This window comes from Tardiphaga sp. P4_G1 (assembly GCF_056401215.1).
The window spans coordinates 170,781-286,123 of the sequence record NZ_JBFUJU010000010.1; the positions used below are offsets into that span (position 1 = coordinate 170,781).

At 61.6% G+C, this 115,343-nt stretch carries 104 protein-coding genes and 1 tRNA gene (2 of these 105 cut by a window edge); 30 read left to right on the plus strand and 75 right to left on the minus strand.

Annotated features, from left to right (window positions below; genetic code table 11):
* From AC1DUY_RS23460 to AC1DUY_RS23520, 13 genes are all read right to left on the minus strand, one after another.
* Positions 1–364, minus strand: the 5' portion of a protein-coding gene (locus AC1DUY_RS23460; protein WP_478117478.1) for an amidohydrolase family protein. It extends 626 nt beyond the left edge of the window; only the first 364 of its 990 coding nucleotides appear in the window; its start codon is at positions 362–364; the stop codon falls past the left edge of the window.
* A 16-nt stretch (positions 365–380) separates the two neighbouring features.
* Positions 381–1,766: an amidase gene (locus AC1DUY_RS23465; protein ID WP_478117480.1), complete on the minus strand. Its 1,386-nt coding sequence runs from the start codon at positions 1,764–1,766 to the stop codon at positions 381–383.
* A complete protein-coding gene (locus AC1DUY_RS23470; RefSeq protein ID WP_478117482.1) occupies positions 1,766–1,960 on the minus strand; it encodes a hypothetical protein in 195 nt (64 codons plus the stop codon). The genes AC1DUY_RS23465 and AC1DUY_RS23470 overlap by 1 nt, the downstream gene beginning before the upstream one ends.
* A 7-nt stretch (positions 1,961–1,967) precedes the next feature.
* Positions 1,968–2,672, minus strand: a complete 705-nt coding sequence (locus AC1DUY_RS23475) for an ABC transporter ATP-binding protein (protein ID WP_478117484.1) — start codon at positions 2,670–2,672, stop codon at positions 1,968–1,970.
* Positions 2,665–3,420 (minus strand): ABC transporter ATP-binding protein, encoded by a 756-nt coding sequence (locus AC1DUY_RS23480; RefSeq protein ID WP_170849606.1) that lies wholly within the window; start codon positions 3,418–3,420, stop codon positions 2,665–2,667. The genes AC1DUY_RS23475 and AC1DUY_RS23480 overlap by 8 nt, the downstream gene beginning before the upstream one ends.
* A 62-nt stretch (positions 3,421–3,482) precedes the next feature.
* A complete protein-coding gene (locus tag AC1DUY_RS23485; RefSeq protein ID WP_478117486.1) occupies positions 3,483–4,742 on the minus strand; it encodes an ABC transporter substrate-binding protein in 1,260 nt (419 codons plus the stop codon).
* Between the two features lie 45 nt (positions 4,743–4,787).
* Positions 4,788–5,750, minus strand: coding sequence for a branched-chain amino acid ABC transporter permease (locus AC1DUY_RS23490; RefSeq protein WP_439065189.1), 963 nt, complete (start codon positions 5,748–5,750; stop codon positions 4,788–4,790).
* A complete protein-coding gene (locus AC1DUY_RS23495) occupies positions 5,747–6,598 on the minus strand; it encodes a branched-chain amino acid ABC transporter permease (protein ID WP_068729440.1) in 852 nt (283 codons plus the stop codon). Before AC1DUY_RS23495 ends, AC1DUY_RS23490 begins: the two co-directional genes overlap by 4 nt.
* A 19-nt stretch (positions 6,599–6,617) precedes the next feature.
* Complete coding sequence (locus AC1DUY_RS23500; RefSeq protein ID WP_478117489.1) at positions 6,618–7,502, minus strand: polysaccharide deacetylase family protein; 885 nt, start codon at positions 7,500–7,502, stop codon at positions 6,618–6,620.
* A 2-nt stretch (positions 7,503–7,504) separates the two neighbouring features.
* A complete protein-coding gene (locus AC1DUY_RS23505; protein ID WP_338117588.1) occupies positions 7,505–8,212 on the minus strand; it encodes a fumarylacetoacetate hydrolase family protein in 708 nt (235 codons plus the stop codon).
* Positions 8,209–9,093: a polysaccharide deacetylase family protein gene (locus AC1DUY_RS23510; protein ID WP_478117491.1), complete on the minus strand. Its 885-nt coding sequence runs from the start codon at positions 9,091–9,093 to the stop codon at positions 8,209–8,211. Before AC1DUY_RS23510 ends, AC1DUY_RS23505 begins: the two co-directional genes overlap by 4 nt.
* Before the next feature lie 37 nt (positions 9,094–9,130).
* Positions 9,131–9,778: a cysteine hydrolase family protein gene (locus tag AC1DUY_RS23515; protein ID WP_089267740.1), complete on the minus strand. Its 648-nt coding sequence runs from the start codon at positions 9,776–9,778 to the stop codon at positions 9,131–9,133.
* A gap of 2 nt (positions 9,779–9,780) precedes the next feature.
* On the minus strand, positions 9,781–11,022 hold the full coding sequence (locus tag AC1DUY_RS23520) for an alpha/beta hydrolase family protein (protein ID WP_478117493.1): 1,242 nt from the start codon (positions 11,020–11,022) through the stop codon (positions 9,781–9,783).
* Between the two features lie 227 nt (positions 11,023–11,249).
* Here AC1DUY_RS23520 and AC1DUY_RS23525 point away from each other — a divergent pair, with 227 nt between their 5' ends.
* Positions 11,250–11,993, plus strand: a complete 744-nt coding sequence (locus tag AC1DUY_RS23525; RefSeq protein ID WP_478117495.1) for a GntR family transcriptional regulator — start codon at positions 11,250–11,252, stop codon at positions 11,991–11,993.
* Positions 11,994–12,099: 106 nt separating this feature from the next.
* Positions 12,100–14,829 (plus strand): bifunctional diguanylate cyclase/phosphodiesterase, encoded by a 2,730-nt coding sequence (locus AC1DUY_RS23530; protein ID WP_478117497.1) that lies wholly within the window; start codon positions 12,100–12,102, stop codon positions 14,827–14,829.
* A gap of 60 nt (positions 14,830–14,889) precedes the next feature.
* Here AC1DUY_RS23530 and AC1DUY_RS23535 read toward each other — a convergent pair.
* A tRNA-Arg gene (locus tag AC1DUY_RS23535) sits at positions 14,890–14,966 on the minus strand.
* A gap of 193 nt (positions 14,967–15,159) precedes the next feature.
* On the opposite strand from AC1DUY_RS23535, the gene AC1DUY_RS23540 reads away from it, so the two are divergent.
* Complete coding sequence (locus AC1DUY_RS23540; protein ID WP_231078924.1) at positions 15,160–15,540, plus strand: hypothetical protein; 381 nt, start codon at positions 15,160–15,162, stop codon at positions 15,538–15,540.
* 328 nt (positions 15,541–15,868) lie between these two features.
* Positions 15,869–16,594 (plus strand): hypothetical protein, encoded by a 726-nt coding sequence (locus AC1DUY_RS23545; protein ID WP_478117499.1) that lies wholly within the window; start codon positions 15,869–15,871, stop codon positions 16,592–16,594.
* A gap of 21 nt (positions 16,595–16,615) precedes the next feature.
* Here AC1DUY_RS23545 and AC1DUY_RS23550 read toward each other — a convergent pair whose 3' ends face one another.
* From AC1DUY_RS23550 to AC1DUY_RS23560, 3 genes are all read right to left on the minus strand, one after another.
* Entirely contained in the window at positions 16,616–17,080 is a 465-nt protein-coding gene (locus AC1DUY_RS23550) for a CAP domain-containing protein (RefSeq protein ID WP_478117501.1), read from the minus strand.
* Positions 17,081–17,390: 310 nt separating this feature from the next.
* A complete protein-coding gene (locus tag AC1DUY_RS23555) occupies positions 17,391–17,648 on the minus strand; it encodes a hypothetical protein (protein ID WP_244628328.1) in 258 nt (85 codons plus the stop codon).
* A gap of 489 nt (positions 17,649–18,137) precedes the next feature.
* On the minus strand, positions 18,138–19,139 hold the full coding sequence (locus tag AC1DUY_RS23560) for a 2-dehydropantoate 2-reductase (protein ID WP_478117503.1): 1,002 nt from the start codon (positions 19,137–19,139) through the stop codon (positions 18,138–18,140).
* 133 nt (positions 19,140–19,272) lie between these two features.
* Here AC1DUY_RS23560 and AC1DUY_RS23565 point away from each other — a divergent pair, with 133 nt between their 5' ends.
* A complete protein-coding gene (locus AC1DUY_RS23565; protein ID WP_478117505.1) occupies positions 19,273–19,902 on the plus strand; it encodes a YidB family protein in 630 nt (209 codons plus the stop codon).
* Positions 19,903–19,929: 27 nt separating this feature from the next.
* Positions 19,930–20,199, plus strand: coding sequence for a GlsB/YeaQ/YmgE family stress response membrane protein (locus tag AC1DUY_RS23570; protein ID WP_089267746.1), 270 nt, complete (start codon positions 19,930–19,932; stop codon positions 20,197–20,199).
* Positions 20,200–20,272: 73 nt separating this feature from the next.
* On the opposite strand, the gene AC1DUY_RS23575 is transcribed toward AC1DUY_RS23570, so the two are convergent.
* The gene (locus AC1DUY_RS23575; protein ID WP_439059991.1) at positions 20,273–21,058 is read right to left on the minus strand and encodes an SDR family NAD(P)-dependent oxidoreductase; all 786 of its coding nucleotides are present in this window, start codon (positions 21,056–21,058) and stop codon (positions 20,273–20,275) included.
* A gap of 256 nt (positions 21,059–21,314) precedes the next feature.
* On the opposite strand from AC1DUY_RS23575, the gene AC1DUY_RS23580 reads away from it, so the two are divergent.
* From AC1DUY_RS23580 to AC1DUY_RS23590, 3 genes are all read left to right on the plus strand, one after another.
* Entirely contained in the window at positions 21,315–22,379 is a 1,065-nt protein-coding gene (locus AC1DUY_RS23580; RefSeq protein ID WP_478117508.1) for an acyl-CoA dehydrogenase family protein, read from the plus strand.
* A gap of 27 nt (positions 22,380–22,406) precedes the next feature.
* On the plus strand, positions 22,407–23,567 hold the full coding sequence (locus AC1DUY_RS23585; protein WP_478117510.1) for an acyl-CoA dehydrogenase family protein: 1,161 nt from the start codon (positions 22,407–22,409) through the stop codon (positions 23,565–23,567).
* Positions 23,568–23,701: 134 nt separating this feature from the next.
* Positions 23,702–24,508 (plus strand): enoyl-CoA hydratase/isomerase family protein, encoded by an 807-nt coding sequence (locus tag AC1DUY_RS23590; protein ID WP_478117512.1) that lies wholly within the window; start codon positions 23,702–23,704, stop codon positions 24,506–24,508.
* A gap of 100 nt (positions 24,509–24,608) precedes the next feature.
* Here the strand turns inward: AC1DUY_RS23590 and AC1DUY_RS23595 are convergent, their stop codons facing one another.
* The 4 genes from AC1DUY_RS23595 to AC1DUY_RS23610 form a co-directional block, all read right to left on the minus strand.
* The gene (locus AC1DUY_RS23595) at positions 24,609–26,735 is read right to left on the minus strand and encodes an acetate--CoA ligase family protein (RefSeq protein WP_478117514.1); all 2,127 of its coding nucleotides are present in this window, start codon (positions 26,733–26,735) and stop codon (positions 24,609–24,611) included.
* A 109-nt stretch (positions 26,736–26,844) separates the two neighbouring features.
* Entirely contained in the window at positions 26,845–27,606 is a 762-nt protein-coding gene (locus AC1DUY_RS23600) for a VOC family protein (RefSeq protein ID WP_439078559.1), read from the minus strand.
* Between the two features lie 2 nt (positions 27,607–27,608).
* A complete protein-coding gene (locus AC1DUY_RS23605; RefSeq protein ID WP_170849608.1) occupies positions 27,609–28,397 on the minus strand; it encodes an enoyl-CoA hydratase in 789 nt (262 codons plus the stop codon).
* Between the two features lie 55 nt (positions 28,398–28,452).
* Positions 28,453–29,658, minus strand: a complete 1,206-nt coding sequence (locus AC1DUY_RS23610) for an ABC transporter substrate-binding protein (protein ID WP_089267753.1) — start codon at positions 29,656–29,658, stop codon at positions 28,453–28,455.
* A gap of 222 nt (positions 29,659–29,880) precedes the next feature.
* On the opposite strand from AC1DUY_RS23610, the gene AC1DUY_RS23615 reads away from it, so the two are divergent.
* Together AC1DUY_RS23615 and AC1DUY_RS23620 are read left to right on the plus strand one after the other, a co-directional pair.
* Positions 29,881–30,642 (plus strand): thermonuclease family protein, encoded by a 762-nt coding sequence (locus AC1DUY_RS23615; RefSeq protein ID WP_244558557.1) that lies wholly within the window; start codon positions 29,881–29,883, stop codon positions 30,640–30,642.
* A 101-nt stretch (positions 30,643–30,743) separates the two neighbouring features.
* Complete coding sequence (locus tag AC1DUY_RS23620) at positions 30,744–32,207, plus strand: M48 family metalloprotease (RefSeq protein ID WP_414716832.1); 1,464 nt, start codon at positions 30,744–30,746, stop codon at positions 32,205–32,207.
* Positions 32,208–32,291: 84 nt separating this feature from the next.
* Here AC1DUY_RS23620 and AC1DUY_RS23625 read toward each other — a convergent pair whose 3' ends face one another.
* From AC1DUY_RS23625 to AC1DUY_RS23645, 5 genes are all read right to left on the minus strand, one after another.
* The gene (locus tag AC1DUY_RS23625) at positions 32,292–33,356 is read right to left on the minus strand and encodes a CarD family transcriptional regulator (RefSeq protein ID WP_439059997.1); all 1,065 of its coding nucleotides are present in this window, start codon (positions 33,354–33,356) and stop codon (positions 32,292–32,294) included.
* Positions 33,357–33,614: 258 nt separating this feature from the next.
* A complete protein-coding gene (fdxA, locus tag AC1DUY_RS23630) occupies positions 33,615–33,953 on the minus strand; it encodes a ferredoxin FdxA (RefSeq protein ID WP_068730400.1) in 339 nt (112 codons plus the stop codon).
* A 151-nt stretch (positions 33,954–34,104) separates the two neighbouring features.
* Complete coding sequence (locus AC1DUY_RS23635; RefSeq protein WP_093757514.1) at positions 34,105–34,374, minus strand: RNA-binding S4 domain-containing protein; 270 nt, start codon at positions 34,372–34,374, stop codon at positions 34,105–34,107.
* A gap of 48 nt (positions 34,375–34,422) precedes the next feature.
* A complete protein-coding gene (locus AC1DUY_RS23640; RefSeq protein ID WP_478117519.1) occupies positions 34,423–37,896 on the minus strand; it encodes a helicase-related protein in 3,474 nt (1,157 codons plus the stop codon).
* Positions 37,897–38,314: 418 nt separating this feature from the next.
* Positions 38,315–39,274, minus strand: coding sequence for a DUF3108 domain-containing protein (locus tag AC1DUY_RS23645; protein WP_478117521.1), 960 nt, complete (start codon positions 39,272–39,274; stop codon positions 38,315–38,317).
* A gap of 372 nt (positions 39,275–39,646) precedes the next feature.
* Between AC1DUY_RS23645 and rpmB the strand changes: the two genes are divergently transcribed.
* From rpmB to AC1DUY_RS23665, 4 genes are all read left to right on the plus strand, one after another.
* A complete protein-coding gene (gene rpmB, locus AC1DUY_RS23650; protein ID WP_089267758.1) occupies positions 39,647–39,949 on the plus strand; it encodes a 50S ribosomal protein L28 in 303 nt (100 codons plus the stop codon).
* A 309-nt stretch (positions 39,950–40,258) separates the two neighbouring features.
* Positions 40,259–41,386, plus strand: coding sequence for a DGQHR domain-containing protein (locus tag AC1DUY_RS23655; RefSeq protein ID WP_478117523.1), 1,128 nt, complete (start codon positions 40,259–40,261; stop codon positions 41,384–41,386).
* Complete coding sequence (locus AC1DUY_RS23660) at positions 41,383–41,721, plus strand: GIY-YIG nuclease family protein (protein WP_478117525.1); 339 nt, start codon at positions 41,383–41,385, stop codon at positions 41,719–41,721. The genes AC1DUY_RS23655 and AC1DUY_RS23660 overlap by 4 nt, the downstream gene beginning before the upstream one ends.
* A 131-nt stretch (positions 41,722–41,852) precedes the next feature.
* Positions 41,853–42,629 carry a hypothetical protein gene (locus tag AC1DUY_RS23665; RefSeq protein ID WP_478117527.1) on the plus strand — a complete coding sequence of 259 codons (777 nt, stop codon included), beginning with the start codon at positions 41,853–41,855 and terminating at the stop codon, positions 42,627–42,629.
* A gap of 564 nt (positions 42,630–43,193) precedes the next feature.
* Here the strand turns inward: AC1DUY_RS23665 and AC1DUY_RS23670 are convergent.
* From AC1DUY_RS23670 to AC1DUY_RS23685, 4 genes are all read right to left on the minus strand, one after another.
* Complete coding sequence (locus AC1DUY_RS23670) at positions 43,194–43,472, minus strand: helix-turn-helix domain-containing protein (RefSeq protein ID WP_478117529.1); 279 nt, start codon at positions 43,470–43,472, stop codon at positions 43,194–43,196.
* Positions 43,473–43,807: 335 nt separating this feature from the next.
* Positions 43,808–44,074, minus strand: a complete 267-nt coding sequence (locus AC1DUY_RS23675; protein WP_231081272.1) for a hypothetical protein — start codon at positions 44,072–44,074, stop codon at positions 43,808–43,810.
* Between the two features lie 331 nt (positions 44,075–44,405).
* A complete protein-coding gene (locus AC1DUY_RS23680; protein WP_478117531.1) occupies positions 44,406–45,059 on the minus strand; it encodes a dihydrofolate reductase family protein in 654 nt (217 codons plus the stop codon).
* Positions 45,060–45,118: 59 nt separating this feature from the next.
* Complete coding sequence (locus AC1DUY_RS23685) at positions 45,119–45,562, minus strand: SRPBCC family protein (protein WP_120287396.1); 444 nt, start codon at positions 45,560–45,562, stop codon at positions 45,119–45,121.
* 550 nt (positions 45,563–46,112) lie between these two features.
* Here AC1DUY_RS23685 and AC1DUY_RS23690 point away from each other — a divergent pair.
* From AC1DUY_RS23690 to AC1DUY_RS23705, 4 genes are all read left to right on the plus strand, one after another.
* Entirely contained in the window at positions 46,113–46,445 is a 333-nt protein-coding gene (locus AC1DUY_RS23690) for a PepSY domain-containing protein (RefSeq protein ID WP_068729486.1), read from the plus strand.
* 78 nt (positions 46,446–46,523) lie between these two features.
* Positions 46,524–46,751, plus strand: a complete 228-nt coding sequence (locus tag AC1DUY_RS23695) for a hypothetical protein (RefSeq protein WP_478117534.1) — start codon at positions 46,524–46,526, stop codon at positions 46,749–46,751.
* 156 nt (positions 46,752–46,907) lie between these two features.
* Positions 46,908–47,687 (plus strand): hypothetical protein, encoded by a 780-nt coding sequence (locus tag AC1DUY_RS23700; protein WP_478117536.1) that lies wholly within the window; start codon positions 46,908–46,910, stop codon positions 47,685–47,687.
* The gene (locus tag AC1DUY_RS23705; RefSeq protein ID WP_478117538.1) at positions 47,684–48,844 is read left to right on the plus strand and encodes a hypothetical protein; all 1,161 of its coding nucleotides are present in this window, start codon (positions 47,684–47,686) and stop codon (positions 48,842–48,844) included. The genes AC1DUY_RS23700 and AC1DUY_RS23705 overlap by 4 nt, the downstream gene beginning before the upstream one ends.
* A gap of 65 nt (positions 48,845–48,909) precedes the next feature.
* Here the strand turns inward: AC1DUY_RS23705 and AC1DUY_RS23710 are convergent, their stop codons facing one another.
* Entirely contained in the window at positions 48,910–49,542 is a 633-nt protein-coding gene (locus AC1DUY_RS23710; protein WP_478117540.1) for an HAD-IA family hydrolase, read from the minus strand.
* Positions 49,543–49,872: 330 nt separating this feature from the next.
* Positions 49,873–50,799, minus strand: a complete 927-nt coding sequence (locus tag AC1DUY_RS23715; RefSeq protein WP_309942327.1) for an AraC family transcriptional regulator — start codon at positions 50,797–50,799, stop codon at positions 49,873–49,875.
* 349 nt (positions 50,800–51,148) lie between these two features.
* Between AC1DUY_RS23715 and AC1DUY_RS23720 the strand changes: the two genes are divergently transcribed.
* From AC1DUY_RS23720 to AC1DUY_RS23730, 3 genes are all read left to right on the plus strand, one after another.
* The gene (locus tag AC1DUY_RS23720; RefSeq protein WP_478117543.1) at positions 51,149–51,898 is read left to right on the plus strand and encodes an SDR family NAD(P)-dependent oxidoreductase; all 750 of its coding nucleotides are present in this window, start codon (positions 51,149–51,151) and stop codon (positions 51,896–51,898) included.
* Between the two features lie 240 nt (positions 51,899–52,138).
* Entirely contained in the window at positions 52,139–53,629 is a 1,491-nt protein-coding gene (locus AC1DUY_RS23725; RefSeq protein ID WP_478117545.1) for a diguanylate cyclase, read from the plus strand.
* A 125-nt stretch (positions 53,630–53,754) separates the two neighbouring features.
* Positions 53,755–56,484: a bifunctional diguanylate cyclase/phosphodiesterase gene (locus tag AC1DUY_RS23730; RefSeq protein WP_478117547.1), complete on the plus strand. Its 2,730-nt coding sequence runs from the start codon at positions 53,755–53,757 to the stop codon at positions 56,482–56,484.
* A gap of 68 nt (positions 56,485–56,552) precedes the next feature.
* On the opposite strand, the gene AC1DUY_RS23735 is transcribed toward AC1DUY_RS23730, so the two are convergent.
* From AC1DUY_RS23735 to cobS, 3 genes are all read right to left on the minus strand, one after another.
* Positions 56,553–57,605, minus strand: coding sequence for an esterase-like activity of phytase family protein (locus AC1DUY_RS23735; RefSeq protein ID WP_478117549.1), 1,053 nt, complete (start codon positions 57,603–57,605; stop codon positions 56,553–56,555).
* Positions 57,606–57,655: 50 nt separating this feature from the next.
* Complete coding sequence (gene cobT / locus AC1DUY_RS23740) at positions 57,656–59,557, minus strand: cobaltochelatase subunit CobT (protein ID WP_093758161.1); 1,902 nt, start codon at positions 59,555–59,557, stop codon at positions 57,656–57,658.
* Between the two features lie 97 nt (positions 59,558–59,654).
* Positions 59,655–60,662, minus strand: coding sequence for a cobaltochelatase subunit CobS (cobS, locus tag AC1DUY_RS23745; RefSeq protein WP_068729504.1), 1,008 nt, complete (start codon positions 60,660–60,662; stop codon positions 59,655–59,657).
* Positions 60,663–60,961: 299 nt separating this feature from the next.
* Between cobS and AC1DUY_RS23750 the strand changes: the two genes are divergently transcribed.
* Positions 60,962–61,612, plus strand: a complete 651-nt coding sequence (locus AC1DUY_RS23750) for a DedA family protein (RefSeq protein ID WP_478117552.1) — start codon at positions 60,962–60,964, stop codon at positions 61,610–61,612.
* Between the two features lie 139 nt (positions 61,613–61,751).
* Positions 61,752–62,714 carry an acetyl-CoA carboxylase carboxyltransferase subunit alpha gene (locus AC1DUY_RS23755; RefSeq protein WP_093757526.1) on the plus strand — a complete coding sequence of 321 codons (963 nt, stop codon included), beginning with the start codon at positions 61,752–61,754 and terminating at the stop codon, positions 62,712–62,714.
* Positions 62,715–62,726: 12 nt separating this feature from the next.
* On the opposite strand, the gene AC1DUY_RS23760 is transcribed toward AC1DUY_RS23755, so the two are convergent.
* Positions 62,727–63,674 (minus strand): GlxA family transcriptional regulator, encoded by a 948-nt coding sequence (locus AC1DUY_RS23760; RefSeq protein WP_478117555.1) that lies wholly within the window; start codon positions 63,672–63,674, stop codon positions 62,727–62,729.
* Between the two features lie 122 nt (positions 63,675–63,796).
* Here AC1DUY_RS23760 and AC1DUY_RS23765 point away from each other — a divergent pair, with 122 nt between their 5' ends.
* A complete protein-coding gene (locus tag AC1DUY_RS23765; RefSeq protein ID WP_478117557.1) occupies positions 63,797–64,603 on the plus strand; it encodes an SDR family NAD(P)-dependent oxidoreductase in 807 nt (268 codons plus the stop codon).
* 148 nt (positions 64,604–64,751) lie between these two features.
* Here AC1DUY_RS23765 and AC1DUY_RS23770 read toward each other — a convergent pair whose 3' ends face one another.
* On the minus strand, positions 64,752–65,690 hold the full coding sequence (locus AC1DUY_RS23770) for a peptidylprolyl isomerase (protein ID WP_089267776.1): 939 nt from the start codon (positions 65,688–65,690) through the stop codon (positions 64,752–64,754).
* A gap of 369 nt (positions 65,691–66,059) precedes the next feature.
* On the opposite strand from AC1DUY_RS23770, the gene secA reads away from it, so the two are divergent.
* Positions 66,060–68,906: a preprotein translocase subunit SecA gene (secA, locus tag AC1DUY_RS23775; RefSeq protein ID WP_478117560.1), complete on the plus strand. Its 2,847-nt coding sequence runs from the start codon at positions 66,060–66,062 to the stop codon at positions 68,904–68,906.
* Positions 68,907–69,097: 191 nt separating this feature from the next.
* Here the strand turns inward: secA and AC1DUY_RS23780 are convergent, their stop codons facing one another.
* From AC1DUY_RS23780 to AC1DUY_RS23790, 3 genes are all read right to left on the minus strand, one after another.
* On the minus strand, positions 69,098–69,475 hold the full coding sequence (locus tag AC1DUY_RS23780; RefSeq protein ID WP_320445787.1) for an endonuclease domain-containing protein: 378 nt from the start codon (positions 69,473–69,475) through the stop codon (positions 69,098–69,100).
* 113 nt (positions 69,476–69,588) lie between these two features.
* Positions 69,589–71,097 (minus strand): L,D-transpeptidase family protein, encoded by a 1,509-nt coding sequence (locus tag AC1DUY_RS23785; protein ID WP_320445788.1) that lies wholly within the window; start codon positions 71,095–71,097, stop codon positions 69,589–69,591.
* A gap of 400 nt (positions 71,098–71,497) precedes the next feature.
* Positions 71,498–72,154: a J domain-containing protein gene (locus AC1DUY_RS23790; RefSeq protein WP_089267780.1), complete on the minus strand. Its 657-nt coding sequence runs from the start codon at positions 72,152–72,154 to the stop codon at positions 71,498–71,500.
* A 137-nt stretch (positions 72,155–72,291) separates the two neighbouring features.
* On the opposite strand from AC1DUY_RS23790, the gene AC1DUY_RS23795 reads away from it, so the two are divergent.
* A complete protein-coding gene (locus tag AC1DUY_RS23795) occupies positions 72,292–72,564 on the plus strand; it encodes a BolA family protein (protein WP_184512230.1) in 273 nt (90 codons plus the stop codon).
* Positions 72,565–72,720: 156 nt separating this feature from the next.
* Here the strand turns inward: AC1DUY_RS23795 and AC1DUY_RS23800 are convergent, their stop codons facing one another.
* The 10 genes from AC1DUY_RS23800 to AC1DUY_RS23845 all read right to left on the minus strand — a co-directional run bounded on the left by AC1DUY_RS23800 (position 72,721) and on the right by AC1DUY_RS23845 (position 87,424).
* Positions 72,721–72,948, minus strand: a complete 228-nt coding sequence (locus AC1DUY_RS23800) for a formate dehydrogenase subunit delta (RefSeq protein WP_068729526.1) — start codon at positions 72,946–72,948, stop codon at positions 72,721–72,723.
* Positions 72,920–73,777, minus strand: coding sequence for a formate dehydrogenase accessory sulfurtransferase FdhD (gene fdhD, locus AC1DUY_RS23805; RefSeq protein ID WP_478117564.1), 858 nt, complete (start codon positions 73,775–73,777; stop codon positions 72,920–72,922). The genes AC1DUY_RS23800 and fdhD overlap by 29 nt, the downstream gene beginning before the upstream one ends.
* Before the next feature lie 15 nt (positions 73,778–73,792).
* Entirely contained in the window at positions 73,793–76,702 is a 2,910-nt protein-coding gene (gene fdhF, locus AC1DUY_RS23810) for a formate dehydrogenase subunit alpha (protein ID WP_478117566.1), read from the minus strand.
* 11 nt (positions 76,703–76,713) lie between these two features.
* Positions 76,714–78,285 (minus strand): formate dehydrogenase beta subunit, encoded by a 1,572-nt coding sequence (locus AC1DUY_RS23815; protein ID WP_478117568.1) that lies wholly within the window; start codon positions 78,283–78,285, stop codon positions 76,714–76,716.
* Positions 78,282–78,773 (minus strand): formate dehydrogenase subunit gamma, encoded by a 492-nt coding sequence (locus tag AC1DUY_RS23820; RefSeq protein ID WP_089267785.1) that lies wholly within the window; start codon positions 78,771–78,773, stop codon positions 78,282–78,284. Before AC1DUY_RS23820 ends, AC1DUY_RS23815 begins: the two co-directional genes overlap by 4 nt.
* Before the next feature lie 178 nt (positions 78,774–78,951).
* Positions 78,952–79,851: a LysR family transcriptional regulator gene (locus tag AC1DUY_RS23825; protein ID WP_068729536.1), complete on the minus strand. Its 900-nt coding sequence runs from the start codon at positions 79,849–79,851 to the stop codon at positions 78,952–78,954.
* A 277-nt stretch (positions 79,852–80,128) separates the two neighbouring features.
* Positions 80,129–80,335, minus strand: coding sequence for a hypothetical protein (locus AC1DUY_RS23830; RefSeq protein ID WP_068729538.1), 207 nt, complete (start codon positions 80,333–80,335; stop codon positions 80,129–80,131).
* Positions 80,336–80,807: 472 nt separating this feature from the next.
* Positions 80,808–82,805: an O-linked N-acetylglucosamine transferase, SPINDLY family protein gene (locus AC1DUY_RS23835; RefSeq protein ID WP_478117571.1), complete on the minus strand. Its 1,998-nt coding sequence runs from the start codon at positions 82,803–82,805 to the stop codon at positions 80,808–80,810.
* A 138-nt stretch (positions 82,806–82,943) separates the two neighbouring features.
* Complete coding sequence (locus tag AC1DUY_RS23840; RefSeq protein WP_478117573.1) at positions 82,944–85,550, minus strand: tetratricopeptide repeat protein; 2,607 nt, start codon at positions 85,548–85,550, stop codon at positions 82,944–82,946.
* A gap of 347 nt (positions 85,551–85,897) precedes the next feature.
* Positions 85,898–87,424 carry a porin gene (locus AC1DUY_RS23845; protein WP_441230889.1) on the minus strand — a complete coding sequence of 509 codons (1,527 nt, stop codon included), beginning with the start codon at positions 87,422–87,424 and terminating at the stop codon, positions 85,898–85,900.
* Between the two features lie 419 nt (positions 87,425–87,843).
* On the opposite strand from AC1DUY_RS23845, the gene AC1DUY_RS23850 reads away from it, so the two are divergent.
* Positions 87,844–88,317: a MarR family winged helix-turn-helix transcriptional regulator gene (locus AC1DUY_RS23850; RefSeq protein ID WP_309942281.1), complete on the plus strand. Its 474-nt coding sequence runs from the start codon at positions 87,844–87,846 to the stop codon at positions 88,315–88,317.
* Positions 88,318–88,359: 42 nt separating this feature from the next.
* Here AC1DUY_RS23850 and AC1DUY_RS23855 read toward each other — a convergent pair whose 3' ends face one another.
* The 11 genes from AC1DUY_RS23855 to AC1DUY_RS23905 all read right to left on the minus strand — a co-directional run bounded on the left by AC1DUY_RS23855 (position 88,360) and on the right by AC1DUY_RS23905 (position 100,665).
* On the minus strand, positions 88,360–89,502 hold the full coding sequence (locus tag AC1DUY_RS23855) for an alpha/beta hydrolase family protein (RefSeq protein ID WP_441230891.1): 1,143 nt from the start codon (positions 89,500–89,502) through the stop codon (positions 88,360–88,362).
* A 228-nt stretch (positions 89,503–89,730) separates the two neighbouring features.
* Complete coding sequence (locus tag AC1DUY_RS23860) at positions 89,731–90,093, minus strand: Rieske (2Fe-2S) protein (protein WP_441278699.1); 363 nt, start codon at positions 90,091–90,093, stop codon at positions 89,731–89,733.
* Positions 90,065–90,769: an ABC transporter ATP-binding protein gene (locus tag AC1DUY_RS23865; protein ID WP_068729545.1), complete on the minus strand. Its 705-nt coding sequence runs from the start codon at positions 90,767–90,769 to the stop codon at positions 90,065–90,067. The genes AC1DUY_RS23860 and AC1DUY_RS23865 overlap by 29 nt, the downstream gene beginning before the upstream one ends.
* On the minus strand, positions 90,762–91,574 hold the full coding sequence (locus AC1DUY_RS23870) for an ABC transporter ATP-binding protein (protein WP_093757539.1): 813 nt from the start codon (positions 91,572–91,574) through the stop codon (positions 90,762–90,764). Before AC1DUY_RS23870 ends, AC1DUY_RS23865 begins: the two co-directional genes overlap by 8 nt.
* Positions 91,574–92,620, minus strand: a complete 1,047-nt coding sequence (locus tag AC1DUY_RS23875; protein ID WP_089267791.1) for a branched-chain amino acid ABC transporter permease — start codon at positions 92,618–92,620, stop codon at positions 91,574–91,576. The genes AC1DUY_RS23870 and AC1DUY_RS23875 overlap by 1 nt, the downstream gene beginning before the upstream one ends.
* Entirely contained in the window at positions 92,617–93,489 is an 873-nt protein-coding gene (locus tag AC1DUY_RS23880) for a branched-chain amino acid ABC transporter permease (protein WP_176454739.1), read from the minus strand. The genes AC1DUY_RS23875 and AC1DUY_RS23880 overlap by 4 nt, the downstream gene beginning before the upstream one ends.
* 202 nt (positions 93,490–93,691) lie before the next feature.
* Positions 93,692–94,846, minus strand: a complete 1,155-nt coding sequence (locus AC1DUY_RS23885) for an ABC transporter substrate-binding protein (protein WP_231078873.1) — start codon at positions 94,844–94,846, stop codon at positions 93,692–93,694.
* A 79-nt stretch (positions 94,847–94,925) separates the two neighbouring features.
* Positions 94,926–96,128 carry a xanthine dehydrogenase family Fe-S subunit gene (locus tag AC1DUY_RS23890; RefSeq protein ID WP_478117579.1) on the minus strand — a complete coding sequence of 401 codons (1,203 nt, stop codon included), beginning with the start codon at positions 96,126–96,128 and terminating at the stop codon, positions 94,926–94,928.
* Positions 96,125–96,958, minus strand: a complete 834-nt coding sequence (locus AC1DUY_RS23895) for an FAD binding domain-containing protein (RefSeq protein WP_478117581.1) — start codon at positions 96,956–96,958, stop codon at positions 96,125–96,127. Before AC1DUY_RS23895 ends, AC1DUY_RS23890 begins: the two co-directional genes overlap by 4 nt.
* A complete protein-coding gene (locus AC1DUY_RS23900) occupies positions 96,955–99,336 on the minus strand; it encodes a xanthine dehydrogenase family protein molybdopterin-binding subunit (protein ID WP_478117583.1) in 2,382 nt (793 codons plus the stop codon). Before AC1DUY_RS23900 ends, AC1DUY_RS23895 begins: the two co-directional genes overlap by 4 nt.
* 51 nt (positions 99,337–99,387) lie before the next feature.
* The gene (locus AC1DUY_RS23905) at positions 99,388–100,665 is read right to left on the minus strand and encodes an amidohydrolase/deacetylase family metallohydrolase (RefSeq protein WP_478117585.1); all 1,278 of its coding nucleotides are present in this window, start codon (positions 100,663–100,665) and stop codon (positions 99,388–99,390) included.
* Positions 100,666–100,829: 164 nt separating this feature from the next.
* Here AC1DUY_RS23905 and AC1DUY_RS23910 point away from each other — a divergent pair, with 164 nt between their 5' ends.
* Positions 100,830–101,324, plus strand: coding sequence for a MarR family winged helix-turn-helix transcriptional regulator (locus AC1DUY_RS23910; RefSeq protein WP_441230897.1), 495 nt, complete (start codon positions 100,830–100,832; stop codon positions 101,322–101,324).
* Positions 101,325–101,402: 78 nt separating this feature from the next.
* Here the strand turns inward: AC1DUY_RS23910 and AC1DUY_RS23915 are convergent, their stop codons facing one another.
* The 13 genes from AC1DUY_RS23915 to AC1DUY_RS23975 form a co-directional block, all read right to left on the minus strand.
* Entirely contained in the window at positions 101,403–101,738 is a 336-nt protein-coding gene (locus tag AC1DUY_RS23915) for a 2Fe-2S iron-sulfur cluster-binding protein (protein WP_439060027.1), read from the minus strand.
* Positions 101,735–103,456, minus strand: a complete 1,722-nt coding sequence (locus AC1DUY_RS23920; protein WP_478117588.1) for an FAD-binding protein — start codon at positions 103,454–103,456, stop codon at positions 101,735–101,737. The genes AC1DUY_RS23915 and AC1DUY_RS23920 overlap by 4 nt, the downstream gene beginning before the upstream one ends.
* A gap of 83 nt (positions 103,457–103,539) precedes the next feature.
* The gene (locus AC1DUY_RS23925; protein WP_478117590.1) at positions 103,540–104,703 is read right to left on the minus strand and encodes a M20 family metallopeptidase; all 1,164 of its coding nucleotides are present in this window, start codon (positions 104,701–104,703) and stop codon (positions 103,540–103,542) included.
* A gap of 43 nt (positions 104,704–104,746) precedes the next feature.
* Positions 104,747–106,330, minus strand: coding sequence for a GMC family oxidoreductase (locus AC1DUY_RS23930; RefSeq protein ID WP_478117592.1), 1,584 nt, complete (start codon positions 106,328–106,330; stop codon positions 104,747–104,749).
* A gap of 203 nt (positions 106,331–106,533) precedes the next feature.
* Positions 106,534–106,704, minus strand: a complete 171-nt coding sequence (ccoS, locus tag AC1DUY_RS23935) for a cbb3-type cytochrome oxidase assembly protein CcoS (protein ID WP_478117594.1) — start codon at positions 106,702–106,704, stop codon at positions 106,534–106,536.
* Positions 106,705–106,712: 8 nt separating this feature from the next.
* Positions 106,713–107,213 carry a FixH family protein gene (locus AC1DUY_RS23940; RefSeq protein WP_478117596.1) on the minus strand — a complete coding sequence of 167 codons (501 nt, stop codon included), beginning with the start codon at positions 107,211–107,213 and terminating at the stop codon, positions 106,713–106,715.
* A gap of 11 nt (positions 107,214–107,224) precedes the next feature.
* A complete protein-coding gene (gene ccoG / locus AC1DUY_RS23945; protein WP_478117598.1) occupies positions 107,225–108,673 on the minus strand; it encodes a cytochrome c oxidase accessory protein CcoG in 1,449 nt (482 codons plus the stop codon).
* Between the two features lie 99 nt (positions 108,674–108,772).
* Positions 108,773–109,648: a cytochrome-c oxidase, cbb3-type subunit III gene (ccoP, locus tag AC1DUY_RS23950; RefSeq protein ID WP_231078862.1), complete on the minus strand. Its 876-nt coding sequence runs from the start codon at positions 109,646–109,648 to the stop codon at positions 108,773–108,775.
* 7 nt (positions 109,649–109,655) lie between these two features.
* Positions 109,656–109,820 carry a cbb3-type cytochrome oxidase subunit 3 gene (locus tag AC1DUY_RS23955; protein WP_068729582.1) on the minus strand — a complete coding sequence of 55 codons (165 nt, stop codon included), beginning with the start codon at positions 109,818–109,820 and terminating at the stop codon, positions 109,656–109,658.
* A gap of 12 nt (positions 109,821–109,832) precedes the next feature.
* The gene (ccoO, locus tag AC1DUY_RS23960; protein ID WP_478117601.1) at positions 109,833–110,567 is read right to left on the minus strand and encodes a cytochrome-c oxidase, cbb3-type subunit II; all 735 of its coding nucleotides are present in this window, start codon (positions 110,565–110,567) and stop codon (positions 109,833–109,835) included.
* Between the two features lie 9 nt (positions 110,568–110,576).
* Positions 110,577–112,208, minus strand: a complete 1,632-nt coding sequence (ccoN, locus tag AC1DUY_RS23965; RefSeq protein ID WP_478117645.1) for a cytochrome-c oxidase, cbb3-type subunit I — start codon at positions 112,206–112,208, stop codon at positions 110,577–110,579.
* A gap of 133 nt (positions 112,209–112,341) precedes the next feature.
* Positions 112,342–113,058: a Crp/Fnr family transcriptional regulator gene (locus AC1DUY_RS23970; RefSeq protein WP_478117603.1), complete on the minus strand. Its 717-nt coding sequence runs from the start codon at positions 113,056–113,058 to the stop codon at positions 112,342–112,344.
* Between the two features lie 322 nt (positions 113,059–113,380).
* A complete protein-coding gene (locus AC1DUY_RS23975; protein ID WP_478117605.1) occupies positions 113,381–114,634 on the minus strand; it encodes a hypothetical protein in 1,254 nt (417 codons plus the stop codon).
* 175 nt (positions 114,635–114,809) lie between these two features.
* Between AC1DUY_RS23975 and AC1DUY_RS23980 the strand changes: the two genes are divergently transcribed.
* A protein-coding gene (locus tag AC1DUY_RS23980) for an MFS transporter (RefSeq protein WP_478117607.1) crosses the window boundary here: on the plus strand, positions 114,810–115,343 show its 5' end (the start). The gene runs 681 nt beyond the window's last position; the window shows 534 of its 1,215 coding nt (coding positions 1–534); it begins with the start codon at positions 114,810–114,812; its stop codon lies beyond the right edge, outside the window.

Genomic DNA, 115,343 nt, shown 5'->3' on the forward strand with positions numbered 1-115,343 from the left:
GAAACCGCATCGGCAGCGTACCCATCCCCGCGAAATGTGCAGGATCCTGCGCCACGAGCGCGGCAATGTCTTCGTTCTGCACGCGCGACAACGCACATTGTAAATCTTCGTCGGCCCAGTAGTTCTGTTGCGCCGGTGCCGGCGCGATCATCTGAAAGTCGACGCCCATCTTCGCCATCATTTCGCGGCGCTTGGCGATGTCGAGCATCAGGCCCGGCAGCAGCTTGCCTTGCTCTGCATCAGTTTCGCGGCTCGCCGGCGACATGTCGCGCCGATAGGGATTGTCCATCGGGTCGTAATGTCCGGCCACCAACGGTTCGACGCGCTTGCTGAGTGCATGGGTGTGCATGTCAATGATGGGCATTCGAAATCTCTTCTTCTTAGTTCAGTTCGGCACTGGCGGGGACACGCTGATGCCAGTCGGTCGCGCCCTGATAGGCGTGAGCGGCGCGCAGGATATCGGCCTCGGCATAGGGGCGGCCGACCAGCTGGAACGCGATCGGCAGACCTGCCGCATCGAAGCCGCACGGCACTGACGCTCCGGGGAGACCGAGATAATTGATGCCGCGGGTGCAATGTGTGAGCTGGCCGATCACAGCAGCGACGTCGGCGGGATTGCCTTCGGTGGTCGCCGCGATGGTCGGTACCGGAATCGAGATCGCCGGCAGCAGCGCGAGATCGGCGGATCCGATGCAGGACGCGATCCATTGCTGGGTGATCTGCGTACGCAGCGACAGCGCTTCCACATAACGGGTCGCCGGATAGAGCAGGCCAGGCTCGATGCGCGAGCGCACCTGATCGGCATAATCCTGCGGGCGGTCGATTAGCCAGCGGCGATGGATCGTCGCGGCCTCGACGCTCATGACGATCTGCAACAGCGCGTTGATCAAGGCCATATCCGGCGGTGAGGTCTCGACGACGGTGACGCCGAGCAACCGCAACGTCTTCACGGCTTCGTCGAGCGCAGTCGCCACATCCGGATGCAGGAGTTCGCGGTAGTACCCACCGGGAATTGCGATGCGCATCCCGGTCACACCCCTGTCGAGCGTCGCTTCATAGTCGCGATCCGCGATCACCGACAGCAGTCGCGCGGCATCCCGTGCGGTACGAGCCAGAGGTCCCGTGCAATCCAGTGAGGCAGATAGCGGCATCACACCATCGGTCGGAACCAGTCCCCAGGTCGGCTTCAGCCCGATCAGGCCGCACATCGCGCCGGGATGACGTAGTGAACCGCCGGTATCCGTCCCGAGCGAGCCGGTCACGAGGCGCGCGGCGACGGCGACGCCGGAACCAGAGGACGAGCCGCCCGGCACATGCGCCGGATTCCACGGGTTGCGCGCATGCCCCAGCGATTCGTTATAACCCGTCGGACTCATCGCGAATTCGGCCAGCTGCAGCCGGCCGAGATCGACCGCGCCGGCGGCGTCGAGCCGGGCAATCACCGTGGCTGTCACGTCAGCGCGAAAGTCAGCCCGGATTTTCGAGCCGCCACCGGACAGATCACCGACACGATAGAAGAGGTCTTTATGTGCAAGAGGCACGCCATGCAGCATCGGTAATGCCGCCCCCGATGCGCGCAACTTGTCGGCGGCTTCGGCCGCATCCAGCGCCCGTTCGTCGTCAAGCCGCACCACGGCATTCAGTTTGCGGCCGATCAGATCGAGCCGTTCCAGCGCCACCGTTGTCGCCTTCACGGACGTGACTTCGCCTTTAGCGACAGCATCCGCGAGAGCGCAGAGATCAAGGGCTGCGATTGCGCTCTGCATCAGCGCTTGTCCATGCCAGCGAGCCACGTCTGATAGGCGTAGGGCGTCGAATCGAACGCCATGTCTTGAATAGCCGCAGTCGCGACGCACGTGTTGTTTTCCACGACCAGCTCCGTCATGCGCGGTGTGCGTTCAGCGGCGCCAGGCGCCTTGTTCAATTCGGCGGCGACTTGACGCAACAGGTCTTCGCTCATGATCACCTCAATGCACGCCGAGGCGCTGGAACAGCACATCAGTCTGCTGGTTCATTTCCTGCGACGTGCCGTGATGCACGATCTGCCCGGTTTCCATAATGTAGACGCGATCGGCGACGGCCAGCGCGCTGTAGAGATTCTGCTCGACCAGCAGGATCGACAGCCCTTCCTTTTTAAGATCGAGAATGATGCTTTCGAGGTGCTGCACCATCACCGGCGCGAGGCCTTCGGACGGCTCGTCCATTAGAATCAGTTCGGGGTCGATCATCAGCGCACGGCCCACAGCCAGCATGCCGCGCTCACCGCCAGACAACTGGCCGCCGCGGTGATAGCGGCGTTCAGCAAGCCGCGGAAAAATGCCGAATACGCGATCGAGCGTCCAGCCGTCCTTGGCGCGCGCACTCTTCAGCATGGTCAGATGCTCGGTGACCGTCAGCGACGGAAACAGCCGGCGGCCCTGCGGCACAATGGCGATCTTGCGATTGGCTATATCATGAGGGCGCAGACCAACAAGGCTCTCGTCGCGCCAGGTGATCGTGCCCGAGCGCACCTGCGGCGGCGTCAGGCCCATGATCGAGCGAATGAAGGTGGTCTTGCCCATGCCATTGCGGCCGAGCAGCGCCACGATCTCGCCAGGGCGCACCTCAAGCGACGCACCGCGCACCACGACCGCGTCGCCGTAACCGCTGTGCAGATCCTTGACCTCAAGCATGACGCGGCTTCCCGAGATAGACTTCCTGAACCTGCTTGTTGCGGCGGATGCCTTCCGGCGGCTCCTCCACCAGCACGCGGCCTTCGAACATGCAGGTGACGTAGTCGACCAGACCGAGTGCCAGATCCATGTCGTGTTCGATCAGGATCACGGTGATCGCCGGATCGAGCGAACGGATCACCTCCGCAATCATCGAGCGCTCCGACGGCGACAGGCCGGCCGCGGGCTCATCCAGTAGCAACATGGTCGGCGTCGTCACCAGCGCAATCGCGATTTCGAGCTGACGCTGCTCGCCATAGGACATTTCCTTGACGATGATGTCGGCGCGTTCGGCGATCCGTGCGGCATTCAGCGCGGCCGCGATACGTGTAGCCTCGCTATCGTCCGGATCGGGCGAGCCGAACAGCGAAAACTTCTTTGGCTTCAATCCGCGCAGCGCCAGCATCATGTTGTCTTGCACGCTCAGCGTGGGGAACAGATTGGTGATCTGGAAGGTGCGCGAGATGCCGAGCTGGGCACGCCGGTGTGGCGGCAGTCTGGACACGTCATGTCCATTGAATGTGATCTTGCCGGATGTCGGCGGATGCGCGCCGGCGATGGCATTGAACAATGTGGTCTTGCCGGCCCCATTGGGGCCGATGATGGCGCGGCGCTGGCCCCGTGGCACAATCAGGCTGACGCCATCGACCGCCCGCAAGGCATCGAAGGCCACTACCACATCTGTCAGCGTCAGGATCGGTTCGGACACGAATAATTCCCAATGAACGAGACGCGGCGACACGGCCGCGCCTCGATGTCAGCAATATTGAATCAGGTCTTCTTGATGCCCTGGAAGGTCCGCGAATAGGGCGGCTGCTTCAGGTAGGTCGCCGGATCGTATTTCCAGAACTGCGAGACATTGGGATAGGTCTCGATCGGCACGTTCCAGTATTTGCCGTCGGCGCGCTTCACGACCTTTCGGATATAGACGTCGTAGATCGGGTTGCCGTAGTCGTCGAACTTCACGGTCTTGCCGAGCGGCGAATTGTCGAGCTCGGTCTTCAGTACCGTATCGATAAAGGTTTCGCGGTCCTCGACCTTGCCGCCCATCTTCTTCAGCGCGGCATCGATCCACATCATGCCGGAATACATCGAGAAACCGTAGAGCGACGGGATCTTGCCGTACTTCGTCTCATAATCCTTCTCGAACTTCGCCGTGGTCGGGACGTCCGAACCTTCAGCGAAATGTGCCGCTGCGATGATGCCTTCGCATTCGGGGCCCATGGTGCGGATCACCGACTGGTCGGTGCCGTTCATCGCCATCAACAGCGGCGTCTTTTCCTTCAGGCCGAACGACGCATATTGCTGGATCAGACGAGTCGAGTCCGCGCCGGTCTCCATCGCGAAGATCGCGTCGACCTTGAGATCGGCAAGCTGGCCGAGATAGGGGCTGAAGTCGGCAGTGTTCAGCGGATGCCAGAACTGCTGCACGATCTGCCCGCCCCCTTCGGTGAACACCTGGGCGAGACCGCCGCACTGTTCGTGGCCGAAGGTGTAATCCTGGCTGATGGTGGCGATCTTCTTGTAGCCCTGCTTCAGGGCCCAATCACCGAACGGATGGGTGAAGGCGCTGGCAGAATAGCCGGCGACGCGGATTACGTTCTTGATGCGGGCGCGCTGGGTGAGATCGTCAGCCGCGATAATCGGAATGAAGTAGGGCGTTCCGGTGCCCTTGACGTAGTTGGCGACAGCAAGGCCGGTATTGGCGAGCAGGTTGCCGATCAGCATGTGGCAATTGCCCTGCTCGACCAGACGGCGCGCTTTCTGCAAAGCGGTGTCGGGATTCGACGCATCGTCCTCGATCACCAGCTCGACCTTGCGGCCGCCCATCTCGTTCTTCACCTGATCGAGATAGAACTGCACACCCTCGACCATTTCCTTGCCGCCCGAAGCGACAACGCCGGTCAGCGGCGCCAGCAGACCGATCTTGATCGGGCCAGCCTGGGCCTGTGCGGAGCGCCACGGAGCGACGCCGACGCCCGCGGCAGCGACGGCCGCCGTAGTGTTCTTGAGAAATTGCCTGCGATCCATCTCGAAGTCCTTTCGTGAGCAACCCGATTGAAACGTAAAACCGACTTATCGCACCTTGCGCGAGGTGATCGCGCGCAGCTTGCCTATGATGCCCTCGGGGGCGAAGATCATGATGAGAACGAATGTGATGCCGAGAACCATCAGCCAGCGCTCGGTGTAGGAGCTGACGATGTTCTCCAGCACGATGATCGCCGCTGCCCCGACAAAGGCGCCGAACAACGTGCCGACACCGCCGGCGATCATCATCAACACGCCTTCCACCGATTGCGCGAGCGCGACCGTCGAAGGGCTGACGAAATTGTTGAACATCGCGTAGAGGCCCCCGGCGATACCGGCGAAGATGCCGGACACCGTGAAACCGATGAACAGATGCAGTGGCACATTGTAGCCGAGGCTGCGCATGCGGCTTTCACTGTCTCGGATGCCGCGCAGCGTCAGGCCGAACGGAGATCGCACGAACCGCCACATGGCAAAAGATACAATGACGGCGCCGGCCAGCACCGCCCAATAGAACGCGCTGTGGCTCATCAGGGCTGCCGGCCGCACATCGGCGCGCATGCCGTTCTCGCCCCCGGTGACCTGCGTCCAGCGCAAGCAGACGCCCCACACGATCATGCCGAGCGCCAGCGTCAGCAGCAGGAAGTAGACGCCGGAGGTGCGGACTGCGAGCAGCGCAAATACCGAGGCCACCGCGGTGGCCGCCAGCACACCAAGCGCGAAGCCCGCCCAGGGCGACAGACCGGCCTGGCCGGTCGCGTAGACGACGACATAGGTCGAGACACCGAAGATGGCACCATGCCCGAGGGAAGTCCGGCCGGCAAAACCGGCGAGAATGTCGATCGACATGGCAAGGACTCCGAAGATCAACACTTCGGTGGCGAGGCCGACCTGATAGCTCGACAGCACCATCGGCAGACAGGCCGCGACGATCACCACCAGCCCGGCGATGACGAGCGCACGGCTAGTCATGCCGGCGAGAACTGATGTTTTGGATACGGGCTGCATCATGTGGCACGTCCGAACAGGCCGAGCGGGCGGAATGCGAGCAACACCGCCATCGGGCCGAAGATCACGAAATAAGCGAGTTCGGGGAACATCACCTGGCCGAGCGTATTCAGAAGCCCGACCAGCAGGCTACCGACACCGACGCCGACGAGGCTGCCACGCCCGCCAATGATGACGACGGCGAGACTAAAGGTGAGGATTTCCGCGTCCGCTGAGGGATAGAGCGACAGGAACGCACCTCCCATCAGGCCGCCAAGGCCGGCCAGCGCCGAACCGAACAGGAAGGTGAAGAGGAAGACACGGCGGATATTCACGCCGGACGCTTCGACCATCTCGGCATCGTCCACGCCGGCGCGGATCAGCGCGCCGAGCCTTGTATGATTGAGCAGCACCCACAGGCCGATGAAGACGAAGATGCCCATCCCCAGCACAAACAACCGGTAGATCGGATAGAAGGTGCCGAACACCCGCGTGCCGCCGCGCAACATCTCCGGAATCGGCACCGTGAAACTGTCGCCGCCCCAGATCACCAGCGCGAGATCGTTGAGGAAAAAGGCAACGCCGAGCGTCAGCAGCACCTGCCGCAGCTCATTGCCGCGCACGAAACGGAGCAATCCCTGATCGAGCACGAAGCCGATGGCCGCAATCGCAGCCATGGCGCCGATACCGCCGAGCACAAAGCTGCCGGTCTTCACCGCAACGCTATAGCCGATATAGCCGCCGAACAGATACAGCGCGCCATGCGCGAGATTGACGATGCGCAGCAGGCCGAAGATCAGCGTGAAGCCGCTTGCCACGACGAACAGCAACGCGGCGAAAGTCAGGCCGTTGAGGAGTTGAAAGAGACTCATGCCCTGCTGCTTGCCTGATCTATGCTTCTGGCGCTTTCGGTCCGACCGAAAGATACCAATCGAGAATCTGTTCGCCGGTCATGAAAGCCACGTCGGATTTCTTCTGGATGGTCTCGAAGATCCGGCGGAAGTGCTTCAGGCGATGCGGCGCGCCCATGATGTAGGGATGCACAACCAATGCCATGACCCGGGTCGAATTCTCGGAATCCTCGTAAATCTGCTCGAACTGGTCGATGGCCCGGTCGTAATATTCCGACGCCTTGTGATGCTGGATCAGCATCATCGCGACGTCATTGCATTCCTGCGTATAGGGCACGTTGACGATCGGTGTCGTCGTGGTCTTGAGCCATACGGGCTGATCGTCGAGTACCCAGTCGGCGACGTAGTCATAGCCTTCCTGTTTCAGCAGGTCCGGCGTTTCCCAGGTCTCGGTCAGACCCGGCCCGAGCCAACCGCGCGGCCGCTTGCCAGTGGCCTTCTCGATCACGTCGGCAGTCTTGCGGATATCCTCGCGTTCGTTCTCCACCTTCTGCATATTGCGCTGGGTGAAACCATGACCCATGAATTCCCAGTTACGCGCCTTGGCTGCCTCGACGATGGGCGGGTAAGCGGCAATCGCCGAACCATTGATCGCCAGCGCGGCGGGGAGCTTGTAGTCGTCGAACACTTTCAGCATGCGCCAGAAGCCGACACGATTGCCGTATTCGTGCCAGGCCCAGTTGGGAACATCCGGCGATGGCGAACCGCCGGCCGGCGGTGTCAGCACCGTACGCGGCATCGGCTGCTTGGCGTCCCATTCCTCGACATTGACGATGATCCACACTGCCATGCGCTTGTCATTCGGCAGCTTCAGCGGTGGACGAGCGTCAATCGGCGAGTAGGAAATGCGTTCGGTCGGCAACATGATCAGGTCTCCGGCTCAACGATGGTAATGCCGAGCGACGGCAGGCCTTCGATCCGCGCGTCGATAACGTCGCCCGGAACGACGGGACCCACGCCGGCAGGCGTGCCCGTATAGATGAGATCGCCCGGCTCGAGCTTCATCTGCTTCGACAGCTGCGCCACGATCTCCGGCACGCTCCAGATCATCTGGCCGATATCGCCGCGCTGCTTCTCGACGCCGTTCACCGACAGCGTGATCGCGCAATTGTTGAAATGCCGGGCATCGCGTGCCGGCGCAATTTCGCCACAAGGCGCGGACGCGTCGAAGCTTTTGCCCATTTCCCAAGGCAGTCGCATATCGCGGGCATCGCGCTGGCGGTCGCGACGGGTGAGATCGATGCCGACGGCATAACCCCAGATATAATCGAGCGCATCCTCCACCGCGATATCGCGGCCGCCGCGTCCGATCGCCAGCACCAGCTCAACCTCGAACTGGAAGTCCTCGGTGAAAGCCGGATAAGGCACGCGCGCGCCGTCCGGCACCACGCTGTCGCGCGGCTTCTGGAAGAAGAACGGCGGATCGCGCTCGTCGGCTTCCTTCATCTCGCGGATGTGGTCGAGATAGTTGCGCCCCACGCAATAGACGCGGCGTACAGGGAAAAAACCGCCCCCCACGACCGGCACGCCGGTGACGGGAATTGCTGGCAGCATCTGCTGGGACGTCACACTCACTTCACCACCTGGGTATTGTGCCAATCGAGGATCTGGGCGCCATTCCAATGCACCACGCCTTCGAACTGGTTCACGTAGTCATAGATCGCTTCGAGATATTTGATGCGGAACGGCTGACCCGAAATATAAGGGTGGATCGCAATCGACATGATCTTCGGCCGCTCGGCGCTTTCAGCATAGAGGCGATCGAACTGATCCTTGGCACGGTTCAGGAGCTGCGTGCTCTCATGATGTTGCACCATCATCATCGGGATGTCGTTCATCTCCACCGTGTAAGGCAGCGTTGTGAGCGGCCCCTTCTCGGTACGGATCACGGTCGGTTCGTCGTCATAGACCCAGTCACCGATATATTTCACGCCGGCTTCGGCGAGGAATTCCGGAGTCTCCAGCGTCTGCGTAAGACCCGGCCCGAGCCAGCCCACCGGGCGCTTGCCGGTGAAGTTCTCGATCACATCCATCGAGCGGTTGATCATCGCCTTCTGGTCGGCCTCCTTGTGGATGGGCCCCTGCTCATAGGCATGGCCCATGAACTCCCAGCCGGCGTCCTTCGCCTCCTGGGCGACGCGTGGATAGTCCTCGCAGACGCGCGCATTGATCGACAGCGTGGGCTTGATGCCGAGCTTCTTGTAGAGATCGAAGAAACGCCAGACACCGACACGCATGCCGTATTCGTGCCAGCCCCAATTGGCGACATCTGGCAACAGCGGAATGCCGGTCGGCGCCGGCAGCACCTGACGCGCCATCGGCTTGGCAATATCCCAGACCTCGAGATTGACGATGGTCCAGATGATCATGCGGGCATTGCCCGGCAGCTTCAGCTTGGGACGATCGACGATGGCGGAATAGTCGCAACGCTCGCGCGGCTGCATGGGACCGGTCATGGCTGGATGCCCTTCGAAAGTGGGAAATTGTATGGGATCATGCGGCGCGTCCTGCACCCTTGAGGCCATCGAGCTGCATCACGGCATCGGTATCCATCACGAAACCGAAGGCGGTGCGGATGCAGGCGAGGCCGGCGGCATGCAACTCCGGCCCGTCCATGCTGTCGACGCAATCCTCGACGACGATCACCGAGTAGTCCCGCACATTGGCAGCCGTCGTCGTCGCCAGCACACAGGAATTGGTGTTTACGCCGGTGACGAGCAGCGTGTTGATGCCGTGCGAACGCAACACGAAATCGAGATCGGTGCCCAAGAAGCAGTCATAGCGCTTCTTGGTGTTGACGATGAAGTCGCTGGGGTCCAGCAGCTCCGGCATCACGGTGCAGCCGGGGCCGCCCATGATATTGTGCCGCATCACATTCTTGCGCGTTGCTTTTGGATCCTCGGCGCGGGTCCGCCAGAACGGATTGGCGCGGATCTCGGCCTCGTCGCGATAGGACGTGACCTGGTGGATCACGGGAATGCCGACACTACGGCACCAGTCGAACAGCCGCTTATTAGCAGCGATCACCGTCTTCGCGACATCCGGCGTGGTCGGCATGGTCGCCACCGACATGTCCAGATGGCCGCGATGCAGGTCGATCGCGACAACGGCAGCCTTGATCTGATCGACACCAAAATTCATGATCACACCAGCGGGTTGAACGAAGTTTTCAGCAGAGTGCGCTGATCGATCTTGAATCTGTCGGCGAGCCAGTCGGCCAGCACTTCCTGGCCAATGGTGGGATTGTCGTGCTGGCAATGTTCGGCGCCAGTCTCATCCGGCTCAAGCACGCGCAATGTCGCATCGACACCATTGGCAATGGCGTGGTCATAGGTCGAGCGCGCCGCGGTGACCGTGAGCACGTCGTGGCCGCCATGCAGCACGAGATACGGACACTTCATGTGCTCGAGATGGCCCTTCAGCGTAAAGGGCTTCATCAGCTCATGAGCCTCCTTCATGGTCTTGGCGCCAAATACCCAGCGGATATGCATCGCCAGACCGAAGTCGTCGCCCTTCTGGCCCCACATGTCATGCACCGACCAGACAGCCCCGTGCGAGATCACCGCCGCGAGGCGATGCTCGTAACAGCCGGCGCGCGCGGCGTAGTAACCGCCCATACTGGAGCCGCAGACCGCGATGCGCGAGCTATCGACATCGGCGCGCTTTTCGAGCCAGTCGATACATTTGCCGACCGGCACTTCCGTATCGGCGCGGGTTGCAAGTCCGTGGCGGCGCAAGGTACCGCCCTGCCCGGGCAGATCGACCATCAGCACCGAGATGCCGCGCTGCAGGCAACCATGGGCCTGCATGAACCACATCTCGTCCTTGATGGAGTCGAGACCGCCCATGCAGATCAGCACCGGGAGCTTGTCGCCCGGAAATGGCGCACGGACGAAATAACCGCAGATCGGCTTGCCTGGCTCATAAGGGATCTCGACCACCTCGCCGGGCGGATTGAGATAGGAGATGAATTTGTGCGAGCAGGCCTCCATCTTTTCGAAAGTCGGCAGCCGGCGCGGGTCGGTCGGTTCGAGATGGAATTCGGCTTGGCGGTAATAATCGGCAGCCCGCAGGAAACAGTTCATCGCCGTGCGGATGTGGCCGAGCTTCTCTTCGGAAAGGCCGCGCTGCCAGTTGGCATCCGCGATCACCATCCACTCTTTATGCCAGCTTTCGACGTCGCCCGGGATCATCCGCGAACCGGCCAGCATCACCTCGGACACGCTGCCGCCGCCCTCCTGGGTCTCACCGAGACCGCGGCGGAATTGATAGGCAAGCCAGGGATGCTCCGGCCAGTGATGCCAGCCAAACGGCTCATAGTGCGGGGTGCGATCCGCCGTGATCTCCTCGATGGCGTTTTCGCCGATCGACTTCCCTGCCGCCATGAGACGCGTACCGCCTGCTTCTTGTGAACGTGACCGCATCATTGCGGGTTCGGGTCATGAGTCAATCGGAATTACATACACTTTTTCCGATGCTCATCATTTCCGCGAATTGCCTCCCCTTTATGCGCGATATTTATGCAGTAAAATTGCGCTTTCCTGTATGCTGAGTAGTAAAGACGGATCACACTCGGATTTAATTGTATTCACTTTGCTGCGGAGCACCACTGATGCCCGACTCATCCCCCTTGCCGCCGCCTGAAGCTGGCGGCCGCGCCGCTAACCGGTCGCTGTCGGTGACGGATCAGATCCGCGACGCCATTCTGGATGGCACGGTCAGTGCGGGTGAGCGGATCAACGAGGTTCGCTTCAGCAAGACGCTGGAGGTCTCGCGAACCCCCGTCCGCGCCGCCTTGCAGGCACTGGCCGGCGAAGGGCTGCTTGACTACGCCCCCAATCGCGGCTTCACCGTGCGTGAATTCCCGCTCTCGGCCATCGTCGATGCTTATGAAATTCGCGCATCGCTGGAAGGCGTGGCCGCACGCTTCGCCGCCGAACGTGGACTGAGCGCCGAGGAGCGCGCCATCATCGAGGAAAGCCTTGTCGCCGGCGATAAACTGCTGGCGCGCGGTGAGTTTGCGGAAGGCGATCTCACCATCTATCGCGGCATCAATGGCGACTTCCACGACACCCTGCTGGGCGCCGCCCGTAACCGCATGCTGGCGGAGATGATCCGGATCTGCCACCACGTGCCGATGTCATCGAGCCGCAACATCGTCGCCTTCGAGCATCGCGACGTGCGCCGGCGTCATGATGATCACCACCGGATCTACGACGCCATTATGGCCCGCGAGCCCTGGCGCGCGGAGGTACTGATGCGCGAACACGTCTCCGGCGTGAAATCCTCGCTGGTCAAATCGCTGATCGAGCGCGGCGAGCAGGCCGATATCGTCAATGGTTCGGCGGCGGGATAGGCCACCGGCGGCGTATCGACATCGTCGGCATGGCGCAGCGTCTTAACCTATCATTCACCGAAGTTCGTAACGGCGCGTTGGCGGTCCCCCCGGTACAAAACTACGCATGGGGCAAAACGACGCAAAGTCGGGGGAACGGTCTGATGGCGCTGGCGGCCTTGCTGGCTTCGCCGCGCTGCGCCGTTTCCGATTTCAAGGCGGGCCGATCCAGGGCCTCATCCTGTGCGGCTGCCTGCTGATTACCGCCATCGCCATCGGCACGGCCTACATCACCGTCCATTTCAGAGACCGCGCCATCGAGAGCAAGAAGCGCGAACTGGACAACACGGTTCTGCTGGTCGCACGACACTTCGACCAGCAGTTCGGAGACCTGCAGGGCATTCAGAACGACGTCATCACCTATATGAAGTCGGCCAACATCCAGAACAGCGCCGCCTATCAGCATCTGATGTCGGGGATCGACGTCCACCGCATGCTACGCACCAAGCTCAGCAGCCTGCCCTATGTCGGCGGCATCAACCTGTTCGATTCCGAAGGCAAGCTGCTCAACTCGTCGGAAACCTGGCCGGTGCCTGCCATCGACATTGCCGATCGTCAGCATTTCCAGACGCTGCAGGCCGACAACGGGCCCACGGTCGTATTGGCCGAACCCGTCATCAGCAGGGTGACTGGTGCATGGACCGCCGTGTTTTCGCGCAAGCTGATCGGACGCCATGGCGAATTCATGGGCATCATCAGCCGCGGCGTCGAGCCGGTTCACTTCGAGAGCTTCTTCGCATCCCTCGCGCTCGAAAAAGACGCCAAGATCTTGATGATCCACCGCAACGGCACCGTGCTTGCTCGCTATCCACAGAACGAGACCGTTATCGGCCAGAACCTCAGCAACAGCTCAGTTTTCAAGGACCTCTGGTCGACGGGCGGAACCTCGACGGGGCACTATATCAGCCCCATCGACGGGGAAGACGAATTGGGCTCCGCAAGGCGCCTCGCGGCGGCTCCCGTGATGATCGTCGCGACCACCAGCATGCCCGCGGCCCTGCATGACTGGCGCGAGCAGACCAAATATCAAATCATCGGTGCGACACTTGCCGCATTGGTGATCCTGGCGACGCTGTTCCTGATCGTCCGGCAGCTGAACCGCCAGCACCGCTCGGCCGAACGGATGCTGGCGCAAAAATCGACACATCTCGATACTGCAATCAACAATATGACGCAGGGCCTGCTGTTGTTCGATGCCTATGGCCGGCTGGTCGTCTGCAATCAGCGCTTCATCGACATGTTCGGACTATCCGACAAGATCGTGAAGCCAGGCTGCTATTTCCGCGACCTCATCCAGCATCGCAAGGACAACGGAACCTTCATCGGCGATGTCGACGAGTACTGCACGTCGTTCTTGCGAAGCGTCGCTGAAGGCCCCGTCCACGAGACGCTGCTGACTACGCCTGACGGTCGCTCGATCCAGATCCTCGTTCAGAGATCGGGGGACGGTGGCTGGGCCTCGACGCTCGAGGACATCACCGATCGCAAACGTTCGGAAGAGCGCATCGCCCATCTTGCGCATTACGACGCTCTGACAGATCTCCCCAATCGGGTGATGTTCCGCGAGCGCCTCGAAGCGGAAATCGCAACGCTGCATGACGGCGCGCGATTTGCGATTCTTTATATCGATATCGATGAGTTCAAGAGCGTCAATGACACGCTCGGTCATGCGATCGGCGACGAACTGCTGAAAATCGTGGCCACGCGGCTGCGCAGCTGTGTCGGTAATGCGGGCTTTGTCGCGCGACTTGGCGGCGACGAATTCGCCATCGTGCATACGGGAATTGCCCGCCGCAGCGATGTCACCCATCTGGTGGTGCCGCTCTATGACGCCATCCGGCAGCCCTATGAATGCCTTGGTCACCAGATCACGACCGATGCCAGCATCGGAATCGCTGTAGCCCCCGATGACGGCTCGGATCTCGACGAATTGCTGAGACATGCCGACCTTGCAATGTATAGCGCCAAGGCCGCTGGACGGCGCACCTTTCGCTTCTTCGAGCCTGCCATGGATGAAGGCGCAAGGGCGCGGCGCGCGCTGGAGCAGGATCTGCGGAAGGCGCTCGCGGAAGACGGACTTGAGGTTCACTATCAACCCGTCGTCGATATCGCCAGCAACGAGATTACTGGTTGCGAAGCGTTGCTCCGCTGGCGGCATCCGGTTCGCGGCATGGTTTCACCGGCAGAGTTCATTCCGATCGCCGAAGAAACCGGCCTGATTACCGAACTCGGCAATTGGGTATTGCGAACGGCATGCGCTGAGGCCGCCTCCTGGCCGGCGCCGATCAAGCTCGCTGTCAATGTATCGCCGATTCAATTCACGACGCAAACCCTGGCCTTGAATGTCACTCGAGCCCTCGTGGCAGCCAACTTGCCAGCTCACCGACTCGAACTTGAGGTCACCGAAACAGTGCTGATCCGCGATGACGAGATGGCGCTCGCGATCCTCCATCAGCTCCGCGGCATTGGTGTCGGGATTGCGCTGGACGATTTCGGGACCGGCTATTCGTCGCTCAGCTATCTGCAGCGATTCCCGTTCGACAAGGTCAAGATCGACCGCAGTTTCATCCGGGACATCGTGGCGCCCGGCGGATCATCATCGATCGTACAGGCGGTTGTAACCATCGCTGCCGCCCGCAACATGATCACCACGGCGGAGGGTGTTGAGACAGCCGATCAACTCGACGCACTGCGTATGCTCGGTTGTACCCAGATGCAGGGTTTTCTTTTCAGTGCCGCCAAGCCGTCACGAGAGATTCGCGCCATGCTCCAGAAGCGCGAGATCGCCGTCGCCTGACACCAGGAGGTCCGAAGTCGTCGCGAAAATGGCCTGTTTTGGATTAAACAGAAGGAAAGCTGGCGATCCCGGCATGACTCGAACATGCGACCTACGGTTTAGGAAACCGTCGCTCTATCCGGCTGAGCTACGGGACCGCGATCCCGGTCAGGAACACCGGGCATGGACAGTTCCATACCAGAGCCGTTCGATCATCGCTACCCGTTGGCAGTTCAAATAGGACGGGGCCGGAACCGGCGACAGATGCCCTTAAAAGATCGGGACATCTATCGGAACGTCTCGGACCGCCCATCGTTGGCTGGTTGTCATAATAACGATGGAGAATCCCGCATGACAAAGATGAAACTTCTTGCTGCTGCTGCCGTGGTCTCTGGCTTGATCGCTACGCCAGTGATGGCAAAGGACCCGATGAATCGCCGGGCGCAGGCCACGCAGGAGTATCGCGCCAGTACAGTCGATAGCGGCTATCGTGATTCGGGCTTCTGGCCGGGTGACGTTGCGGCAGGCGTGGTTGGCGGCGCGGTCGGTGTCGCGGGGGCGGCTGTGGGCACCGCCGGGGCCATCGCAACTGCGCCGTTCCGGAACAGCTACAATTCCTATGATGGCTACAATGGCGTCCCGCGCGATTCCTACGCACAGCGCATGGGCTTCGTGTGTCAGCCGGGAACTTGGTTCCGCGGCGAGGACGGCCGACGACACATCTGCCAGTAATACAACTGACATCAGAAAAAGGGCGGCCCCAAGGACCGCCCTTTTTCGTGTCTGTTATCGGATAGAGTTCCAGGCGCACGAAACGACGACACCGCTCCATCGGACGCAAGCCCATCGCTTCACGAACTACGTGTGGTCCCGTGTAGGTGATTGCGCGTCGAGTAGCAGCGCGATCCAAACTACTGTCAAGAATGACTCAAAATTCTGAGGTCATTAATTTTAGTGATATGAGAGCAGCAACAGATCTCTGCCTGAAAACACTTCCACATCAGCGTTGTATCGCGAAATAACCCCGGTCTGCCTACCACATGACAGCACTGATGCAGTCATGTTGCACTTGTTCCAAAAGCGGGGAGAAGTAACACATCCGAGGTTGAAAAATGGCCCACAAATGGCGAGAATTGGGTTTGTTATCTACATCGGAACCTACGTGGCTCATTTGTCTGCATACAAGTCACTCATATTTGCGCTACTGACGACCGCATCACTCTCCGGTCTCGCGTTGATGTCTTCGCCTGCTCGTGCGCAATGGTGGACTGCCGCGCCTGCGGATTATGAAGATTGCGCCGAGCGCATCGAAAAATCGACGGCCTCGAAAGACGCCAAAGCTGTGGCGCTGTCGGATTGCGAAAGCAAGTTCGCGGGACGGCGCAAGCGCGGTGGCGGCTATACGTATCACGACTTCATGCAGAACCGCAGCTTCGATATCGCTGGCCCAAACCCAACCACGGCCGAACAGAAGGCGATCGACGAGCAGTACAAAATCTATCTGGACAATCAGCGTCGCAGCGTCATCGTCGCGGCCTTCGCTGAAAAGCAGCGCGAGGCGCAAACCCAGGCTGCGCTCGAAACGGACTTTCGGCAGAGCGCGGAAACTCCAAGCGACGTGAAGCCTGTCGTGCTACCTAGGCCTCGGCCCAAAGTGCGCGCCAAGGAGCCGGACTGCGCGATCGAGCCGCTTACCTGTGGGTGGTCCAAATTGTCATCGGGGCTGAAAGACATCAAGGACGCGCTGTTCGGCACGCCCGCGCCGGCCAAGACCAAGCGCACTTGAGCCATAGCAACCCGCCAAGTATCAATCCGTGATGACCATAGCCCAGAACATCCGGTAGGGCGACTTGGGATTGGCGACGTAAGCGACGCCGACCTTGCGTGCGCCGGACATGAGCAGGTTCTCGCGATGACCTGGGCTCTCTTCCCATTGCTTCAACGTTTCGGGAAATGTCAGGAAGCCCGCCGCGATATTTTCAGCTGCTTTGGATTTGCGGAGCTTCCCCACACGTGCGGAGAAAACACTGCCGACCTCGTGGCTGACCTTGCCGCTGGATGACATCGCCTGCGCCTGAGCAAGCGCGACCGCATTCAGTTTACTGTCCAGCGTGACAGAGGAGAGCTTGTGCGCCCGGCGAAAGGCACTGATCTGGCTCGCATAATCAGCCGCTCTGGCCTCGACCATGGTTGCCGCGACCAACACCCCACACAGCACAAACAACCTTATGGGGCTGTAATTCATGACAATCACTTCACGGGTCAGCTTCAATGACTATACCGACGACGTTGCGCAGGAGGTCGCGGCAGCGGCTTGCGGGCATGGGCAGGCGCCTGCACTTCAGCCGCGCTTCGTTGCTCGGCGAGCCGGGCATCATACCCCGGCGACGGGGTGACCATTGGAGGGACCGCAAATGCAGGTGCGATGGCACCGATACTTAATATAGCCATGGCCACAGCGATAGCGGCGAAGGATTTCCGCTCCAAGACTTTCAAAAGCAGGGTTCGCATCGATCGCTCCATCCAAGAAAACGGCCTGAAGTGCTAACGCGCTTCAGGCCGGCTTCGTTCAGAACGAAAACTTACTTCTTGGCCTTCTTGGCCTTTGCGGTCTTGCTCACCTTGGCGGCCTTCGTGGCAACCTTCTTCGCCTTGCGGCGGCGATGACCGAGCGGAATGCCGAGCTTGATGGCTTTCTGACGCAGCGAACCACCGGTGCGCTTCATCTCCTTGGAAATCTTCTCTAGCGGGGTCTGGGCCTTCGAATGCGCCTTCAGGATCTTCACGTCTTCCTTGGTGTACTCGCGACGGACGAGTTTCTTTTTCGCTTTCTTGGCCATTGTAGCTCCGATTGTTAGTTGAATAATTCGACCGGCACACGCTTTGCCGATGATATGAAAGGATCAAACGCCCAGCCCGGCGCGCGAAGCGCGAACCACCGTCAAATCACGCGGCCTTCTATACTAAAGATGTCGCGAATGACATAGCCCCTGATGTCACATCATGATGTCTAGTATTGAACCAGCCGTACTCCTGCGAGCCTTCTTCATGACGCGAACTGCTACTCGTCTGCGAATAACGGGCTAAAAGACTCTTTACATCTCATTTACTGAGAATTCACCGACGCGTATCCGCAATTGATATTTAACGGATAATCATCGGCTTGATGCGAATGCAACGGATAATGGTACCATCGCATTGACCGGCAGACGCAATTGGAGCATTCGGATAGTTGAGTCCGCCGATAGTAGCCGAAATGAATAGTAACATTCTCGTAATGATAGCGCCGAAGCCGGTCCAACACTCCCTTCAACTCAATCAATTTCACGCTAACTGCGAATCTGATCTGGCGTGAGTGCGGGCGATCCCCTGCCTGACGTCTCTGCGTGCTTGATCAGTGTCATCACGCGCAGCGATAGCGGAGCCGTGATCTGATATTTCGCCGCCAGCTCAACGACGACACCCTGCAAATAGTCAATCTCGGTGCGTCGATCGCGCTGCAGATCCTCCCACATGGACGAGCGCGCAGTTGCGTCGATCTTCATCGTCCGCCCGAGCAGCATATTGAACAGGCCGTCAGGTAGCCGCAGCAAATGCGGCGTTAGTCGCGCAGGGATCGGCGTCGCCGAGATGGGCTTGATACCGGCGACTTTCAGAACGGCCAGGCCTTCCGCCATTTGATCGGCGAATAACGAGCGCCACGCGCGCTGTGCAAGCTGCGACCGCAGCGGTATATCCGACAGCGCATTGAGCGCGTTGTTCAAATTGACCAGCAGCTTACCCCACTGGACACCGACGATATCGTCGCTCGCAAGGACGGCAAGATGCGGCACGGATAGCTTCGAAGCGGTATCGGCCCCATCGCGTTCGACGACGATGTTTCCGGACGTCGCGCGGTGAACATGACCATCGTCCTTTGCGATGACATTAAATGGCACCATTCCGCCGAGGATGCGGCGCCCGGGCAGAGCTGCGCGGAGGACCGCAACATTGCCGACGCCGTTCTGCAGGCTGACGACGATCGCGTCTTGCGCTGCATGATCCGCGATCAGCCCCGCCATCTCCGCCGTATCGCCGCTCTTGACCGCGACCAGAATGATCTTCGCCTCGCTCATGATGGCGGGGTCATCCGACAGCCGCAGCTGGCCGGGGGCGAGACGTTGATCAAGTCCCTCGAAGCTCGTCAGCCTCAGACCGTGCCCCTCGATGCTGTCCACGAGGCGCCGCCGCGCCAGTATGGCGACGTCGCGGCCGGCTGCCGCCAGGATGCCACCCACGAAACAGCCGATACTGCCGGCACCGGCGATACAAATGGGCCGCGTTTCGATCACGTCATCTCCCGTTCATCCAGCATCCGTTACTAGCAAAATGCCGCAGCGCTGCCTATCGGCGGAACCGACGCGCCTTGTAGGCGTCATACCGCGCAGCTATGCTTTCGCCGGGCTGGCAGAACAGGAGATGATCATGGGTTTGCTCGACATTCTGAATGGCATGGCCAACGGGCCGCGTGGCCCCAGCGATCCCGACGACAAGAGCGGCGGCATGTCGCCGATGACGATGGCGATCCTCGCGCTGCTCGCCTACAAAGGCTACAAGCACTTCACTGGTAGCCAACCGGCGGCACAGGGGCACGCGCAAGAAATCCCGCCGCCGAATACGACGCAGGCCAGCGCGCAAGATAGCGGCCTCGGTGGTATGCTTGGCGGCCTCCTTGGCGGAAATTCTGGCACTGCAGCAGGCGGTGGCGGCCTCGGCGACCTTCTGAAGGGCCCGCTCGGCGGTCTGTTGGCGGGCGGTGCCGCAGGCAGCGTGCTCAGCGGTGGCCTCGGCGACCTGCTCAAGCAGTTCCAGCAGAACGGCCATGGCGACGCCGCGGATTCCTGGGTCAGTTCCGGCCCGAACAAGCAGATTTCGCCTAACGATCTCGGCGCAGCACTTGGCGCGGATCAGATCGCGCAACTGACGTCGCGCACCGGCATGTCCCGCGAGCAGCTTCTCGCGGAGCTGAGCAACGAACTGCCCGATGCCGTTAATCAGTTCACACCGCATGGCCGGCTACCCACGGAAGACGAAGTTAAGTCCAGCTGGGTTTAAAGCGCACTTGAAAGAGGGGATATTGCTATGATCTGGATTCTCGTTGTGGGCTTTGTCGCTGGCATTATCGCCCGCCTTCTGTCACCGGGGCCAAACAATCCCAGCGGCTTCATTCTGACCACTATCCTGGGTATTGCCGGCGCATTCCTGGCGACGTTCATCGGCCAGCAGATCGGCCATTACGGCCCGAACCAGGGTGCCGGCTTCATAACCGCCACGATCGGCGCGCTGGTGGTGCTGTTCATCTGGAACAGGCTGGTTGCCCGCCGGATGATTTCCGATCCGGGCAATCGCTGATCTGCCAGCAACCGAGAATGAAAAAGCCTCGGGCATTACCCGAGGCTTTTTGCTGTTTGACGCAGGTTTCCGATCAGGCCAGCAGATGCATGCCGGCATCCATCCGCACCAATTCGCCCGTCATATTGCTCGATGGCGACGTGGCGAGGAAGCAGATCAGGGCGGCGACGTCCTCCGCGGTCGAGGCCACCTTCAGCGGAACTCGCGCGATTACGGCATCGCGAACTTTGGCAGCGCCGTCCGCACCGCGTCCCTTGGTGAACCATGGCGTATCAATATAGCCAGGGCAGACCGTATTGACGCGGATCAGCGGAGCCAATGCTCGGCCGAGCGACAGCGTCATCGAATTCAGCGCGCCCTTGCTGGCGGCATAGGCGACTGACGAACCGCCGCCTGTGATACCGGCCATCGACGAGACATTGACGACGGCCGAAGCACGACCTGACGCCTTGGCGCCGGCTTCGAGCAAGGCACGCGCCGCACGTACCATCTGATAGGGTCCGATCGTGTTGACCGCGTAGATGCGCTGGAAATCTTCCGCGGACAGGCCATCGAGATCGTGATGCGGCACATGCTTGGTCATGCCGGCATTGTTGATCAGCGCATCGATCCGCCCCCAGTGCTGGGCAGCCGCGACGATGTTCTTGCAATCGTCGTCCTTCGATACATCGCCTTGAGCCACGATGACTTCGGTTGCACCAGCATCTCGGCACAGCTCGGCGGTGGCTTCGGCTTCCTTCTGACTCGACGAATAGTTGATGACAATACGGGCGCCGTCCTTGGCGAGAATGGCGGCGGTCGCAGCACCAAGCCCCGATGCCGACCCTGTAATCACGACGCACAAACCGTCACTTGCCATCTGCATTTCCTCTGCTTGTTCTGACGCTGATGCGATCTACCATAATGCGGTCGCGCTGGTATACAACGCGGCACAAGTTCGCTTTGCGGAATTAAATTGCGCTGCACCGACACATCATGCCGCCACCGCAGGCCCCTCTGCAGCCAGCCCGCTTGTCTTCCTTCCGCCTTTTCCGCATCATGAATGCAAGAAAAGTGGCAGCGCCCATGCCCGGCATTCCCTGCCGAATGAGATGCGCTAGCACACGGGGAACGCCTTGACGGACGCAGACAATATCGTTGCGGAAACCGCGGAACGTATTTTCGCCGATCTCGCTGACGCACAGACCATCAATCACGACAAGAACGGCAGCTGGAAAGCGCCGCTCTGGCAGGCACTGACCGATGCTGGCCTGCCGCTCTCATGGGTGCCTGAAGAGTGCGACGGCTCCGGCACCAGCATGGCCGAAGGTTTCAGCGTCCTCAGCGTCGCCGGCCGCGCCGGCGTTGCGGTGCCGCTCGCCGAGACCATGCTGGCAGGCTGGCTGCTCACCCAGGCCCAGATCAAATCGCCGGCAGGAATGATGACCGTCGCGCCGGCAAGCCCGCGCGATCGCCTCACGCTCAACGCGGATGGTACAATCACCGGCCGCGCACGTGGCGTGCCGTTCGCGAAGGATGCGAAATACATCGCCGTCGTCGCCTCCGGCATTGGCGGCACCTCTATTGCCCTGGTGGACGCCAGCGCCTGCCGGATTGAGGGTGGGCTCGGTCTGGCCGATGATCCGTCCGACACGGTGCATTTCGACACTGTGAAGCCGGTCACTATTCAATCTGCACCATCGGGCTTCGATCAGAACGCGCTGTTGCTGATGGGCGCACTCGTGCGCAGCCAGCAGATTGCCGGTGCACTGGAAACCATGCTTGGCATCGGCGTGAACTATTCCGGCGAGCGCGTGGCGTTCGAGAAGAAGATCTCGAAATTCCAGGCAGTGCAGCACAATCTGGCGAAGCTAGCAGGCGAAACCTCAGCAGCCCTCGCCGCTGCCAGCTCCGCGGCTGACGCCTTCTCCAGCGGCGCACCGCTCGATGACGCGCTCTTCCTCGAGGCCACCGCTGCAAAGATCCGTTGCTCCGAGGCCGCCGAAAAGGGCGCCGCCATTGCGCATCAGGTTCTTGGTGCCATCGGCTTCACGCAGGAACACATCCTGCATCGCTACACGCTGCGCGCATTGGCATGGCGCGATGATTTCGGCAGCGAAAGCTACTGGGCAGTCGAACTCGGCAAACTGGTCGCTGTGCGCGGTGCCGACGAGCTGTGGCCTCTGGTCGCTTCGCGCTGATCGAACACAAGAAACGAGATCTTTCACATGACTGCTGCCCTTCGTTTCGATCCGATCCGCTTGCCGCCCGAATGCGAGCAGCTGCGCAAGGAAGTGCGCGCTTTCCTCACCGAGGAAATCGCCGCCGGCACTTTCGATCCGCACAAGCCCCAGCGCGAGGACTCGGACAATCCTGAATTCAGCAAGCGCGTCGGCGAGCGCGGCTGGCTCGGCATGACCTGGCCCAAGAAATATGGCGGCCACGAGCGCTCGTTCCTTGAACGCTACGTCGTTACCGAAGAGATGCGCGTGGCCAATGCGCCGGTGCGCCGCTTTTTCGTCGCCGACCGCCAGAGCGGCCCGGTGCTGCTGAAATACGCGCCCGAGCATATCAAGATGGACATCCTGCCGCGCATCTGCCGCGGCGAGGTCTGTTTCTCTATCGGCATGAGCGAGCCGAATTCGGGCTCCGATCTGTTCGCTGCCAAGACCAAGGCCACCAAGACCGACGGCGGCTGGCTCATCAATGGCAGCAAGATCTGGACGACCTCAGCCCATATGGCCGACTACATGATCGCGATCTTCCGCACATCGGCCCCGACCAAGGAAAATCGCCGCCACGGATTGACGCAGTTTCTGGTCAATATGAAGAAACCGGGCATTACGGTGAACCCGATCGCGCAGATCACCGGCCAGTACGAATTCAACGAAGTCGTGTTCACCGATCACTTCGTGCCGGACGACCACATGCTCGGCGAGATCGACAGCGCCTGGAAACAAGCCACCAGCGAGCTCGCTTATGAGCGCTCCGGCCCCGAACGTTTCCTTGAAACCTATTACGTGCTGACCGAGCTGGTTCGCGCCGTCGGGCCGAAGCCGGACACTCGCAGCGCCGAAGGCATCGGCCGCCTCGTCGCACAGCTGCACACGATGCGCCGCATGTCGGTGTCGGTGGCTGGCATGCTGCAGGCCGGCAAGGAGCCGGTGGTGGAAGCGTCCATCGTCAAGGATATCGGTACGATCTGGGAGCAGCAGCTGCCGCATCGCGTGCGCGAACTCGCAGCCTTCGTCGACGACAACGCCTCGAACCACGCCACGCTGGACGAAATGCTCGGCTTCGCCATCAAGACGGCACCGAAACTCACCATTCAGGGCGGCACCACCGAAGTCCTGCGCGGCATCATCGCGCGCGGACTTGGTCTGCGCTGAAATAACTCGTCGTTCCGGGGCGCACGCGCATCTTTGCGCGTGTGAACCCGGAGCCTCGACATGATTGAACACATCCAGATTCCGGGTTCACACCCGGCAAGCGCCGGGCGCGCCCCGGAATGACGAGGAAACAAATGACCACCTACAAAGACATCGCCGTCGAGACCCGCGGCAACATTGCGATTATCGAGATTCGCAAGCCGCCTCTGAACTTCTTCGACATCCTGCTGATCCAGCAGATCGCCAACGCGCTGGACGAGATCGATGCCAATCCCGAAATCCGGGCGACGGTTCTGTGCGCGCAAGGCAAGGCGTTCTGCGCCGGCGCCGATTTCAGCGATCCCAACCGCAAGGAAACCGAAGCGGCCGCCAAAAGCGGCGACCCCGCTGACAATCTCGGTTCCATCGGCCATCTCTATATGGAAGCCGTGCGTATCTTCCGCGCCAAGAAGCCAATCGTTGCGGCCGTCCAGGGCGCAGCCATCGGCGGTGGCCTCGGCCTCGCGGTGTCCGCCGATTTCCGCGTAGCTTGCCCGGAAACCCGCTTCGCCGCCAACTTCACCAAGCTCGGCTTCCATCCCGGCTTCGGCCTGACGGTCGCGCTCACCGAAGTGGTCGGCAAGAACAATGCGGAGTTGATGTTCTACACCAGCCGCCGTGTGGGCGGAGAGGAAGCCCTGAAGATGGGCCTCGCCAATGTGCTGGTGCCGCAGGCCGAGGTCTGCAACGCCGCCATCAAGCTCGCCGAGGAGATCGCCGATTGCTCGCCGCTCGGCCTGCTCTCGACCCGCGCCACCATGCGCAACGGCCTCGCCGACCGCGTCGCCAAGGCGACGGAGCACGAACTCGCCGAACAGACGCGCCTGCGTAAGACAGAAGATTTCAAGGAAGGCGTTGCGGCGACTGCCGAACGCCGGGTGCCGAACTTTAAGGGGCGCTAAGTCCCCGTCGGGTTTGTTTTTCAAACCTCACTTGGAAATGGCCGGGCAGCGCGAAGCGAGCTTCGCTAGACGCCCCGGCCATTTTTATGTCATGGGCACTCTAGTCTTTCCGCACCACCAACGCATCGACGATGGTGGTGCCCTCGCCCGCCGGATGCACCAGTACCGGATTGAGTTCGATCTCTGCGAGATCGCCCTTGAACTGCGCCGCAAGTTGCGAGACCTGTGCAATCAGTGCCGCTGCCGCTGACACGTCGGCCTTCGGCGTCCCGCGAAAGCCATTCAGCAACGGCGCAGCCTTGAGTGCGCCTAGCATGGAAGCAGCCTCAGCGGCACTCACGGGCGCCGGGCGATAGACCACGTCCTTGAACAATTCCGCCGTCACTCCCCCAAGGCCGACCATCACCATCGGCCCGAAGGTCTCGTCCAGCAGCGTGCCGACGATGATTTCGACACCCTTGCTAGCCATCGGCGAAAYGAGCACGCCCTGCAGCGCAGCCCGCGGCCGGTGCTGCCGGGCGCTGGCAGTCAGCGCGTCATAGGCAGCTACGGCTTCATGCTTCGTGGTGATGTTGACCCTGACGCCGCCAACCTCGCTCTTGTGCGGAATGTCGCGCGACTGGATTTTCATCACCAGCGGGAAGCCTATCTTGGCAATCGCTGCATCCAGCGCCGATCTGTCGGCAACAAGAACCTCGCCTGGCAGCGCGACACCGGCAATCTGCAGCAGCGTCTTGCTGTCATACTCGGAGAGCGTCGGCGCAGTCAGATGCTCAACCAGATCGTTCGGCGCAGCCGCGACCGTGGCGACCGGTTCAGCCAGATTGAAACTGGCGTGATCGACAAGTCGCCTCAATGCGACGCTGACATGCGTGAGGCCGGATAACACGACCACACCGGATTCGGCGAGACCGGTGCGCGCAAAATTGGACGGCAGCGTATAGGACCAGAACACGATCGGTTTGCTCTGCGCAGCAATGACGGGCTTCAGCTCCGGCGTCTTGAACGGCATCCGCGTCTCGCTCGACAGCGAGATGACCACCAGGATTGCATCGACCTCGTCAGACCTGTCGAGCAATTCAATGGTCTTTTGCAGCCCGCCGCTGTGCACTGCCTGGGCCGTGATATCGATCGGATTGCACGGCGATCCGTAGGACGGGATCAGCCCGCGAATCGTCGCCTGAACGCCGTCCGACAATTCGGGCACCTGCAGCCCCTGCGCCGACACGGCATCAGCGCCCCAGATGCCTGCGCCGCCCGAGACGGTGACGACAGCGACGCGATCGCCCTTCGGCAGCGGCGACGTGGTCAGCACGGCGGCGATGGTCACCGCTTCGTCGAGATCGTTGGAGACGATGAAGCCATGACGCGCGAACACCGCATCATAGGCGGCCGTCCAGCCCGCCATGCTGGCGGTATGCGAGGCTGCTGCGCGCCCGCCAGCACCGGAGCGGCCGACCTTTACGACGATGACCGGCTTGCCGAGCTCCGCTGCCTTGCGAGCCGCGGCGAGAAATTTGTCGACGTCGCGAATGCCCTCGATGAACAGCAGGATCACGTCGGTTGCCGTATCCTGCACCATGTAGTCGAAGAATTCGCCGGCGCCGAGATCGGACTCGTTGCCGGTCGAGATCACGGTGCTCAGAGCAATGCCGAGCGACTTGGCGCGGTTATAGATCGCAAAGCCGATGCCGCCGGATTGTGCGACGATGCCGACCCGCTTCGTGGTAGCGGCCAGCGGCAGCTGGTCCGGCCTTACATCAACGGTTGGGCTGAAGGTCGCGGCAATGCCGGCGATCTGGTTGTAGTACCCCTCGGCGTTCGGTCCGGAGATCCGCATCCCCGTGCGCTTCGCCAGCGTCGCAATAGCATCCTGCATCGCGATGGAACCGCCGCCTTCCTCGGCAAAGCCGGAGGAGATGATGATGGCGTGTTTGACGCCGAGCGTCGCGCACTCCTCAAGCGCGCCGAGCACGACACGCGCAGGAATGATCACGATGGCGAGATCTATCGGCTTCCCGATGGCTGCGATGCTCGGATGGCACGTCAGCCCATCGATATCCGGATAGTTCGGATTGACCGGATAAATAGCGCCGGAGAACTGATTCTTGCGCAGAAAGGAGAGAAGCAGGCCCGGGATCTTCATGACATCGCGGGAAGCGCCAATGATGGCGATGCTGGATGGATTGAAGAACGAGTCCAGCGGATGCGGACGTGTCACTGTCATGGCGTTTCCGGTTTATTGTTGTTGCCGTAGCGTTTCCGAGCGAAGTGGATACCGGTTCGCATGAAGGAAACGCGTCAGAAAAGAAGGGATCGTGCGGCGATTGCCGCGATCACGCAACGACGCGAAACGTGACCCCGGCCAGCAGAAATGCATCCCCGGCGCAGGGACATCCGCGTGCCCGTGCGCTGCCGAGCACCTGTGCGACGTCGTTGACGCGAAAAGTGATCCCGGTCATGGCTTCGCTCTTACCCTTGGCGAAGCGCAAACAGCCGTTCGTGAACGCGATTTGCGGATCGTCGTTGCGGGCCGAGGTCAGCGGCACGCCGATGATATTGCTCCAGTGCTGCGCCAGATCGTAATGGTCCGGACTCTGCAGCTCGACCTCGGTCAGCGCGCGCGTGATGTCGTGGCGGATCGCCTCCTGCCAGTCCGGACCGGCCGGCGGATACGGCCCGAAATCGTCGTCGCTGTCTTTGGTGTGATTGAACTCGATGAAGGCGGCCCGGCAATCGCGTGGATGCAATTGCACGCCGTGATAGGGCGGATGATCGATCACATTGGCGGTGCGCACGCCGATGCTGGCGGCGAAGCGCCCACGCTCGTCGGGATCCTCGCAGGACAGGATCACCATATAGCCGCCGCGCCCACCGGATTTCTCCATGAACCGCCCGGCCGCCGTGCCCGGCTGCGTCGGCGCGACCACTTCGAGCAACGTCGCCTCAACGGGCATCAGTGCATTTTCAAGCCCGTATTTGCCGACATGAGGATCGCGGTAGCAGACATTGAGGCCAAGAATGGCCGCGATATCGCTCACCACTGGCTCCAGATGCGGAGCGACCAGACAAACTTGCCGCAACCGCATCTGGCTCATGGTCATTGCCCCTTGAAGACCGGCTTGCGCTTCTCGACGAAGGCCTTGGCGGCCTCCTTGTGATCGTCGGTATCGCTGCAGCGGGTGTGATGGATCGCCTCGCCGTCGAAACAGGCTTCGAGCGTCATCGTCTCGGCATTGTTGATGTTGGTCTTGATATAGCCGTAGGTGATGCTCGGGCCTTGGGCGAGTGACATTGCCAGGTCACGCGCCGCCGTCTCCACCTCGGCGTCATCGACGACCTTCGTCACCATGCCGAGCGCCAGCGCTTCCTGTGCGGAGAGCACCGGCGACATCAGATAAAGCTCGCGTGCCTTGGCGCTGCCAAGCATCTTGGTCAGGAAATAGGTGCCGCCATAATCACCGGAGAAGCCGACCTTGGCGAAAGCCGTGGTGATCTTCACCGATTTGCTGGCGACACGGAGATCGCAGGACAGCGCGATCGAAAGACCGGCGCCTGCGGCCGCACCGTCGAGCTGCGCCACCACCGGCTTCGGCATCTGGTGCAGAATGCGCGACACTTCCATGCCGCGGCGCAGGTTGGCGCGCTTGGCCTCGAACGGCAGCGGCGCGCGACCAGCCGCCATCGATTTGACGTCACCGCCGACGCAGAAGGTGCCGCCCGCGCCCTTGATGAGCACGGCGCGGACGTCGTGATCTTCCTGCGCGCGGCGTGCTGCCGCAACCAGGCCCTGTGTCATCTCCGGATTGAGCGCATTGCGCCGATCCGGACGATTCATGGTGATGGTCAGAAGACCGTTGTCGAGGTCCTGCAGGACAATGTCGCTCATGATTGCGCTCCTTGTTGTTGTTCTTGATCGTCCGGCAAGCTTCAGACCCTGACGATTACTTCTTCACCAGCGGGCAGCGCGAGGCTTCCAGCGGCTGGAATGCCTGCTCTGCGGGAACGGTCGCGAGCAGCTTGTAGTCGTCCCAGCGGCCCTTGGATTCCGACGGCTTCTTCACCTCGAACAGGTACATGTCATGCACCATGCGGCCATCCTCGCGAATCCGGCCATTCTTGGCGAACATGTCGTTGATCGGCGTCTCCTTCATGAGCTTCATGACCGGAGCCGAGTCCGTGGTGCCGGCAGCCTTCACAGCCTTGAGATAATGCAGCACCGATGAATAGACGCCGGCCTGGGCCGACGTCGGCACGCGCTTGGTGCGCTCCTGGAAGCGCTTGGTGAAAGCGCGCGTCTCGTCATTGAGATCCCAATAGAACGCTTCCGCCAGGATCAGGCCCTGCGCAGTATCAAGACCTACACTGTCGATATCGGAGATAAAGGCCAGCAGCGGCGACAGCTTCTGGCCACCGCTACGCGTCAGGCCGAATTCGGCCGCCTGCTTGATCGCGGTGATCGTATCACCGCCGGCATTGGCGAGGCCGACGACCTTGGCTTTCGAGCTCTGCGCCTGCAGCAGGAAGGACGAGAAGTCGGACGTATTCAGCGGATGCTTGACCGAGCCCAGCACCTTGCCGCCAGCCTTGGTGACGACGGCCGTGGTGTCTTTCTCGAGATCCGCGCCGAATGCATAGTCGGCCGACAGAAAGAACCAGGTGTCGAGACCATTTTTCACGGTGGCGAGACCGGTCACATTGGCCTGTGCGTAAGTGTCGAACACATAATGCACGGTGTAGGGGCCGCAGGCCTCGTTGCTGAGGCGGATCGAGCCTGGGCCGTTAAAGATGATGATCTTGTTGCGCGCGCGCGCGATTTCACTCGCAGCCAGCGCGGTCGCCGATGCCGCAACGTCGATGATCGCCTCGACGCCCTGATTATCAAGCATGTCGCGTGCGATGTTGGCGGACAGATCAGCCTTGTTGAGATGGTCAGCAGCAATGATCTCGATCTTGCGGCCCAGCACTTCACCGCCGAAATCTTCCGCGGCCATCTTGGCTGCGGTCTCGCTGCCGACGCCGGTGATATCGGCATACAGACCCGACATATCGAGAATGGCGCCGAGCTTCAGCGGCTTGGTCTGCGCCATGGCACTTGTGGCCGCGAATGCCATTGCTGACGCCAGCAGACCTGAAATGATCTTCTTCAAAAGTCCCTCCCTCAGACGCGCCGTTGTTGTTCGTGCGCGGTGTTGTTGTTATCGCGATCATGCCGCAATGGAACAACAGCGGCAAGCGGCGGCGCTGCCAAGAATAGCTGCAAAGACATCAAGGTTTTCCGCAAAGCGGAATGGATTGCTGGCTATAATAGACGAGAGGTTGACCGGAGCTCGCAAGGTGGCGTGATGCGTGCCGCATCAGCAAAGTGTGACGTGTCGCGTGCCGCAGCGCTGTTGCTGGCAATCGGCATTTTTTCAACGTCCGCGCAACCTGCGTCGGCGGCCTGCATGTTCGCCGCGCAGGGCGAAGGTCGTGTCGCCGACGTGATCGATGTCAGAACATTGCGTTTGAGCGACGGCAACGTGATCCGTCTGGCGGGGATCGAGCCGATCGCAAACTCATCAGGGCCGACGAATGATCTCTTCGCACTGGCCTCCGGCCGTGATGTCACCTTGTACGGCGAAAGCGACATGCCGGATCGCTACGGCCGACAACCGGCCTTTGTCTTCGTCGATCCCACTGCGCCGTCGCTCCAGGCGCAGCTTCTAGCACAGGGCGCCGCCCTCGCCTCTGGCGCGATTTCCGACAAGGCCTGTGCGGCGGAACTCGCCGCTGCAGAAGGCTTGGCCCGCCGGTTGAAGCGCGGAATCTGGGCTCAAACCAACGTCATAAAAAACGCGGAAAGTCCCGGCGATATCTTGGCCGATGTGGGGCGTTTCGGGGTGGTCGAGGGGCGGGTTCTGTCGGTTCGCCAGGCCGGGACGGTGACCTACGTCAATTTCGGGCGTCGCTGGACTGAGGACTTTGCGGTGACCGTTTCAAGGCGCATGATAGCCGCCTTCGAGACGGCAGGAATTATACTTAAGTCCCTGGAAAGACGACATATTCGCGTTCGGGGATGGATCGAGAGGCGCGGCGGGCCGCGGATCGAGGCGCTCGGGGTGTGGCAGATCGAAGTGGTCGGGGACAAATAGGCCACTTGGGCAGCAAGATCGCTTGAGCGAAGATGATTTGGGCGAATGGGCTGTTTGGGCAGAGAGTGGACGACGTGACGGGTGTGGGACGGCAAACCAGCTTGAGCCGCCGCCTTTGGGCTGCGCCTGCCCTGCTGTGCGCCGCGCTCGCTCTATCGGCCTGCGGCGATGCCAGCCGGTTCGAGGCCGCCTCGTCGGTCAAGCCGACGGTGCCGGCCAAGCCGCCCAAGCCTGCCGTGGTGCAGACCCCGGCCGCCGAGAAGGAACACGAGCGCATCCTCGCATCCTATGGTGGCGCCTATGACGACCCGCGGCTGGAATCACTGATCACCAAGACCGTCGATCGGCTGGTCGCAGCCTCTGAGCGACCGGACTTGGCCTACAAGGTCACGATTCTCAATTCGGGCGCCGTCAACGCCTTCGCCCTGCCGACCGGACAACTCTATGTCACGCGCGGCCTGATCGCGCTGGCCAGCGATACATCCGAGATTTCATCGGTGCTGTCGCACGAGATGGCGCATGTACTCGCCAAGCACGCGTCCATCCGCGAGGAGCAGGCACGGCAGGCATCGATCGTCACGCGTGTCGTGACGGATATGGGCAGCGATCCCGATCTCACCGCACTCGCGCTCGCCAAATCCAAACTGACGATGGCGAGCTTCTCGCGCGCGCAGGAGTTCGAAGCCGACGGCATCGGCGTAGGCATCTCGGCCCGCGCAAAGTTCGATCCCTATGGCGCGTCGCGCTTTCTCGCTGCGATGGAGCGTAACGCGGCGCTGAAGGCCAGCCGCACGCCGCTCGATCCCCGCGCGCAGGACTTCCTGTCGTCCCATCCGGCGACGCCCGAGCGCGTGCAGAATGCGCAAGCCAATGCGCGGCAATATTCCTCGCCCGACGGCGGCGAGCGCGATCGCGAGACCTATCTCTCGGCCATCGACGGCATCGTCTATGGCGAGGATCCGAGCGAGGGTTTCGTGCGCGGCCGCCGCTTCCTGCATCCCAAGCTCGGCTTCACCTTCCAGGCGCCGGAGGCCTTCACTCTCGACAATACGGCGCAGGCGGTGATCGGCGTGCGCGAAGGCGGCAATCAGGCCATGCGCTTCGACGTGGTCCGCGTACCATCCGAACAGACGCTGAGCGACTACCTCAATTCCGGATGGATGGAGAATGTCGACAAAGCCACCACGGAAGAGCTGACCATCAACGGCTTCCCGGCAGCGTCCGCCATCGCGCGCGGCGACCAGTGGCAATTCCGCGTTTACGCGTTGCGCTTCGGCAGCGACGTCTACCGCTTCATCTTCGCTGCCAAGCAGAAGAGCACCGAGAGCGAACGCAACGCCCGCGACACCGTTAACTCGTTCCGCCGCCTGACCCTGGCCGAGATTCAGGCCGCCCGTCCGCTGCGCATCAAGGTGATCACCGTGCAGCCCGGAGACACCGTGGAGTCACTGTCGCATCGCATGAGCGGCGTCGATCGTCCACTGGAGCGCTTCCGCGTATTGAACGGGCTCGAGAACAATGCCAGCGTGAAAGCCCGCGACCGCGTCAAGGTCGTGGTGGATTGAGATCCATCCAAGTACTTGCTCATAGACAACAAAAAAGCCCGGCCTCTCGGCCGGGCTTTTCGTATTCAACTTGCGAGACGCTGCTTATGCAGCCTCGTCCGCGGCGGCGACATCATCGTCACCATCGCTGTCGGCCTCGTCAGCACCGGCTTCGGCGCCTGCCTCGGCCTTGGCGCCACGGCGCGGGCTCTTGGCGAGCTGGCCTTCGATCTCCTTGACCGCTTCGGTCTCGGTGACGTGCTGAACCACAGCGATTTCGCGCGACAGACGATCGAGAGCTGCTTCATACAGCTGACGTTCGCTGTAGGACTGCTCGGGCTGCGAGTCGGAGCGGAACAGATCGCGGACCACTTCGGCGATGGCAACGATATCGCCCGAGTTGATCTTCGCTTCGTATTCCTGTGCGCGGCGCGACCACATCGTGCGCTTGATGCGGGCACGGCCCTTCAATGTCTCCAGCGCGCGCTTGACCAGCGCCGGCTCGGACAGCTTGCGCATGCCGACATTCGCGACCTTCGCGGTCGGAACGCGCAGGGTCATCTTGTCCTTCATGAAATTGATCACGAAGAGTTCAAGCCTGGCGCCTGCAATTTCCTGCTCTTCGATGGCGAGGATCTGGCCAACACCATGCGCCGGATAGACAACGAATTCGTTGGTCTTGAAGCCCTGACGCTGGGTCAGTGGCTTCTTCGGCTCTTCGACGCGCGGAGCCGCAGCGGGCGCCGGCTTGGCGGCAACCGGTTTGGCAACGACCGGCTTCGCAGCAACCTTGGCAACTTCCTTCGGCGCAGCAGCCTTCACAGCAGGAGCGGCGGCGGGAGCCTTCGCGGCCGGTTTCGGCGCAGCAGGCTTGGCGGCAGTGGTCTTCGAAGCAGCAGCCTTCGGGGCAGGTTTGGCAGTCTTGTTGGGCATTGCACTTCTTTTATTTTTGGAGGACTTTTCAGCCGCAGCCTTCGCGGCGGTCCGGGTGTCCTTGACAGGAGCCCGGGCACGGCCTTTGGTGACAGAATTCTTCGCAGCAGGACCCTTCACAACGCGGCTCGCCGCAGTTGTTTTCTTGGAAGCCTTCGGATCCAAAACCTTCGAAGCAGTAGCCTTCTTCGAAACAGCAGCCTTGGAAACACTCTTTTTACGCGTTTTCTGTGACACAGCCTGCGCGTGGAAACCGCCACGCCCCTGTTTGATGTTTAAACGGGAACCCGGCAGGGCCAAATCGAGCGGCACCACATGGTCCAGCTTCTTGAATTGTGCCTATTATAGCACATTTCCCGCAAAAATCAATGATTTATGCCCTGTCGCGGCCGCTCGGCGGCCGCTTCCGGGGCATAATCGGGGCTAGGGTAAATTTCGTGTGGCTGGGGGTATCGGGGTCACCCAATCAATTGCTTGATCGTGTGACCGGGGAACTCAGTCGCCCTTGCCAGGCGCCGCCGAGAAATACTTCTCGTACTTGCCTTCCTGACCATCGAATTCCTTGGCTTCGGGCAGTTCGTCGATTTTCTGGGTGATGTTCGGCCACGTCTTGGCGTGTTCCAGATTGATCTGCAGCCACTTCTCGATATTGCCTTCGGTATCAGGCTTGATCGCGTCAGCCGGGCATTCGGGCTCGCAGACACCGCAATCGATGCATTCGTCCGGATGGATGACCAGCATGTTTTCACCCTCGTAGAAGCAGTCCACGGGACACACTTCGACGCAGTCGGTGTATTTACATTTGATGCAATTGTCGGTGACGACGTAAGTCATCCAGAACTCCGGAAACGATCGATATTCAGTGTTTGCGTAGCGCACCAACCCCGCTGCCGCAAGGGATGCAGCCGGCATAGGTCAGGGCATTTCGACCAAGGAAAAAGCCTGCCACGAAACCATCGTTGGACGCGGCATCTAGCCTAGATAGTTACTCCGGAAGGTGTTGCAAATCGGTATAGAGCACGCGCGCCGCAGTGGCATCGCCACGCCGTTCCGAGAAGCCCTCGACCTTCATCACCCTCACGGTGCGATCCAGCGCCACCGTGAGCACGTCGCCGATCTTCACACCATGGCCTGGCGATTTCTCGCGCTCGCCATTGATGCGGACCTTGCCGCCTTCCACCAACGCAACGGCACTGGTGCGGGCTTTGACCACCCGCGCGTGCCACAGCCATTTATCAAGACGCTGGCGCTCCAATCAGCACACCACCAAATGGCGGCAGGGCGCCGCCTCACATGACCTGTATCAATCCTTGCGGCCGCTGAGCTGCTCCTTGAGCGCGGCGAGTTTCGCGAAGGGGGAGTTCGGATCGATCGGACGGTCCCGTTCGCGCGGTGCGGCCGATGTGGCGAATGGGCGGGTCGCGCCGCCGCGGTCGTTGCCACGGCCCTCACGGCCCTTGTCGCCGCCCTTGAAGGGGCCTTTGCCCTTGCCCTGGAAGCGTTCGCGCTCACGCGGCGGACGGCCACCCTCGCCCGGCTTGCTGTCCCGGTTACCGCGATTGCCACGGTTGTCGCGGTTCGGCGCACCTTCGGCGGAGACCACGGCGGCCGGTGCATCACTGCGCGGACGGCGGAACTCGTTGTTATTGTTGCGATCGCGGCGACCCTGACCTCCGCGGTCATGCCGCTCGCGCTGCGCGCCATCGGCCACGGCGCCTTCGGCGGGAGCCGACTGCGCAGCGCCCTGCGCGGCGTTGTTGGGGCGATGATGACGGTTGCGATCGTGACGCGGCGGACGGCGTTCTTCCGAACGGCCACCCGGGCGCCAGACTTCGACCAGTTCGGGCTCGGCAGCGACGGCAGGAGCCGCAGCGGCGTCGCCCTCGGCAAGCGCAGCAGCATCAGCCACTGCAGCAGGTGCGGTCTCGGCAGCAGTCCCGGTTTCGGCAACGGCCGCGGCGGACTCTAGCTGCGCTTCGACGGAAGCTGTCTCTTCAACAGGCGCCGCTTCCGGCTCGGTGCTCGGTACCAATGCGACTTCGGGCAACAGCGATGCAGACGGCACGGCTGCAGCTTCCTCGGCCGGGGCCGCTTCGGTCGCAACCTCGGCAGGTGCGACATCCGCAGTCGCGATCTCAGCCGTCTCGGCCGCCTCAGCGGCAGCCTCGACCGCAATGACATTGTCCTCACCGGGCTTGTCGGACTCGGCAAGTCCCACCAGGGCGTCGGGCTGATCGCCCGTATTGTCGTCAGCCTTGACCTCAATCGGCGTCGTCGCAGCGACCGGCTTCGGCGGTGCCGGCGGCAGCGGCGCCTTCTTCTCCATGCGATAGCCCAGGGCACGCAGGATCGAGGCGAAATCTTCGCCGGCCGAACCGGTGAGCGAGGTCATCGCCTGCGTCACCACGAAGTGGCGGCCATCGAAGGCGCCGGCGGGCTTCTCGCCCGGCGAGGCTTCACGCCACGCCAGCGCGGGACGGATCAGATCGGCCAGACGTTCCAGAATGTCGACGCGCACGGCGCGCTCGCCGCACTGGCGATAGCCGAGCACGCGATAGGCATCGCGATCGAGCAGCTTGTCGACCGGGAAGGATGTACGGCCCGACCCTGCGAGATGCTGTGCGCTCGACAGCGCCGACATGTCGACATTGTCCTGCTTCAACGCCCAGAGCAGCGCCGCGAGCGAACGCCCCGCAGGCTTCAGCAGACCGGGAATATAGATGTGATAGGCGCCGAAGCGGACGCCATACTTGCGCAAGGTCGCGCGCGACGGCTGATCGAGATCCTTCATCTCGGTCGCGATCTTCTGCCGCTCCAGCACGCCCAGCGCTTCAGTGAGCTGGAAGGCGATGCCGCGTGCGATACCGGTGATGTCTTCGGCCTTGGTGAGATCGAACAGCGGCCCGAGCAGTTTCTCGATATGCGTCTTCAGCCAGAGATCGAGGCGGGCCTGAACCGCATCGCGCGGCGCGCCGGAGAGGCGCTCATCGGCGATGATGCGGAGACGGGGATGCAGCACATCGTCGGCTGCGACCAAACGGGCCACCGCATCGCCGGTCCAGCGCATGGTGCCGTCGGAGGCGAGCACGAACTGATCGTCCGGCGCGTTGCCGAGTTTCTCGGCGCGCGCGTCGATCTCGCCGGCCAGCGCCTTCAGCGCCGTAGCCTGCAAAGCCTTCGCATCCGAGCCAGCCTCGGCCGCATCGGGCAAAAATGTAAATCCGTCGAGACGGCCAATTACATGGCCCTCTACGATCACTTCGCCCGTCTTACCAATTTCAGTATTCAGCATCGTGTTTTCCCGCAAGCGGCGCATCAATACACTGGTACGACGATCAACGAAACGCTCAGTGAGCCTCTCATGAAGGGCATCTGACAGTTTATTTTCCAATTCGCGCGAAATTCCCTGCCAATGATCAGGATCTGAGAGCCAATCGGGACGATTTGCCACGAATGTCCAGGTCCGGATTTGCGCGATTCGGCCCGATAATGTGTCGATATCGCCATCGGTTCGGTCAGCTTGCGCGATTTGAGCGCCAAACCAGGCATCGGGGATGCGCCCACGCTGCATCAGGAAGTTGAAGATAGTGACTACCAGCTCTGCGTGTGCAGCGGGCGCGATGCGGCGGTAATCCGGAATCTGGCAGGCGTCCCACAGTTTCTCGACGGCGGCCTTGCCCTGCGCCATTTCGCGCACGTCGACATCACGGACGGCATGATCGAGCACGCGCAGGTCCTCGGCGATCGGCGCACGGGTCAGCGCCTCGTGGCGCGGCACCTCCGCCAATGACACCTGCAGCGACGCGATGGAGGAGAAATCCAGCTTCGAATTGCGCCATTGCAGCACCTTCACCGGCTCGAAGATGTGGTTCTGCAACTGATTGACGAGTTCGGGCTCGAACGGCTCGCAGCGGCCTGTAGTGCCGAAGGTACCGTTGCGTGTCGCTCGGCCGGCGCGGCCGGCGATCTGCGCGAATTCGGATGGCGTCAGACGGCGGAATTGGTAGCCGTCATATTTGCGATCGCTGGCAAAGGCGACGTGGTCGACGTCGAGATTGAGGCCCATTCCGACCGCGTCGGTTGCCACTAGGTAGTCAACGTCACCGTTCTGGAACATCGCGACCTGCGCGTTGCGCGTGCGCGGCGACAGCGAGCCCAATACGACTGCAGCGCCGCCGTGCTGGCGCTTGATCAGTTCGGCGATGGCGTAAACTTCGTCGGCGGAAAACGCGACAATCGCTGTCCGGCGCGGCTGCCGTGTGATCTTGCGATCGCCGGCGAATTCCAGATGCGACAGACGCGGCCGCGTGACGATGCTGGCGCCGGGCAGCAGCCGCTCGATGATCGGGCGCATGGTGGCGGCGCCGAGCAGCAGCGTCTCGTCGCGGCCGCGGCGATGCAGGATGCGATCGGTGAAGACATGGCCGCGCTCGAGATCTGCCGCGATCTGGATCTCGTCGACGGCCAGAAACGACACGTCGAGATCCCGCGGCATCGCTTCGACGGTGGAGACCCAGTAGCGCGGCTTGGCGGGCTTGATCTTCTCTTCGCCGGTGATCAGCGCCACGGCTTCGGGGCCGACGCGGTCCAAAATTTTATTATAGACCTCGCGCGCCAGCAGGCGCAGCGGCAGGCCGATGATGCCCGACGAGTGCGCGAGCATGCGCTCGATGGCGAGATGGGTCTTGCCGGTATTGGTGGGGCCGAGCACTGCGGTGACGCCGGCGCCGGGGGCCCTGCCGTTGGACAGCGTGGGCGGAGAAGACAAAAAGGCCATGTTTTTCAGATATTTCCGCGTCGCCGACTGTCAAGACCGAGACAGGTACGACGCTTCAGAGCCGCGCTTTTTGATGGTTTGGAACGAGTCCGGAACGAAAGCGGCCCGAATCGGTGACTCGGCACCTCCATGGCCGCATCACCCCAACATCTCGCGCTGACATTCTCCGAGACTGACTAGATCAAGTTTGTGACAGCGCAACAAGGGCCGACAAATCCCCGAAGTTATGAACAGCGCACGGACTCCGAACCGGCTTTGAGTCAAGCCGGGATCCTGCGCAAATCCTGCGGCGCGTTTGCGACGATGCTGCGATGGCGCACTTTGTCTTGCGGCATCATTGCGGCAGCGTCCCGTCTCGGTCCCTCATGGTGAGGAGCGCGGCTTCGCGCGTCTCGAACCATGAGCTGGCGGGGTCGACTCAGTTCGTCTTCGCCACGGCCTTGGCGGGCGCGGGGGTGGTGACGAATTCGGTGGCTTCCAGCATGGCGACGCCGAGCGGGGTCGGCACCACCATGCGATACGGCACCAGCACGCGGGTTCCGGCGATCGGCACCAGGGTCACTTCGATATTGCGCTGGGCGGCAAGATATTTGATGGCGGCGCGGTCGGGCACATAGCCGGCGATCGGCGTGAAATAGACGGCGCAGACGATGGCAGGCCCGCGATAGCCCTTCTCGGCCTTCACGCTTTCCATGCGCTTGTAGTCGAGCTTGAGATCGTAGCGCATGCGGCCGTCGAAGATCGACGCGGCGGTGCGGCAGGAATCCGGCGTCATCAATTCGCCGGTGCCGCCGACGCGCATCAGCGAGCCGGTCATCGGATCGATCACGTTGCGGCGATGCGCATCGGTGATCGGAATCTTCTCGGGATCGAGCGGCGGCTCCGGCTCGATGGAGAACTCCTTCACATAGCCCGGCGTGATCAGCATCTTGATCGTCTCGGACTTCTTCGCGGAGGTGGTGACGGCCTGATAATTCGACGGCACCAGCGCGCCCGCGACCACGCGGCCGGTGGACTGGCCGGAGCCCGAGCCGCCGGCAAATGCTTTCAGCAGACCCGCGGTGCCGCCACTGGCGGTCGCGGAATACTGGTCTTCGTTGATGTCGATGGCCCACTGGCCCTTGCCCACCGCAATGCCGGCGAGGCTGGCTTCATATTTCGCTTCGAGCTTGCCGCCCGCCAACACCGCCTGCGCGGGTGCCTGAACCGGCACGGCGGCCGGGGCCTGGCCTTGAGTCTGGCTTTGGATCTGGCCTTGCGCCTGCGCCGAGGCCTCCACCGGCAAAACCGGCAGCATCAGGCCCGCGGCGACGGCGAAACGCGCGCCGAGGCCCGCAAATCGCGATTTTGCTGGCGCGGCGGTCCGCAGGGTCGTCACCGGTCGGGTCACAAAGCGGGGCGTGCGAAGGCTCACTTGCTGATATCACCTGGTCGGCGATCCCCGGCTCAAGGCGCAGGGCCGCATCGCTCAATTGGGCTGGAGCGACCTGTTTCCGGCCCGAATACGTCGTTTATATGATGGGAACCGCGCCAGATTCCATGTGGTTTCCGCTCGTAGGCCGGGTTATACAGCCCCCGAAAGCGCAGGCTTTTGCCGGTTTTGCCGCGACTTTCACGGGCCGGATATCTTGACGATCGCGGCCAAGCCCCCTATACGTCCGCCACTCCTGAAATGGACGTGATTTTTGACCCCCTGCCCGGCTTTGGGCTCTTCGCCTTTTAGCTGCGGGGATGACAGAGGATTTTCGCCATGTCTCGGCGCTGTGAACTGACACTGAAGGGCCCCCAGGTGGGCCACAAGGTGAGCCACTCGAACATCAAGACCAAGCGCCGGTTTCTGCCGAACCTGGTCAATGTAACCTTCCTGTCCGACGTGCTCGGCCGCGGCGTGCGCCTGCGCGTGTCGGCGAATGCCGTGAAGTCGGTCGACCACCGCGGTGGCTTCGATGCCTATCTGATCAAGGCCCGCGAGAGCGAGCTGTCGCAGAAGGCCGTGCTGCTCAAGCGCGCCATCGAAAAGAAGAAGGCCGAGACCGCAGCAGTCGCGGCCTGAGCCTGACTCGCCGCTCACACTGAGCGGACTGAAATTTGAAAACGGCCGGATCGCAAGATCCGGCCGTTTTTGCGTTTGGGAGATACAAGAAGCCACTGACAGATACCTCAAGCGACCTCAAGCCGGTTGGTATGCCCGGCCTTGCAGCCACGAACTTTTCGCAGATCATTGGCAGCTACGTGCCAAGGACGACCTCTGCGAGGCAACCACAGAGCCAAAGCCCATCTCACCACGTTGCAAAGCAACCAACAGCGTGATTGTATTCACAACTTAAACGTGAATTTTTAATCATTTTCTCTGGGGCACAAATTGGCAAAGATCATCATTCCCGCGGCGCGTGTCCGCCAAGGTGGATTAATTCTCTACGCTACCGCCCTAAAGGTTAGAGACTTAATCTCCAAGGATTTTTACAGCGTAGAGACGCTCGATCCCGAAGACACAGATGACAAAGGCTATCAGCGTTTATTAAATAGCGCGCGAGCGAAGAAGCTCGCCGACTACATTATCAAAGGGCAAGATAGCCACGACGCTTTCTTGCCAACCTCGGTTTTTCTAGCAACCGACAAATCAATTACATTCGACGAACTTAACAACACGATTGAAATAGACACGGCACTGGTTGGTCCATTTAGTGTTGTTGACGGCCAACATCGACTTGAGGGCTTGAAGATGGCTGCGCATAAGGATGCGCGCGTGCTCGACTTCGAGACCCCGGTAAATATTGCGATCAATCTGCCGAGAATCGCTCAGATGTGTCACTTTCTTATAGTCAACACTACCCAAAAGAGCGTGGATAAATCAGTCGAGCAAAGGATCATTGCACGTCTCAGCGACGCGCTTGACGTCGAGGATATGCCTAGTCTTCCGAAATGGATTCTTAAGACAGTGGAGAGGGGCGAAGTAGAGAAGGCGATAAGATTCGTCGACTATCTAAATGAGACAGATAGCTCGCCCTGGAAGGGAAAGATTTTAATGGCGAACGCCGATGGTGACGGCGCAACTATCAATCAACGCTCTTTCGTCAAGGCAATCGTCAAGTACGTCCTTACTGCAAACAATCCCCTCGCAAGCTTCAACGACTTCGAGAAGGAGAAGAAGATCTTTCTTAATTACTGGAAAGCCGTTGCGTCGCAGTTAGACGACGGAAATTCAACTGTGCTGTTCAAATACAACGGTGTTGAGCTGTTCTGTAAGTTCTCAATCCCATTTTTTACGAAATTATTGGATCGCAAGAGCTTCACCGTTCCCACGATGGAGGAGCTACTAGCTTCGTGTTTTGACAATGTTGAAGGGGACTATGCTGGAGTTGGCCATCCTGATTGGTGGGCAAAGGGCAACAAGGCGAGCTTCTTAAACGCTGGAGCTATCAACGTCGTTGCTCAAGAAATGTCGAAGGCACTCCATAAAGCATCCCTCACTTCTGCGATTGAACTATGAAGATCGATCAATTAGTTCCACGGCCGGTACAGCGCGAAACATTTAAGAGGAATCGAGAACGTTTTGTGCCCGAAAAATCCGGATGTTATGTACTAACTACTTTTTCGCTAACCGTTCTGTACATCGGCCTCACAGAAAATCTTCGACGAAGAATGGGGGAGCACTTAGACAATCCAACTAAAATCGCCACCACAAAATTTGGGGTGGCGTTTTTGTTTCATTGGATTGAAACCCCGGATACCTTCAAAATTGAACGAACTTGGCTCAATATCCACCTTGAAAGAGACGGCCGATTGCCGGAACTAAACGGGGCATACTCGCCGGTTTCAACTTAATCTAGCGGCCACCTGCAAACGTAATTAAACGTAAGAAATACACTACGTTCTTCAACGAGAAAAAAATGGCAACGATAAGAGGCGCAGTGAAATGCCTTACTTGCGGACAGGCGCACACCCTAAGAATCGGGATGGGTCAGGAGACCACACACGAACATAAGTTTGATTGCCGTCAGTGCAAAGAACCGCTCGTCACATATTTGGACGTCGATTATAAGAATATTTCAGCAACTATTCGGTGTGGTGAAAATACCGAATTGATCGAAGAACTTAACGGCGCTCCCATTGTTAACCTGGACGCAAACTTCGTAATAGGCGACGAAGATCAAGGGAAAGACATGGTCTTTCCCCGAATGCTACACATACACAAGATGCTCAAGGAAGCCGAAGCCGCTGGGCGACTAAGCAGCATCGCAGCCCCCACAGCAAAGCAGCTCAATTCTCGACCTTATAGACGGCCGGACTATTCCGCTGAATGGCAGCACCTACGCAAAGCCTGGTCCCTTTCACGCAACGATAAGAGCAAACTCTCAAGGCGAGAGATCGAATCCGCATCACTTGAGTTTTACGCGAATGATCCGATTAACGATCTCCCTGACTGGCTTTGGCGGCTGGCGATGTACATGTGCCAACCATCGTACGAGCCGATGCTTCGCAATGCCATGGGCTGCCTAAAGGCTATCTCTTTTGACGAAAGAGCCAAATCTTTTGTCGAACACTACAATTCAGAAATGTCGGAACCGCGCGCCACGATCTACATGAACGCAATGAAGGAATTTTTTGCGAACTATTCCGAATTCGCCCAAGTCTACTTTTTTGTTTCAAGAGGTTCAGAGATCCCCCCCGAACACAAAGTAACATCTACTGATTTTGATCGAGTAAGAATGTCATATGGAAATCTTTTTTAAGCCTTCACAAGCCTGGTCGAATTCCCCGTTCTGCTAAACAACCTCTTGTTGGGCAGGAACTTCGATCAATTCGAGAAGCTAACGCTAGACCAATATCGGAAACTCGATAAGGCAAACAAGATTGGCCCTATGTCCATGACACCTGCGTTAGCTAGCTTGTGTGAAGAGGTAGATAACCAGCTTAGAAATGCATCCCATCACGGCGGAATGCAGTTCGACTCCACGAGCCAGATGGTATCATATCGTGCGGGAAAGGGAGGGTTAGGCGAAGTTAATGAGATATCTTACACACAGTATCTCACTCGATGCGTCCGACTCTTTATGCAAATCCTAACAGTTCTGCGTATCGAGATGCTCCTTTGTCAGAGCTATAAGATGAGATATCCAGTTTAGCGCGCTGGCAATCTACGGTGCTCTTCAACGATTTCGATGCAACACAATCGACGACACCAACGTATCTTCCACAACATCGCCTCATTCTCCCCGGGAACGCAGCGTCGCGCGCGTCGCTCTTAACCCGGTTGCCCCGCACGCGGCGCTGGCAACTCACGGCTCTTATCGCAATCAGAGAATCGCCTCAAAGCCCTTGCGGCGGATGACATCGAGCAGGACGAGCGTCGGTCCTTTCGGACTTTCCGTGCCGCGCTTGAGCCTGGAGACATAGCCGACTGTCAGCTTCAGGTAGCTTGCAAACACCGCCTGGCTGAGATTGGCCTGCTCACGAAGTGCCTTGATGTCCTCGCCCGTCAATTCAGCCGGATCTGCAGGAGTGGCGGCACCGCCGAGGTGACGCATCGTGATCTTGTCGCGGACAACGTCTGTCAGAACACCGCCGGCGTGCATGTGACGCGCCGTTTCCAGCAGCCAGGGTCAGGCGGGTGTTGCCCTTTGTCACGCGTGCTGTCCCGGCCTTTTGCCGGCCGTCGTCGCCCGCTTTTTCGCGCCCTTTGTTAGTCGGGTTTTTTAGCTGTCGAGGTCATCGCGAACCTCTCGTCTGATAGAGAGATCACGGGATTGGTAACATTGAGCAGATGGATCGCCCGTCTGTCATGAGCCCCCTCACCGCCGCGAAGACGCGGCGACCTCTCCCCGGCGGGGAGAGGTGCGGCACCGCCCTGATGTGCACGCGAAGCCCTTTCGAAAATGAAAGACGCGGCGATATCGGTACGAGGTGTCGGTCAACGAAGTGAGCGAGCGGTTTCGGTCCGGGTTGGTGCCGTCGCGGTCGTCATTTCCGTCCGCGGTGCCAGAACTCTCAGCTGATGCAGAGACGCCGTGGAGGTTGGCGCCGCCGACTGTTCCTGGACGTTCGCAGCTCCCAGCACGCGAACCTGCACCGCCGATATCGGCAAACCCGCCGATCCATAGGTCGGCAACTCCGCAGCGAAGCCGGCGCAGCCACCCGCAATCGAGATCACGGCCGCGACGGCGATCGATAAGGTCATCTTCACTATTAAGCTCCTCGTAGGATTGAACGAGGGAGCCTAGACTTCTTTTGCTGCATTGCACAGTTCAATACCGCATTGCAACATTGCAGTTTCCGCACATCGCGCCAGCCAGCCCCGGCCTCCCGAGGCTGCCCCGGCGCGACCTGAGGTGCTTTACGAATATTCCGATCACAGACTGCGACGAAACGCTCATCATCGATCTGGCGGTCTCGGCACTCCCCTCCGCCAAACGAACCATCGGTTCCTCATGTCGTGGATCGCGCCGTTACCGAACGCCTTCGGCAGTTCGACGACACGGCATTTTGGGATCGGTTTCTGGCGCAGTTTCTCATCGCGGTGTGTGCTTTCGAGCGAATGTCATGTGTGCGACCCCGCCGGGAGAGGATGTCGTCTCGATCTCGTAGTCCTTCTCGAGACCCTCCACGCCATCCCACAGGCGCACGCCGCGGCCGAGCAGGATCGGAACCACCACGATGTGCATGTGATCGACGAGCCCGGCGGCAAGGAAGTCGCGGATCGTGGTGGGACCGCCGCCGATGCGCACGTCCTTGCCGGCCGCAGCCTCGCGGGCGGTCTCAAGGGCCTCGGCAGGCGAGGCGTCGATGAAGTGGAACACCGTGCCGCCCTCCATTTCAATCGATGCGCGCGGATGATGGGTGAGGACGAAGACCGGCGTGTGGAACGGCGGGTTGGGACCCCACCAGCCCTTCCAGTCCGGATCCTCATGCCATGTGGGGGGACCGAACTTCCTGGCGCCCATGATCTCGGCGCCGATCCCGGGCGCGAACAACCGCAGGAACGCGTCGTCGATGCCCGCCGTGCCGCCGGGCTGGCCGAGCATCTGGCGACCCCATCGGGTCGCGAACATCCATTGGTGCAGCCGCTCGCCGGCATGGCCGAACGGCGCGTCAAGGCTTTGGCCTTCGCCGGTGGCGAAACCGTCGAGCGAGACGGAGATGTGTTGGACACGGGCGAGTGCCATGGCTGGCGCTCCTTCCTGCTGTTGGTCGCGTTCCTTAAACCGTTCCGGAAGCGACGGCGCTACTGGTTGATCTCGGGCTCGACGAGTTTCGTGAGCTTGCGCAGGGATTCCTGCCAGCCGAGATAGCAGGCCTCGGCCGGGATCACGTCGGGCACGCCCTGCTGCTCGATGTTCACCTCCGTGCCGACAGACACGGCCTTCAACGTCACCGTGACCTTCATCTCGCCCGGCAGGTTGGGATCATCGAAGCGGTCGGTGTAGACGAGACGCTCACCGGGAACGAGCTCCAGATAGGTCCCGCCAAAGGCGTGACTGCCGCCCGTGGTGAAGTTTCGGAATGACATCCTGTGATGGCCACCGACCTTCGCATCCAGCTCATGGACGGTGCATGTGAATCCGTAGGGTGGGAGCCAGCTCGCAATCGCGTCAGGCTCGAGGAACGCGCGATAGAGCTTCTGCGGCCTGGCGGCAATGACGCGATGCAGACGGATCGTGCTGGGCATGGGCTTCTTCCTGTGGCTCGGTTACTTCGGTTGTCGTCCGGCGGGCAGCTTCCGCCGCCCGATACATCCATGACGAACGGGCCCGCCAGGCCCCGACATCTCAGCGGAATAAAAATCCTGACAGTCTCTATATCGCGCTGAAGGATGCGCCCGGCGGCCGGGAGCCGGGAAATCGTCGCAGGGTTGGTGGTCGATCTCGACGCCAACGGCGATGTGGTGGGCTTCGCTATCGATCAGGCATCCGGCAAGCGCGACCTCACGCGAATCGAGACGTTCGCGCTGCCAGCGGTGAGCGCAGCAGAGTAAGCGCAAGGCCCCTCACCCGCGGACGTTGCGGTTTTTCACCAACGCTTTGCCAGCTTTCTTTGTCATCACTGACCTCGACCAAAAATCTCATTCGTGAGAGTGCTGATGTGCTGCTGCCAGTATAGCGAATCACCGCTTTTCCCGCACCAAATCGCCTCATTTCCTCCGGGAACGCAGTGCAGCGTGCACCGTTCTTAACCCGGTTGCGCCGCATGCGGCGCGTGGGACAGATGAGGAGATTTCGATGCAACAGATTTTGAAGAAGGCCGTATTTTCGAAGGCCTTGCTTCCGCTGGCACTGGCGGGCGCGATTGGCGTCGCGGCGCCGGCCTTCGCCGCCGATGTCTATATGCGCCAGCCCGCGCCGCGCGCGGCCGTGGTGGTGCCATCCGGCCCGCTGACGCTGCAGGATGCGCTGGCGATCGCGTCGGGGATCGGCGTGGTGACGGTGCAGAACACCCATTTCGATGACAACGAATGGGAGATCGAGGGCCGCGATCAATACGGCAAGTGGATCCAGGTCGACATCGATGCGCGCACCGGCGAGGTGCGGCATGTGGACCGGTCGATTATCTGATCGGGTGGGAAGTGAGCAAGCGGCGCGCGATGAGCGCGCCGTTTGTTTTTGTGTAAGCGCTTGTGAGTGCGACGCCGGATGACGGCGACCACCGATGCGTCTGGTCTCATTCCAGATGACGCGATGCCCGATGGCGCGACGATCACCACCACGGCGTCGTCACGCTTCATCCGGATGGGCGGACGCGGCGAGCCTCGCGCACATCGTCAATTCTCCTGCGATACATCTGGACTCATCAACTACGACGTGTATTCTTGCCTGGCCGGGATCGATGATTTTTTTAACCGGCGGGGCATTTCCATTTAGCTTTGTGGCACGACAAACCATTTTTCTCATCAGATCTGCCTGTCTTGATATCTGCCTGCCTTGAGATCGACCTCCTTGCACGCAGCCTGTCTGACGCTGGTGGCCCTCCCACAGAGTTCGATCGAGTCCCTCGCCATCCAAGGGGGGTATGGATATATGGTCGATTTTATCAGGGGCGGGACACGCATTTACGCAGCACCTGCGGCAACCGCAGCAGGCAATCTCAGATCTTCCAACGCCGCGCCAGCGGCCAGCGCACCTGCAGACAATTATCTGTCTGCGCTCCTCAAGCTGATCCCGACGGAAATCGTCGCCATCTATCTCGCGGCCAAGGCGGCCTGGGTCACGAATAACGCACTCCTCTACTGGTTTGGCCTGTGCCTGCTCGCATGCATTTGCCTTCGCGCATATTCCAGCATGCCCCGCGACAGCACCGAACCGGCGAAGCCACAATGGGCCAGCGTCCTCGTATCGTCGATCGCGTTTGTGCTTTGGGCGTGTGCCATGGGCCCACCGTCCCCGCTCGGCGCCTATGGCCTGCCGGAATGGGCCGCCGGAGGCATCGCAGGTCTTTTCGGAATTCTGGCACCGTTTCTGATTCCCGGTGACAAGCAGGCCGGGGGCAAGCTGGCAGAGGGCGCGCTGGCAGATCGCACGCTGGTAAGCGACACGTCTCTCAAGCCACTTGGGCGACTTCGATTCGACACCCTCCGCCCACGCGCCACTGCTCGCCAAACGAACAGGGGAATACTTCACGACATCTTTGACGGCGACTACCCTGACGACACCGGCCTCGACGCCCTTGGATATGGTGGTGAAGCGAATTCCGTTCTGGCCGCGAACATTATCGAGCATGGCGTCAATGTGAGCCCCGCAGCCATTCTGGTCTGCGGCGACATCGCCTGCGTTCTCAAAGAGATGGAGCGCGTGCGATGACCTGTTCGCGGCAGATATCCGCCCTCGCACTATGCGCCTCTGTCATGCTCGGTTGCGAGGCGCACGCAGGCGCACTGACGGCCCATGAGCAGGAGGTCATCGACGGCATCATCGCGAGAGGCGACGGCGACAAACTTGCCGAAGCGCAAAACAAGATCGCGGCGGCAACAAGAACAAAACGACGGGCGGCCAACCGGACCAGTCCGGCGGCCGCAACGCCAGCGGTCGCCGTACCCATCCAGTCGGTCGCCTATCTGGACGATATGGGAACGCTGGTCAGAAAGCGGGAGAAATCAACGAATGCCTTGATCGAACACAGTAAATGTCCCGGCCTGACGTTTCTTCTGCGGCGGGACTGGAAAGACATCGGCTTTCTGGATTGTCCCATGAGTGTCGACAAGGCGACAGGCGCGGAAATCGCGTTCGCCGGCGATCGTGCGAACCATAACCAGATCTGGGCGATCAACGGCACCGCCGCGCTCTCCTACTCGTCGGTGCACGATTCCGTCGCCTGGTGGGATCCAAGCGCGAAAAGCCTTGCCACCTATGTCACGGTCAATCGGGCCTTCAACTCGGCGTCCGAATTCGCGGACTCCAATGTCGACAAGCTGGCCTATGGCGTTGCCGCCGAAATTGGCTATCTCGTCCCCGATGGCGGACACTTCTTCCGTCTTCGCGGAGGCGGCGTCGAGAACAACATCAAACAAACGTCGTCGGCGGCTGTGACGCTCGAATATCTCCCGACGTCGCTCCAGCTCTACTTTCAGAGGCCGATACCGCATCCGCTGGGTCTGCCAGTCATCCTGCGCTTCGATCCCGAAATTCTGCTGCAGTACAATCAGACCACCGGGAAGGGCCAGTTGCTCGATTTCAACAATATGACCCGGGCGCTACGCATTGGCCCCCAGGTCACCGCGCATCTTTTCCCCGATCCGCTCGAGAAAGGCTTTCTGGGCAGGATGAGCGCTTCGTTCAGCTATCACTGGGCGCACGAAACCTATTCGCGCACCGAGCTCTCATGGCTGGACGCCACGCTGAAATACAATATCGACGATGCCGGCCATCTCGCCCTCGCGCTCACTTATCAACGAGGCAATGACGAAGACACCGGGACATTCGCCAATATCTACCGCATCGGACTGACCGGCAAAATCTGACAACTGCCGGCGTGCTTCCTCTTCCGCGAATGGCAGAGGGAGCACGGCCGCCGGCGCGTGCGGCCCTACGTCAGCTTCAATCCCGTCGCGGCTTCCAGCTCTGCGATCGCCTGCGCGGCTGATGTCACCTTGATGGTGGTCATGCCGAGTTCGCGGGCGGGCTTGAGGTTGACGCCGAGGTCGTCGAGATAGACGCAATGTTTCGGATCGACCGACAGTTTGTCGGTCATCATCGTGTAGATGCGCGGATCGGGTTTGCGCAGGCCGATCTTGGCGGATTCGATGACGTGATCGAACAGCACCATCACCTCGGCCACATAGAGCGCGCGGCCGTCGGTGGAGCCCATCGCATTGGCCGGCAGGTTGTTGGTGATGCAGCCGGTCTTGAACGTCTGCTTGATACGGAGCAGCGCCTCGACCATGTCGGGACGGATCTCGCCTTTCAGCAGCTTGACCACATCGCGGCCGGGCACTTCGGCGCCGAGCGCTTTGGACTCGGCGGCGAACAGCGCGTCGAAGGTGGCGAGATCGATTTCGGCGCGCTCGAATTTCGCCCAGGCATTCTCGAAATGGTTGTCCGCATTGGTGCGGCGGATGATGTCCTTCGGCAGGCCATGGCTCTGCTCGTAATGCGCAAAGGCCTCGAAGGGCGAGGAGGTGATCACCCCGCCGAAATCAAAGATCACCGCAGAGATCATGTTCTTCCCTTTTGTTACCCGGCCGCTTTTATGAATCGACCACGCCGCCTCACACTCCGACGTCATACGCGGGCTTGACCCGCGTATCCATCTTCGTCTGCGCTCGCGGCTTAAGGTGGATTGCCGGGTCATCTAGCGAAGCTCGCTTCGCGCTGCCCGGCAATGACGTGGGGAGAGGACGGAGCGTGGCTGGGCGAACTCCGAGCGTGCGGAAAGTCCCCCTCTCCCGGCGCTACGCGCCACCCTCTCCCGCCTAGCGAAGCTTCGCTTCGCCTGGGGGAGAGGGGAAGAAAAGAGCGTAGGTGTCCGTAAAAAGTCAGGGTGACACCGTCACCCCGCGACGCGGGCCTCGCCTCCGAGCACCGGACCGCGCGCATTGCCGACGTCGCGGATCGGGGGCTGGCCGTAGAGCCGGGCATATTCCCTGGAGAATTGCGACGGGCTCTGATAGCCGACCGCATAGCCGGCGCTGCCGACATCGAGACGCTCCACCAGCATCAGGCGGCGCGCCTCATGCAAACGAAGCTGCTTCTGATACTGCATCGGCGTCATCGCGGTGACGGTCTTGAAATTGTGATGCAGCGAGGACTCGCTCATGCCAACGCGGTCGGCGAGATCCTCGATGCGGAGCGGGCTGGCATAATTGCTGCGCAGCCAGGAAATGGCCTTGGCGACCTTATTGCTCGGGCTCTCGGCCAGCGCGATCTGCCGCAGACGCGCGCCGTAAGGACCGACCAGCAGGCGATACAGCACCTCCTGTTCCAGGAGCGGCGCCATCACCGGAATGTCCTGCGGACGGTCGAGCAGGCGCAGCAGCCGCAGCGTGGCGTCGAGCAGATCGGCGGAGGCCTTGGCGACGACCACGCCGCGCTCGGGGAGCTGCGGATGCGCGGGCGCATCGGCATGACCGTTGCCGAACCGGCCGAGCACCTCCTTTAACAGTTGCGGATCGATGGCAAAGCCCATGCCGAGATGCGGCTGCGCTTCCGAGGCCTCGACGATGCAGGACGACATCGGCAGATCGAGCGACACCAGCACATAGTCGCCGGCGGCATAGGTATAGGTCTCGGTGCCCAGTTGCAGCCGCTTGGCGCCCTGCGCCACGAGGCCGAAACACGGCCACTGCGCGGTATGCACGAGCTGGGTCGGCTCGGTCTGCCGCTTCAGATAGAGGCTGGCGAGGCCGGTCGGATGGTCGCTGCCATTGGCGGCGTAACGGGCAATGATATCGGCAATCTCACGAATCGTCTCGGTCACACGCAAACCCCTCAAGCGGCAGGCCTTTTATGCCGAAGTGTATCTAGGTGCAGTGCCGTGGCGGGGAAATGGCTGCGCCATCACTTTTGCAGGATCGTGCAAAACAGATGCAGGATCGCGCTAACGCCGACGCGGCTGCATTTGCGATAACAGCACCAGCCACAGAGCAGATCGGCGAGCCGCCCGCGGGCCTCGGATCTGCCAGGCCATACGGGTATCGGGTCGAACTCCCCGCCTTGCGCGTCCAGACTGTTGTCGGGGCGCGATCACGCCCGGATCGATTCCGCCTCAAAATCTACGCACACGACTGACGATCAAGACAGACATCATCCAGATCCAAGGACATGCCATGACAAGACTGGCAGGAAAAGTTGCGCTCGTGACCGGCGCCGCGGACGGCATCGGCGCGGGCATTGCGCGGCGCTTCGGCGCGGAAGGCGCGGCGGTGATCGTGCATCACGCGGACGATCCCCGCGGCGCGGCGCGCGTGGTCGCCGAAATCGTGTGGCGCGGCGGCCGCGCCATCGCCGTGCAGGGCGACATCGCCCGCTGGCCGGACGTGCGGCGGCTCTATGAGGAAATCGCGGCGACCTTCGGCCGGCTCGATATTCTCGTCAATAACGGCGCCCTCGCGCGCAGCGAGGTGGCGGACGTGGTGTCCGAGGACGAGTTGCACCGGCAGCGCGAGCTGAAGGTGTTCGGCGCCATGCTGCTGTGCCAGGAGGCGGTGCGGATGTTCGGCGTCGCCGGCGGCAGCATCGTCAATCTCACCGCGCTCGATGGCATTCCGACAGCGCCCGCATCACTGCCGGACCCCGGCGCCGACGCCGCCATCGATGCCATGACCCGCGGGTTGTCCCGCGCCTATGGCACGCGCAACGTCCGGGTCAGCACCATCGCGCCCGGGATGCTCGGCCCGGAGGAACCCGCCGCCATCGACGTGCTCGACGGCAGCGTGCGGAACCGGCAGTTCATCGCTTTGCCCGCTGCGCGCAACCATACAACCGAAGGCATCGCCGACATCGCCGTGGCGCTGACCTGCGACGACAACGCGTATCGTTCCGGCCGCGACATCATGGTGGTCGGCGCCATGCGGTGATGCGGGAACCCGCTTTCCAGGTTCCTCCCGACGTTTATGGGCGTGCCTGCGCGGCACGCCCATATTTCTTTTTGCGCATTCGCCGACCAAAGCGTCTCGATTTCTTTCACATCCTATTAACCGCCCGTCACAAAACGGCGAAACGAAACTGTTGATCACCGCGTAGCTGTCAAAGAATTACCGGTTCTGATGCTATGCGTCGGTGATTGTAACGCAGTCCTTTTTGATCGACGAAAGCCAATGCTGGCCCGTAATACATCCGAGACGACCCGCCGGATCTCCCCGCGCTGGCTGCTGGCCGCTGCGGCGATTGTCGTTGTCGGATTCACAGTCATCTGCGGCAGCGTGCTGATGAGTATGCGGCGCGGCGACGAGAAGCTGGCGCACCAGACGCTCGGCAACCTCGCCTCCAGCATCGATGCCGATGTCGCCCGCAATGTGGAACTCTACGACCTCTCGCTGCGCAATGTGGTCGGCAACATGACCGAGCCGGAACTGGTCGAGATCTCACGGCCGATGCGGCAACTGATCCTGTTCGACCACGCCGCCACCGCGCGCCACTTCGGCGCCATCCAGGTCACGGACGTCGCCGGCAACGTGACGCTGGATTCGTCGACGCTGGATCCGAAGCCGCAGAATTTCGCCGATGAGGAATTCTTCAAGGTCCACAAGCGCGATCCGCTGTTCGGCCTCTATATCTCCAAGCCGATGCTGCATCAGGGCAGTTACGGCATCGTGCTGAGCCGCCGCATCGCGGCGCGCGACGGAACTTTTCTGGGCATCGTCGCCGGCTTCATCCGCTACACGTATTTCCACGAGATGGTCGATCGGCTGCAGCTCGAACCCAACGACGTCATCACGGTGCTGCGGCAGGATGGCGTCATCGTCATGCGCGCGCCGTTCGACATGGACGTGATCGGCCGTGACGTCAGCAAAATGCGCGGCGTGCAGAAGGCCCTGGCCTATTTCTCCGGCTCTTATGTGGGGCGCGCCTCCAATGACGATATCGAGCGGTTGTTCGTCTGGCGTGAAGGCGCACATCCGCTGATCGTGATGGTGGGGCGATCCACCGACGTGATCTTCGGCCAATGGCGCAAGGAAGCGCTGCAGATCGGCGGCGCCATGGCCGCGCTCGGCCTGATCGCCTGCGCGCTGATGCTGATCCTGGCGCGCGAGATGGGCAAGCGCGGCGAGATGGAAGACAGGATGGCGCGCCTCGCCATGACCGACGGCCTCACCGGCCTCGCCAACCGACGTCATTTCGATGTGGTGCTGGAAAAGGAATGGCAGCGCGCCCAGCGCGCCCGCGCACCGATCTCGCTGCTGATGATCGACGCCGACCACTTCAAGGTGTTCAACGACAGTTTCGGCCATCAGGCCGGCGACCTCGTTCTGTGCGGGATCGCCTGGAGCATCGCCCGGCATGCCAAACGCGCCAGCGATTGCGCCGCGCGCTATGGCGGCGAGGAATTCGCGCTGATCCTGCCGGGCCTCTCTCTGGTCGACGCCATCGAACTCGGCGAACGGATCCGCGTCGAGGTGGGCCATCTCGAGCGCGACGGCATGACCACGACGACGATCAGCGTCGGTGCTGCGTGTCTCGTGCCGTCATCGCTGACCACGTCGAACGACCTGATCAGCAATGCCGACAGTGCGCTCTATGCCGCAAAAGCGCACGGTCGCAACCAGACATGGCCGGTCGCACCGCAGCAGAAAAGCCTTGCGGCGTAAGCAGATACCATTTGTACGGTTGTAATTAACCCGCGGTTCACCTGACTTCCTAACGCGTCTTCCACCCTTGCTCGGGTATTCCTATGCACGAGGGGTAGGAATTCATGCGGCTGCTGGGGAGGCGAATGACGAACGACGTGCGCGTTTCAGCGCCGGGCGCCGCCGAGCATGGCGATGGGCGCTCAACGACACGCCGCGCGCCGGTGCGCTGGCTCGTGCTCGTTGGCGCCGTGCTGATCGTCACCATTGCCGCCGGCACGGCGATGACCGTGAACAATTTCCGTCAGCGCACCATCGACAATTCCAACCGCGAACTTGAAAACACCGTGCTGCTGCTCAGCCGGCATTTCGATCAGCAATTCCAGGATCTCCAGCGCATCCAGAAGAGCCTCACGGCTCATCTTCTCGCCAATGGCGTGATGTCGGTGCACAGCTTTGCCAGCAGCATGTCGAGCTACGAATCCCACATGATGCTGAAGTCGAAGCTGGATGATGAATTCGCCAACGACATCACCGTACTCGACGCCGAAGGCCGTCTGGTCAACTGGACAGGAGCGTGGCCCGGACCGGATCTGGTGCTGGCCGACCGTGAATATTTCCAGAAACTCAAATCGCAAGACCTCACTTTTGACGACGAGATCGTACAGCCGGTCCTGAGCCGCATCACTGGCAAGTGGAAGACGCTGTTTGCACGCCGTATTCTCGGCCCGAAGGGCGAGTTCTTCGGCGTCGTGACACGCAGCGTCGAGCCCCATCAGTTCGAGAAGTTCTTTGCCTCCGTCACGCTCGGCGAGAACGCGACCATTGCGATGTTCCACCGCGATGGCACCTTGCTGGCGCGCTACCCGCAGACCCCCTCCTCGATCGGCAAGGTTTTCAATAGCGGCCCGCTGCTGCAGCATCTGCGCTTCAGCGACGCGCCCGCAACCATCCGCACCGTCAGCCCCATCGACAATATCGATCGGCTCGGCTCGATCCGCCTGCTGCAAAACTTTCCGGTCGCGCTGGTCGCAACCACGACGGTCGAGGGCACACTGGCCAACTGGCGCGACCAGACCAAATTTCTCGTGATCCTCGCGTCACTGTCGGCCCTGATCCTGGCTGGCCTGCTTTATCTGATGATCCGTCACATCCAGCGGCAGAGCCGTGCAGCGCAGTTGCAGATGACGCTGGAGAAGAACCGCCTCGACACCGCCATCAACAACATGACGCAAGGCCTGCTGCTGTTCGATGCGCAGGCACGCGTGGTGGTGTGCAATCAGCGCTATCTCGACATGTACGGTCTATCGCGCGAGGTCATCACACCCGGCCGTCCGTTCCGTGACGTGATCGCGCATCGCAAGGAAACGGGCTCCTTCGCTGGCAGCGTTGACGCCTATGTGGCGGAAGTGTTGCCCGACGTCGGGCGGTCGCACATCCAGATCATGCAGACCGTCGATGGCCGCACCATCCAGATTTCGTCGCGGCCGGTGGCCGATGGCGGCTGGGTTGCGACCCATGAAGACATCACCGAGCGGCGCAATGCCGAGGAGAAGATCGCGCATCTTGCGCATTACGATGCGCTGACCGACCTGCCGAACCGCACGCTGTTCCGCAACGAGCTCGAACGCGAATTGAAGCGCGTCGCGCGCGGCGCGCAATGCGCGGTGCTCTATATCGACATCGACGAATTCAAGGGTATCAACGACTCACTCGGCCATCCCGTCGGCGACGAACTGCTCAAGGGCATCGCGCTACGGCTGCGCGGCTGCGTGCGCGGCTCCGACGTGGTGGCGCGGCTCGGCGGCGACGAATTCGCCATCGTGCAGACTGGCGTCGAGAGCCATTCCGACATCACAGATCTTGTCGGCCGCATCTATAATGCGATCCGGCAGCCATTCGATTGTCTCGGCCACAGCCTGCTCACCGACGCGTCGATCGGCATCGCGCTGGCGCCGCGCGACGGCGCAGACCTCGATACGCTGCTGAAGAACGCCGACCTTGCGATGTATGGCGCCAAAGCCGACGGCCGCCGCACGTTCCGTTTCTTCGAGCCCGAAATGGATGCGCGGGTGCAGGCCCGTCGCTCGCTGGAGCTTGAACTACGTCACGCCGCCGGCGATGGCGGCTTCGCTAAAGGCGGTTTCGAAGTCTATTATCAACCGCTGCTGACGCTGCGCGACGACACCATCGTGGGCTGCGAGGCTTTGTTGCGCTGGCGTCATCCCGAACGCGGCATGATCTCCCCGGCCGAGTTCATTCCGGTCGCCGAAGATATCGGCATCATCAATGAGCTCGGCGAATGGGTGATGAACACCGCCTGCGCCGAGGCTGCCAACTGGCCCGACGACATCCGGGTGGCGGTCAATGTCTCGCCGGTTCAATTCCGCTGCGCGTCACTGGCGCTGAAGGTGACCGCCGCCCTCGCCGCGTCCGGACTGCCGGCGCGGCGGCTGGAGCTCGAAATCACCGAGGCCGTGCTGATCCGCGACGACGAGACCGCACTGGAAATCCTGCACGGGCTGCGCGAGATCGGCGTGCGCATTGCGCTGGACGATTTCGGCACCGGCTATTCCAGCCTGAGCTATCTGCAGCGCTTCCCGTTCGACAAGATCAAGATCGATCGTTGCTTCGTGACCGATATCGCCGATGCACAGGGGTCATCCTCCATCGTGCAGGCCGTGGTCAACATCGCCAGTTCGCGCAACATGACGACAACGGCCGAAGGCGTCGAAACGCCCCGGCAGAAGGAGCTGCTGCGCGCGCTCGGCTGCACCGAGATGCAGGGCTATCTGTTCAGCCCCGCCAGACCCGCAGCAGAATTGCGGGATCTGTTGATCGCGCATCAGGCCAAGCAGTCCGAGGCTGCGGCCTGATCGCCCATAGCGTTTTCGAGCGAAGTGGATGCCGGTTCGCATTAAGAAAACGCGTCAGAACCAAGACTCTATTCCAGCAGCGTGAACTGCATCAGCAGGGTTCGCTGCAGCATCGAGAAATTATCGTCCGAGATCAGCGTCAGCACCGTGTCGCCCTCCGGCGTCACATGGACATCGAGCCCTTCGAAATTGTCAATCTCGTAGCCGAGATCCGCATCGAAGATGGTGGGACCGTCGATGACGGCGTCCGGTACGATCGATGCGAGGGGGATGCGGCGGATGCGGACGCCGGTGTCGCCGAACAGCGAGAACTTGCGTTCGAGCAACAGCAGATCGCCGGATGGCAGCAGCGCCGCATCGCTGATGTCGTAGTTTTTGGTGCGGCGAACCGAGAAGTTCGCCGGCGCCTTGCCGCCGATGATCCAGGCCGCGATGTTGCCGGCGCTGTCGAGCCCGCGCTCCGAGATCGCCAGCAGCATGCCGGCCAGCGGCGAAGACTTGAACCTGTCCTTGCGCACCATCACCAGCGCTTCGAGACTGCCGTTGCTGGGCAGCTTGCGCATGCCCGGTGGCTGCGGGATCGGTTCGCCCCGGGCGCGCACGCCATCGCGGCCGAAGTCGAATTTCAGGATCTGATGCACGCGTTCGAGGCCGATATAGACCGTCGGCCCGTCCACCGCGATGGACTCGGTATCGTACCAGCCGCGCGCCGTGATCGGCCTGCCGTCGGCGCCCAGCATCGGCGCCGCCTCGACATCGACAATGCCGACCATGGTATCGCCGCTATAGGCGATCTTGCCGGTGAACCAGTTGCCCTTGTCGCTGATGGCGATGAAACCCTCACCCTTGTCATCCAGGCGAAGACCGGAGATGCCGCCGAAGTCCTTGTAGCGCGACGTCAGGACCAGTCCGCTGCGATATTGCAGCGACCCGAACCTTGTATGCGCGCGGTCGCGCGTATCGAAAGCCGGGATCGGCCGCGCTTCGATCTCGATCGACACCGGCGCACGCGCCGATGGCGTTGCCGGCACCGGCACGGGCTGCGCACGGGCACGCGACGGCAGCGCGGCTGCTGAAGCCGCGACTGCAAGAAAATGACGACGGGTGAGATGAGCGGTCAAGCGATGGACCTGGAGGATGGGTAGAGCAAAGCAAAACCCATCCTATAAGCCTAATGCGTTCTGCGTCGCCGACCGTGGGTCGGTGCCGGCCCTGCCGTTTCGCTGAACAATTCCGCCAGCTTCTCGGTGATGGCGCCGCCGAGTTCTTCTGCGTCGACGATGGTCACGGCGCGGCGATAGTAGCGCGTCACGTCATGGCCGATGCCGATAGCGATCAGTTCAACCGGCGAGCGGGTCTCGATCTCTTCGATGATGTGGCGCAGATGCCGCTCCAGATAGTTGCCGGGATTGACCGACAACGTGCTGTCGTCCACCGGCGCGCCGTCAGAGATCATCATCAGGATCTTGCGCTGCTCGGGACGACCGAGCAGGCGCTTGTGCGCCCAGTCGAGCGCCTCGCCGTCGATGTTCTCCTTGAGCAGACCTTCGCGCATCATCAGACCCAAGTTTTTGCGCGCCCGGCGCCACGGCGCATCCGCCGACTTGTAGATGATGTGGCGGAGATCGTTGAGGCGGCCGGGATTGGCCGGCTTGCCGGCGCCGAGCCACGCCTCACGCGACTGCCCGCCCTTCCAGGCACGCGTCGTGAAGCCGAGAATCTCGACCTTGACGCCGCAGCGCTCCAGCGTCCGCGCGAGAATATCGGCGCAGGTCGCAGCCACGGTGATTGGGCGCCCGCGCATCGAACCGGAATTGTCCAGCAGCAGCGTCACCACCGTATCACGGAAGGTCGCTTCCTTCTCATGCATGAAGGACAGCGGATGATGCGGGTCCGTCACCACGCGCGACAGGCGCGCGGGGTCGAGGATGCCTTCTTCAAGGTCGAAGTCCCAGGCGCGATTCTGCTGCGCCATCAACTTGCGCTGCAGGCGGTTGGCGAGGCGCGCGACCACGCCCTGCAGATGCGCGAGCTGTTTGTCGAGATAGGAGCGCAGCCGCTCGAGCTCATCGTGATCGCAGAGGTCTTCAGCCGCGATGACTTCGTCGAATTTCGGCGCGAAGGCGTGATATTCTGGACCGCGCGGCTCGTTCGCGCCGCGCGAATTCGGACGCGTAGCTTCGCCGGGCGTTTCGTCGTCGCCCATCTCGCCGTCTTCGTCGAACGTGTCCGATGCGGAGGCCTGCGCGCTCTCCATCGAACTGTCGGACATTTCGTCGGACGACTGCTGCGCCTGATCGGCGCTCATTTCCTGCGAGGCGTCGCTCTCCGGTGAGCCTTCGGCACCGGCCTGATCGTTTTCGCCCTGGCGCTCGTCGTCCTCGCTCTCCTCGTCATCCGGCTCGGCATTGCGATCGTCGCCGAGCTCCAGCGCCGACAGCAGGTCATGCACGGCATCGCCGAACTTGGCCTGGTTCTCCGCGAACCGATCGAGCTGGTCGAGGCGATCGCTGATCTTGTCTTCGAGGACCGGCCGCCAGAGGTCGACCATCTTCTTCGCGGCGGCCGGCGGCGCCATGCCGGTCAGGCGCTCGCGCACCAGCATCGCCAGCGCATCGGCCAGCGGCGCATCGGCGCGGTCGGTGATTTCGTCGAACTTGCCGCGATGGAAATGATCGTCGAGCATCGCCGTGAGGTTCTTGGCCACGCCGGCCATGCGGCGCGACCCGAGCGCTTCCACGCGGGCCTGTTCGACGGCTTCGAACACGCCGCGCGCCTGCGGATTACCCGGCATCAGCTTGCGGTGAACCTTGGGATCGTGACAGGCGAGTTTGAGTGCGATCGAATCCGCGTGGCCGCGCACGATGGCGGCGTCGCGCTTGCTCATTTTTCGCGCGGGTTCAGGAAGACGGGCTTTGCCCGGTGAGAGACCCGGCCGCTCGGCCGCGAAGGTCACTTCAAGCTCCGGCGCTTTGGCGATGGCGCGCAAACACGACGTCACCGCGCGCTTGAACGGCTCGGTCGGCGCTTCCTTGGAGCCGGGGCGGAATTTGTTGGTGGTCGTCGTGCTCATCGCAGCCTTTGCGCGGGTCGTCACCGCGCATGCGGGAGCAACCGATTGAATGCGGAGGTGCATTCCCCTCTCTTGGAAGAGAGGGGAAGAAGACGTCTTAGCTCAGCGCCACATTCACCGAGCTTTCCGCCAGCTCTGCATTGAAGCAGCGCTGATAGAATTCGGCGACCAGCGGACGCTCGAGTTCGTCACACTTGTTCAGGAAGGTCACGCGGAACGCGAAGCCGATATCGTTGAAGATGTCGGCATTCTCGGCCCAGGTGATCACCGTACGCGGGCTCATCACCGTCGACAGGTCGCCATTGGCGAAGGCGTTACGCGTGAGATCCGCGAGGCGCACCATTTTGTTGACGATGTCGCGGCCCTCGGGGTTCTGATAGTGCTTGGCCTTCGCCAGCACGATCTCGACTTCCTCGTCATGCGCCAGATAATTCAGCGTGGTGACGATCGACCAGCGATCCATCTGGCCCTGATTGATCTGCTGCGTGCCGTGATAGAGGCCCGACGTGTCACCGAGACCGATGGTGTTCGCGGTCGCAAACAGACGGAACGCCGGATGCGGCTTGATCACCTTGTTCTGGTCGAGCAGCGTCAGGCGGCCGGAGACTTCCAGCACGCGCTGAATGACGAACATCACGTCCGGACGGCCGGCGTCGTATTCGTCGAACACCAGCGCGACATTGTGCTGCAACGCCCAGGGCAGAATGCCGTCACGGAATTCGGTGACCTGCTTGCCGTCGCGGACCACGATGGAGTCCTTGCCGACGAGGTCGATACGGCTGATGTGGCTGTCGAGGTTGACGCGCACGCAAGGCCAGTTGAGGCGCGCGGCGACCTGCTCGATATGGGTCGATTTGCCGGTGCCGTGGAAGCCCGTGACCATCACGCGGCGGTTGCGCGAGAAGCCGGCGAGAATGGCAAGCGTGGTGGCGCGATCGAACCGGTAATCGGGATCGGTGTCCGGCACATGCGGATCGGATTCGGAGAAGGCAGGCACTTCGAGGTCGGAATCGATGCCGAACAATTTGCGCACCGACACCATCTTGTCGGGAATGCCAATCAACGCGTCGGTCTTTTCTTGCAGTTTGGTCGAGGCGGCGGTCATCAATCCTCCGTGGTCCCGGATATCCCGAAACCAGTCTAGTAATGGCTGCGGATGGGGTGCTTTGTGGAACGTATCAGAGAGCCGCGGCTGGACAAAGCCCAGCTCTTCATCAAAGTTCCCGAATGTTATCATCGAGATAGGTTCTAACGGCAATTTTTGGAAGTCTGCCCTGCGAATCAGCCGATGCTCCGGGTCGATCAATTTGCAGCGGTATTTGGGGATCGAACGGCGCGGCCGGCCATTTCAATCATATATGCTGTCACAGTTGGCTGAGGCACCCCGCGCCGGATCGGAATTTCGTGACGTCCTTCATCGATTCCCTGACCTATTTTGTCGCCGCGCATGCCTGGCTGGGCTACCTCACTATTTTCCTCGCTGCCTTGCTGGAAGCCGTGCCGGTGCTCGGAACATTCATCCCAGGCACCACGGTCATTCTGGCGCTGAGCGCCCTGATTCCGGCAGGCGACCTCGATCTCGTGGCGGTGCTGGCGGCCGCCGTGGCGGGCGCCGTGCTCGGCGACGGGAGCGCATTCTGGATCGGGCATGTCCGGCAACGACAACTGCTCGACGCGTGGCCGCTTTCGAATTATCCGGGCGTGGTGGCGCAGAGCGAGGCCTTCTTCCATCGCTTCGGCACGCTGGCCGTGTTCCTCGGCCGCTTCGTTCCGCCCATCCGCGCTTTCGTGCCGGTCACGGCCGGAGCATTGGGGACCGCACCGGCGAAATTCTATGCCGTGAACATCCCCGCAGCATTGCTCTGGGCGCCGGCGCATGTGTTGCCCGGCGTGCTCGCAGTGTCGGTGCTGGACCGCTATGGCGGCATCGCCGGCCTTGAAGGTCAGGCCAAGCATTACTGGATTCAGGCCGTGATCGTGGCGGCCGTGCTGGCCGGTGCCGCCGTCTGGTGGTGGCATCGCCGCAAGCGCAACACAGCAATGGAAACGTCATAAAAAGGCGCTTGAACGTTGAAATATCTCTTTGATTTTTCAAAGTAAATGACACCTTCGCGGCTTGACTTGCAGCCCCGATTGACTTGAAAAGCCTGCACCGGCAGTTTCGCCCGCCGTCCGTCCTTCCCATATCCAGTGAATGTCCGAACCCATGCGCAGCTATCTCGACTTTGAAAAGCCCGTTGCCGAGCTGGATTCCAAGATCGATGAATTGCGCACGCTGGCCGCCAGCGGCAGCGACATCGGCGAAGAGATCGTGCGCATCGAGGACAAGGCCGTCGCCGCGCTGCACGAGCTCTATGCGAACCTGACGCCGTGGCAGAAGACCCAGGTCGCGCGGCATCCGCAGCGCCCGCATTGCATGAATTACGTGGAAGCGCTGATCACCGAATTCACGCCGCTCGCCGGCGACCGCAAGTTCGGCGAGGATGAAGCGCTGGTGGCTGGCTTCGGCCGTTTCCGCGGCGAGAGCGTCTGCGTGCTCGGCCAGGAAAAGGGCAACACCACCGAGAGCCGCCTCAAGCATAATTTCGGCATGGCCCGCCCCGAAGGCTACCGCAAGGCGGTTCGCCTGATGGAGATGGCCGACCGTTTCAACATTCCCGTGCTGTCGCTGGTCGATACCGCCGGCGCCTATCCCGGCATCGGCGCGGAAGAGCGCGGCCAGGCTGAAGCCATCGCACGCTCCACCGATGCCTGCCTCGGCCTTGGCGTTGCCAATGTCGCTGTGATCATCGGCGAAGGCGGCTCGGGCGGCGCCATCGCCATCGCCACCGCCAACAAGGTGCTGATGCTGGAACATGCCATCTACAGCGTGATCTCGCCGGAAGCGGCATCGTCGATCCTGTGGCGCGACTCATCCAAGGCGCAGGAAGCCGCGACCAACATGAAGATCACCGCGCAGGATCTGCTGCGTTTCGGCGTCATCGATTCCATCCTGAAAGAGCCGCCAGGCGGCGCACACCGCGACCCCGCCGCCATGATTGCCATCACCGGCGACGCCATCGCCCAGGCCTTCAACGACATGCGCGGCATGGACGCGGCGACTATTCGTCAGCAGCGCCGGCAGAAGTTTCTGGATATCGGCCGCAAGATTGGCTGAGCTGACGTTCTCTCACGCGTCCATCTGAGACCGCGCATTTCGGCGGATCACCTGCGGCGGCTGGCCATAGGCGCGCAGAAATGCGCGGCGCATGCGGTCACGATCGGCAAACCCCGTCTGCTGCGCGACGGTGTCGATGGGATGCCGGCTCTGCTCCATCATCAACCGCGCGGCCTCTAGCCGCAGATGCTCGACGGCCTTGGCGGGCGATTGGCCTGTCTCGGCGTGAAAGGCGCGGCTGAACTGCCGCGGGCTGAGATTTGCGGCATCGGCGAGATCATTCACCGTCAGCGGCTTCTGCAGGTTGTCGCGCGCGAAAGCGAGCGCCTTCTGGATACGGTCCGACTTCGGCGCCAATTCCAGCAACGCCGAGAACTGCGACTGACCGCCCGCGCGACGGTGATACACGACCATCTTTTTCGCGATGTTGCGCGCGACGTCCTCGCCGAGATCGGCCTCCACCATCGCCAGTGCGAGATCGATGCCCGCGGTCATGCCGGCCGAGGTCCAGACCGAACCGTCATTCACGAAGATGCGGTCTTCATCGACCTTCACTTTCGGAAATTGCTTCTGCATGTCGCGCGCATAGAACCAGTGCGTGGTCGCGCGCCGTTGATCGAGAATGCCGGCTTCGGCGAGCACGAAGGCGCCGATACAGATGGACGCAACACGCCGCGCATGTTTGGGCGCCTGTCGAACGAAATCGATCAGGCCGGGCGTCGCGGATTCGACCGTCAGACCGCCGGCAATGATCAGCGTGTCATAGGCATCAGACGCATTGAACGGTTCGGTGGTCAAACTCATGCCCAGCGAGGTGCCGACCTGACCGCCCCGCTCCGACAACACATGCAGATCATAGGTGGGCGGATCGGTCAGCATATTGGCCAGTTCAAAGACCGACATCGCCGCAAGGCTGATGGGCGAGCACCCCGGGGAAACAACAAGGCCGATGCGCTGCATGTGTTCGCTCCCTCAGAACAGAACGTCCTAAAACGCCGCTTATATGACATTTAAGACATGTCAGCGCAAGACTAGGTTTCCTGACACGGCCGCTGCGGCCGAGAGCATTCAGGAGAACGACAATGACGAATTCACATCAGGGCACGGCACTGATTACGGGCGCCTCGACGGGCATTGGCGCCGTCTATGCGGACCGGCTGGCTAGGCGCGGCTACGATCTCATTCTGGTGGCGCGGAACCAGGACCGCCTGGCGGCCCTCGCCAAGCGACTGACCAGCGAGACCGGACGATCGGTCCGCACGCTGGCCGCCGATCTCGGCAACAAGGCCGATCTGGCAAAGGTCGAAGCCGCGCTGCGCGACGATGCGAGCATTACGATGCTGGTCAACAATGCCGGAGTCGGCGCGGTGGCACCGTTACTCAGTGCCGATGTCGACAAAATGGAAGACATGATCACGCTGAACATCACCGCGCTGACACGGCTGACCTATGCCGCCGTGCCCGGCTTCGTCGCGCGCAACAAAGGCACGATCATCAACATCTCGTCGATCGTCGGTATCGGTGCAGAAATCCTCAACGGCGTCTACGGAGCGAGCAAGGCCTATGTGCTCAGCTTCAGCCATTCGCTGGTGCATGAACTCGCCGACAAGGGCATCCGCGTGCAGGCAGTGTTGCCGGGCGCTACGGCCACCGAATTCTGGGACATCGCGGGCTACCCGCACCAGAACATGGATCAGGCCACGGTGATGCGCGCCGACGACATGGTCGATGCTGCATTGGCTGGCCTCGACCAGGGTGAGCTCGTCACCATTCCGGGCCTGCAGGACGGCGCGAACTGGACCCGCTTCGAAGCAGATCGCCGCGCCCTCTCGACCAAATTCGGTCATGCGACGCCAGCGCCGCGCTATCGGGTGACCGTACCGGCATAGACGTTGTCGGCTCGGCCGGGGATTATCTGCCAAGCCCGGCAACTAAAACTCTGTCATGCCCGGGCTTGTCCCGGCCATGACAGCGTATGTGTTACAGGCAGCAAAAAGCCCGCCCTCTCCACAGAGGGCGGGCTTTTCGAGTCCAGAATTACTTCTTCGCCGGAGCCATCTTGCTGTCGGCCGGCTTCGGCGCGTCCTTGGCAGCAGGCGCGGCGGGTGCCGCCGGAGCAGGCGTTGCGGCGGCCTGATCGATACGCTCAACCTTCGCACCTTCACGCAGCTTGGTAACGTAGTCGGCCTGCGCCTTGCGCACGACATACTGTTCGATCTGCGGCTTCACCTGGTCGAATTCCGGCGCCTTGCGGTTGCGCTTTTCCTCGACCTTGATGATGTGCCAGCCGAACTGCGACTTCACGGGGTCCGAGATCTTGCCCGGCTCCAGCGCGAAGGCAACGGCGGAGAATTCCGGCACCATCTGGTCCTTGGTGAAGAAACCCAGATCGCCACCATCGGCCGCGCCCGGATCCTTCGACTTCTTCTTGGCGAGTTCGGCGAAATCGGCGCCCTTCTTCAGCTCGTCGGCGACCGTCTTGGCCTCGGCCTCGCTCTCCACCAGGATGTGGCGGGCATGGACTTCGGCTTCGCCGGTGATCTGCTTGGCCGCGTCCTCATAGACCTTCTTCATGTTGTCGTCGGTCAGGGCTTCCTTGCCTTCGACGGCCAACAGGTTGTCCATGAGCAGGCGGTTACGGGCGAAGGCCAGCTTGGACTTGAAATCCTCACGATCGGCGATCTTCTTGTCCTCGGCAGCCTTGGCGACGATCTTCATGTCGATCAGGAACGACAGCACATTGTCCTTCCGGGTCGCGGGATCCATCTGGGCGAGGCTCGGGCCGAGCTCTTCCTCGGCAATGGTGACGTCGCTCTGGCGGATTTCCTGGCCGTTGACCTTGGCGAGGACCGGATTGGCATCCTGCGCGTAAACCGGGAAACTGGTGAGAAAGGCCACCGCAACGGCGCCGGTCAGGGCAGCCAGGGTGCGGCCCGGGCGCAGGCCCGGCGTCAGGGCGAGCGATACGAAGGTCATGGAAAATCCTTATCTCGGATAAGAGCCTGTTGGGGACGGCGGACACTCTCCCAAACGTACCGTCTTGGCAACGCGAAAACTCTGTCAAAATGATGAAATCCTTGAGAGGTTCGCGCCGTTGACAACCCCCCATACGGGCCATATCTCTCCCCGACCGGGCCGGTGGCGAAGGCGCGATTTCGGCCGCGCCGTGGTCATTGAACCCCTGATTGCCCTGCTCCCACTCATCTCCCGGGGTCTTGCTTTTTTGGCACTCCCGCACCGGGGTCCAGACAGCAATCCGCCACAGACTTTGGATATGACGAGGCTGGGCGACCGCTGCACCATTCCACGGCCCTCGGGCCGCATTGCTAAAGACAGGATTTCGTGATGATCGGCGCGCTCGCCCGCAAGTTCTTCGGCTCTGCCAACGACCGCCGCGTCAAGGGATATCAATCGCGTGTTGCCGCGATCAACGCGCTGGAACCTGAGGTCGCAGCGCTGTCGGACGATGCGCTCAAAGCGCGCACCGCCGAGTTCAAGGCACAACTCGAAGCCGGCAAGACTCTCGACGATCTCCTCGTTCCTGCTTTCGCCACCGTTCGCGAAGCCGCCAAGCGCACCCTCGGCCAGCGTCACTTCGACGTGCAGCTGATCGGCGGCATGGTGCTGCATGAGGGCGACATCGCCGAGATGAAGACCGGCGAAGGCAAGACGCTGGTCGCCACCCTCGCCGTCTATCTGAACGCGCTCGCCGGCCAGGGCGTGCATGTCGTCACCGTCAACGACTACCTCGCCAAGCGCGATAGCGGCTGGATGGGCCAGATCTACAGCTTCCTGGGCCTCACCACCGGCGTGATCGTTCACGGACTCGACGATACCGAGCGCCAGGCGGCCTATGCCTGCGACATCACCTACGGCACCAACAACGAATACGGCTTCGATTATCTGCGCGACAACATGAAGTACCGGCTGGAGGACATGGTCCAGCGCAAGCACTTCTATGCCATCGTCGACGAAGTCGATTCGATCCTGATCGACGAAGCGCGCACACCGTTGATCATTTCTGGCCCGCTCGACGATCGCTCGGAATTCTACAACACCATCGACACCTTCCTGCCCAAGCTTGAAAAGGTCATCGACTTCGAAGTCGACGAGAAGCAGCGCACCGTGACGCTGACCGAAGCCGGCATGGAGAAGATCGAAACCCTGCTGCGCGATGCCGGCCAGCTCAAGGGCGAGACGCTGTATGACGTCGAGAACGTCTCCGTCGTGCATCACATCAATCAGGCGCTGCGCGCCCACTCACTGTTCAACCGCGACAAGGACTACATCGTCCGCGACGACGAAGTGATCATCATCGACGAGTTCACCGGCCGCATGATGCAGGGCCGCCGCTATTCGGAAGGCCTGCACCAGGCGCTGGAAGCCAAGGAACATGTGACGGTCCAGCCGGAAAACCAGACGCTGGCCTCGATCACGTTCCAGAACTACTTCCGCATGTACAAGAAACTGGCCGGCATGACCGGTACGGCTCTGACCGAAGCGGATGAGCTGTTCGACATCTACAAGCTCGAAGTCGTCGAAGTGCCCACCAACGTCGGCATCGGCCGCATGGACGAGGACGATGAGGTCTATCGCACCCAGGACGAGAAGCACGCCGCCATCCTCGCCGAGATCGAGCGCGCCAATGCGCGGATGCAGCCGGTGCTGGTCGGCACCGCGTCGATCGAAAAATCGGAAGTGCTTGGCGAGTATCTGCTCAAGAACGGCTACAAGCTGATCGACTTCACCAAGCCGAAGGCGATGGACAAGCTCTATGCGGCCGCGCGTTCCGGCAAGCCGGCGAAACTGTTCGCGGTGCTGAATGCGCGCTTCCACGAGCAAGAGGCCTATATCGTCGCCGAAGCCGGCGTCCCCGGCGCCATCACCATCGCCACCAACATGGCCGGCCGCGGTACCGACATCAAACTCGGCGGCTCGGTCGAGATGCGCGCGCAGATCGAAACGGCCGATATCGCCGACGAAGCCGAGAAGGTTGCCAAGATCGCCGAGATCAAGGCCGAGATCGAGCGCTTCCGCGAAATCGTGCTGAACGCCAAGGAAGTGGTCGAGATCGAGCCCGCCAAGGGCAGCAAGCCGGCCAAGACCGTCGAGAAGCCCGGCGGCCTCTACATCATGGGCTCCGAGCGCCATGAGTCACGCCGCATCGACAACCAGCTCCGCGGCCGCTCCGGCCGTCAGGGCGACCCTGGCCGGTCCAAGTTCTTCCTGTCGCTGGAAGACGACCTGATGCGCATCTTCGGCTCGGATCGTCTGGATACGATGCTGACGCGGCTCGGCCTGAAGGAAGGCGAAGCGATCATCCATCCGTGGATCAACAAGGCGCTCGAGAAAGCCCAGCAGAAGGTCGAGGCGCGCAACTTCGACATCCGCAAGAACCTGCTGAAATATGACGACGTGCAGAACGACCAGCGCAAGGTGATCTTCGAGCAGCGCGTCGACCTGATGCAGAACGATAGCGTCGCCGAGACCGTCAACGATATGCGCCGCGCCTTCGTCGAGGACCTCGTCACCAAGCACGTGCCGGAAAACCAGTATGCCGAGCAGTGGGATGTGGCCGGCCTGAAGGAAGAGCTCAAGCGCGTGCTCGACCTCGATCTTCCGGTGGACGAATGGGCCAAGGAAGAAGGCATCGCCGACGAGGAGCTGCTCAACCGTATCGAGCAGAAGGCCGACGAGCACATGGCCGCGAAGGTCGCCCAGTGGGGCCCCGACGTGATGCGTTACGTCGAGAAGACGATCCTGTTGCAGACGCTGGATCATCTGTGGCGCGAGCATCTGGTGATGCTGGATCACCTGCGTCAGGTCATCGGCCTGCGCGGCTACGGCCAGCGCGATCCGCTGCAGGAATACAAGGCGGAAGCCTTCAACCTGTTCGAGGCCATGATTTCCAATCTGCGCGAAGCCGTCACCGCGCAATTGATGCGCGTCGAAATCGTGCCGCCGGACGTGCAGCCCGAACTGCCTGTCATGGAAGCCCACAAGCTCGACTACAACACCGGCGAAGACGAAATGGCCTTCGCCAATGCAGCGCTGGCACCGATGGGCCAGCAACAGCCCGCCGTCGCCCGCGATCCGAACAACCAGGACACCTGGGGCAAGGTCGGCCGCAACGAGGACTGTCCGTGCGGCTCCGGCAAGAAGTTCAAGCACTGCCACGGGCGGTATGCGTAAGCCGAGTTGGGCGAGCGGGGCTGCTGTTGGTTTGAACGGATAGTTCATCGCCTGCGGCACCCCCATCCCCGACCCTTCCCCGCAAGGGGGAAGGGAGTCACAGCGTTCGGCTCAGGCGAAAGCGATCACCACAGTCTTTGAGATGTCCCGCGCTCTGCACTGCTCAAATTCGCAGTAAGTTGGCGACGCTATTAGTGCTCCCTTCCCCCTTGCGGGGAAGGGTCGGGGATGGGGGTCACCACGCTCTGAATGGCCTGAAGCACTCCGTCGATATTCTCCAAAACGTCGTGATTCCAGAACCGCAACACGCGGTAGCCGCGCCTCTCGATGTACGCCGTGCGCTTCACATCAGCCTCCCGCTGCCAGTCGTGCTGGCCACCATCCAGCTCGATCACGAGCTTCGCCTTTCGGCTCGCGAAATCGACGATGAATGAGCCAATCGGCGCCTGACGCCTGAAATGCGAACCTGCGAGCGCGATGTCATGGCGAAGCCGCGGCCATAGAACACGCTCGGCATTGGTGGGCTCAGCCCGTAATTTGCGCGCGAAGTATCTTTGACGATCTTCCATCGCAATCGTCTCGACTGGATCTGACGTCGCCTGTCAGGATTTCAGCACGGAAAAAGCTGACAACAAAATCGTCAGATTCGCGCGAATCGAGCGGATGAAAAATCGAGCGCGCCTCAGCGCATCGCCGAGAAGCGGTCCGTGAACGAATTCGCGGACACGACCGGGGCTGCGCCTGACAGCGCGGCTGTGCCGGCGCCGCTGCCGGAGGCTGGCGTGGATGGTTCGGCTGACAGCGTCGGCTTGAGCGGCGGGCGTGGGGTGGCGACGAGCGGTGCGGGTGCAGCGGCCGGCTTCGCTGCAGCTACAGAAGCAGGCGTCGCAGGAGCAGCCGACGGGGCGGCCTTGCTGGCGAGGGCCTTCGGCTTCGCGGCCGGTGTCGGCACGGGAGCGGCTGGCGCCGTAGTTGCGGTCGCGGTCGTTTCCGAGCCGCCGATACCGACCTTCTTGGCGAGATTACTGAAGAAGCCGCCGTCCGACGAGGCCGACGCAACACGCGTGGAGGGCACGGCGACGACGGGTTCTTCCGATGCTGCAAACAGCGACGCCGAATAGGACGTCGAGCCCGCAGCATTGGCCTTCGGCGGATTGACGTGCGGCGGGATCGTGCCCGGTGCGCGCGAATAGGCGGCGGTCTGCACGCCCGGCGGCTCCGGATCCGACAGGCCGGTGGCGCCATCGGGCAACTTGGAGGCGAAGACGCGGTTCATGCCGCCGTCGATATCGGGACGGCGCTGCGCTACCGGCGTGCCCTTGGCAACCAGTTCGGCAATCTTCGCATCATCCTGCGCCTGCTTGGCGCTGACGGCATCGGCGATCTCGGACGGGATCTGATAGACTGGGCACTTGGCCGAGGCATTGAACACCAGCGGCTTGGTCGATCCCGCAGGCGCGGCCGGATCGAACACATACTTGTTCTCGCAGAACTCGACCTTCGGCTCCTGCCGCGTCACTTCGAAATGATCATAGCCCTGCTTGATCATCTTCCAGAACGGCATGTTCGGGTTATTGCGATGCTTGGCCATGTTGACCGGCGTCATCTTGAACGGAAACGCCGCGAACTGGAACGAGCGCTGTCCGCCGAAGAAGGATTCACGGCCCAGCGAATAGATCTCGGCGATCTGTTCGTCGGTCATGGCGAAACAGCCCCGCGACGAGCAATCGCCATGCACCATCAGCTGCGAACCGGTGCGTCCCAGCGCCTTGTCAAAGGCGTTGGGGAAACCGGTATTGAAGGAGAGATAGTAGGACGAGCGCGGATTCATCTGCGCCGGCGTGATCGCATAGAAACCTTCCGGTGCCTGGCGATCGCCTTCCTTGACCTTCGGGCCGAGATCGCCGGACCAGCGGCAGATCGGATAGGTCTTCAGCAGCGCAAACTGGCCGGAGCGATTCTGCTTCCAGACTTCGAGTTCGGCTTCCTGCTTGAACACACGGACCAGCATCGGCGACTGCAGGTCCATGTCCTTTTCAGTCATCTCGGCGACGAGCTTGGGCGGAACGGGCTGGTTCGCCTTGGCATTGCTGGCGAGCGACATGTCTTCGCCGTTGCAGCCGGCAAGCACCACGCCTGTCGCAAGTACGACCGACGTCAGCAGCGCGCGAACAAGCGAGCGATGTTTCAAAGCCAAGCTCCGCAGCCGACGGGACGTCGACACCCCAAGGAATAAAGACAAATGAGCCCTTATTCGTACGCAAATATTAGCCTTAAGGCCCCTTGCTCGCAAGGCAACTGGCCGTGAGCAACAGGTTCCGTTCCGGCGATGGTCAACAGAGATTGAAGATCTCAGGCCGGGCGGAATTGCGGCGGTATCTGGCGGGAAGGCGAATTAAGCAGGCGGCGATGGGTTATGCTTAATAGTTTGGCAGCGCTCTCGACCCTCATGGCCGGGCTTGTCCCGGCCACCTACGTCTTTGTTCACTCGCCGCCAAAGACGTGGATGCCCCGGCACATCCAGCGAAGCTCGCTTCGCGCTGGCCGGGCACGACGAACATTGGCAAGGGCGTGGACAATCTCGGAGCGCCTCAGGAGCCCCGGACCACGGTCTTCAAGTAGTTGTAAGCCTTGATGATTTCGATCAACCGGTCCTCGGTGGAGCGGTCGCCGCCATTGGCGTCGGGGTGGTGCTGCTTCACCAGCGCTTTGTACTGCGCCTTGACGTCGTCCAGCGTCGCGCTGGGGCCGAGACCCATGACTTGCAGCGCCTTGCGCTCGGCATTGAAGATCTTGCGGGTTTCTTCCTTGATCGGCTGCTGCGGCTTGCGGGCCCGGCCGCGCCCCATACCCATGCCGTTCATCTCGTTGAACATGGCAAACGGATCGATCGCGCCGTCGAGGTCGGGCTGCCCGGCCTTGGTTTTGTCCGCAGAGCCGTTGGCGCCCATCTTCCAGGTCGGACGATGGCCGGTCAGCGCGTCCTTCTGGTACTTGGCGACCGCGTCCGGGGCCATGCCCTGGAAGAAGTTATAGCCCTGATTGTATTCGCGGACATGGTTCAGGCAGAAGTGCCAGTATTCCTTGTCCTGCGCACGGCCCTTGGGCGCGCGGTGCGGACCCTTGTTCTTGCACTCGGGCCACTCGCACATAATAGCTTCTTCGCGCGCAGCGGCCTGCTGCTTCGCGCTCAGCTTGTTCGGCTTGATACGGATGCTGTCGAAGAATTTGGATGAGTCGATGGGCATGGCTGACTATGACAACGCAATGCAAAAAGCTTCAAGTCTTGACATTCCGATTACCTCATTCGGCGCCCTGCGCCGCACCAATATGGTCGCCACATCGTGATTGACCGTGAGTGGGGCGAACCGCTAAGCCGGCCATCATGACCATGAAAGATAACATCACAAAGAAGCTGACAGAGGCTTTCGCGCCCCTCAGCCTCGACGTTTCAGATGAATCGCATCTGCATGCCGGTCACATGGGCCACCGCCCGGAGGGTGAAACCCACTTCAGGGTCAATATTGTGTCGGAGGCCTTCGAAGGGAAGAGCCGGATCGACCGCCATCGCATGATCAACGAACTGCTGGCGGCGGAACTCGCGGGAACGGTACATGCGCTGGCGCTGAAACCGCAGACGCCGCAGGAAGCGGGTTAGGTTTCGTCGCGGCACCCTAACCGTCATTCCGGGGCGCGAGCGCCACTTGGCGATCGCGAACCCGGAATCTCAGCATGGGAGTCTCCGACAGCGCCATGCCATGTCCAGATTCCGGGTTCGCGTGCGAGAAGACGCGCCCGCGCCCGGAATGACGAGCTACTTCTTCAGCGAAGCGATCGCCTCGAGCACATTCGGCTTCAGCCCGGCGCCGCCCGCATCCAGATGTTCGAAGATCTTCTTCCGCATGCGCGGATCCCAGAACTTCTTGATGTGCTCGGCAATGCCGGCCACGGCGTGATCGTGGCCCTGGCTGTTGAAGAAGTCGCCGATCTGGTTGGCCATATAGATCAGCCGGTCAGGCGACGTCGATGTGTGGGTGTCCATGCTCTTGCCCTGATGCATCCGCGGTGACGCCGTGCTGACGCACGCGATGCTGATGTGTGAAAACTTCGAACCCGTCGCTGCGCGCGATCGCGGCCAACGTAATGCCTGCGGCTTCCGCCATGCGGATGGCCAGTGCGGTGGGGGCCGAGACCGACACCATGAGCGGCGCGCCGATGGCAGCCGTCTTTTGCACCATCTCGACGGAGACGCGGCTGGTGAGCAGGACCATGCCCTGCCCTGCATCGACCTTGGCCTGCGCCAGCGCGCCGGCCAGCTTGTCGAGCGCATTGTGACGGCCGACATCCTCACGCAACGCGACGATGCCGTCGGCCGGCGTCCAGAACGCCGCGGCGTGCACGGCACGGGTCTGGATGTTGACCTTCTGCAGCGGCGACAGCGTCTCCATCGCCGCCATGATCTGGTCGAAGGAGAACGCGCCGCCGGGCGCGACGATGGCCGCCGGCTTAACGGCTTCAGAAATCGAGTCGATGCCGCACAGACCGCAGCCCGTCGGCCCGGCGATCTGCCGGCGCCGCGCGCTGATGCTCTCGGCCTTCTCGCCTGCGAGCCACATGCGCAGCTCAACGCCATCGTCGAATTCAACGGCCTCGAAACTCTCGATCTCGTCGATCGAGGTGACCACGCCTTCGCTCAGACTGAAGCCGTAGGCGAAGTCGCGATAGTCCTGCGGCGTCCCCATCATAACGGCATAGGTGCCGCCATTATAGGTGATCGCCAGCGCGGTCTCTTCCGGCACCGCGCGCAACCCCTCGCTGACGCCGGACTGGCGCCAGATCTTGCGGGGGACTGAGCGAACCGGCTCGTGCATCTCTGGTCTCCAGACCTACTCCGCGGCTTCCACGACGGGCATGGCGATCCGGCGCGACTGGCGGGCCTGCTCGTCATATTCCTTCTGCCACTCGGACGGACCGTTCGAGGGCGAGATCTGCACCGCCGTCACCTTGTATTCCGGGCAATTGGTGGCCCAGTCCGAGAACTCGGTGGTGATGACGTTGGCCTGCGTGGTCGGGTGATGGAAGGTCGTATAGACCACGCCCGGCGCCATACGCTCGGTTAGCAGCGCACGCAACGTCGTCTCGCCGGCGCGGCTCTGCAGCTTCACCCAGTCGCCGTCGCGGATGCCACGCAGTTCGGCGTCATGCGGATGCAGCTCCAGACGATCCTCTTCATGCCAGACCACATTCTCGGTGCGCCGTGTCTGCGCGCCGACATTGTACTGGCTGAGAATACGGCCGGTGGTGAGCAGCAGCGGGAAGCGCGGCCCTGTACGCTCGTCGGTGGCGATGTATTCGGTGAGCATGAACTTGCCCTTGCCGCGCACGAAGCCGTCCATATGCATGATCGGCGTGCCCAGAGGCTGCTTCTCGTTACACGGCCACTGCACCGAACCAACCTCTTCGAGCTTCGCATAGGAAACGCCGGCAAAAGTCGGCGTCAGCGCCGCGATCTCGTCCATGATCTCCGAGGGGTGGTTGTAGGACATCTCGTAGCCGAGTGCCTTGGCGAATCCCAAGGTCACTTCCCAGTCCTCAAGACCATTCTTCGGCGACATCACCTTGCGGACGCGCTGGATGCGGCGTTCGGCATTGGTGAAGGTGCCGTTCTTCTCCAAGAAGGTGGAGCCCGGGAAGAACACGTGGGCGTAGTTTGCGGTCTCGTTCAGGAACAGGTCGTGGACGATGACACATTCCATCGCCGACAGCGCGGCCACCACATGCTTGGTGTTGGGATCGGACTGCAGGATGTCCTCGCCCTGCACGTACAGGCCCATGAAGGTGCCTTCCGTGGCAGCATCGAACATGTTGGGAATGCGCAGGCCCGGCTCACTGTTGAGCTTGACGTTCCACATCGCTTCGAACTGCTCGCGCACCGCATCGCCCGAGATGTGGCGATAGCCCGGCAGCTCATGCGGGAACGAGCCCATGTCGCAGGAGCCCTGCACGTTGTTCTGGCCGCGCAGCGGATTCACGCCGACGCCGGGACGACCGATATTGCCGGTCGCCATCGCGAGGTTCGCGATCGCGATCACGGTGGTCGAACCCTGGCTGTGCTCGGTGACGCCGAGACCGTAATAGATCGCACCATTGCCACCGGTGGCGAACAAACGGGCAGCGGCGCGCAGCTCCTTCGGATCGACGCCGGTCATGATGGCAGTGGCTTCGGGGCTGTGGGTCGGCTGCGCGACGAAGGCCGCCCAGTCTTCGAACTCGCTCCAGTCACAGCGCTCGCGGATGAAGGTCTCGTCGGCGAGGCCTTCGGTGACGATGACATGCGCCAGCGCGGTGAGCACGGCGACATTGGTACCGGGCATCAGGGGCAGATGGTGCTGTGCCTCGATATGGGCCGAGCGCACGATATCGGTTTGGCGCGGATCTACCACGATCAGCTTGGCGCCGGCGCGCAAACGCTTCTTCAGGCGTGACGCAAACACCGGATGGCCATCGGTCGGGTTCGCACCAATGATCATCACGACGTCGGTGTCTTCCACCGAGTCGAAATCCTGCGTGCCGGCCGAGGTGCCGAAGGTTGAGGACAGGCCGTAGCCGGTCGGCGAATGGCAAACGCGCGCGCAAGTATCGACGTTGTTGTTGCCGAAGCCGGCGCGGATCAGCTTCTGCACCACGAATACTTCTTCATTGGTGCAGCGCGACGAGGTGATGCCGCCGATGGAGTCTTTGCCGTGTTTGGCCTGGATGCCCTTGAACTTCTTGGCCGCGAAATTGAAGGCCTCATCCCATGACACTTCCTGCCATGGATCGGTGATCTTCTCGCGGATCATCGGATTGAGGATGCGCTCCTTGTGGTTCGCATAGCCCCAGGCGAAACGGCCCTTGACGCAGGAATGGCCGCGATTGGCCTTGCCGTCCTTGTACGGCACCATGCGCACCAGTTCTTCACCTCGCATTTCCGCCTTGAAGGTACAGCCGACGCCGCAATAGGCACAGGTGGTCACAGCGGAGTGCTCAGGCTGGCCGATCTCGATCACGGCCTTCTCGGTCAGCGTCGCGGTCGGGCAGGCCTGCACGCAGGCGCCGCAGGACACGCATTCCGAACCCAGGAAGCTCTCGCTCATGCCCGGCGAGACCCGGCTCTCGAAACCGCGGCCGGAGATCGTCAGCGCGAAAGTGCCCTGAACTTCTTCACAGGCGCGAACGCAGCGCGAGCAGACGATGCACTTGGAGGGATCGTATGTGAAGTACGGATTCGACTCGTCCTTCGCCATCCAGTGATCGTTTTCGCAGGCTTCCGGCGAATTGTGATTGTGCTTCGGACCGGTCTTGGCGAAGACATGGTTCTCGCCGTCATAACCGTAACGCACGTCGCGCAAGCCGACGGCACCGGCCATATCCTGCAATTCGCAATCACCATTGGCGGCGCAGGTGAGACAGTCGAGCGGATGGTCGGAGATATAGAGCTCCATCACGCCCTTGCGCAGCGCCGCGAGCCGCGCATTCTGGGTATGAACCACGAGGCCTTCCATGGCCGGCGTGGTGCAGGAGGCCGGCGTGCCCGCGCGGCCTTCGATCTCGACCAGACAGAGACGACAGGAGCCGAAGGCATCCACCATGTCGGTGGCGCAGAGTTTCGGAATTTGCGTGCCCATCTCCATGGCGGCGCGCATGATGGAGGTGCCCTCGGGCACCGAGACGCTCTGCCCGTCAATGGTCAGCGTGACCATCTTTTCGGACTTCGAACGCGGCGTACCAAAATCGATTTCGTGAACGAGCGACATGTGTTGCTCCTTTACTCTGCGGCCTGAAGGCGCGATGGCGCCGGGCCGAAATCTCCGGGGAAATGTTTCAGCGCACTCATCACCGGATACGGCGTGAAGCCGCCCAGCGCACAGAGAGAACCGAACTTCATGGTGTTGCTGAGATCCTGCAGCACGGCGATGTTCTCGGCCACGCGTTCGCCGCGGCGGATCTTGTCGATGGTCTCAACGCCACGGGTGGAGCCGATGCGGCACGGCGTGCACTTGCCGCAGGATTCGATGGCGCAGAATTCCATCGCAAAGCGCGCCTGCTTCGACATATCGACGGTGTCGTCGAACACCACGATGCCGCCGTGGCCGATCAGGCCGTCGCGCTTGGCAAAAGCCTCGTAGTCGAATGGCGTGTCGAACAATTCGCGCGGGAAGTAGGCACCGAGCGGACCGCCGACCTGCACCGCGCGGACCGGCTTACCGGTGAAGGTGCCGCCGCCGATATCATCAATCAGCTTACCCAGCGTGATGCCGAAAGCGACTTCGAAGAGGCCGCCGAACTTGATGTTACCCGCGAGTTGGATCGGCATCGTGCCACGCGAGCGGCCCATGCCGTAATCCGCATAGGCCTTGGCGCCGTTGTCGAGGATGAACGGGATCGCCGCAAACGAGAGCACGTTGTTGATGACCGTCGGCTTGCCGAACAGGCCTTTATGCGCCGGCAGCGGCGGCTTGGCGCGGACGATGCCGCGACGGCCTTCGAGCGACTCCAGCAGTGAGGTCTCCTCGCCGCAGACATAGGCGCCGGCGCCGACGCGGACTTCGAGATCGAACGCGTGCGCCGAGCCGCGAATCTTGTCGCCGAGATAACCGGCGCGCTTGGCGGCAGCGATACCCTCATTCATCGCCTCGACGGCATGCGGATATTCCGAACGGATATAGATGTAGCCTTTGGTGGCGCCCACCGCGATGCCGGCAATGGTCATGCCTTCGATCACCACGAAGGGATCGCCTTCCATGATCATGCGGTCAGCGAAGGTGCCGCTGTCGCCCTCGTCCGCATTGCAGACGATGAATTTACGATCGGCTTTGGTATCGGCCACCGTCTTCCACTTGATGCCGGTCGGGAAGCCGGCGCCGCCGCGGCCACGCAGGCCGGAGGTGGTGACGTCGGCAATGATGCCGGCGCTATCCAGCGTCAGCGCGCGCGCGAGGCCCCTGTAGCCATCATGCGCGATGTAATCCTCGACCGACCGGGGATCGACGACGCCGCAGCGCACAAAGGTCAGACGCGTCTGCTTCTTGAGCCACGGAATCTCCTCCGCGACACCAAGACGCAGCGTGTGAGAGCCGTTTGCGACCATCGCATCGAGCACCGACGCAACGTCTTTCTCTTCGACCGGCCCGAAGGCGACACGGCCTTCCGGCGTCGCGACTTCGATCATCGGCTCCAGCCACAGCAATCCGCGCGAACCGGGGCGAATGATCTCGATTGCAAGCTTGCGCTTTTGAGCCTCCGTTTCGAAGGCACTGACGAGTTCATCGGCGCCGACTGAAACGGCGGCCGCATCGCGCGGAATGTAGATCTTGAGAGTCTTGTCAGACGATGTCATCGCTGTGCCTCCGCGACCAGCGCATCGATGCGCTTCTCATCGAGGCGGCCAACCAGACGGCCATCGAGCATCGCCGATGGCGCCGTGGCGCAGAGCCCGAGGCAATAGATCGGCTCCAACGTAACACGCTGATCCGCCGTCGTGTTTCCAAACTTTACACCCAATTTCGCTTCCGCGCGCGCCGCAAGTGCATCGCCGCCAGCCGCTTGGCAAGCCTCAGCGCGGCAGATCTTCAGCACATGCTTGCCGGCCGGCTCGTGGCGGAAGTCATGGTAGAAAGTGAACACGCCATGGACCTCGGCGCGCGACAGGTTACGCGCTAGCGCGATCATCGGGATTGCCGCCTCTGGCACATAACCAAAGGCTTCCTGCATCGCATGCAGAATCACGATCACGCCGCCTTCCACATGGGACAGGCTCTCGATGATCTCGGTGCCTCGGTCGGCACTCCAAGGCTCATAAGCATTCGGCTCGTAGGCTGCGTTCATCCCGGTACTCAATTGATCTTATGACTGGAGAACCAATCAAAATTGGAATCGATCCAAAGATCAATAAAGCTGTCTCATGCTGCGATACGGAAACGGTATCGACACCCGGCGAAATCGATGAATTTGAAATGGTTAGCTTGGTTGCAGCGCAGCAATTGCAGCACCCGAAACGAAGATCTTACGCCTCCAGCGACGGCGCAACCTCCCGGGCGATCTGGACCAGAGTCGCCACCAGCGGGGTCATGGGATCGCGCTGGGGCACCACGAGGCCGACGCCGTAATTCACCACAGGATCGACGATCGGGATCATACGAACCGAGTCATTGGCGGTCAGACCCAGCGTCTCCGCCAGCTTGGCCGGCATCACGCTGGCCCAACGGCCGGTCTTCACATGTGTATAGAGCACGATAATCGAATTCGACGTCAGCATCGGCATCGCCTCGGCGCCGACCGACTTCAGGGCACGATCAATGATGCGCCGGTTCTGCATGTCGGGGGTCAGCAGGCATAGCGGCACCTGGCCGACTTCGGACCAGGTGACACTCTTGCGATCGCCGAACATGCTGTCCGGCGAGGTCAGCAGCCGGTAGCTTTCTTTATAAAGCGGGATCGAACGCACTTTGCCGAGCGGTTCGTTCTCGATGTAGGTCAGGCCCGCATCGACTTCGAGATTTTCAAGCAGACCGAGCACGGCCGTGGAGGTGCAGGACACGATGCGAAACCGCACATCGGGATGCCGCGCACGAAACGGCGTCGTCAGTGAGGCGACCATGCCGAGCACCGTAGGAATTGCGGCAATGCGGATCTCGCCGGACAGACTGTCCTTGAGGCCGTTGATTTCCTGCTTCATCGCGCGAGCATCACCGACGATGCGGCGTGCCCAGTCGAGTGCGCGTTCGCCTTCCGGCGTAAACCCCTGGAAGCGCGAGCCGCGCTGCACCAGCATCACGCCGAGCATGTCCTCGAGCTGCTTGAGGCTGGTGGACATGGTGGGCTGCGTCACGCCGCAAGCTTCCGCGGCGCGGCCGAAATGCCGTTCCTTCGCCAGCGACAACAGCAGTTCAAGTTTTTCGATCAAGGGGCGCCCCGCTCCGACCACATCATTTTTGCCGAGGTGCGGCGCGACGATCGCGTGTGTGGCCTTCGGTACCCGCCCTCGGGGCAAAGCATATGGTGCGAAGCCGCTTTGCCGCAACCATCGCAGTAGGACGAGTAGAGATCAGCCCCGGCCAAGCTTCCCGCTTCAAGATAGAATCTGGTTGGGGTCTTTGGGGCGGTCTGCTTCGTCGCGGGGTCCAAGGCCCCGGCGACGACAGCAAACGGCAAGTACGATCAGCAAGAAGGCTGATCCGAGATCAACCCAGGCGGCTGATCTGCTCTTCGGTCACGACACGCTCGATGTTCTCGGACTTGCTCTTGATCCGGTAACGCGGGCGACCATCGGCTTCGATCGGAAGGCGAGAGGTGATGGTGTAGATGCTGCGTTCCTTGATGGTGGAACGGCCCTGCGGCCCCTGCAGCTGGTGGTGAACGTCCTCATTAATTGCGTAGTTATGCGCCATTATTCATACTCTCCACGATGAGCGGCTTTTAGCCACAACTTGCTCAAAAAGCAAGAAATCTCTAGCAATTTCGGTCAGATAGCTCGTCAGTCCTGATATGCAACGATGGGCAACAGGTCATAATTTGGACGCCTCTGCGACAGATTCCATCTCATGCTGCCGATCTGGTCGGCAGCAATTCTGTCGTTTTCAGAGGGGGTTGGACTGATTCAAGGGCGTGCCGCCATGACACAGTTCCCGCGCCCTTTCCGCGTTAGCAATAATCATGGAATACCAGCCGGGCCACTCGAAATTGGCCCAAAAAAGCCGAAAAACCACCGGCAGGGCATTGCCGGTGGTTTCGGAGATTTACAGCAGAGTGCGCGAGTCTCCTTGAAGACCTAGGGCCGTCAAAAAATTTGCCGGCTGCGCACGAAAATATTACATGAGCCAGAATGTTGAGCGCAATACCTGATTTGCTCAATCAAATATATTATTGGCCGCTATCGTGAACGGGGACTGTTATATGGCCCGGCGCGAGGCCTGCCCGGGCACGTTCGGACATCCTGTGAAATGCGGTTTCGATATCACGCGCCAGACGCCGGGTGTCGAAGGCCGGCATGTTCAGACGATTGGCCGATAATTTCTCCCGGATCGACGACAACCGCTCGGGATTTTCCGCCAGCTCGATCGCCATACGCTCATAGTCATCTCGCTTCGCCGCAATCAACTCCGGCACACCCAGATTCTGCAAAAGACTCGCGGCAACGCGCCCTGCAAAGGTTTCTCCACGACACGTCAGCAACGGCAATCCAGCCCATAATGCGTCGCTCGCTGTGGTATGCGCATTGTACGGCAACGTATCGAGAAATAGATCCGCACAACGATGCCGCGCCAGGTGCTCGGCCGGCAGCATGCGCGCGGCAAAGACCAGACGCGCGGGGTCGATGCCCCGCAATTCTGCTTCGCGGCGCAGATTCGCCACAGCCGCAGCGCTGTCCTCCAGCAGCCAGAGAACGCTACCGTCAACGGCTGAGAGAATCCGCGTCCAGCTATCGAAGACATCGGGCGTAATCTTGTAGGCATTGTTGAAGCAACAGAACACAAAGCCCTGCGCAGGCAAGCCGACCTCGGCACGTGTGAATGCACGCGTCGATATCTCCCGGCGATCGTCATTGGCCTGATAGCAATTCGGCAGCCAGGCCACTTTCTCGCTATAGAATTGCCGGTGCTCGGGCGGCAGGACGTGCTGATCGGCGAGGATGTAATCCATGAAACCCGCGCCGAGCGTGCCGGGAAAGCCGAGATAATTGACCTGCACCGGCGCGGCCCTGCGCGCGAATACGCCGGTGCGCTGCTCGCCGAAATAGCCGTTGAGATTGACAAGGATATCGATGCGCTGCGCACGAAGGGCGTCCACCGCCTGCGGATCGCTCAGTGTCGAGATATCGACGATCCCATCCACGGCGCCAGCGATGCGTCGCCTGATGTCGCTGCCGTCGTCATACCCGTTGTCGATGGCGAAAATCTCGAACGCGCTTTTGTCGTGCTGCTCCAGCACACCAACCAGCAGCAGCGAGGTCGCCTGCTGTCGAAATTCACCGGAGAGATAGCCGACGCGAATTTTTGCATTCGGCCCGGTCGGGGAAACACGCAGCAGTGGAGTTTGCATGGGAAAACGCGAGGCGTTGGTCAGTTCGGCGCAGCGCTGCAGGCTGCGTTCCGAAGTGGCCACGCCTTGCCAGCCAAACGGCTCGGCGGCCAGTTTGCCGGCTATGAGATCAGCCTCGATCTCCGCAATCAGCGCATTCGCGTCATGCCAGTCGCAGACCAGCATCTTCTGATGCAGCAGGTTGCCTTTCAGCAGCGGCATGTCCGGATTGAACTGGCGTGCGCGGCCATAGGCCTCCACCGCTTCTGCCGGCATCTGCATCTGGCCAAAGATGTAGCCGCGACCAAACCAAGCTTCTGCCAGATCGGGCTGCAAGGCGAGTGCCGACTCGCAGGCTGCAAGCGCCTCGTCATAGCGCTTCAACTCGGCCAGCGACTTGCTCTTGTTGAAGAATGCTGCGGCATAGCGCGGGTGGAGCACCAGCGCGCGATCGAAATCCGCCAGCGCGGCGGGGTAGTCGCGCAAATCGTTCAGAACCGTGCCACGATTATTCAGCGTTTCGGCATTGCCGGGATTGAGCGCCAGCGCTTCCGTAAAACGCTGCAATGCCTCGTCCGGCCGGTTCAGCGCCTTCAGCACCAGTCCGTAGTTGTAGAACGTGGCATCCGATGTCGCATTGATGCGCAGGGCCGCTTTCAGATACGGCTCGGCCTCGGCATGGCGCTTCAGCGCGACCAGGACGATAGCGAGAATATTCAGCGCCGGGAAATGCTTCGGGTCTTTGCGCAAGAACTTGCTGAATCCGCGCTCGGCCTCCTGGAGGCGGCCCTGCTGGAAGGCAGCGAATGCGCTTTGAAACAGTTCAGCTGGAGACGCCATGGTTGTTCGGACTTCTGGCTTTGCCGCTTGCGTGGCCGGGGCCACGCCATCCGGTATAGACACCCGTCTCGGCGGCGTCGAGAACGCCCGGAGCTGCGCAACTACATTGCCCGCCTATCTTACTATCTATCAATGGTCCTAACAGCCGCCGGCCTCAATATGGTCGGGCGGCAGGCCGTGGAGGTGGCGGCGATACATCTGTTCGTACAGCCCCTCAAGATCACGGGTGAAGCGAACGCTATCGAATAGCGGACTGGCGAGGCGGTTGGCCGCTAGTTTGGCCTTGATGCCATTCAGGCGGGCGGAATCGGTGGCCAGCAGCACCGCGAGATCTTCATAGCTCTGACGATCGTTGGCAACGAGTTCGGCGAGGCCCACCGCCTGTAACAGGCTGGCGGATACCCGACCCGCGAAGGTCTCTCCCCGCTGCGTCAGCACTGGGAGGCCGGCCCAGAGCGCATCGCTGGAAGTGGTGTGCGCATTGTAAGGGAGGGTATCCAGAAACAAATCGGCGAGACCATGCCGGGCGAGATGATCCGCCAGAGGAACGCGCGCTGCGAAGACCAGTCGCACCGGATCGATGCCGCGCGCTGCGGCCTCGCGCTTCAGGTTCCGTTCGGCTATCGCATCTGGCCGGAGCAGCCACAGTACACTGCTCGGAGTACGCTTGAGGATAGCCATCCAGCAGTCGAAGACATCGGGCAAAATCTTGTAAATACTGTTGAAACAGCAGAATACGGTACCGTCCTCCGGCAGACCAACTCCCGTCCGACTTAAATGGCGCGCGCCAATGACTTTTTTCTCGTCATTGGATTGATAGCTGTGCGGGAGATAGGCAATTTTCTCCGTGTAATGTCCGTGAGCACTTTCGGGAATGACGATTTTGTCGGCCAGGATGTAATCCATCACATCCAGGCTGAGCGTTCCGGGATAACCGAGATAGCTCACCTGTATCGGCGCGGGCCGGTGAAGGAAAATGCCGGGACGGCTGTCTTCCGTATAGCCTTTCAAATCGACCAGAATGTCGACTTCGGCGGACCTGATGTCCTGCGCCACCTCCGGGTTGGTACGGTCGCGCACATCGATCACGCGATCGAAGGGGGCGAGGATGCGCTTCCGCATGGCCGACCGATCGTCTGGACCGAACGAGACTGCCAGAAGCTCAAATCTCGACCGATCGTGTCGCTCGAACAGGCCAGCCATCAGTTGCGAGGTCGCATGCTCGTGAAAATCGGCGGATGCATAAGCGAGTCGGATCTTCGCATGTTTGTAGCGTTCGCCGTTCCACAATGGTTCGGTCGACGCGCGTGGCAGGCGCTCAGCCCATAGCGACGCATGCCGCTTGTGCAGTTCGCCCGACGGCAGCAAGCCAAGAGAAACGAATGGCGTCGATAGCTCCCTGCCATCGCGAATAGCAGCCTCCAGACCGGCAAGTCGCACCTCGACATCGGTCCAGTCGGCGATATGCAGTTGAGCATGCAAACGTTCACCTTCGATATGGAAGGCGTCCGGACGCAAGCGATAGGCGGTGTCGTAGTCTGACAGCGCATCCTCGAAACGCTTCATCTGCAGGAACATGTTTGCACGGCTGTCGAATACATCGATATCATCGGGTTTGAGACGCAGTGCCTCTCGGTAGCAGTCGAGCGCTTCGTCATAGCGCTTGACGAGGCCCAGCACATTCGCCCGGCAAAGCCATGCGCCCGGATGCATAGGATCGATCTTTCTTGCCTCGCCATACGCAGCAAGCGCGTCGTCGAAGCGTGACAATGAGGTCAGCAGATTGCCGAAGCTGATCCACAGGTTACTATCGCCGGGCACAAGCGTCAGCGCCGATCGGAACTCCGCTTCGGCCTCAGCGTGGCGACCGAGACGAAACAGCGCGACAGCGCGGCCGCGGCGCGCCGCACCGGCCTTCGGCGCCAGTGCGATCACTGCATCAAAGGCGCGTAACGCTGCGTGGAAATCATGATGTCGGTTCATCACATCGCCTAGTGCGATCCACGCTTCGACCGCGCTGCCGTCCAGCGAAACGGCCTTTTCATAGGATGCCGCCGCCTCCGGGAGGCGATCCAGCGACACGAGAACATGGCCGCGGCCGAGCCACGCGGGGGCGTGGCCAGCATCCAGCGCAACCACACGGTCGAAGGCATCGAGCGCCTCGCCGAAACGCGCACCTACGCTGAGGACATAGCCGCGGCCGAGCATGGCCGGTATCGAATCCGGCACGAGTTCAAGATGGCTATCGTAGGACGTGAGGGCATCGCCATAGCGCGCCAGTTCCGTCGCGAGATGTCCGCGCCGCAGCCAGGTCTCGGCAGCGCCGGGCTGGATCTCCAGCACCTTATCGAAAGCCGCGAGTGCTTCGGTGAATGCGCCTTCGCTTGTCTTAATCAGCCCAATCTTGTGATGGGCTTCAGCATTCCGCGGATCAATCGCCACGATCGCCCGGCATGCTGCAAGGGCATCGGCAGCACGCCCGTCGTGCAGTTCGCAGGTCGACAGCATCGTGAGGGCGGCCAGATTGTTCCGGTCCAGGCCGAGAATTATCCGAGCCGTTGCCGCTGCGTCGGAGAATTTGTCCTGCTCGAGCTGCGCAATCGAGAGATTATTAAGCGAGGAGAGGTGGTTCGGGACCACCTCAAGTGTGGCGCGGAACAGCCGCTCGGCCTCCGCAAAGTTCTTCGCATCAAGTTGATCCAACGCTGCGAAAAAGAAATGTTTCCCCGTATCCGATTGAGCCATCGCCCCTCAAGCATTCTCACCTGCCACGACAGGCAGCCCGAACCTTAAGTAGTGCCATCACCTTCGTCGGTAAAGGCCAAACGATTCCATCAGAAACAGTCGAGCAACGTGGATCGAAGGGTACAGACACATATCAGTCAAAGAAAGAGAGGGTAAGGCGCAGGCGCGCTCGGCTGGTGTTGGTGAAGCGGCGCTCCAGCGCAACCACCGTGAGAAGCAGAGGACTGGCCCGATGGTGAGGCTGCCGCGTTCGTCGAGCACAGTTAAGGTTCATCAAGCAAAAACCCCCGGCAGTTTTCTGCCGGGGGTCTTTGTTTCAGATAGCGATTGCCGTGAAGCAGTCGATATTAGAACGAGCGCAGGATCTGCACCGAACCGTTGTACAGGTTCTGGTCAGCCGTGTTGAGCACGGTGCCGGCTGGCTTACCCGACATGCTCGTCACAGTGTAGGTGCCGTTCAGGTTCTGATCCAGGCGGCTATAGGTGAACTGAGCCGACAGGGTCAGGTTCTGAACCGGGGTCCAGGCCGTACGGGTACCGATCTGGGCGAGGCCCAGGTCGAAGTTACCCGTGCCAGCGAACACGCCTGCACGAGTAGCAGCAACCGTCTGCGACGAGTTGGTACCCGGACCACCGGTGGTCAGGCCCTGGAAGGCGGCCATCATCAGGTCGTTGCCGGAGCCGTACGAGATGTGGCTATAGTTGCCGAACAGCGACGTACGCCAAGCCGGGTTCCAGTAATGCTCGTAGAAAGCGCTAACTTCCCAAGCGGAACTCTGGATGATCTGACCGCCGGTGGTGTACACGCCGTCCAGAACATAGCCGAAGCCGAGGCTGTTGCCATCAACCTTGGCGTAACGGCCACCACCCGAGGTGTCGGTCGTGCCGCCGAAGACGTACTTGGCAGCGCCCTTGCCGTACGACGCTTCGATCTTCAAGCTGTCGCCTGCGCCGGTGGGCAGGTTCTTGAACTCGACCGCGCCGCTCACAGCGAAGCCATACTTGTCGTCAGCATGGCCGGTTGCTTCGTTCGCGCCGTAGAAGCCCGGGGTTGCAGCATGCATCGCAGCAGCGAAGTGCAGGGTGCCCCAAGCCTGATCGAGGCGGATGTTGCCAACGATATCAGGAATGTGGTTGCCGCCGTAGGAGTTACCCAGGAAGGTGTTCGAGTTCGTGCCGTAGAACGCACCGGTGAACGAGGCAGCGCCCGGACCAACGATGAACGCGTTGGTATTCCAGAGACCGGCGTTGCGGTAGGCCGATGCGTTTTCGATCGAGATCGTGCCCGACACGCCGTTACCGAACGAAGCGGTGTAGGCCAGCTGCGGGATACCGGTCGCGTTGTTCGAACCAGCGTTGAAGCCCGACGAGATGTACGGCTTGGCGAGCGCCCACTGCGGATCGAACTGCGAGACGGCCTTACCGAAGGTGAAGCCGGCGAACTGGATGAAAGCGTAGTCGACTTCGGTGTAACCACCAGCGATCGATTCACGATCCTGGAGGAAGTCGAACTGGATGTTCGCGTAGGTACGAACCACGCCGTATTCGGTCGCGGTGCGGGTGTCCGTCGTCAAGTTGACGCGTTCACGGGTCGAGAAATAGTTCTTGGTCCAGAGATTGTTGCCGCCGGCACCACCCTGCCAGAACGGAACGTCGTAGGTGCTGCCGTTGAACGCAACGTCCAAACGGATCGCGCCGCCGATCTTGATGCAGGTATCGGTGCCGGGGATGTAGTAGAAGCCTGCGCCGTAGAGCGAGCAGATCTTCACGTATTCCACTGCCTTGGCCTTCACCGGAAGATCGGCTGCCTGAGCTCCGCCGATGGCGATCAGACCCGCCGCCGAGCCGAGGATAAGGCTCTTAATCATCGTCATGTTAAACCTCCAAGTTGTCCAAAAGGGAAGGTTCCGGATCTGCCAGGCGCGTGCGCCCGAAGATTTAGTCCCCCAAGTCCCCAAACTAACCGCTAGAGCACTTCGCGCTTTCGGAAACACCCGCATAACGCGAGGCACTCAAGCGAACTACTTCAACGGGACGATCGAGGGTTTCCCCATCGCCGGAACTGAGAATGCCTGCGCAATTCTTAGAAGCAAAATACTTTATGAACTCAGGTAACTTTATCGCGATGCAGTGTGGTTTCCCGGCAACACACGAAATCGTGGTTTGCGCGTCACAATTCACTGATACAATTATAGAATTCTGAGAAGTGTGGGACGATGGAATGGCCGGCGGGGCAGTGGTGACTATGCGTGGGGGATCTGCGGGCTGGAACGAAAATGAGCTTTCGATTTGGGTGACCGGCCAGAATCAGGAGATCATCCGACAGTTCATCTGGGACATCGCCTCGATCAACGTCCATCTTGAGGGAATCCGCCAGTTCTGGGCCAAGGAGCTCGGCATCAGCGGACCGCAATGGATGATCCTGATGGCCGTCAGCGACCTCGATCGCGGCAACGGTGTGCCGGTCAAAGACGTCTCCGCCATGCTCCACGTCGACCCCTCCTTCGTCACTACCCAATCCAAGATGCTCGAGAAGAATGGCTTCATGCGGCGCGTCGCGTCCCGCGAGGATGCCCGCGTCGTACTGATGTCGCTGTCCGACAAGGCCAGCAAGAAGATCTCCGCACTATCAACCCGCAGGGAGTCGCTCGGAGATTTCATTCTCAGCGATTTCGACGAGCAGGCCTTGAAGGAGATCGGACAGCACATGTCCCGGCTCAAGAGTCGCCTCGAAAAAGCGACACTGATGCTGGAAGTCGAGAGCTGAACGTCGCCGGGTGAGCGGCGGTCAATCGACCGAGCCGCGCCCCTACTTCGTCCCTGCGCGCAGGCGATCGACAATCCAGTCGAAGATGAACTCGTTGCCCACTGTCGGAATATCGATCTGGGCGGGCGGGGCCACCGTTTCCGACGCGCGAAAGATCTTCAGTTCGATGTCGAGGCCGTTTTGTTTCATGACGCGGCAACATTCCGTGACGTGATCGACATCGAGCCAGTCGCGCTCGCCCATCGCAACCAGGACCGGGCATTTGATATTGGCGGCGACACTGCTGCTGTTGAAGCCCTCGATTTCACTCGGACAGCCCAGACCAGCCCGGCCTGAAATGCGGCTGGCAATAAACGCGCGCTCGTGAAGCTCCCAGATTCCGGCATCGCAAACAGCTGCTGCAAAGCGGTCGTCGAGATTGGCGCCGCGCGTCGCAAAGGCAGCTCCGAGGCCGTCTCCGAAGATCGCAATTCGCTCCTGATCGATATCGCTGCGGTCGGCCAGGAAATCGACCCAGCCGCTGATCGCCGTTTCGACCTCATACCGACAAGGCGACCCGATCATCTCCTGGCTATAGGATTGACCGGGTAAATCGACGAGCAACAGCGAGAGACCACGTTCCAGCGCGTAGCTGGGCACCCTGTGCAGATGCTCTTCCTTGTAGTGGCCCTGCCCGACGACGCAGAGAACGACCGGCAGCGGCCGCGTCGCGCGCGGCGCAGGAACGAAGTATCCCTGCAACACACCGTCCCGCCACGGGATCTCGACGACCTCGCCGGCAGGCGTTGCATGCTGCACGTAAAGTCGGGCGCAATCCTGCATCAAGGCGATGGCTGCGCCTTGCCGCGGATCGCTACAAGCGAGCATGACCTGAGCGGTGCGATAGTAGTTGGCTGCGCGCAGCCAGTTGCTCAGCGCCGTCGGGATGCGGCCGCTGGCCAGCGCCTCCGCGGCGCGCTCACGGTTGATATCAGCCGCGCTGTGCCATTCGCGATACCAGCTCTCGTCATCGCGCGGATTGATGCGCTCCGCCGCCAGGAAACATTCCGAAACGGTACTTCCGCCTTCCTGCGCCGCGCGCAGCACGCGCAAGAACTGCAGCGAAAAGTCTTCATGGCCGGGCCATTGCTGCCAGCCGCGCCCCTGCGACGATGGGATGGCCCTGCCGAAATCGATAATGGTCACATCCCTGGCCCTTGACGGAGATCGCTTGGAAGATCGACGAGAAGCATGGGTCTTGCGCCCATTTGTGTACTGCCAGACACACTCAGGAGTCTGACTTTTCAGCAGTATTATCCGCGCTTTACGAGGGGGCAAGCATGATTATTATACCGCAACTGCACCAATTGAATGCTGCAGCGCCAACGAATTCTGCATCCAGACCCGATGCCGCGTAACTGTCGCGAAGGCTTGTTACTTCGGGACGACGGCCTGTGCATCGACCCAGATTTGTGCACCCCTTTCGCGCACCGGATAGCGTCGCAAACCCCTGCTGGGCCAGCCCGGCGACATGCTGCCGTCTGCCAGATCGAACCAGGCCAGATGACGCGGACAGTGCAGCCGGCGATCGGCGACGCGGCCAAGGCTGAGATCGGCCTGCTCATGTGGACAGGCGCGCTCGCAGGCATAGATGGTCTCACCATCCTGCACGATGAGAACACCGAGGCCAGCCACGCTTACGCAGACGATTGTCTGCTCGGTCAGGCGCTCGCGCGAACAGACCGCGACCCATCGGGCGGGATTGTCGTCATCCGCCAAGATAGGCCCGTCGGACATGCTCGTTCTCGATCAGCTCCGCGCCCGCGCCCGACAGCACGACACGGCCGGACTCCAGCAGATAGGCATGATCGCACATCTCGAGCGCGGCGAAGGCATTCTGCTCGACAAGCAAAACGGTCGTGCCGGCGTCGCGGATCGCGCGAATGATCGCAAAGGTGCGCTCGACGATGTTGGGCGCGAGACCAAGCGACGGCTCATCGAACATCACCAGGCGCGGCCGCGACATCAGCGCGCGACCGATCGCCAGCATCTGCTGCTCGCCGCCGGACAGCGTGCCAGCTGCCTGCTTGCGTCGCTCTGCGAGGCGCGGGAATTCGCCATAGATGCGGTCGCGGTCAACAGCGACTTCGCTCGTGTCCGAGCGCAGATAGGCGCCCATGTCGAGATTTTCGGCCACCGTCATATGCGGAAATACACGACGCCCTTCCGGGCAATGAGCGATACCCTTTGTGAGCACCCGCTGCGCGCCGATACCGGTGATGTCCTCGCCGTCGAAATGAAGACTGCCGGAGCGCGACGGCACGAGGCCCGAGATCGCGCGCAACGTTGTGCTCTTGCCGGCGCCGTTGGCACCGATCAGCGCCACAAGTTGCCCGGCCTTGACCGAGAGCGAAATGCCCTTGAGGGCCGAGATCTGGCCATACGCGCAAACCATGTCACGGATCTCAAGCATGGACTGCGACCTCCTTGACCACATCCTTCGCGCTCTGACCGAGATAGGCTTCGATCACTGCGGGATTCTTGCGGATTTCGTCGGGCGGTCCTTCGGCGATGATGCGGCCGTAATTCAGCACCACGATCCGATCCGATACGCTCATCACCATCGGCATGTCGTGCTCGACCAAGAGGATCGTGACGCCACGATCCCGGATATTGCGGATCAGCTGTACGAAAGTATGCGTCTCCGACGCGTTCATGCCGGACACAGGCTCGTCCAGCAGCAGCATCTTCGGCTGCGCGGCGAGCGCCAGCGCGACACCAACGAGACGCTGCTCGCCGTAGGACAGCGAGCCCGCAAGATCGTTGGCACGGGCTTCGAGGCCGATCCAGCGCACCAGTTCGGCCGCCCGTGCGCGCTGCGCCTTCTCGGATGCGCGCGCGCGCGGCAGGCCGAGAATGGCTTCGGCAAGGCCAAGCTTGCCTTTAAGCTCCCCTTGGCGATGCAGGCCGATCAGGACGTTGTCGTAGACCGTGTCGTTGGGAAACACGCTGGTGCGCTGAAAGGTGCGGATCAGCCCGAGATCTGCGATTTCATGCGGTTTCTTGCCCTTGAGGTCCGCGCCGCAATAGTTCACCGCGCCCTTCGTGGGCGTGAGAAAGCCGGTCATGACGTTGAAGGCCGTGGTCTTGCCGGCACCGTTCGGCCCGATCAGGCTGACGATCTCACCTTTGTTGACATGGAAGTTCATGTCCGAGATCGCGACAAGGCCGCCAAAATGGACCGCGACATGTTCAATGCTGAGTACTGTCTCGGCCATCACGCGTGCTCCTCGGCGGTGCGTTCGGAGACCGCGATGGACGCTCGTCTGGTTCCACCGGCACGGGCCAAACCGAGTTTCGCGGCAAGCGACGGCACGATGCCGCGCGGCATGACGAACAGAATGACGATCAGCACCACGCCATAGGTGATCCACTGCGCCTCCGGCGGCATGATCGGCCGCAGGAACACAGGCAGCAGGCCAAAGATGACGCCGCCGACCACAGGCCCGGCCAGCGATCCCTTGCCGCCCGACACCACCATGATCACCATGGTCACCGTCGAGATGAAAGCGAAGACGTCGGGATCGATAATACGGATGTAATGCGCGTAAAGGCTTCCCGCTGCGCCGGCGATACCGGCAGAGATCACGGCAGCCAGTGTCAGCGTCTTGGTAACGTCGATACCGACGGCGACAGCCAGCGTCTCGTTCTCCATCAAGCCGCGCATGGCGCGGCCGTAGTGCGAATGAACGAGGCGCGAGATCAGGAAATACGAGATCGCGGCGACAGCGAGCACAAGATAGTAATTGTGGAACTTGGTCTTCAGCACGAGATAACCAAGCCCCGGCAGACCAATGGTGATCGACGGGATATTGGTCAGCGCCAACGGGCCCTGCGTCAGCTCGACCCAGTTCAGCGCCACCAGCCTGACAACTTCGGCGAACGAGATCGTGACGATGACGAAGTAAGCGCCGCGCACGCTGAAGGACAGGCGTCCGACCAGATAGCCGCAGAAGCCCGAAATGAGGATCGCCAGAAAGAAGCCCGCAATCGGCGGCCACGGCACGTGGACGATATGGAAATCACCGTAGATCGGCACATCGAATCCCAGCGATGTCAGCGCGCTGACATAGGCGCCGATGCCGAAGAAGGCGATATGGCCGAGGCTGAGCTGTCCAGTAAAGCCGAGCAGCAGATTGAGGCTCATGGCGCCGATGATGAAGATGCCGGTCGTAATCAGCGCGTTGAGCAGATACGGATCCGTCAACCACATGGGCACGGAGGCAAAGAAGGCGAGACAGAGGAGAGTGACGATCTGTTTCATCCGACGCGCTCCGCCCGTGCAAACAATCCTGTCGGCTTGAAGATCAGCACCATGATGATGATCAGGAAGCCCATGGCATCGCGATAGCCCGACGAGATGTAGCCAGCACCGAGCTCTTCAGCGAGTGCGAGAATGAAGCCGCCGATGACAGCGCCGGTGATATTGCCGAGGCCGCCAAGAATGACGATGGCGAAGGCCTTCACCGCGGCGAGATCGCCCATTTGCGGGAACACGACATAGACCGGACCGAGCAATGCACCAGCGGCAGCCGCAAGGCTCGATCCGATGGCGAAAGTCGATGTGTAGATCAGGCTGACATTGACTCCCATCAGTGCGGCGGTGTCGGAATCCTGGAATGTCGCGCGCATCGCCTTGCCGAGTTTGGTGAGATTGATCAGTGAGTAGGCGAGCACGATCAGCAGCGCGGCGGCGAACAGCACGAACAGGCGAAGCCAGGACACGGACACAGGTCCGATCACCAGCGGCGCGTCAGGAAACGGATTGTCGATCGACTTGGCAACGCCACCCCAGATCCACAGCGCGCCGGACTGCATCGCGATCCAGGCACCGATCATCACCAGCATGGTGGTATCGATATCGGCGCCGCGCAGCGGCCGCAGCAGCGTGATCTCGATGACGGCGCCCAGCAGCCAGCCAGCGACGATCGCCACCGGCAGCGCCACGAAGAAATTCAGCCCGAGCTGATGCACGACAATGAACATCATATAGGCGCCAAATGTGTAGAGGATGCCGTGGGTGAAGTTCACCACGTTCATGATGCCGAAGATCAGCGTCAACCCGATGCCGAGCAGCGCATAGGTGCCGCCGAGCACAAGCATATTGACGAGGTGTTGCAGGAGCTGGTCCACGAGCGGCCCTAAAGGTTCGAGTAAGGTGCTAACCTCTCCCCGCCTAGCGAAGCTTTGCTTCGCCGGGCAGGGAGAGGTCGGAGCCGAGCGACAGCGAGGCTTCGGGTGAGAGGAGCCAGAGTTTCACTCGCAAGTGCCCCTCACCCCAGCCCTCTCCCCGCAAGAGCGGGGCGAGGGAGCTCACTGCCGGAGTTCGACTGGATCACAGATCCTTCATCACGATCTTGCCGCCGGAGATCTCGACCAGATAGACATTCGGGAAGCTCTGACCGCTCTCCGAACCGGCCGGGCCCGACTTCTTGAAGATGATGTCGCCATTCAAACCTTTGACGTCGATCTTCCAGAGCGCATCCTTGATCGCGGCCGGCTCGGCCTTGCCGGCCTTCTCGATGGCTGCCGCGATGGTGCGGATGCCGTCATAGCCGCGGAAGCTCTCAGTGCAGCCGGCGAAATCGAAGCCGCGCTTCTTCCACTCGTTGATGAAATAGGTGGTGGCTTCCGGGTTGGGCGTCTTTTCCGGCATCCACGGCAAGAACGTCGTCAGATGCATGGTGTCGTTCGCGGCGGCACCGGCCTGCGCGATGATCTGATCGGGATTCTGCGAACCGCCGGTAGTGATGATCCGCTTCTTCAGGCCGAGTGCTGCGGCCTGCTTGAAGATCAAAGTGAGCTGGTCGACCGCAGCCGTGATGATCACGGTCTCGGAATCCGTTGCCTTGATCTTGGCGAGCTGGGCGCTCATGTCCTGCGCCGACTGGTCCATGGTCTCGACCAGACCGATGGTGATGCCTTTTTCCTTCATCATCTTGCTGAAGTCTTCGGCGGTGCCGCGGCCCCAGTCATTGTTGATCACGAGGAAGTCGACTTTCTTCAGCGCCAGCTTGTCGACGATGTTCTTGAACGCAGCCGCTTCCACGAAAGACGGTGGCGAGATGCGGAACACGTAAGGATTGCCCGAGGTGGTGATCTTGCTGGCCGAGGAGGTCTCGACGACCATCGCGGTTTCGTATTCGACCAGCTTCGGCATCACCGCCAGCGTGAGGCTCGAGCCCCAGGCGCCGAGCATCACCGGCGTCTTGTCGCGGGTGATCAGCTTTTCGGCGACGGCAGCGGCTTCGGTCGGGTTGCTCTTGTTGTCCTCGATGACGAGTTCGATCTTCTTGCCGAGCAGGCCGCCCTTGGCGTTGATTTCGTCGGCGGCGATCTTGGCGCCGTTGACGACATAGGTACCCGACGCGGCGAAGGCGCCGGTCAAAGGCTCGTTGACGCCGATCTTAATGGTTTGCGCAGTGGCGGCGCTGCTCAGGAAAGCAATGGCCAGGGCGGTCGCCGAGGCGGCTTTGATGGTCCGTATCATGTGGTCCTCCAGTGTTACGCTGATGAAACTTGCGCAGTCCAAACCCCGCCGCTCGCATGTCCGCGCGAACGTCGATCTCTCACGCCGATCCTCCGCGCCCGGTGAGGCGGCGAACAACATTCGTCGCGCGCTCACGCAGGAGACCAAGAATCAGCGAAACACCATTCAGATCGGCTGCCGCTGACGGCGCCGATGTCACATCGCCCGACAGGCGGCGATCGAGATTGCCGGCGAATTCCGCGACCAGCCGCGCCGCGAGATCGCGCACCAGCCCGCTGCGACCGACCTGTGCCAGCATGCCGGTGAGGCTGTAGCCGATGGAAAGCTCCACACGCGTGGCCACGCCGTCATCCTGCGGCACAAGCCGGTAACGAATCTCGCCTTGCGTAGTGGAGCGGCTGCGCTGGTCGCTGCCTATGCCGAGAATGCGGCCGGCGAGATCGGCCTCGTTGCGCTCAACGCGGGCGGCGCCGTTGAAGTTGGCCGAGATCGGCCCGATCTTGACGCGAATCGCGCCTTCGACACGCTCGGGTCTGGGCGTGCCGACCAGCGTGGCGCCCGGCAGGCACGAGGCGACGGCCGCGATGTCATCGAACAGTGCAAAGACTTTTGCAGGTGCATGCGCGACAGTGAATTGCTGCTCGAGCGTGGTCGATGGCGTGAAGTCTGGAATGTCCAGCGGTGCGATGGCTGCAGCCGGTTCGGATACAGCAGGCTGCGCGGGCATCAGCTTCTGGGAGCTGACACAGGCTTTGTGTCCCGAACCCGCCGGCCCCAGCACCTTGCGGCCAGCATCCGGCTCCGGCGCGATATCGCGCGCGCGGCGCTCTGTGATGACCGACTGCACGGCGCGGACGATGCCGACATAGCCGGTGCAGCGGCAGAGATTGCCTGACATGCCGATGCGGATCTGCTTCTCGTCGGCATCCGGCAGGCGCTTCACCAGATCGCGCGCCGAGACCAGCATGCCCGGCGTGCAGTAGCCGCATTGCAACGCGTGTTCGCGGGTAAAGGCGGCGCGCAGCTCCGTGGCAATCTCGTCATCATCAAGACCTTCGATGGTGGTGACATCGGCGCCATCGCATGCCACCGCATAAGTGATGCAGGAGCGCGTCGGTATGCCATCGACCAGGATGGTGCAGGCGCCACAGACGCCATGTTCGCAGCCGAGATGCGTGCCGGTGAGATCGAGCGTGTCGCGCATCATGTCGGCGAGACTCGTACGTGGCTCGACGTTCCTCTTCACGGCGCGAGTGTTGACGGTGAGTTCGACCGAGTTCATGCCGCGGCCTCCGCAACAGCGCGGCGCAGAATGGTGACGTGAATATGCCGGTCGGCGGCATCGCTCATGCCCGCCTTCGACAGCAGGGTGTCGGCGACGCGCGCGTCGAAGCGCGATTTGAAATCGTTGGTGATACGCCCGCCGAACAGTTCTTCGGCATTGTCGACAATGATAGGCGCGGCCTCGACTGCGCCAATGACGACACGCGCGCGGCCCGCCTCGGGGTCGATCAGCACCGCACCGATGGCATGAGCAAACTCGCCGGTCTTGCGGCAGCTCTTCACATAACCCCAGCGCGCCGAAGGGGACATCACCGGCACACGTACGGCTTCCAGCATTTCGCCGGGCTGCAGCACACTTTCCAGTGCACCCAGCATGAAATCCTTCATCGCTACCAGGCGCGCGCCTTTGGCGCTGCGCAGCGAGAGCGTTGCGCCGAGCGCTGCGAAGGTGGAGACCCAATCGGCCGATGGATCGGCATGACTGAGCGAACCGCCGATCGTGCCGCGATTACGCACCGCGCGATAGGCGATCGCGCTGGCCACGCGCTGCATCGCACCGCGCGTCACGTCGGGAATGCGGCCATCCTCGATATCCGCATGGGTGACGCAGGCGCCGATCACCAGCTCATCGCCGGTAACTTCCACATGCTTCAGCTCGGCGAGGCCGGTGATATCGACGATGGTGTCGGGAGCCACCAGACGCAGGTTCAGCATCGGTCCGAGCGACTGGCCTCCGGCCATGATCTTGACCACGCCATCGCCCGTCATTGCGGCTAAAGCCGAGGCGACGTCGCGCGGTCGCTCATAGGCGAAAGGTGCCGGCTTCATGCGGCCGGCCTTTCTGCATTGCGCGCAGCAAGAATGCCTTCGAGTACACGGCGCGGCGTGATCGGCGACTGCAGCATCTCGACGCCGAGACCGCGCAGCGCATCGTTCACCGCATTGCCTATAGCCGCCGGCGGCGCGATGGCCCCGCCTTCGCCAATGCCCTTAACGCCGAACTTTGTGTAAGGCGACGGCGTCTCCATGTGATCGAGCCACGGCATCGGCACTTCGGTCGGACCGGGCAGCAGATAATCGGCCAGCGTCGTGTTGAGCGGCTGGCCGGCGCGATCAAACGGCATCTCCTCATACAGCGCTGTGCCGATGCCCTGCGCGAGACCGCCATAGATCTGGCCGTCGACAATCATCGGATTGACCAGCACGCCGCCGTCCTCAACGATGACGTAATCGAGAATTTCCACATCGCCGAGATCGGGATCGACGGCGACGGTGACCGCATGCGCGGCGTAGCTGAACGTACCGCTGTCACGCTGCGGCTTGTAACCGGACGTCGCCTCCAACCCGCCGGGATCGACATCGCCCGGTAGATCCTGCGGGCGGCGATACCAGGTGTGCGCGATTTCCTTCAGCGTCACGCTGCCATTAGGCCCGCGGATTTCGCCGTCGACCAGCACGACATTGGCTTCATCGACCTGCAGCAGCTTGGCGCCGATCTTCTTGGCGCGCTCGCCGAGTTCGTGACACACCGTCGCCACCGCGCCGCCGGCCATCACCATGCAGCGCGAGCCCCAGGTACCGGTCGAATAGGGCGTCATCGCCGTGTCGCCATGCACGACGCGGATTTTAGCGACATCGACGCCGAGCATTTCGAACGCGACCTGCGACAACGTCGTCTCGAGGCCCTGACCGTGCGAATGCACGCCAACCTTCAGTTCGAGTCCGCCATCCGGCGTCAGTCGCGCGGTGGCCTGTTCATGGCCGGGCACCATGGGAATGCCCCAGCCGGAATAGACCGAGGTGCCATGCGCCGCCTGCTCGCAATAGATCGAGAGACCGACACCGATCAGGCGTCCATCGGCCTCGCCTTTGCGCTGCCGCGCACGGATGCCATCGATATCGATCTGCGCGACAGCGCGTCGCAGCGCCTCGGGATAATCACCGCTGTCGAAATGCTTCTTGGTGATGTTATCGAACGGCATCTGCTCCGGCCGCACCAGATTGCGCAGCCGGACGTCGCCGGGCTCAAGTCCTGCTTCCGCCGCTACAAGATCGAGCATCAGTTCCAGCGCGAAACACACGCCGGTGCGGGCGACGCCGCGATAGGGCAGGATCGGACACTTGTTGGTGGCCACCGAATAGGTACGGCAGCGATAGGCCGGCATCTGATAGGGGCCGGGCAAAATGCTGACCACCTGCGCGGCTTCGAGGCAGGCCGAGAACGGATAGGACGAATAGGCGCCGGAATCGACGGTGGCCTCGCAGTCGATGCCGCGCAGCGTGCCGTCGCGATCGGCATAGACGGTGATCTTGTAGTGGTGCTCGCGGCAGTTGGAACTGGCGACTAAATGCTCGCGGCGATCCTCGATCCAGCGCACCGGGAAGCCGCGCTTCATGGTGAGCCATGACAGACAGACTTCCTCCGGCAGCAAGATGCCCTTGTGACCGAAGCCGCCACCGACATCCGGCGAGACGATCCTGATCTGTCCTTGATCCATCTCAAGGCAATCGGACAACCCGTTGCGCACAATGTGCGGCATCTGACTACCCGTATAGAGCGTGAGCTGATCGAGACGATGATCGAACGTGGCGATGACACCCCGACCTTCGAGCGGCGACATGCATTGTCGCGCGGTCGAGATCTCGCGCGTCACCTTGATCGGCGCATCGAGAGCCTGGGTAATATCGAGTTCGAAGAAGCTTTCGAGAAAGACGTTGTCGCCCCAGTGTTCATGCACCAGAGGCGAGCCGGCCTCACGCGCCTTGAGCATATCATAGACGGCGGGCAGCTCTTCGAGATCGAGCGTGACGGAGGCTGCGATATCTTCGGCCTCGGCACGCGTCGGCGCGACGCACATGGCGACGAGTTCGCCAACCTGACGAATTTTATCGGCGGCCAGAATGGGTTGATCGGATGGCTTGAAGCCGGCCAATCCCGTGATCGCGCGGATCGGCTTGATACCGACAAGATCGGCAGACGTGAACACCACGTCGCGATAGCGTTCCGGAATATGGATCGCCCGGATTCGCGCATGCGCTAGCGGACTGCGGACGAAAGCAACGTCCTGCAATCCCGCTAGTCTGATATCGCCGACGAATTGCCCGCGCCCGCGCATGAGGCGATCGTCCTCCTTGCGCGGTACGCGCCCGCCCACGCCCTGCTTTGAAACAGGGGCGGCGGGCGAGATATCTCGCTCATTGCGCATCGACGAACTCCCGGCGCCTTCCGGATTGACTAGCGAACTGGCTTGCAAAGCTCAGGCCGCAACGGCCTGAGGAAGGATCGGAGCGATCGGATCGAAGCGGGTGCCCGCGCGCAGGCAGAAGGCCGGCTGCAGCAGGCCGTTCGCAATCACGTCGGTGTTCTCGTTGTCGCGCAGGATGTAACGACMGGGCTTTTCGACGAGCACCGAAACGTCCGCATCCATGCCGACCTTGAGCGAGCCGATCTTGTCGGACAGGCCGATCATCTTGGCCGGGTTCGACGTCACCATCGGCACCACCTGTTCCAGCGTGAGACCGAGCGAAATCATCGAACTCATCGCCTGCACCAGGCTGAACTTGGCCTGGCCCTTGAACGGATGGTTCTCGTCATCCTCGTGCTCATCCGGCGTGCCGGCAGGCGCAGGCACCTCGGTGTTGTAACCGTGGATGTCGGCGCCGAGCGTGTTCGGCACGATGCCAGCGGCAATCGCCTTCTTGGCGAGGCGATAGGAGAAGTGGCTGCCATGGCCGACATCGATCTTGAGGCCACGATCGATCGCCGCCTGGATCACCGGATGCACCTCGCCTTCGCGATTGACGAAGCCGCCGGGATGCCGCGTGAACGGATGCGCGAGCACGTCACCTTCCTTCAGCAGCGGAATCACGCGCTCCAGAATCGTATCGACGTCCTCCCCATTATTGCCTGACTCCGGCAGACCCCAGAGTTGGCCGAAATGCACGTAAACCGGCAATTCCGCACGCTTGCCGATTTCGGCCGCCATTTCCATCACGCGAATGCCCCAGCGCGCGAAGCCGCCGATTTCCGCATGGGCCTTGATGCCACGAACGAGATCGCGATTGGCCACCGCCGATTTCACGGTCGCGTCGATATCGACGCCATCGGGGCTGTAGAGGTTGGGATAGAAATGCCCTTCGAGACCGCCGACGAGATAGGCCGACAGAAACGCATAGACGCGCGATTTCGCGGGCTCGGCGATGAAGTGACGAAAGCCGGGCAGCGTCATGCAGGACGGGCCACCCTGATCGATCAGCGTGGTGACACCGGACTGCACGCCGACCATGTCGGGCTGCATGCCGAAACGACCACTGACATACTGATAGACATGCGCATGGGTATCGATCATGCCCGGCAGCACCAGCTTGCCGGTGACATCGACGACTTCCTTCGCGCTGGTCGGCAGAATGTCCGACTGCACGGCTGCGATCTTGCCGTTGCGAATGGCGACATCCTTGAGGCCGTCGATGCCGGCTGCGGGATCGATAACGCGACCACCGCGCAGCAGCAGGTCGAATGAGGCAGTAACAGACATGGCGATCTCCTTACACTTTGGCGGGCCCTCTTTAGAGGTTCACCAAAATACGAAGCATACTTCGTATTTTACAAAAGCAAAGTCCGTGCCATAGGATTGCAGTGCGGCAACTTTTCAGAGCGCTTGCACCATGCGAGAAGCGGCCGATAGCAGGAGACACGACCTTGCCGAGAGCGAAACCGCGGCGCGACCAAGCCGCCCACAAGCCCTGGCCACTGGAACAGCGACCCGGATTTCTGATCCGCAGACTGCACCAGATCCATGTCGCGCTGTTCCAGGAGGCGTGCAGCGCCTTTGAGATGACGCCCCTGCAATACAGCCTGCTGTCGGCGCTGGCGGTGCGCGGGACCGCGGATCAAACGACCTTAGCCGCTGATATTGCTCTGGATCGCACGACGACGACTGGCGCGCTGAAGCGGCTGGAAGCGCGCAAACTGGTGGAACGCCCGGTCAGTGACGACGATCGCCGGGCGCGTGTCTGCAGACTGACTCCCGCTGGCGCGGCGCTGCTGAACAGGATCGAGGCCGCCGCCCGCGATGCGCATCGCGCGACCCTTGGCAGCCTGTCGAAACCGGAACAGGCCACCTTCATTGCGCTGATGCAGCGCATTGTCGCAGAGAACGCCACTCGCAATGCCGCGCCCGATCTCGCGGAATAAGAGCACCGGACAGCAGTTTCGCCAGATTAGAGCGACTATAAATTAATCAGGCTGATCGCCTTAGAGGCAGACAACCACTCAGGAACGCAACACCAACCGCTCATCCGGCGGCGCGATTTCGGTGACGAGATCGCGGATCAGCGCCTTTTTCGGCAGCGGCGCCAGCGTCGTCATTCCCTCTTTGAGCCGAACCGTGCAGGCGTAATCAACCTTGCCGTCGATCAACATCATGCATTCCTTGCACGCATTCGCATTGATGCAGGAGAAGCGAAACGCCAGCGAGGGATCCATGCTGCGCCTGATGGCACGCAGGCCATCGAGAATGGACTGGCCGTGTTCGAAGGGAATGTCGAACATGTCCTGATGCAGCGCTTCGCCGAGTGCGCCGCGCTGAATGCTGAGCGTCGCCTTCATGCGGCAGCCTTTCCGGTGGTGGGCATCACTTTGCGCAGGGTCATGTCGCCATTCGACATCGAGACGACCTGGTTGACACTCCATGCACCGTCGAGACCGAGATGATCGTCGCGCTGATGCGCGCCGCGGCTTTCGGTACGCGCCAGCGCCGGTTTGGCAACCGATTGCGCGACAGCGAGCATGTTGCGCAGGTCGAGCCAGTCGGCCAGCACGAGATCGAAGGCCTTTGCCGAAGCGAAGGGCGTATCGCCAACATCGGCCTTCAATTGCGCGATGGCCGATATCGCCAACCGCAATTTCGCATCGGTGCGGAACGGGCCGACATCATCGGCCATCACGGCCTGTAACTTCACGATAACCGCCGCGGGGTTTGGCGCATCGCGCTTGCTGGCGCTGCGCAGCAGATCGATGGCCGGCCTTGCCGCATCGGCTGACCACATCGACGTGCCCTGCTTCGCGCGCTCAGCGGCGCTGCGTCCTGCCCGCGCGCCGAACACGAAGGCTTCGGTGATCGCATTGCCCGACAGCCGGTTGGCGCCATTGGCACCGCCGACCGCTTCACCACAAGCGAACAGGCCGGGCACGCCGGTCGCCATCATCTCATCCACGCGGATGCCGCCCATATGATAATGCGCGATCGGGGCAACCTCGACAGGACGCCGCGCGAGATCAATGCCATTTTCGGCCAGTCGATCCACCACCGGCCCGAACGCCTTGCGGATTTCAGCTTCGGGCACATGCTGGAAGCTCAGATAGGCGCCGCCGGCGGGGCTGCCGCGACCGGCCTCGACTTCCTTGGTGATCGCATAGGTGGCGAGATCGCGCGTCAGCACATAGGTGCCGTCGCTGCGCTTGTCACGCGTTGCATAGTCCTCTTCGAATTCGCGCATCTCGGAATTGAGCAGCTTGCCGCCGAGCTTGTAGCGGAACGGGTCCCACATGATCGGATCCATGCCGACGAGGCGCGGCGCGAGATGGCCGATGGGGAAGAACTGCACGAACTCCATGTCGATCAATTCGGCGCCCGCGCGCAAGGCCAGCGCATAGCCGTCGCCGCCCATATTCGACGACGCGCTGTTGCGCCGATAGAGCCCGGTCAATCCACCGGTCGCAATCACCACCGCTTTCGCGGCCAGCGTCACCGCCTGCCCGGTCGGCAGATGCAGCGCCGTAGCGCCGCAGGCTTCGCCATCACGCAGCGCGATATCGACGATGGTGAGATCGCCGATGCGGCGAATGCCGCTGGCGCTGTTGAGTTGCGTACGCAGCGTCTTCGACACCGCAGGACCAGTGGAGAGAAAATCCACATAGGCGCAGCGCGGTCGATCATGTCCCGGCGCCTGCGCCTGTTTGATATGGCCGTCCTCGCGCGCCCAGCCGACCTTCCAGGCATCCATTTCGCGCAGCCGCTGCGGGCCATCTTCGCAGAGCAACGCCGCAAGACGTTCGTCGCACAGCCCGCGGCCGGCGGCGAGCGTGTCGGCGAAATGATGTTCCCAGTGATCCGGTGTCTGCTCGCCCAAAGCGGCTGCGACCGTCATCTGCGCCATGACAGTGGCGCCGCCGCGCCCGATCAAGCTGCGATCGGCGAGGATGACTGACGCACCAGCCTTCGCTGCTTCCAGCGCCGCATACATGCCGGCACCACCGGCGCCGATCACGAGAACATCGGCTTCGAGATGGATGGGAACCGAAGTATTGGGAGAAGGTGATGTCATGGTCAGGCAAGTGTCTCTTCAAACAAAGGCGTTGTCAGCAACCATCGCCGTGCCAGAACCATGCCATGCGGCATCTCCCGTCGTCAGATCTCCGTGCGCAGGATCGCCCGCGCCAGTGTCTGTGCACGCGGAACGATGCTCTCTATGTCCAGCCACTCCAGGTCGGTATGGACATTGCCGCCGACCGGGCCAAGACCGCAGAGCGTCGGCGTGCCGACGCTGGCGGTAAAACCGGAATCCGCACAACCGCCGGCGAATTCGCCGGTCAGCGTGGTGAGGCCCGAGTCGACAGCGGCCGCCTGATAGGCTTCGAACATCGCCTTGGCGGCGGCGTCCTGCACCAGCGGCAGGAATTCGCCGTTGATGTGCAGCTTTGCCGTCGTGCCCGGCACGGTCGACGTCGCAATGATTTTTTCGATGGCGCCCATGATGGTGGCGCGATCGGCCGGATCGATGTAGCGAAAATCGATCTCGCCTTCGGCATGCGGCGCCGTGGTGTTGACCGACTGTCCACCCGATACGAGGCCGACATTCAGCGTGATGCCCTTGTCCATATCGGTCAGTGCATGAATCTGCACGATCTTGTGCGCGAGCTCGCCGATGGCGCTGATGCCAACCGAGAAATTATTACCGGAATGCGCAGCCTTGCCGAACACCTCGAAACGCATGAACACCCCGCCCTTGCGGCCGGTGGTGATGTTGCCGGTCGGACGGCCGGGCTCGGAATTGTAGACCGCGCGGGCGGCACGGCCCTCGCGCTCGATGATCGGCCGCGACGAGCGCGATGCGATCTCCTCGTCGCCGGTGATCAGCAGCTTGATCGGGCACGGCGCGGCATCGAATTTCTTCAGGGCAGCGGCAACGAATACATTGATGACGACGCCGGCCTTCATGTCGGCCGCGCCCGGTCCATGGGCCAGATTACCTTTAATCGTGAAGGGACGCTTGGCGACTTCGCCTTTCGGAAACACGGTATCGCGATGGCCCATCAGCAGGATCGGTTTCTCGTTGCTGCCGGGTTTGGTGATCAGCCCATGCACGGCATCGCCATAGACATCATGGGGCTCGCGCCAGGTTTCGATGCCGTATTCGGCGAAGTGCTGCTCGAAGCGAGCACCGACGGCATCGACGCCTTCCTTGTCGAAGGAGCCGGAATCGATATTCACGACGTCGCGCAGCAGGTCGATCATCGGCTGCTTCTGGGACGCGAGCCAGTCGATGATCTGGGTTTCGGTGGTGTTCAACATGAATTGTCCTTCGGTCACTCTTGAGCGCTTGCGTTGCGCGTTCTTACTTCGCCATCGCCACGGCGGGCGACGCTACATTCGACTTGCGCATCATCATGCGCGCAATGGCTTCGCCGATTACCACCGTGGTGAAGTGCGTGTTGGCACGGCAATCCGACGGCATAATCGACGCATCGGCAATGCGCAGACCCTTGAGGCCCTTCACGGTGCCATCCGGATTGACCACGCCACCCGCGTCCTTGAAGCCGGTCATGCGGCAGGTGCCGGCGGCGTGCTGGATATCGCCGGTGTCACGGCGCAGCACGGCTTCAAGCTCGCGTGTTGGCAGCGCCGCCGCCTGCGGCAGCGTCAGGTCGGTATCGGTGAGGCGGATCCAGTCGGCGATGCCCGCCAGCGCCGGCTGCGTGGTGATCACGGCAAGCCGCTTCACGGCATCGACCATCCGCAGCATGTCGCGGGGGTCTGCCAGCATGTTCTCCTCGACGATCGGGTCGATCGACGCATCGGTCGATGCGAGCTTCAGCGTGCCGCGTGAGAACGCATTGAACAGGCCGGCGCCGATGGCACCGGGATTGCCGATGCCACGGTGATTGAACGCGATCAGGATCATGTCGCGCTTGCCGCCCTCGGCCAAGCCCGACGAATAGGTGACGCAGCAATTGGTGTGGCGGGTGTCCTTGTCCTTCGGCGCAACGGCGTCCTGCAGCTTGATCGTGGTGCGGAACAGCGGATGGTCGAAGAAATTCTGACCCACGGGCAGATCGCATTCCACGGCGATGCCCATGTCCTTCAGCTCGTCCGCCGGACCAACGCCCGAGCGCAGCAGGATCGCCGGGCTGTGGATCGAGCCACCGCACAGCACGATCTCGCGCGCGCTGATTTCCTGCGTGCCCTGCCCCTCGAAGTGCACGATCACACCGGTCGCCTGACCGTCCTTGATCACAACGCGGTCGACCAGCGCGTGACCGCGGATTTCGAGATTGGCGCGACCACGCGCCGGCTCCAGATAGCCCTCATTGGTGGAAATACGGCGCAGATCGCGGCTGTTGATCGGATAGCAGGCGACGCCTTCGCCATCCGGCCCGTTGACGTCGTCGCACCACGCATAGCCCGAGGCCAGCGCTGCATCGCGCAGGCCCTTGTCGATCGGCCCCCATGTCTCCGGCGGCGCGCGATAGACCGGCAGCGGACCGCCGCGGCCATGGCCGGGCTTGTCGCCGAAGTCCAGATCGTCCTCGATCACCGAGAACAGTGGCATGATCTCCTTCGCCGACCAGCCGATGCATCCCAACGACGCCCATTCATCGAACGCATCGGCGACGCCGCGAATCGCAATCTGGCCGTTCATCATCGACGAGCCGCCAAGACCCTTGCCGCGCCAGTAGAAGCGCTGGTCCTGCCCGGCAACGCGACGCGAATGCAGCTGCGGCCACTGCCACTTTTCCTGGAATTCGCGCTGGTGAATGATCGGGATCGGGTTCGCCGTGGTCACTTCCCACGGCGCCTCCGCCGCACGCCAGTCGAGCCCGGCTTCAAGCAGCAGCACACGTGTAGCGGGATTTTCGGAGAGCCTGGCAGCCACGGCAGCGCCGGCAGATCCACCGCCGACGACGATCACATCATACATAGTGCTTCATTTCTTTCTGCTGCGGCGCATCGCGCCGGTCTCGACCGGGCGAACGCGTGCAAAATCCGTTCCCGCCATTATGCGCCCGGTGCACAGCAGACGCCAGCACGCGCGCTGCAGAGGCAACGCGCGGCAAAGGCATGGCGGTTGGAAAAATATGGTCACAAGTTGTGGCGGTGATGGATTGAACGGAAAGGACCGCCTCAGAGGGGATCGCCGGGCTTCGTCACAGGCGGATCGTCATCGAGAATGGCGCGCCATCCCGCACCTTCCAGATCCTCATACTGTCCGCTTTTCAGCGACCACATGAAGGCCCAGAGGCCGAGCAACCCAAGCGCGAGCGCCAGCGGCACGAGGACGACGAGGGACTGCATGGTTGGACCTATTTCAGCACGAGGCGGTTCTTCGACAGGAACATGCGCTGTCCGCCGGCCTGTCCTTCAAGCACCAGATCCCACAGGCCCGGCGCAAGTTCGGCGACCTTGCCGCGATAGAGCACACCGCCAGTCCCGACGAGCTCAACCGGGCGGTCGGCGCGGCGATCGGCCGGCCGCTCCAGCCGACCGGTGAAACTCAGCCCCGCGATCGGGTTGCCGTTACGATCGCGCGCTTCGACGCGGACGGCAGCATCACCTGCAGTATCGCGCTCGACATGCGCGCTGACCTTCCAGCCGCGACTGCTCTGGCCGCGCGCAGCCTCGATCTCGCTGCCGTAAGCGAGGCTCGCTGTATAGGGACTATCCACCTCGACACCCGGCAGCGTCTCCAGCGCGAATTTCATCATGACGACATTGACGCCGATGATCATGCCGAAAAACAGAACCAGGCAGATCAGGACAAACCGGCCGGTGATCGGACGAGGTGCGGCAACGGCGGCGCTCATACTGTTCTCCTTCACGGTGCAACGAAATGATCGGTCGCCGACGCCATGTCGCCATGGACGGCATCGGTGACCCGCATCACAAGCGGGATCGACTTCTCGGAATTGCCCGCCGCGGGTGCCGTCACCAGTACACGCAGTTCGGTAGTCTGGTCGCGGCCCAGCACGATCTCCGGCCGGCCCGATGACACCGCATCCATGCCCACCACATGCGCGGTGGCATTTGCCGGCCCGTTGACGTCGAGCGTGACCACGCGCCCGGCACCGCGCTTGTTCAGAAGGCGCACCGTATAGGCATTGCGGATCGAACCGTCGCTGAGGCGCACGGCGACCGGATTGCGATCGTGCAGCACGTTGATGTCGAGCAGCGATCGGTTCAGCAGCGCGTAGAGCATCACCGCACCGACAGCGACAATCATGCCGACATAGGCCACCGTACGCGGCCGGATAATACGATAAATCTCCGGCTTGCCCGCCTTGCGCCTGGCAATGTTGATGTCGGTGTCATAGCCGATCAGCCGGGTCGGTCGGCCGATCTTGCTCATCACGCCGTCGCAGGCGTCGATACACAACCCACACTGGATGCAATCCATCTGCAAGCCATTGCGGATATCGATACCGACGGGGCAGACGTTCACGCATTGATAGCAGTCGATGCAGTCGCCTGCGGGCTGGCCGAGCGCGCGCAGCTCGGCCGCCTTCTTCAACGAGGTACGTTGCTCACCGCGATCGGTCTTGTAGGTGACGTTGAGCGCCCACTCGTCGGTCAGCGCCGCCTGGATGCGAGGCCACGGGCACATATAGAGACAGATCTGCTCGCGCATCCAGCCTGCCAGTGTGTAGGTCGTCGCCGTCAGGATCGCGATCCAGATATAGGCCAGCGCGGGCGCCTGAAAGGTGACGAGTTCCCTCACCAGCGTCGGCGCATCGTTGAAATAGAGCACCCAGGCGCCGCCGGTCCACCATGCGATCAGGAGCCAGATCGAGTGCTTCATCGTCAGTTCGACGACACGCTGCAGCGTGAGGCCTTCGGCCTCCTTCTTCATCCGCTCACGGCGGTCGCCTTCGATCAAACGCTCGACGGCAAAAAACAGGTCGGTCCAGACCGTCTGCGGACAGAGATAGCCGCACCAGACGCGACCACCGACGGCATTCATCAGGAACAGCGTGAGGGCGGCAAGGATCAGCAGGCCAGTGAAGAAATAAACTTCCTGCGGCCACAGCTCGATGAAAAAGAAATAGAAGCGGCTGTTCGGCAGGTCGACCAGCACCGCCTGATCGGGGGCACCGGGACCGCGATTCCAACGCACAAAGGGCAGCAGATAATAGATGCCAAGGCAAACCGCCATCAGCGCCCATTTGACGTTGCGATACCTGCCGGAGACCTTCTGCGGATAGACTTTTTTCTGCGCCGCATAGAGCGGGCCGTAGTCAAATTCCTGGGGCGTAACAGGCTTGTTCATGGAGTCACTCTCGTCTTTGGAATGACCCTAGACTTCGCCGGTGCGATGCAATTGATGTACGTCAAAGGCACGCGCGGGATTGGCCGCGCGCGCTATGACTTATTGTCCCCCCCCCAGCGAGTGGACATAGATCGTCAGTGCCTTGATGGTCGCCGGATCGAGACGGCCAATCCAGGCCGGCATCACGCCGTTGCGGCCATTGGTGATGGTCTCGACGATGGTCGCTTCGTCCGATCCGTAGAGCCAGATATTGTCGGTCAGGTTCGGCGCCCCCATGTCGGGATTTCCCTTGCCGGCGTCGCCGTGACACGAGGCGCAGTTGTCGGCGAACAGCTTCTGGCCGGCATTGGCGTCGTAACCCTTGGCCGTCGGCAATCCGGACAGTGAGCGCACGTAGTTCGCAACCGTCTCGATCTCCGGCTTTTTCAACATGCCGTCGCGGCCAAAGGCCAGCATCGATCCTTCATGCGATTCCGCATGGGCGGAACGCGCGCCGAACTGGATGGTCTTCTCGATCTGCTCCAGTGTGCCGCCCCACAGCCAGTCGTCATCGTTCAGATTGGGGAAGCCCTTGGCACCGGTCGCACCAGTGCCGTGACACGGCGCGCAATTGTCACCGAACACCACACGGCCTCTGGCGCGCCCCAGTGCCAGCAGCGCCGGATCCTTCTCGATTTCCGCGAGCGGCGCAGCGCCGAGCGTCGCCATCTTGCCTCCGCGGATCTTCTCGAGATTGGCGAGATCGACGGCGACATCCGCACGCGACGAATAGCCCATGACGCCCGTCGCATAGCTCTGCACCAGCGGCCAGGACGGATACACGACCCAATAGCCGATCGCCCACACGATGGTGAGATAGAAAGTCATCACCCACCAGCGCGGCAGCGGCGTGTTGAGTTCTTTGATGCCGTCCCAGGAGTGACCTGTGGTGGTCTTGCCAGTGGCCTTGTCGAATTCGCCTTCGTGATCGCTCATGATCTGATCAATCCTCTCGCAACGGCTGACGCGCGGCTGCGTCAAACATCGCCTTGTTGCGGGGCCACAAAGCGTAGGTCAGAATTGCGATGAAGATTCCGACAAAGACCGGCGTCCAGAATGTGAGGACGAGGTTCGACGCGAAGTTCTCGACCGTCAGGATTGCGCGCATGCTTCCATCTCCTCAGCGGAGGTTTGCTTTTTCGTTGTAGAGTTTGAAATCGACCAGCGTGCCCAGCATCTGCAGATAGGCGACCAGTGCATCCATCTCGGTGGGCAGACCCGGCTTGCCGTCGAAGTTACGCGCCACCGATTTCGGATAGCGCTTGAGCAGCGCGTCGGTATCGCCATTGTCGGGATCGGCCTGGGTCTTCAGGTCGGCCACCGCATTGGCGATCTGATCGTCCGTATAGGGCACACCCACCGCACGGTTGGTGCTCAGATGATCGGCGATGGTCTCGGTGCTGACAGGCGTCGCGGCCAAGAACTTGTAGGACGGCATCACCGATTGCGGCACGATGGCGCGCGGATTGCTCAGATGCGTGACGTGCCACTCATCGGAATACTTGGCACCGACGCGGGCCAGATCCGGCCCCGTGCGCTTCGAGCCCCACTGGAACGGATGGTCATACATGCTCTCCGCCGCGAGCGAATAGTGCCCGTAACGTTCGACCTCGTCACGCAGCGGCCGCACCATCTGCGAATGACAGAGATAGCAGCCCTCGCGGACGTAGACGTTGCGCCCGGCGAGTTCGAGCGGTGTATAGGGCCGCATGCCCTCGACGGCCTCGATGGTGCTCTTGAGATAGAACAGTGGCGCGATCTCGACGATGCCACCGATGGCGATGACGAGAATGATACCCACGATCAGGACGATCGAGTTCTTCTCGAAGATTTGGTGCCGGCTCCAGAACGACATGATTGATCCTTATTCAGCCGGCTGCAACGTGGCGCCGGGGCTCGACAGCGCGCCCTCTTCCGCTTCGCCGACGCGCACGGTCATCCACAAATTCCAGGCCATGATCAGCGCACCGATCAGGAACAGCCCGCCGCCCGCCGCGCGGATGATGTAGAACGGGTGCATCGCCTCGACGCTTTCGATGAAGGAATATTCGAGGAAGCCCAGCGACGTGTAGGCACGCCACATCAGCCCCTGCAGGATGCCCGACACCCACATCGCCGAGATGTACAGAACGATGCCGAGCGTCGCGATCCAGAAGTGCCACTCGACCAGCTTCAGGCTGTAGAGCCCCTTGCGATTCCACAGCCACGGCACCAGGCAGTAGAGCGCGCCAAAGGAGACGAAGCCGACCCAGCCGAGCGCACCGGAATGCACGTGACCGATGGTCCAGTCGGTATAGTGGCTGAGCGAATTGACCACCTTGATGGACATCAGCGGACCTTCGAAGGTTGCCATGCCGTAGAACGCCACCGACACCACCAGCATGCGCAGGACGGGATCGGTGCGCAGCTTGTCCCATGCGCCGGACAGTGTCATGAGGCCGTTGATCATGCCCCCCCAGGAGGGCATCCAGAGCATGATCGAGAAGGTCATGCCGAGCGTCTGCGTCCAGTCGGGCAGTGCCGAATAGTGCAGGTGATGCGGACCCGCCCAGATGTAGAGGAAGATGATCGCCCAGAAGTGCACGATCGACAGCCGATAGGAATAGACCGGCCGCTCGGCGCGCTTCGGAATGAAGTAATACATGATGGCGAGGAAGCCGGCGGTGAGGAAGAAGCCCACCGCGTTGTGGCCGTACCACCACTGGAACATGGCATCCTGCACACCGGCCCAGGCGACATAGGACTTGGAGCCGAAGACCGAGACGGGCAGCGCAGGGTTATTGCCGAGATGCAGCACCGCGATGGTGATGATGAAGGCGAGATAGAACCAGTTGGCGACGAAGATATGCGGCTCCTTGCGCTTCACCAGCGTCATCAGGAACACCAGCAGATAAGTCACCCAGACGATGGTCAGCCAGAGGTCGGCATACCATTCCGGTTCGGCATATTCCTTGGATTGCGTGACGCCGAGCAGATAGCCGGTGCCGGCAATGACGATGAAGAAATTATAGCCGAGCACCACGAACCACGGCGCAAGATCGCCAGCGAGACGGGTACGGCAGGTCTTCTGCACCACGAAGAACGAGGTCGCGATCAGCACGTTGCCGCCGAAGGCAAACACCACCGCCGAGGTATGCAACGGCCGCAGCCGGCCGAACGAGGTCCAAGGCAGGTTGAAATTCAGATCGGGCCAAGCGAGCTGCATGGCGATCAGCAGCCCCACCGTGAAGCCGGCGATGCCCCAGAATACCGAGGCCACAGCGGCAAACTTGATCGGCCCGAAATTGTAATTCGGCCGCCCGTCGATCTCCTGCGGCGGCAATGCGCCGCGCTCGAAATAGCGATTGAGGATGACGAACACGGAGGCCAGGCTGGCGAAGCCGGCCAGTGTCACGTGAAAGGCATAGGCTGCATCTTCCGCCTTGGCCGCTGCGATGATGGAGAGAAATACGGTGGCCGCGAGGATCACGGTCAGACCGGCCTCGCCGATCGTCATCCACTTCACGCTGTCAGTCTGGTTCGTCATGATGATTCTTTCCCGAGCACGCACCCATCAATCACGGCGGCGCGCTCAGTGAATTGATTGAAATCAAAGTTGGGGGAAGCTCGCGCACGCGCGGCATGATGCGTCAGGCGAGAGCGGGAGCCGCGACGGTTTCGGTGTCCAGTAGCCGGATGCGGCCCGGCAGAATCTCGATCGCGCCGCGGCGTTCGAGCTTGGCCAGCGTCCGGCACACAGTCTCGACGGTGAGGCCGAGATGATCGGCGATATCGCGCCGGCTCATCGGCACCGGAAGCGGATCGACGTCGCGGCCGAGCCGTACCAGCCGGTCGCGCCAGTACGTCAGGAATACTATCAGTTTCTCTTCAGCCACGCGGCGGCCCAGCGAGAACATCTTGTCATGCGCATCGGCAATCTCGGCCGCCATCAGCGCGACGATCTCGTTCAGTACATAGGGCCGGTGACTGGCAAATTGCGCGAATTTCTCACGCGGGATTTCCCAGACCACTGCAGGACCGATTGCAGCGGCGGACACTTCATGATGCCCCTGCGTTGCGATCTCGAGGACGTCGCCCGGCAGCGCAAAGCTTATGATCTGGCGACGATTATCGCATTCGGTCCTGTAGATGCCGACCACACCCTCGACCACGCTGAAGCATTTGCCCGCCGGCGCTCCCTGCGTGAACAGCACATCCTGCGAAGTATAGGACACCCGCTCGCCCAGGGTCATCAACTGGCGCAGATCGGCGGCGCCCAGATGGGACAGGAAGCCGCCCGGCTGCGCAGCCGCATTCGCACAAGGCGCAGCGAACGACGATGCAACCATCAGCTTTGTCATGCGCATCCCGGTTTCTTTGGCCTCGCAGGGGTGCGGGGCACTTTGGGATAACCGGATCCGCGCGGCACACATTGATACACATCAATCGCCTCTTACCTCTCCCCGCATCTTGCGCGGGGAGAAGTCGGATCGCGCGCATCGCGCGTGATCCGGGTGAGGGGCGACGCACTGCAGTTGTCGCCTAGCAAGACCTATCGAATCGAAGAAGCAGAGATGGCAGTGGCTGAGGTGCCACGCCCCTCACCCCACCCCTCTCCCCGCGCAGAGCGGGGAGAGGGAGCCGGCCGCGTCTGCCGCAACTATTCAACTCTAACGCGGCCGGATGAAACTAAAACATCTTGCTTTCGATGGCCGCAACCGTCCCGGCATCGAGCAGATGCGCACCCCAGCCGCGTTTCGCCAGCACATGCGACAGCTTCGGCGACACCAGCAGCAACAGCGCAGTCATCATCAGCGGCACTACGCTGAGCCAGTCGATGCGCACCGGCGTGAGCTCTTCGGAGCTGCCCGCATAGTCGCCGCGGCGACACCAGATATCGCGGCAGATGCGCAGCAGATCTCGCCTGTCGCCGCCGCGCTGCGCCCTGCCGAGCAGCACCTGCATGGCCTGATGCGTGACGACGCCCTCGCGCGTCGCCGGTGCGACATCCGGCGTCTCGCCAAGCGAGATGCGCAGCAGCAGATCGACCAGATCGACGCCGGCGAGATACGCCGCCATCGGCTCCACCAGCCGCGGATTGCAGTCGATATAGAATGGCCCGCTGTCATCGTCCGGCATGATGAAGTCGATCGACAGCGCGCCGTGCCAGGCGAGATGCCTACCGATGGCGGCGAGATCGCCGCGCACGCGGTCTCGCCGCACGCTGCGCTTGATGGCATCGCCGCCCCCGGCACCCTCCATGATCTGGCGAGTGACGTGAAGGCCGACCAGTTCGCCGCGGCAGAACACGCCCTGCGCCTTCTCGGTCGCGCCCGCGGCGTAGGCCTGCACCAGCACCTCGCCGGCAAGGCCGTTGCCGACCTCAAGCTCTCTCATTGCCAGCGCGAGGTCAGCATCATTGCGCACCATCCAGACGCCGCGGCTCGCGGTGCCGATGGCGGTCTTGATCACGCAGGGAAAGCGGAGATCGGTACGAAGCGTATCGGCGCTTGCGACGATCTGCGTCTCGGGTTGTGGCAATCCAAGCTCGCTCAGCATACGGCTGAAACCGGCCTTGCTATGCGCCGCCCGGTAGCTCGCGAAGGACGGCAAGGCCAGGCCGGCCAGCGGCCTCAGCCGCTCCTGCACTTTCGCGAACAGGAAGCCCTGTTCGTGGATCGGCAGCAGCACGTCATAGTCGCCTGTCGCCAACAGGCCTTCGATGAACCGCAGGAAGCCCAGGGGATTTTCCCTCATTCCCGGGCAGCGGTGATATATGCGGACATATCGCGAGAACCGCGCCAGCCCGGCAGCGGCGGGATCGCAGACATCCACCACATGGCCGGCGAGGCCGAGCACGGTGACAGCCTCCCGCGCGGAGGTGCTGGTGCCTTCCGACAGCAGGATCCGCAGCGGCTTAAAATTCGGGCGGCTCGTGGTCATGCTCAATCATGTCGCATTCTTGGGCCGCCGTCGCGCGTCCGGATGCCGCTCTGCACGGGCCGCAACACCTGCATGTCGCAGCGCTGATAGACATTAACCTGCTGAGAACGTAGGCATAGCGCACCTTTTCGAGGCTGCAAAAAGCGGCCGTCAGCCGCCTTGGGTGGAAACGCATATGGTCGATATTCCGGCCTCGACCTCGCATCTCGCGTCGCGTGACCACGTCCCTTCGGCGACGCGGACGCTGACGGCGATTTCCACTGCGCATTGGGTCAGCCACTTCCACATTTTCGTACTGCCAATGCTGTTCCCGTTCCTGAAGGACCGGCTCGGCGTCGGCTATATCGAACTCGGCTTCGCGCTCACTACGTTCGCTGTCGTCTCCGGCCTCACTCAGGCGCCGATCGGTTATCTCGTCGACCGCATCGGCGCACGCAAGATCCTAATTCTCGGCGTCATGCTCGGCGGCTGCGCGCTGATCGCTCTCGGCCTGTTGCTCAGCTATCCCGCGCTCATCGTCTGCGCCGCGCTGCTCGGCCTCGCCAACAGCGTCTATCACCCGGCCGACTACGCCATCCTCGCCGCGCATATGGACGAGTCGAAGATGGGTCGCGCATTTTCGATCCATACATTCGCAGGCTTCGTCGGCGGCGCAGTCGCGCCTCCCCTGATGGCGGCACTGCTGGTCGGTATCGGCGGCCAGGGCGCG

Bases quoted from the DNA above. Each gene is read 5' to 3' on its own strand.
- AC1DUY_RS23465 (WP_478117480.1), bottom strand. From the start codon at position 1,766: ATGCAGAGCGCAATCGCAGCCCTTGATCTCTGCGCTCTCGCGGATGCT.
- AC1DUY_RS23470 (WP_478117482.1), bottom strand. From the start codon at position 1,960: ATGAGCGAAGACCTGTTGCGTCAAGTCGCCGCCGAATTGAACAAGGCG.
- AC1DUY_RS23475 (WP_478117484.1), bottom strand. From the start codon at position 2,672: ATGCTTGAGGTCAAGGATCTGCACAGCGGTTACGGCGACGCGGTCGTG.
- AC1DUY_RS23485 (WP_478117486.1), bottom strand. From the start codon at position 4,742: ATGGATCGCAGGCAATTTCTCAAGAACACTACGGCGGCCGTCGCTGCC.
- AC1DUY_RS23490 (WP_439065189.1), bottom strand. From the start codon at position 5,750: ATGATGCAGCCCGTATCCAAAACATCAGTTCTCGCCGGCATGACTAGC.
- AC1DUY_RS23495 (WP_068729440.1), bottom strand. From the start codon at position 6,598: ATGAGTCTCTTTCAACTCCTCAACGGCCTGACTTTCGCCGCGTTGCTG.
- AC1DUY_RS23500 (WP_478117489.1), bottom strand. From the start codon at position 7,502: ATGTTGCCGACCGAACGCATTTCCTACTCGCCGATTGACGCTCGTCCA.
- AC1DUY_RS23510 (WP_478117491.1), bottom strand. From the start codon at position 9,093: ATGACCGGTCCCATGCAGCCGCGCGAGCGTTGCGACTATTCCGCCATC.
- AC1DUY_RS23515 (WP_089267740.1), bottom strand. From the start codon at position 9,778: ATGAATTTTGGTGTCGATCAGATCAAGGCTGCCGTTGTCGCGATCGAC.
- AC1DUY_RS23520 (WP_478117493.1), bottom strand. From the start codon at position 11,022: ATGGCGGCAGGGAAGTCGATCGGCGAAAACGCCATCGAGGAGATCACG.
- AC1DUY_RS23525 (WP_478117495.1), top strand. From the start codon at position 11,250: ATGCCCGACTCATCCCCCTTGCCGCCGCCTGAAGCTGGCGGCCGCGCC.
- AC1DUY_RS23530 (WP_478117497.1), top strand. From the start codon at position 12,100: ATGGGGCAAAACGACGCAAAGTCGGGGGAACGGTCTGATGGCGCTGGC.
- AC1DUY_RS23540 (WP_231078924.1), top strand. From the start codon at position 15,160: ATGACAAAGATGAAACTTCTTGCTGCTGCTGCCGTGGTCTCTGGCTTG.
- AC1DUY_RS23545 (WP_478117499.1), top strand. From the start codon at position 15,869: ATGTTGCACTTGTTCCAAAAGCGGGGAGAAGTAACACATCCGAGGTTG.
- AC1DUY_RS23555 (WP_244628328.1), bottom strand. From the start codon at position 17,648: ATGGCCAAGAAAGCGAAAAAGAAACTCGTCCGTCGCGAGTACACCAAG.
- AC1DUY_RS23565 (WP_478117505.1), top strand. From the start codon at position 19,273: ATGGGTTTGCTCGACATTCTGAATGGCATGGCCAACGGGCCGCGTGGC.
- AC1DUY_RS23570 (WP_089267746.1), top strand. From the start codon at position 19,930: ATGATCTGGATTCTCGTTGTGGGCTTTGTCGCTGGCATTATCGCCCGC.
- AC1DUY_RS23575 (WP_439059991.1), bottom strand. From the start codon at position 21,058: ATGGCAAGTGACGGTTTGTGCGTCGTGATTACAGGGTCGGCATCGGGG.
- AC1DUY_RS23585 (WP_478117510.1), top strand. From the start codon at position 22,407: ATGACTGCTGCCCTTCGTTTCGATCCGATCCGCTTGCCGCCCGAATGC.
- AC1DUY_RS23590 (WP_478117512.1), top strand. From the start codon at position 23,702: ATGACCACCTACAAAGACATCGCCGTCGAGACCCGCGGCAACATTGCG.
- AC1DUY_RS23600 (WP_439078559.1), bottom strand. From the start codon at position 27,606: ATGAGCCAGATGCGGTTGCGGCAAGTTTGTCTGGTCGCTCCGCATCTG.
- AC1DUY_RS23605 (WP_170849608.1), bottom strand. From the start codon at position 28,397: ATGAGCGACATTGTCCTGCAGGACCTCGACAACGGTCTTCTGACCATC.
- fdxA (WP_068730400.1), bottom strand. From the start codon at position 33,953: ATGACTTACGTCGTCACCGACAATTGCATCAAATGTAAATACACCGAC.
- AC1DUY_RS23640 (WP_478117519.1), bottom strand. From the start codon at position 37,896: ATGGCCTTTTTGTCTTCTCCGCCCACGCTGTCCAACGGCAGGGCCCCC.
- rpmB (WP_089267758.1), top strand. From the start codon at position 39,647: ATGTCTCGGCGCTGTGAACTGACACTGAAGGGCCCCCAGGTGGGCCAC.
- AC1DUY_RS23660 (WP_478117525.1), top strand. From the start codon at position 41,383: ATGAAGATCGATCAATTAGTTCCACGGCCGGTACAGCGCGAAACATTT.
- AC1DUY_RS23665 (WP_478117527.1), top strand. From the start codon at position 41,853: ATGGGTCAGGAGACCACACACGAACATAAGTTTGATTGCCGTCAGTGC.
- AC1DUY_RS23670 (WP_478117529.1), bottom strand. From the start codon at position 43,472: ATGCACGCCGGCGGTGTTCTGACAGACGTTGTCCGCGACAAGATCACG.
- AC1DUY_RS23675 (WP_231081272.1), bottom strand. From the start codon at position 44,074: ATGACCTTATCGATCGCCGTCGCGGCCGTGATCTCGATTGCGGGTGGC.
- AC1DUY_RS23680 (WP_478117531.1), bottom strand. From the start codon at position 45,059: ATGGCACTCGCCCGTGTCCAACACATCTCCGTCTCGCTCGACGGTTTC.
- AC1DUY_RS23685 (WP_120287396.1), bottom strand. From the start codon at position 45,562: ATGCCCAGCACGATCCGTCTGCATCGCGTCATTGCCGCCAGGCCGCAG.
- AC1DUY_RS23690 (WP_068729486.1), top strand. From the start codon at position 46,113: ATGCAACAGATTTTGAAGAAGGCCGTATTTTCGAAGGCCTTGCTTCCG.
- AC1DUY_RS23695 (WP_478117534.1), top strand. From the start codon at position 46,524: ATGACGGCGACCACCGATGCGTCTGGTCTCATTCCAGATGACGCGATG.
- AC1DUY_RS23700 (WP_478117536.1), top strand. From the start codon at position 46,908: ATGGTCGATTTTATCAGGGGCGGGACACGCATTTACGCAGCACCTGCG.
- AC1DUY_RS23705 (WP_478117538.1), top strand. From the start codon at position 47,684: ATGACCTGTTCGCGGCAGATATCCGCCCTCGCACTATGCGCCTCTGTC.
- AC1DUY_RS23710 (WP_478117540.1), bottom strand. From the start codon at position 49,542: ATGATCTCTGCGGTGATCTTTGATTTCGGCGGGGTGATCACCTCCTCG.
- AC1DUY_RS23720 (WP_478117543.1), top strand. From the start codon at position 51,149: ATGACAAGACTGGCAGGAAAAGTTGCGCTCGTGACCGGCGCCGCGGAC.
- AC1DUY_RS23725 (WP_478117545.1), top strand. From the start codon at position 52,139: ATGCTGGCCCGTAATACATCCGAGACGACCCGCCGGATCTCCCCGCGC.
- AC1DUY_RS23730 (WP_478117547.1), top strand. From the start codon at position 53,755: ATGACGAACGACGTGCGCGTTTCAGCGCCGGGCGCCGCCGAGCATGGC.
- cobT (WP_093758161.1), bottom strand. From the start codon at position 59,557: ATGAGCACGACGACCACCAACAAATTCCGCCCCGGCTCCAAGGAAGCG.
- cobS (WP_068729504.1), bottom strand. From the start codon at position 60,662: ATGACCGCCGCCTCGACCAAACTGCAAGAAAAGACCGACGCGTTGATT.
- AC1DUY_RS23755 (WP_093757526.1), top strand. From the start codon at position 61,752: ATGTCCGAACCCATGCGCAGCTATCTCGACTTTGAAAAGCCCGTTGCC.
- AC1DUY_RS23760 (WP_478117555.1), bottom strand. From the start codon at position 63,674: ATGCAGCGCATCGGCCTTGTTGTTTCCCCGGGGTGCTCGCCCATCAGC.
- AC1DUY_RS23765 (WP_478117557.1), top strand. From the start codon at position 63,797: ATGACGAATTCACATCAGGGCACGGCACTGATTACGGGCGCCTCGACG.
- AC1DUY_RS23770 (WP_089267776.1), bottom strand. From the start codon at position 65,690: ATGACCTTCGTATCGCTCGCCCTGACGCCGGGCCTGCGCCCGGGCCGC.
- secA (WP_478117560.1), top strand. From the start codon at position 66,060: ATGATCGGCGCGCTCGCCCGCAAGTTCTTCGGCTCTGCCAACGACCGC.
- AC1DUY_RS23780 (WP_320445787.1), bottom strand. From the start codon at position 69,475: ATGGAAGATCGTCAAAGATACTTCGCGCGCAAATTACGGGCTGAGCCC.
- AC1DUY_RS23790 (WP_089267780.1), bottom strand. From the start codon at position 72,154: ATGCCCATCGACTCATCCAAATTCTTCGACAGCATCCGTATCAAGCCG.
- AC1DUY_RS23795 (WP_184512230.1), top strand. From the start codon at position 72,292: ATGACCATGAAAGATAACATCACAAAGAAGCTGACAGAGGCTTTCGCG.
- AC1DUY_RS23800 (WP_068729526.1), bottom strand. From the start codon at position 72,948: ATGGACACCCACACATCGACGTCGCCTGACCGGCTGATCTATATGGCC.
- fdhD (WP_478117564.1), bottom strand. From the start codon at position 73,777: ATGCACGAGCCGGTTCGCTCAGTCCCCCGCAAGATCTGGCGCCAGTCC.
- fdhF (WP_478117566.1), bottom strand. From the start codon at position 76,702: ATGTCGCTCGTTCACGAAATCGATTTTGGTACGCCGCGTTCGAAGTCC.
- AC1DUY_RS23815 (WP_478117568.1), bottom strand. From the start codon at position 78,285: ATGACATCGTCTGACAAGACTCTCAAGATCTACATTCCGCGCGATGCG.
- AC1DUY_RS23820 (WP_089267785.1), bottom strand. From the start codon at position 78,773: ATGAACGCAGCCTACGAGCCGAATGCTTATGAGCCTTGGAGTGCCGAC.
- AC1DUY_RS23830 (WP_068729538.1), bottom strand. From the start codon at position 80,335: ATGGCGCATAACTACGCAATTAATGAGGACGTTCACCACCAGCTGCAG.
- AC1DUY_RS23835 (WP_478117571.1), bottom strand. From the start codon at position 82,805: ATGGCGTCTCCAGCTGAACTGTTTCAAAGCGCATTCGCTGCCTTCCAG.
- AC1DUY_RS23840 (WP_478117573.1), bottom strand. From the start codon at position 85,550: ATGGCTCAATCGGATACGGGGAAACATTTCTTTTTCGCAGCGTTGGAT.
- AC1DUY_RS23845 (WP_441230889.1), bottom strand. From the start codon at position 87,424: ATGACGATGATTAAGAGCCTTATCCTCGGCTCGGCGGCGGGTCTGATC.
- AC1DUY_RS23860 (WP_441278699.1), bottom strand. From the start codon at position 90,093: ATGTCCGACGGGCCTATCTTGGCGGATGACGACAATCCCGCCCGATGG.
- AC1DUY_RS23865 (WP_068729545.1), bottom strand. From the start codon at position 90,769: ATGCTTGAGATCCGTGACATGGTTTGCGCGTATGGCCAGATCTCGGCC.
- AC1DUY_RS23870 (WP_093757539.1), bottom strand. From the start codon at position 91,574: ATGGCCGAGACAGTACTCAGCATTGAACATGTCGCGGTCCATTTTGGC.
- AC1DUY_RS23875 (WP_089267791.1), bottom strand. From the start codon at position 92,620: ATGAAACAGATCGTCACTCTCCTCTGTCTCGCCTTCTTTGCCTCCGTG.
- AC1DUY_RS23885 (WP_231078873.1), bottom strand. From the start codon at position 94,846: ATGATACGGACCATCAAAGCCGCCTCGGCGACCGCCCTGGCCATTGCT.
- AC1DUY_RS23890 (WP_478117579.1), bottom strand. From the start codon at position 96,128: ATGAACTCGGTCGAACTCACCGTCAACACTCGCGCCGTGAAGAGGAAC.
- AC1DUY_RS23895 (WP_478117581.1), bottom strand. From the start codon at position 96,958: ATGAAGCCGGCACCTTTCGCCTATGAGCGACCGCGCGACGTCGCCTCG.
- AC1DUY_RS23900 (WP_478117583.1), bottom strand. From the start codon at position 99,336: ATGCGCAATGAGCGAGATATCTCGCCCGCCGCCCCTGTTTCAAAGCAG.
- AC1DUY_RS23915 (WP_439060027.1), bottom strand. From the start codon at position 101,738: ATGAAGGCGACGCTCAGCATTCAGCGCGGCGCACTCGGCGAAGCGCTG.
- AC1DUY_RS23920 (WP_478117588.1), bottom strand. From the start codon at position 103,456: ATGACATCACCTTCTCCCAATACTTCGGTTCCCATCCATCTCGAAGCC.
- AC1DUY_RS23925 (WP_478117590.1), bottom strand. From the start codon at position 104,703: ATGTTGAACACCACCGAAACCCAGATCATCGACTGGCTCGCGTCCCAG.
- AC1DUY_RS23930 (WP_478117592.1), bottom strand. From the start codon at position 106,330: ATGTATGATGTGATCGTCGTCGGCGGTGGATCTGCCGGCGCTGCCGTG.
- ccoS (WP_478117594.1), bottom strand. From the start codon at position 106,704: ATGCAGTCCCTCGTCGTCCTCGTGCCGCTGGCGCTCGCGCTTGGGTTG.
- AC1DUY_RS23940 (WP_478117596.1), bottom strand. From the start codon at position 107,213: ATGAGCGCCGCCGTTGCCGCACCTCGTCCGATCACCGGCCGGTTTGTC.
- ccoG (WP_478117598.1), bottom strand. From the start codon at position 108,673: ATGAACAAGCCTGTTACGCCCCAGGAATTTGACTACGGCCCGCTCTAT.
- ccoP (WP_231078862.1), bottom strand. From the start codon at position 109,648: ATGAGCGATCACGAAGGCGAATTCGACAAGGCCACTGGCAAGACCACC.
- AC1DUY_RS23955 (WP_068729582.1), bottom strand. From the start codon at position 109,820: ATGCGCGCAATCCTGACGGTCGAGAACTTCGCGTCGAACCTCGTCCTC.
- ccoO (WP_478117601.1), bottom strand. From the start codon at position 110,567: ATGTCGTTCTGGAGCCGGCACCAAATCTTCGAGAAGAACTCGATCGTC.
- ccoN (WP_478117645.1), bottom strand. From the start codon at position 112,208: ATGACGATCGGCGAGGCCGGTCTGACCGTGATCCTCGCGGCCACCGTA.
- AC1DUY_RS23970 (WP_478117603.1), bottom strand. From the start codon at position 113,058: ATGCGCATGACAAAGCTGATGGTTGCATCGTCGTTCGCTGCGCCTTGT.
- AC1DUY_RS23975 (WP_478117605.1), bottom strand. From the start codon at position 114,634: ATGACCACGAGCCGCCCGAATTTTAAGCCGCTGCGGATCCTGCTGTCG.